The following is a 115,343-nucleotide window of genomic DNA, read 5'->3' as shown; positions in this document are numbered from 1 at the left end:
CTGTCGGCGGGCACTCGCTTGCGATTGAGTTCGGTGAAATAGCTCAGCATGCCGCCGCCGATACGCACATCGGGAAAGGCGGCGTGCGCGGCGGCATAGACTTCCTCAAGAGGCGGGCATTCGGGCCATTTGCTGCCCGGCGGCGTCGATTGCCGGTCCACGGAAGGCGAGATCATGATTGCATCGGGCTTGAAGCCGACCGCTCGCATCCAGCCTGCTATTTGCTGTGTTTCAACAAGAGGTGGCTGGTGGCAGGGCAATGCGATTTCCAGCGTTGATCTGCCGGCATGAATCGCGGCAACGGCTGCGAAGCGTTTGAACGCATCGGCGCCATGGCCGGTATCGGGATCGAAGTGAAACAGCAGTTCCTGCGGGGCAATTTCGTCTAAGCGCTCGCGCGCAGCCAGCGTCGCATCCACTTCCTCCGGCGTAATGACAAGGCCGATCGATGGCATGGCACCGGATTTTGTCCCCGCGCTTAGGGTGATCGCGGCATCCGACGTATGGGAAAAAGAGGGTGGAGAACGCCGCTTATCCCCGATGGTCAGAACGATACGCTGCCGCATCGGCTCGCTGGCCGGAATGCGATAGGGCCAAGGCAGGGCAAGCGGGCGAACGTAGGTCTTATAGGAAGCATCGGACCAGTTGCGCTGATCTTCCATCTCGAAGGTGTCGCCTTCCACCCGGCACTCAGCGGTTACGTTCGCCATCACGCCATGCGTAATCGCCCGCATATCCTTGAAGGGCTGCCAGGGTTCGATAAGATCGGGGAAATGCGTGCTCTCGCGGCTGCCATCGACATGCTCGACCGATACCGGTGTACCGGCAACACCCACGATCGGGTGCAGGATACAGAAGCCGCAGCGGTTGGTTTCGAAGCCGGTCGTCGAGAGCGCTATTGCCTCGAAGGTCAGGGCTTCATCGGCCTCAGCTGTTATCCGCACGTCAATCGCAAGTTCGGTATTCTCAGGGCCTCTGCAACGCGCAACATAGCTGACCAAAAAGCCATCCTGCTGCTGATTAATCCGCAGATCGTCGATATCGGGCGCATAGGTGCCCCAATCACGATCGCGAACCAGATAGGAAACGGCTCGCAAGACTTCGATGCCGTCGTAACGAATGGCTCGGAGATTGCCGTCCTTAAAATCGACCTCAAGCCTGCCCGCTGTCAGTCGCACCGGCGGCGTTTCGAGCTCGCGCGTGCCGTAAAGCTGGAACGGATCGATCTCGCTCTTCATTGCAGCATCGCTCCGATATCGACGGATTTCCCGTTGGCGGCACTCTCATAGGCTGCTTCGACAAGCGCCAGGGTCTTGAGATTGTCAGCGCCTGACGTGGAGGTTTCGCCACCACTGGCAAGGCGGTCCGTCCAATGCTGCTGGATCGCCAGGACGCTCTCCTGAATATTGTGCCAGGGACGCGAGGCCCAGGACAGAAGCTGGGGTGATGCATCCGATAGGGTCACGCCATCGGCACCGCTGACCTCAAGCCGATATCCCTGCGAGAGGCGAATGCTACCCTTCGTGCCGTCGAGCTCGATCAGCGTTTCAGGGAATGGCTCGGCCGCAAGCTTGGAGGCATAGCTGACATCGACGATCGACGTCGCGCCGTTTTCATGGTCAAGCAGGATGGTTGCGACATCCTCGCCCTTGATCTTCGGATTGACCCGTTTGGTGCGGGCCGTCAGTGAAGAAACGTCGCCGAGGATGAAGCGGGCGATGTCGAGCGTATGAATGCCGAGATCCTCGATGATGAACCGTTCGCCTTCGGCCAAATAGGGCTGCCCCGAAAACACATCATAGCCGGAGCGGAAGGAGAAGCGCCCCCAGAAGGGCTCGCCGATCGCGCCGGACTGGAGGGCACGCTTGACCGCCTGAATGGGCGTTTGCCAGCGGAAGTTCTCATGCACCATCAGCGGCACGCCGGCTCGCGCACAGGCCTCTACCATTGCCTTGGCGTCGCTCAACGTCTTTGCGAAAGGCTTCTGGCAGATCGCCGGTATCTTGTAAGAGGCCGCCATCTCCACCAGGGCGCGATGGCTTTGCACCGTCGTTGCTATATCGACGAAATCGAAGCCCCTATCGGCGAACAGGGTGGCTGCGTCCGTGTAGCGGCGTTCGATACCGAACTGGTCGCCGACGAGTTTCAGCCGCTCCGGATCGCGGTCGCAGATCGCGGCGATGCTGGCGCCTTCAACGTCTTGCCACGCATGCATCTGATTGATCGCGAAGAAGCCGCAACCGATCAATGCGCCCTTGAGTTCTGCCATTTCAGCCTGCCTTTGCCATTTGCATGAGAGTTACGCGCTGCTGGAGGCGCCGCTGCGCCTGATCCACGACGACAGCGATGATGATGACACATCCCTTGATCACCATCTGCCAGAAGGATGAGACGCCCATCATCACGAGGCCGTCCGAAAGGATGCCGATGACGAAGGCGCCGACGATCGTGCCGCCTATGGTGCCGCGGCCGCCCGACATGGATGTGCCCCCGAGTACTGCCGCTGCAATGGCGTTCAGCTCGAAGCTTTCGCCGGTCGCCGGATGCGCCGCCATCAGCTCCGACGATATAACAATGCCGACGATGGCAGCGCAGAGCCCCGAGAACATATAGACGAAAATCTTGACCACATCGACGCGGATGCCGGACATGCGCGCGGCGCGCTCGTTTCCGCCGACGGCGAAAATGTGCCGGCCGATCGGCGTCGAGCGGGCGACATAGGCGGCGAGTAGCGCCAGCACGATCAGGATCCAGATGGAAACGGGCAGACCAAGCATGCGGCCGGCGCCGAAGACATCGAAGCCTGTCGTATCATATTCCGACCGGCCCACCAGGTTCGGAAAGGTCTGTCCGTCGGAAGACAGGAGCGCGAGGCCGCGGGCGATATAGAGCGTTCCGAGCGTGGCGATGAAGGGCGCGACGTTGAGCTTGGTGATGAGCAGGCCGTTGATGAGCCCGATCAGCAGCCCGACGGCCAGCGTGATGAGAATGATCTCGTAGATGTTGAAGTAAACGGTATAGCCGATCGGCAGTTCGACGCCGTTGAGGATAAGGGCGCCTGCCACCATGCCGCAAAGGCCGACGATCGAGCCGACCGATAGATCGATCCCGCCGGTGACGATCACGAAGGTCATGCCCATGGCGAGAAACGCGTTGAGCGCGACGTGCTTCGACATCAGGATGATGTTGGCGGTCGAGGTGAAGTTCGGTGCAAAGATCGCAAAGAAGATGACGACGGCAAACAGCGCGATGAAGGTCCTGAGCTTCATCAGCGTCAGGAGAACGGAGCCGTTCGAGCGATTGGTCGCAAAGGCGGAGGACGTATCTGCGGTCATGAAGCGAGTTTCCCTGTATGTCCGTGTCCCTTGGCGGATGCTGCGATGATGGCCTCTTCCGTCGCTTCGCTGCGGTCGAGAACGGTCACGAGCCTGCCGTTGCTGAGCACTGCGATGCGGTCCGAAAGTGCCATGACCTCTTCAAGGTCCGATGTTGAAAACAAGATTGCGAGACCCTTGCCGGCGAGCCTGCGCATGGTGCGAAAGACGTCAGCCTTGGCGCCGACATCGATACCGCGGCTCGGCTCGTCCATCAAAAGCACCTTCGGATCGGTCATCAGCGCCTTGCCGATGACGACCTTCTGCTGGTTGCCACCGGACATGGAGGTGACCTCGAAATCCGGATTGGGCGCCTTGATCGAGAGATCGCGGATCATGTCGCGAATGGCGTTCTTTTCGGCACCCGGATCAATATGGAAAAACAGCCGGGCGAAACGGCCGAGGCTCGCAAGCGTCAAATTGCTGGCGATGGACAGGACCTGCACCAGTCCCTCGCGCTGACGGTCCTCGGGGATCAATGCCAGGCCGTGCCGGATGCGCCTAGTGGTGTCGTGTGCGCGAACCTCGACCCCATCGATGTAGATCCGCCCGGTCGAATGCATATGCCGGCCCATCACACATTCGAAGAATTCGCTACGCCCGGCACCCATCAAGCCGTAGATGCCGAGGATTTCGCCGGCGCGCACCGACAGCGAGACATGATCGACGGCAAGGCCGCCCGTGCGTCGCGGCAGGCTGATCTCCTCGGCACGGAAGGCTTCCTTGCCGATCGCATGGCCACCGTCCCTGGCGAAATCCTTGGCGTCCGATCCGATCATCGATCTGACGATCCATTTCGTATCGATATCGCGAACCATGGCCTGGCCGGTGATCTGTCCATCACGCAGCACGGTGATATAATCGCCGATGCGCATCAGTTCTTCCAGCCGGTGCGAGATATAGACGATGGCGACGCCTTGAGCCTTCAGTTCCGCAATGACCTTGAACAGAATGTCGACTTCTGCCGCAGATAGCGCCGATGTAGGCTCGTCCATGATGAGGATGCGGGCATCGAGCGAGATGGCCTTGGCGATCTCGACGAGCTGCTGTTGCCCGATCGGCAGATCCTCCACCATGGTTTCGGCACCTATGCCGGCATCGAGCCGATCCAGAAACGCGTTGGCCCTTGCGATCTGCGCCTTGTGATCGATACCGAAAATGCCGCCGGTGATTTCGCGCGTGGCAAAGATGTTCTCGGCCACCGTCATGTTGGCAAAGAGATTGAGCTCCTGGAAGATCATGCCGATTCCGCGGGCCTGTGCGTCGGCCGGGCTGCTGAAGGAGACTTCCTCGCCCGCGAGCAGGATGCGGCCCGAAGTCGGCCGTTCGACGCCGGCGATGATTTTCATCAAGGTAGACTTGCCGGCACCGTTTTCGCCGACGAGCACGTTGACCGCGCCGCGGTGCAGCTCGAGGTTGGCGTGCCTGACGGCGACGATGCCGGAATAGACCTTGGAAACGTCCTCCAGGCGCAGGATGATGTCGTTGCTTGGGGTTCCGCTCATGGTCATTGCCCCAATGTCAAGGCTGAAGGCGTGATCAGGGGAAGCTGGCCGGATAGGGGCAGCGGAAACGCGCCCGTTACGGTGATCGTCTTTCCGATCAGCTGGTTGCGAGGCAGAGCTGCCAGAAAGGACGAGTTTGCCTTCTCATTGAAGGCTTTGCCGAATTGAGCCCACTCGATCTGGTTTCTGAATTCGTTGAAGTCCAGAAAATCAAGCGCGTCGCGTAGCGCCGTGCCTCGGATCGCAGGGCCGATCTGCACCTTCGCGTCCGGCTTGCCATCGCCATCCACATCGACGTCGAGGGTTCCGGCGCGAGAGGCTGTGTCGGCAGCCACGATCTTGCCGCTCAGTTTGACGGCATAAGTCCACGGCGATGAAGCCTGTTTTCGCGGGTTTCCGTATTTTGCGCCGGCATCGTCCGGATTGGCGGCTATGGCTTGCAGCACCGTCTTAATGTCACCCGCGCGCTTCTCAATAGCGGGCAGTGCCTGGGGTTGCCAGATCGCCTCCGCCTTGGCTGCGGGGTCGAAGGCACTCTTTGCCGCCGCTGCCGCCTTCTCCTCGGGCGTCGGCGTTTTGATAATCTTGCAGCCGGGCAATGCCGCCGCCAAAATAAGGGCCACGAGCGCGCCTCTGGTCCTCAACATGCAATGCACCTCGATCTTGCAGGAAAGACATCGGGAGAGCGCGGTTCCGCGCCCTCCCACTTAGTGGTCCGCCATCAGTTCTTCAGTGCGAAGGTTTCGAGCTTGTCGGCGTTGTCGGCATTGATGAGGACGCAATCCATCAATTGCTTCTCATCCTTCGGCGCCGTCTTGTTCTTGATATAGGCGTCGGCCTGTTCGACCGCCTTCTGGGCCTGGGCGTAAGCCGGCTGCATGACCGTCGCCTTGATGCCGCCCGCCTTGATGGAGTCGCGCACATCGTTCGACCCGTCGAAACCAACGACGATCACGTCCTTGCGGCCGGCGGCCTGCAGAGCGGCAATCGCGCCCATCGCCATAGTGTCGTTGCCCGAGATCACGCCCTTGATATCGGGATTTGCCTGCAGGATGGTTTCCATCTTGGCATAGGCCTCGGTCTGGCTCCAGTTCGCCGACTGCTTGGCGACCAGCTTCAGGTCGGGATAGTCGTCGATGACGTCGTGATAACCCTGAGAGCGGATACCGGCATTGGTATCGGCTTCGCGGCCGACGAGCTCGGCATAATTGCCCTTCTCGCCCATCAGCTTGACGAACTCCTGCGCGCCGAGCTGTGCGCCCTGATAGTTGTTGGAAACGATCTGGGCGACGGCGATGCCGGTGACGTTGATTTCGCGATCGATGAGGAAGGAGGGGATGCCCGCATCCTTGGCCTTCTTCAAGGCGGCGACCGTCGCATCCGCACCAGCATTGTCGAGGATGATGGCCTTGGCGCCACGCCCGATCGCTGTGTCGATGACTTCCGATTGCTTATTGGCATCGTCGTCATGCGTCATGACGAGCGTGTCGTAGCCCAGCTCCTTCGCCTTGGCTTCGGCGCCGACGGCCTCTGCCTTGAAGAATGGATTGTCGAAGGCCGGCGTGATGATGGCGATTAGGTCGGCGGCGAAGGCCGGCATCGCCGTGCCCAGCGCCAGTGCGGCGGTAAAGGCTGCAAGTGTCAGTCTGCGTGTCAGTTTCATGGTCTCCTCCCAGTTATGAAACAGGCCCTGTTCCCGGCAGGGCAGCAAGGGGAGGGCATTGCCCTCCCGGGGGACGTCGATCAGGTGATGCGACGGATGCTTTCTGCGATCTCCTGCGGCTCGAAAACCTTCTTCCAGTCGTCGCGCATGAGGGCAGGAATGCCGAATTCGATCGCCTTGTTGCAGGCGTCGGAGAACACGCCGTCGACTTCCTTGAAGATGACCGCGCCGAGCACGTTCATGTGGCCGAGCAGGAAGTCGCGGGCGGCTTCCGCCGGAACGCCGCGGGCGACGCACTCATCCATAGCCTGACGCATGACGACGAGCAGCGAGGCGCAGACCGTTTCTGAAAGGCCCGGCTCCAGCATCGCCATCTGCTCGACGGTGACCCGGTGCGAACGCATGACCGGCGCCCAGATGACCTTGGCGATTTCCTCGCCGAGCGCATAGGCGCTTTCCGGACCTTGCATCAGTGCCGAAACGATATGCTGCTTGGCAAAGAGGCCGCCGAAATGGTCCTTCTTGGCCTGCATCTCAGTCTCGTCGTTGAAGATCGGCGGATGGCAGGGATGGGTGACGAAATAGGTGAGGTCCTCGCGCTGCGGCAGATGGCCTGCAAAGGGGGCGGCGGCGTCGAGCGCGACAACCATCGTGCCGGGCTTCAGCTTATCGACGATGCCGGTGGCAACCTTGCCGATCGCGGTATCCGGTACTGCAAGGATCACGACCTCTGCGCCGTCCAGCGCGGCATCGACGGGGACGCAATCAATAGAAAGGTCATTCTTCAGGCGGGCCTTGCCGGCATCGCTGACCTCGACATGGCGCACATCGAAGCGCGAGCCTTTCAGGTTCTTGGCGAGCCGGTAGCCCATTTTGCCGCCGGCGCCGAAAAGAGCAATTGCAGTCATCTTAGTACCTCGTTCACTTTCAATGTGTGGTATCGCAAGTGGTATGATGAGTCAATGAGTATGCCAATATCATACCGAAGAATGCCGCAGCTATGATCCCCTCCCGTCGCGGATCTGCGCGAAGTAATCGTCGGTGCCGACCTGCCCGCCTTTCAGCGCGATCTGCAGGCCATTGGTGGGCGCGTAGCTGCCATGGGCGGTGCAAAGCGGCGAGCCGGGGGTTTGCGGCAATGGAAGAAGCGTCGTCAGGGCCTCGACGCGCACTTCCTTGAGCGCGTGGCTCGACGTGTCGCCGCCGGCAATGACGACGCGACCGAGGTTTTCCTGCTCGATTAACTGCCGCAGGATCGTGCCGAGAGCCTGCCCCAGGCGATGGCGGGCGCCGGGAATGCGGTCGATATCGCCGCCGCGGTCGGCGGATGGGCCGAGTGCCGTATGAAGAATGACGCTGCGGCCGGCCTTGAGGCTGGCCACGCCCGCGGCGACGGCTGCGTCCAGAGCACGCTCGACGCTCTCGCCGACAAGCTCTATGGGATCGAGATCGATGCCGTCAAAACCGTCGGCTGTGGCACGCCGGATTTGCCGTTCGGTCGTCGGCGATACGCTGCCGGAGACGACCGCAAGGCGGTCGACCTTGCCGGGGCGGGCGAACTCCGGCTTTTCTCCGATCAAACCTTCGTTGCGCCAAGCATCGAGAAGGGCATATTCGACACCGGATGAGCCTGCGACAAAAGCATTGCCTTTGCCTGCAAGGCGCCACAGCTGATGTCCTGCGGCAGCCTGGGTTTCCGGGCTGTCGACATCAAGCAGCAGGACACCCTCCTTGCCTCTCGCCAGAGCATCGAGCCGCGCATCGGCATCGGCTGCCTGGATCGTGATGAGATCGGCGAGGCTGACGGGGAGGGACGTCTGCCTGCTCAGATGCAAGGTGAGATCGGCCTCATCCATTGGCGTAACGGGATGCCGGCTCATGACTGGATGCCGGTCGATGCGAAAGACTTCGCCTTGGTAGGCCGCGAAAAGGTGGCCGAAAGCGGTGTAGCGTTTCAGCTGCGGCGCTCCGACCACAACGGGCACGACGGGTTGTGCAAAGAGCGCTTTGCCGATCTCGATCGCCTTGCCGATGTTGCCGATGACGGGACTGGAATCGAAGGTCGAGCAGACCTTGTAATGGCATATCGCGGCATTGAGGCTCTTTAGCCATTCGATTGCAGGCGTCAGATGCTCATCCATCCATTGCGGCGTTTCGCTGCGGCTGGTGCCGGCAATGCCGATGGCGCGGCAATCCTTGAACCGCTCCAGCATGGCTTCACCTGGAATGCCGAGGAAGAGAGCCGTCGGCACGCCATTTGAGGCAAGCGCCTCCATGACGTCGGTGGAGCCGGTGAAATCGTCGCCGTAATAGCTGAGAAGAAGGTTGGACATTGCTGCTAGGCGTCCTTGCCATCACTGAATTTTGCGATCGAGGCGGCAAGCTCCGGATGAGCCCTCGCATAGTCGGCAAGCGGTATGTCCGAAACCGCTGCCTGCCAGGCCTGCTGGATGGCGCGAACGCCGGCCGCCGGTCCGAAGGGATGGCTGACGATGCCGCCGCCGCAGAGATAGAGAAGGTTCGTTGTCCGGCCGGTGCGCTGGTAGGTTTCCGGCGCCTGGCCGCCCCATTGACCGGAGCCGGCGACAGGAAGCGGACAGTCTGTGGGATCGAAGAGCGGCGTACTGATGGCCTTGAAGGATTCGACGAAGCTATCGTCCGGTTCCCAATATTTGACCCTGATGCCGTTGATTTGGAACTGGTCGACACCGAGCAGGCGCCAGAACTGCTGGTACACCTTGAAATCCATGCCGGCGCCGGGATGGCGCGTCAGCACATCCCAACCATTGCGATGCGCATGCAGGACGAGGCTGGAGCGCTTGCGCAGGAAGCTCATGCCGCCGAACCCGATAGAGTTTATGTTGACAACAGCGCAATTGCCGCCGGCCTTCAGCACGAGATCGTGGTTGCGCATCATCTCGTCGGGATCGGCATGCGAAATGCCGAAGGCATACATGACCTTCTTGCCCGTCTTCTGCTCGTGATCGAGGATCAACGGCATGATGGCTTCGACGCGCTCTTTCAGCGGCGAATAGGCCGGGCTCATCAGCTTCTCGTCATCCTTGATGAAATCGACGCCCGAGCCGATCAGCTCGCCGACAAGCGCGGCCGTTTCCTCTGGCCGAAGACCGAGCGCAGGCTTGACGATCGTGCCGATGATCGGGCGACCGCTGACTCCGGTCAGACGCAAGCTGCCGGCAACCCCGAATTGCGGGCCGGGATGCGCATCACGGAAGGCCTCCGGCAGCTTCATATCGACGATGCGGATGCCGGTCATGCCCTTGATCGAGAAGACGCCACCGATCGCGATCGTCATCAACGCCGCAAGATCGGTGCCGATGGCATCCAGCGGGAAGGCGATGTCGACATCGGCGCGATGGATCGGGCCATGGCCCTCGGCCACCTCCGGCCAGGTTGGACGCTCGGCGTCGGCAAGGGGGCGGATCGCGAGGACACGCGCGGCCACACGCGCCTTGAGCTCTTCCGTCTCGCCCGGCACGGCGACGAAGGTGCCGGTCGATTGATCGCTGGCGATCTTACGAGCCATCGCCTCGATGCTGCCGGGCGTTTCGATACGGTAGGTGATGGTGATGATCATGAGTGGATGAATGCTCCTCTCGCCGACGATTTTTCGCGTGGCGCAAACTGGTGATCTGGTATAATGAGTATTCCAACTTCTGCAACGATTTTTTTGTCCGGTTGCAGATAAGGCGACTCGTATGGGCTTCCGCCATGGCGGCCAAAAATGCATAAGGGAGGAAAAGCTTTGGGAAAGCGGGATTCCATGAGCCAGCCAGTCGAACAAATTGTACGTCGAAAGCTATCCGATGAAGTATTCGACCGATTGGAGCGGTTGATCACGTCGGGAGAGCTCAAGCCTGGCGATGAGATGCCGTCCGAGCGTGTTCTTATGGAGCGCTTCGGTGTCGGGCGTCCGGCGATCCGCGAAGCCATGCAGGCGCTTGCCAATATGGGGCTGGTCAACATTTCCCATGGTGAGCGTGCCAAGGTGCTTCAGTTGACGGCGAAGTCGATCTTCCGGCAGGTCGATCTCACCGCAAAGATCATGTTGTCGCAATCGTCCGATTCGCTCGAACAGCTGAAAAGCGCCCGCATCTTCTTCGAGCGCGGCATGGCCCGCGAGGCGGCCCAGCGCGCGAGCAAGAAAGATGTCGCCGATCTCAATGAGATCATCGAGCGGCAGCGCGCGTCCCTCGGACACGCCGAGGACTTCATTTCTGCCGATATGCAGTTCCACACGCGCATCGCTCAGATTTCCGGCAATCCGATCTTCGCGGCTGTCAGCGAAGCGATGCTCGCATGGCTGAAAGCCTATCACACCGACATGCTGATCTGGACCGGCAAGGAAAAGTTCACCCTAGTCGAACATGAGGAAATCCTTGCGCGCCTGGCTGAAAACGATGCAGATGGCGCCGAGCAGGCAATGCTCAAGCATTTGGAAAGATCGCGCGCGCTCTACACAAAATGAACATCCGTTCTCGCCCCCGCGCCGGCACGGCGCCTGGATGCCCCTGTCGTAATTCCTCCCAAATCCCAATGGAATCTATTGGTACTCAAATGAGGTGTGCGTGATGATTGATTTCTTTCAGCGAAACATGGCGCTTTTCCTGGCCGCCCTGATGACAGCAGTGGCCGTAACACTTTACAATCTGAGCTGCCTTCTGCTCAGGCATCATCATGCGCTGCTGCACAATCTGCATCATGCGGCAGGCGCCCTAGTCCTCCTTGCAGGCTTCTACACCATGATCCGCTACATGCAGGCGCTGCCGGATGATGAAGGCTAGAAATACGCCAAACTCCGAAATTCGAGCCGGCAATTTCAGATAGAGTTCAGCCTGCGCGGCTATATCCTCGCCCTGTCCCGATGCGAAATCGGCGACGCCCTAACCAGGTGTTGCCAATTTCAAACCGGGAACCAGTTTCACAGCTAGTTCGTCGCACCACTCCGGTGCAAAGCCCCATGAACAACTGAGGATATCAAAACGTGGCTGATGTTTGTACGCAAGGCGTGGATACGGGCTTTGTTGCCTTGGGCTATGCCAAGATTGCAATTCTGGGCATCGTGCAGGGATTGACCGAGCTGCTGCCGGTTTCGTCCACTGCCCATATGCGCCTGGTGCCGGCCCTGCTTGGCTGGCAGGACCCCGGTTCTGCCTTCTCGGCTACGATGCAGCTAGCAGCACTCGCCGCGATCGTCTCCTATTTCTGGAGCGACGTTCGTTACGTCACATTTGGGTCGCTCGATGCCATCAGGCAAAGGGACTGGAGCTCTCCTTCCATACGGCTTGCGATCGCCATCGTGATCGCGACCGTACCGATCGTGATCGCCGGTCTGCTGCTGTCATCCTCCCTGAATGCCTGTGGCACCTCGCTCCGCAGCCTTTGGGTGATCGGTATCGCCTGCCTGGTCATGGGCTTGTTGCTGGCGATCGCCGAACTCTACAGCCGCCATCGGAAAGACATTGAGCAGATGACGCTGATCGATGCTCTGTTCGTCGGCATCACGCAGGTCGGTGCGCTTGTCCCCGGCGTTTCTCGCTCTGGTTCGACGCTGACCGGCGCGCTCTTCCTCGGATTGAAGCGTGAGGAAGCCGCCCGATTCTCCTTCCTGCTCGGCTTGCCTGCCATTGCGCTCGCCGGCTTGAAGGAACTGTATGAGCTCCATAAGGCGCATATTCCGATGGAAGCCTGGTCGGTTCTGCTCGTCGGCCTGATCGTCGGCAGCATATCGTCGTTCATCACCATCTGGGGGCTGATGCGCTTCCTGGAGCGCTTTTCGACCTGGCCTTTCGTCATCTACCGAATCGTGCTCGGCGCCGTCATTCTTTTTGGCGTGCTGACCATGGGCTGGGCCTGAGCAAACTGATTTTTAGCGTGCTGCGGACTTAAAAGGTGGCGCTGCTCTGGAGAGCAGCGCCTTTTCGTTGCGGAGCGACTATCCGAAGACCAGGCCGCCATCGACGATCAGGTTCTGTCCGGTAACGGCCCGTGCCCAGGGGCTTGCAAAGAAAAGAACCGCATCGGCAACCTCGTGGGGCGTGGTGACGCGTCGCAGCGGCGTATTCGCGGCTATGATGTCGAATACAGCTTCCGGAGTAGCGCCACTTGCATCCGTCGTGCGCAGAAGGCCGCCGGAGACCATGTTGACGGTGATTCCCAGTGGCCCGAGTTCGGCGGCAGCCGTGCGGGTGAGCGACAGCAATGCCGCCTTGGCGGCTGTATAATCGTGATAGGGCACGACGGGGTTTTGGAAGAGATTGGTACCGATCGTAACAATCCGTCCAAAGCCTGCCTGCGCCATCGCCGGCCGCGCCGCTTGTATGAGGTTCAAGGCGCCCTCCAGCGCGGTTTCCAGCTGCCTGGTCATCTCGGCCCAGCTCAAGGCATCCAGCTTCGAACGTGCGTCACCGTTGAAGCTGAAATCAGCCAATGCATTGTGGACGATGGTCGTCGGTACGCCGAAATGCCCGGTCACCTCGAAGACGAGCCGCTTGGTGTCGTCGAGGTCGCGGATATCGGCTTGAAAGGCCTTGGCATGATCGCCGAGCTTTGCTGCGAGCGCCTCCGCGCTCTCGCGGCTGGCGCGATAGTTGACCGCCACTTTCGCACCTTCCCGGGCGAAGGCCGTCGCTATGGCAGCACCAAGGCCGCGTCCCGCACCGGAAACGATGACAATCTGATCTTTGAGTGAGAGGCTCATTTCTCTGCTCCTTGTCTGTTTGGCCAGAGCGCATGGAAATGCTGCACAGGCCCGTGGCCACTTCCGACGGAAAGCTGGTCTGCGGCAGCAACCGCGGCGGCGAGATAAGTCTTGCCAACAGCGACAGCTTCGGGAAGCGACAGGCCCTTGGCGATCTCTGCCGCGATAGCGCTGGAGAGCGTGCAGCCTGTTCCATGCGTATTCTTGGTCGGCAGCCGCTCCGCCTCGAACCAAGTCACATGATCACCGCTTGCGAGCACATCCGGGCTTTCATCCCCTTCGAGATGACCACCCTTGACGAGGACTGCCGAAGGCCCGAGCATGGCCAAAGCAAGCGCCTGACGCGCCATGTCTTCGCGGCTTTTCGCCTCCACGTCATGCAACAGCGCAGCAGCTTCGGGCAGGTTCGGTGTAACGACGGTAGCCAGCGGCAGCAGCCGCGTGGTCAGCACGTCAACGGCATCGGCAGCCAGTAGGGCGGCGCCACCCTTGGCGATCATGACCGGGTCGAGGACGACGGGTACATCGCGATGTCGCGCCAGAATGTCCGCGACGGCACTGGCGATGGCGGCATTAGCGATCATGCCGATCTTGACGGCATCCACATGGACGTCGGCAAAGATCGCATTGATCTGGTCTGCCACGAAATGTGGAGGCACCGGATGGACGCCGGTGACGCCTTGCGTGTTTTGCGCGGTCAAGGCAGTCAGCGCTGCCATTCCATAAACGCCGCGGGCGGAGAAAGCCTTCAGGTCGGCTTGAATGCCAGCGCCGCCGGAGGGATCGGAGCCAGCGATGGATAAGACATTGCGGATCATTGGCGAGCCTCCTTGATGGCGTTCGCGATGACAGTTGTCGCGGCTTGCGGGTCCGGTTGGTCGCATATGGCCGAGACGACCGCGAGACCATCGGCTCCGGCCGAGTAAACGCTTGCGGCATGCTCTGCCTTGAGGCCGCCGATCGCGACTGATGGAACGGGGCATAGCCTGACGATGCGGGCAAGCCCGTCGAAGCCGATCGGCTGCTTGTGATCGGGCTTGGTGGGCGTGGCAAAGACCGGGCCGATCCCGGCATAGTCGACGATGCCGGGATCTATGGAGGAAGCGAGAGCTTCCGTTTCCACCGAGAGGCCGAGGATCATGTCCGGCCCGATCAGGCGGCGTGCTTCGGCGGCATTCATATCCTCCTGTCCGATGTGGAGGCCATCGGCGCCAATGGCGATGGCAGCCTCGACATTGTCGTTGACGATCAGCCGGACATTTGTTCCCTGCAGGATTTGCTTGAGGGCGCGGCCCGTCTCGATCATGGTGGCTGTCGGTGCATGCTTGTCGCGCAGCTGTACGATGGTTGCGCCGCCGGCAATGGCTGCACGGGTGGTTTCAATCATGCCGAGGTTGGCACATAGCACCGGATCGAGGACGAGATAGAGCGAGAGATCGAAGTCTTTCATGCCGCCGATATCCTTGCATTGCGATCCAGCACTTCCGGGCTAAGGCCGGCGAGGGCGTCGAGGAAGCGCCAGGAAAAGGAGCCCGGCCCGTCTGCAGCCGCTCCGGCCTGTTCGCCGGCGACGGCAAAGACCGCGAGCGCCGCAACGGTTGCATCGAATGGATCATCCGGCATTGCCGCAGCAAAGGCACCGACGAGGCAGGTCAGCGAGCAGCCGAGGGCCGTCACCTGCGGCATGAATGACGAACCGCCGGCGATGCGCTTTGCCCTCCGCCCGTCGGTCACGAAATCCGTAACGCCGGTAACTGCAACGACGCAGCCATGCTTTCCCGCCAATTGCCGGGCGGAATCTTCCGCGTGTTCGACGGCGTCGCGGCTATCGACGCCCTGGCCGCGGCTCGTGCCGCCGGCAAGCGCGATGATCTCGGACGCGTTGCCGCGAATGATCGCCGGCTTTAGCTCGATCAATTGCGCGACCGCCTTGCGGCGGAACGTGGTCGCATAATGGGCGACAGGATCGAGGACCCAGGGCTTGCCCGCCTCGTTTGCCGACCGGGCAGCCTTCAGCATGCCCGCAAGCCAGCCGGACGAGAGCGTGCCGATATTGATCGTCAGCGCGCCGGAGATAGCGGCAAACTCGCCGGCCTCCTCTTCGGCATGTACCATTGCCGGCGATGCCCCGGCGGCAAGCATCACATTGGCCGCGATATTCATGGCGACGAAATTGGTGATGCATTGCACCAGCGGAGGGTTAGCCCGCATGGTGCGAAGCAAATTGCCTGCAGTTGTCTGGTCTTGCATATCGCCCCTTTCAGGCGGGCGAGACGCACAGGGACGACGTGCTGGTGCTTTACGAGGTCCCGAGCGACTCCCTCCGCCAGCATGATCTGGTTCAGGTTCGAAGGGTGCTTCTCAGCCCGCCGGATGGCGGACGCCCCTGTCTCTCATCTCTCTTCTTTTCGCAGACAAAGACGGCGCTGTCACCAGCAAATCACAAAAGCCATGCTGGCGAGTGAGATTGCCTGCTTTCTCGGCGACCCATGCAATGGATGCATAGGTGGAGTGATCCCTTAGCTCTGCAAAAACCTGTGGGCTTCGACTATATGTTTCTCATCGAAGCGACGGGAGCGCCAAGCACGGCCGCTCAGCTTCGAAAGCCCAAGGAAAGGGGATCATCATGAACGTAGCACGCTCTTTCAATAACTGGCGCAAGTATCGTCAGACGGTCGCCGAACTGGGCCGTATGTCCACGCGCGAACTGCATGATCTGGGTATCGATCGCGGCGAAATCCGCAACGTTGCCCGCGCAGCGATCGCTCGCTAACGGCCGCACCGGCTCCTAATAAAGCTGAATTATGTCAGCGCCTGTTCCCCTTGAGCAGGCGCTTTTGCTTTATGAATATCACCGTTCCTTTTCGCCGCGCTTGCTGAAGATTGCATCAATTTAGCTCTCTGCTTTTCGCATGGCGCATAACTGCCTTGCAAAGAAATGCCTATGAACTGAGCAAAAGACTGGTATGTTCCTCTTATCGAAGGGATGCATCTCCTCCCGCATCCCTTCGCTTCGCAGACGTCCTTATCCTCCTCCCAGGGACGGCTGCAGGAATAGCGGAACTCCTCCTCCCATCCGCTGTTCGGTTCTTGTAAAAAGCCTGCCGCTCCTCCTCCCGCGGCAGGCTTTTTCGTTTCATGGACCTCCAGAAGATTGGCAATGACCTAACTCGGTCGAGAAGCTGGCGCTCCAACCCAAGCGGCAAGAGCGCTTCCGCATTAAAGTGTGCGCATTCTCCTCTCGCAAAAATGAAGAGTCGCCCCTATGTGCGACCTATGTAGCGCGCTACATCGAAGACCAACCCCAACGTGATTCCCCGAAACAGGAGGATGCCCATGACCGGTTCTGCCGAATATACGCCGCCGAAAATCTGGACCTGGAACAAGGCCAATGGCGGCCAGTTCGCCAATATCAATCGCCCGATTGCCGGCCCGACTCACGAGAAAGAACTGCCGGTGGGACGTCATCCCCTTCAGCTCTATTCGCTTGGAACGCCGAATGGCGTGAAGGTCACCATTATGCTCGAAGAGCTGCTGGCACTTGGTCACAGCGGCGCGGAATATGATGCCTGGCTGATCAAGATCGGCGAGGGCGATCAGTTCGGCAGCGGTTTCGTCGATGTCAATCCGAACTCGAAAATCCCGGCTTTGCTCGACCGCAGCGGTCCGAAGCCGGTCCGCGTTTTCGAATCGGCCTCGATTTTGATGTATCTCGCCGAGAAATTCGGCGCCTTCCTGCCTACCGAGCAGCCGGCTCGGGCCGAATGCATCTCCTGGCTGTTCTGGCAGATGGGCAGCGCGCCCTATCTCGGCGGCGGCTTCGGTCATTTCTACGCCTATGCTCCGACAAAGATCGAATATGCGATCGATCGCTTCGCCATGGAAGTGAAGCGTCAGCTCGACGTGCTCGACCGTCGGCTGGCCGAAAGCGAATATATCGCCGGCAGCGACTATACGATCGCCGATATTGCCATCTGGCCGTGGTACGGCGGCTTGGTCAAAGGCTGGCAATATGGCGCGGCCGAGTTCCTGCAGGTGCAGGATTACAAGAATGTTCAGCGCTGGGCAGAGCAAATCTACGCGCGTCCTACCGTCAAGCGCGGCCGCATGGTGAACCGCATGTCGGGCGATCCATCCGAGCAGCTGCGTGAGCGCCACGATGCCAGCGACTTCGAGACGAAGACGCAGGATAAGCTGGAAGCCGCTGGCTGATACGACAATTCCCTTTTGCTGAAATGAGCTCGCGTTCCTCCGGATCGCGAGCTTTTTATTGCTCTTGCCACCGGCGTTGCCGGTCTCGACAAGTCAGCCTCGCTCCACCTTGCGAAGCATAAAGTTCGGCTGCCGAGGGTCCGCCGCTCGGCATAGAGCGCGGCGCGATCCTGCGAAGCGTTTTCGAGTTCGGCGAAAGAGGAATGCTTCTCCATGCAGCAAATTGCTGACGACTGTACCCTGGATGAGAACGTGACCGCGGGTGCGTCGTCGCAGCAGCGAGGCGAGGCGAGGGGTGCGCTTCTGAAACATCTGGTGTCGGGCGGCGACGAACGGCTGGATTGCGATCCGGTCAGCGGGCTCAACATGTATGGCTATGGCCCCTCGCCCCGACCCGAAGATCTCGCTTTCGGTTCGTCGACGGCATCGACCATCTCCGCCGCCGCCTTTGTCGCGGTCGAATCCTATTACGCGGATTTGACGCAGGAGATGGAAACAAGCTCGCCGAAGGCTATCTACGACCGCGAAATCGGGCGCGTGCGTGACGATCTGCTGCGCTTGCTTGGCCTCAGCCAATCGTCGCAGCCGCGGATCGATGCCATCCTGGCCACATCGGGCACGGACATCCATCTTTTTTCGGCCTCGCTGTTGGCAGGCGAGGACGAACGTGCCCTGATGACCATCACGCTGATGGGGAACGAGACAGGCAGCGGCGTCATGACGGCGTCGGCCGGGCGGCATTTCATGAGCCGCGTCAGCAGCGAGCGAGCTGTCGTCAAGGGTGAGGAATTGCGGGCGGGCAACGCAACGCGCAACGCCACCATTGCTGTGCGCAACAAGGATGGTTCCCTCCGCGCCGAGAGCGAGGTGGAGGAGGAGTTGCGCGGCCTCATCGAACTTGCCCGCGCAGCCGGCCTCAGATGCCTGCTTGTGGTCACGGACGTTTCGAAAACCAGCCTGCTGGCCCCGGGCCTCGGGACCGTTCTGCGTCTGAAGCAGCGCTTCGGTACGTTGCTGGATATCATGATCGACGCCTGCCAGTTTCGCCTGTCGGCGGCGACGATCCACGCCTATCTCGCCCATGGCTTCATGGTTGCGCTCACGGGTTCGAAATTCCTTGCCGGACCGATTTTCAGCGGGGCGCTTCTCTGCCCGCCACAAATGTCGGAACGCTTCAAATCGTGCGCACTGCCGGCGGCCTTGGCGGATTATTGCGGAAAGGCAGAGTGGCCAGAGGGCTGGGCCGCCCGCGATATATTGCCGGAGCGTGCCAATCTCGGCCTGCTGCTGCGCTGGAAAGCCGCGCTGTTCGAGCTCGAACGCCTCGTCGGTATAGCTGAAGATCGTGTGGTCGCGGTCTTGTCCGCTTTTGCCGCGGCAGTCTCTGATCGTCTTGCGAACGATCCGGCTTTTGAGCCTTTGCAGAGCCGGCCATTGGACAGGCGTGAACTGTGGGGCGCATCATCGGCTCTTCGCTGGGACGAGATTCCCTCCATTTTCTCGTTCTACCTGCGCAATTGCACGGATGGCGCGATGCTGACTGCGACGGAAATGGCGGCGGTTTACAAGGCGCTGGCCATCGACGGTGACGGGGTTGCATCCGTGCGTCTCGGGCAGCCCGTTCGCTGCGCCGATTTTGGCGATGTACCGGCAAGTGCCCTTAGAATTTGTTTGAGCGCGCCGCTGGTCGTGGCTGCTTCCAAGAGCGATGAAGCGCTTGCGACGGTGATCGCGCAAGCGATGCTGGTTCTGGATCGCACCGCCGAGGCAGCGGCTCGACTAAGCGCCGGTTCCAACATCAAGGAGATGCGCCGCAGTGCCTGAAGCGCGTGGTGGAAACCCGCTTCAGCTGGCATAGTCCGCTCTTGGCGATGGATCACGAACCTCGGCGCTCGTCCCCGTCAAAACCAGCGAAATCGCCTCTGACGATGCCGTGCCGCTGGAGCTTGTCGTAGAAAGTCTTCCTGGGAATGCCGAGCGCTTCGATAGTACGGCGCACATCGCCATTGTTCTGCGACAGGGTTTCGCGGATGAGTTCGGCTTCGTAACGTTCTACTCGAACCGGCAAGGGCAAACCTTCGTCGGCCGCCGGCACCTCGTCGGATTTTGCCGTTGTTGCCGATTCGAGGCCGAGCACGAAGCGCTCGGCAAAATGCGAGAGCTCGCGAACATTGCCCGGCCAGTCGTGCTGTTGCAGATGGCGGCGCACCGCTGTGGATAGGGCCGGCACCTCGCGCTTGAAGCGTCCGGCGGCGCGATCGGCAAAATGGCCAAAGAGCAGGGGGATGTCATCGCGCCGTTCACGCAGTGGCGGAATAGAAAGTGTGACGACGTTGAGGCGATAATAGAGATCCTCGCGAAAATCGCCGCGTTGGCGAGGATCGGCGAGATCGACCTTCGCCGCCGCCACGACGCGAAGATCGACAGGACGGACTTCGTTGGTGCCGAGCGGCGTCACCTCGCGCATCTCAAGCACACGCAGCATCTGCACCTGGATCGCAGGTGGCATGCTTTCGATCTCGTCGAGAAACAGGGTGCCGGAGCTGGAATGCTCGATGCGCCCAACGCGCTTCTTCTGCGCGCCGGTAAAAGCGCCTGGCTCATGGCCGAACAGCTCGCTTTCAATCACGGTTTCGGGCAGGGCGCCGCAGTTCAGCGCAACGAAATTGCCCTTCGCGCGCCGGCTCCAGCGATGCAGCAGGCTCGCCACCACTTCCTTGCCGCTGCCGGTCTCGCCCGTGACAAGCACATCGACATCCGTATCGGCGATCTGCCGCAGCGTATAGCGCAGCCGCTCGATGGCGGGCGTCTGGCCAATCAGGGGCAGATCGCCCTGCGCCTGCTCCGCCGCTTGCCGCAATGCCCGATTCTCCAGGATGAGCCTTCGTTTCTCAGCCGCGCGTCGCACGCTTTGCACCAGCCGGTCCGTGGCGAAGGGCTTCGCGATGAAATCATAGGCGCCGTCCTGGATCGCCTGCACCGCCATCGGAATATCGCCATGACCCGTCATGAGAATGACCGGCAGATCGGCGTCGAGCGTCTTGATGCGGGCAAAGAGCTGCAGTCCATCCATCTGCGGCATGCGGATATCGGAGACGACAACACCCGCAAAATCGGCGTCGAGAACAAGAAGCGCTTCGGCTGCGGCAGAGAAGGCGGATACTGCGAAACCAGCCAATTCCAGCGTCTGTTTCGTCGCCCTCAACAGATCCTTGTCGTCGTCGATGAGGAAAACGGGGAAACTCTCATTCATGGTGTGGCCTTGCGCAAATGGACGGTGAAGCGTGTGCCGCTGCCATTGCTCTCGACATCGATCCGGCCGCCATAGTCGACGACGATATCTTTTGAAATGACGAGACCAAGGCCGAGACCCTTTTCCTTGGATGTATTGAAAGGGGTAAACAGCGAATCGAGGATCGTCGCTGGAATACCGGGGCCGTTGTCCGAAACTACGACCTCGACCTCATTCGAAGTTTCGCGCACCGACACCTCCACCTTGGCCTGATCGCAGCCTTCCAGAGCTTCAAGAGCATTCTGAAAGAGGTTGATCAGCACTTGTTCCAGTCGGATGCGCGTGCCGACAACACCAAGGCCCGTTGGCGGCAACTCGATCTTGAGCGCATCCAGGCGACCCGCAAAGCGGCTCCTCAGCAGAACCACGGCTCCTTCGATCACGCTTCTGAGGTCGACTGGCTCCGGTGCGGTCCTTCCCTTGCGGGCGAAGGCTTTCAGTTCTTCGGTGATCGTGCCGATACGCTCGGTCAGCGCCGCGATCGCAGAAAGGTTTTCCTTCACCGGCTCTGTCTGCTGCCGATCAAGGAAGACATTGGCATTCTCCGCATAGGCGCGGATTGTCGCGACCGGCTGATTGATTTCATGCGCGACGCCGGCGGCGACCTGACCCAGGATGGCAAGGCGATTGGCTTGCACGAGATCCTGCTGCACGCCTTGCAACTTGGCTTCCGTCGCACGGTGGTCGGCAATTTCCGCCTCCAGCCGGTCGCGGGCCTGGCTGAGATCCTCCGTGCGCTCAAGAACCCGGCGCTCCAGCTCCTCACGCGCGATCCTGTTGACAGCGATCTGCATGGCGGAAACATCGCGGCGACGCAGCAGGAAAGCGGCGAATGCGAGGATCGGCAGAAGGACGGTCAAGGCAAGGAAGCGCGTCTCGCGCACGGACGAGGCGATCGCCTGATCGGTCGGGATCAGGTAGCCAAGCTGCCAGGGTGTTGATGGAACGGCGACCGTCAGCCGCAAATATTCCGCAGCGCTGCTTCCAGGCAAAATGGCGCGCACGATGGTTGCATCCGGGCCGACTTTTTCGGGGTGGCTGACCGGAAGGGGCGAAAGCGGTGCCGCGCCGAACTGCAGGCTTTTTCGAATGGCGTCGGCTTCCTCGCGCGCAAGGGGGGTGGTCGTCATGAAGCGCCATGAGGGCAGGCTGGTGATGAGCACGACACCGCGTTCGTCGGTCACATAAGCGGGGCGGCCGGTCTCGCTCCAGTCGGCCTCCAGCTGATCGAATTCCATCTTCACCACAACGACACCAAGCGCAGAGCCGACATCGCCAACGCGTCGGGAAATGTAGAGGCCGGGACGATTGCTGACCGTGCCGAGCGCGTAATGCTCGGCGGTTCCCGTTTCCATGGCTTTGCGAAAGTAATCGCGGAAAGAATAATCATTGCCGACGAAGCTCAGCGGCTCGCGCCAGTTGCTGGAGGCCATAGCAACGCCGTCCTTGCCGGTGACGTAAAGGACGGATGCGCTGGTGCCGGTGACGAGACTTTCGAGCTTGCGATCCAAGGCGACGACATCGTCGATGTGCTTGTCGGCCAGCGCGTCTCGCACCTGCTGATCATCGGCCAGCAGTAACGGCAAAGCGCGCGGACGTTCGAGGACCGCGCGCAGTAGGGCAACCTTGAGGTTCGCATCCGTGTGCCCCTGCCGCTGCAGCCCTTCTATTGCCGAGAGCCGTCCATAGAAATTCGCGCCATAAAGGCCAGCCGCAATGATGGCCGCACTTAGAAACGCGAACACGAACCAGACCCGGCGGGAGCGCCGGCCCAGTTGCTCGGGCGTTAGAAATCGTTCGTTGGCCGGGCGCTGCAGCATTGCCGTATTGTGCATGATTTCGCGCGCACCGCAATTCGATCTGTGCGGATAGTCGCACAGATCGATGATCTTGGATCAGTGTCGGAAATTAAAATTTCAACAAAAGCAATATGTTAAAATCAAGGCATGCATCTGGCACAGTCATTGCAGAGAACGACGGAACAGTCGGAGGCTGTTGAATTCTAGTCGTCGCCCGGAGGGCCGAGAGATCGGTTGGGCTTAACGGAGGACATCATGATTGCTCCCATCGCTGCCGCGGAAGCGCGCGCCAAGGTTCCTTTTTACCGGCACCTCTATGTGCAGGTTCTGACCGCCATCGCCGCCGGCATTCTGCTCGGTCACTATTATCCGCAGCTCGGCACATCGTTGCAGCCGCTCGGTGATGCCTTCATCAAGCTGGTGCGCATGGTCATCGCGCCCGTCATCTTTCTAACGGTCACGACCGGCATCGCCGGCATGTCGGACCTGAAGAAATTCGGTCGCGTCGTCGGCAAGTCGTTCATTTACTTCCTGACCTTCTCGACCCTGGCGCTGATCGTCGGTCTTATCGTTGCTAACGTCGTGCAGCCGGGCGCAGGCATGCACATCAATCCGGCGACGCTGGATACCAAGGCCGTCAACAACTATGCGGCGCAGGCCCATGACGCGTCGGTCGTCGGCTTCCTGATGAACATCATTCCGGATACGATCGTTGGCGCTTTCGCCAAGGGCGATATTCTCCAGGTGCTGTTCTTCTCGGTCGTTTTCGGTATTGCGCTTGGCGCTGCCGGCGAACGCGGACGCCCGGTGACGGATTTCCTCCAGGCACTGACCACGCCGATCTTCCGCATGGTTGCCCTGCTGATGAAGTTCGCTCCCATCGGTGCCTTCGGCGCCATGGCCTTCACTATCGGCAAGTATGGTATCGGCACGATCGCCAATCTGGCCTTCCTGATCGGCACCTTTTACGCCACCTCGCTGCTGTTCGTTCTCGTCGTGCTCGGGGCCGTCGCCCGCTATAACGGCTTCTCGATCCTGGCGCTGATCCGCTACATCAAGGAAGAGCTGCTGCTGGTGCTCGGCACCTCGTCGTCTGAAGCCGCATTGCCGGGCCTGATGAACAAGATGGAGCGTGCAGGCTGCAAGCGCTCCGTCGTCGGCCTCGTCATCCCGACGGGCTATTCCTTCAATCTCGACGGCACCAATATTTATATGACGCTGGCAGCATTGTTCATCGCCCAGGCAACTGATACGCCGTTGTCGCTGGGGGATCAGGTCCTGCTGCTGCTGGTGGCAATGCTGAGCTCCAAGGGTGCCGCCGGCATCACCGGTGCGGGCTTCATCACGCTTGCCGCCACCCTTGCCGTCGTGCCTTCGGTTCCGATCGCCGGCATGGCGCTGATCCTCGGCATCGACCGATTCATGTCGGAGTGCCGCGCCTTGACCAATTTCGTCGGCAATGCGGTAGCCACGGTCGTTGTTGCCCGCTGGGAAAACGAACTCGACCAAACCAAGTTTGCCGCCGCCATGGCGGGGCAATTGAGCGAAGAAATCGAGGTGCCTGCCCTGCAGGCAGCCGAATAAACTTCGCATGTCCTCCCAAGGATGAAACGGCCCCTTCGGGGGCCGTTTTTTCGTTCGGTGCCGTTCGATCACAGTTTCGTGTAGCACTCTCAGATGGCTGATCCTTCCGCATCATCAACAGCCGCCTTCATAAAACTGTCACTGCAGCGGCTCACAGCATCATACGGACAGTTGTGAATTTCGACGAAACCCAAGCGAGCAGGAGAGCAGCGTGTCACAGACGATTTTTGTGAGCGCGAGCCGGCCAGTTTCGAGGGGCGTGTGCGTCGATCGACCGTGTCGCGAGTAGCGCGCATGGCTTTCTCACTTTCAGCGCAGCAAAAAGCCTTGCGACGGTCGGAGAGCTTTCTGTCCGAGCTTGCCGGTCATGCCGACGAGTTGCTGCACGGCCAGGTCCATGAGCAATATGCCGCCATTTGCTACAGGAAGGTGCCCGAAGGCGACGATGCCGAGATGCTCGTCGTCACAAGCCGGGAGAGCGGCCGATGGGTCGTTCCCAAGGGTTGGCCGATCAAGGGCAAGAAGCCGCATGAGGTTGCCGCCATTGAAGCTTATGAAGAAGCCGGCGTGCGCGGGAAGGTGAAGAAAAAGCCCTTTGGCTATTTTACCTATCTGAAGCAGCTTGCCGACGGCAGCCGCGTTCCCTGCATTGTCCAACTGCATCTGCTGGAGGTTGACCAAACGCTCCAGGACTTTCCGGAGCGAGGCCAACGCCGCGTCGAGTGGGTTTCCTTCATCGAGGCAGCCAATCGTGTGCGTGAACCGGAACTCAAGGGGCTCCTGCTTGCGGCCGGGCGGAAGGTGCGCAAGACAAAAGGCAAGAAATGATCTTCGTTGTTACAGGGTGACGTTCACAGCCGGGCGGGCGGCGGCTGACGTCGCAGGACGGCGTGCAGTGCCGTTCATTCCTCTGTAACCGTGACGTGTTGTCGCTATCACAGAATATTAAATCGCGACATTAGCCGAGAGCCAGGCGATTGGCAGCTATGCGCTTCCGTGCTTGCCCTCGCCGCATTGATGCCTATATTGACGCAGCGTTCGGCCGTGTCTGTTTAGGTCGATATGCCTCATGGCTGCAATAGCTGCCTTCACCCGGCAACGAATTGGCCGGCGGACTTTGGAAGGAGAAATTTCATGTCCATTACTCCGAATAATATCGATAGTTCAAAGGTTTCTACGGTTCCTGATGGTGAGATTGCTGCTGCTGTGCGGCAGGCGCGTGAAGCCATCGGTTACACGATTGACGACCTCTCGGAGACCTGTGGTCTGACCAGTGGGGAGATCACGGAAATCGAGGCTGGTGCCGAGGCCGATCCGGCGAAACTTCGCCGCATTGCGACCGCATTGCAGGTTCCGCCATCGACTTTCTTCATCGTCTGAACAAGCGGCGCACTTCGGTGCGCCTCTTCAATTCAGCGGCTCGCGTTTCGCATTGGCTTTCCATGCCGATCATCGCAATCGAAGAGCGCATCATCTCGCTTTCGCAGGCACATGCGTCTGCAACTGTATGAGCAACGTCTTGTGACGGGCTTGCAATGCTTCCGGCACCGAAAGCTGCCGGAATGGCAATCGCAGGTGGATTAGGCGACATTTGAAGTTGCCTATGCAGCTATAGATGTAGGTGCGGCTGCTGCATCGAAGAGATGCAGCTTCGATCACAGGACCGTTCGTTGGCCTTTTAAGCGAAAATTTCCATATTTATACATTGAAAATAAGCCAATATCGCCTGGTTTTATGAGTATTTTCGCTTTCTGTTGTCGCGATACTGGTCAAATTCGTTTCAAAGTTTTAATCTATACGGGTCAATTGCGTTTTATTAGTAGTACTTTTGCCGATACAACATATCGCTGCTATGCAGTGGGATGGGTTTGACGGCGTTTATTGGGACAGATCGGCATGGGGCGGAATGATAAGAGTTTTGGCGCCGACCTCGATAACGGCGCACAGCTTGTTAATTCGGTCCCTGATGATGTTTTCACTCCTCGAACGAATGTAGATAGCCGCCTGGCCTCGCCGCCGGAGCCGCAGGCGGGAGAGGGGGGGCAGGACCGAACGCCGGCCGAAGAAGACAAGCTCGCAGCCCTGGATAGGATTGCTCGGGATATGACCTTGCTGGCCACACTGGTGACGAGGCGCCGGCATGCAAAATCCGAAAACGCCGCCGATCAAGATCAATCAACCTCATTCGACGCCTCGGATGAACCCGCAGGGCTGGCATTCGCGCCGCTCGGAATTGCAGCGCAGGATGGGGATGAGATTCACTCCATCAATTCGATCGCACAGGCCATCGAATATCTGATGACGAAATGGCCGATACGCTACGGCGATGCGTTTGAAGAAGCACTGCAGGCTTGCGTCGACGGCGTCAAAGGCAGGGTTTCACCCGAACAGGTTCGCTCTGCCTTCCTCAAGGCGGCTGGCGCCGCCCGCATGCGTGTAATTCCCTGAGGCGATTAAAGCCTGTCGGTTTGTTTGAATTGGCAGCCATGCGAACAAGCAGGCGTCTTGGCGCATGCCGGGATAAAAGCAACTGCCTGGCGAGTTGCGCTTATGGCAAGCGAGGAGGCCCGACCGCTGCTTGAAGCAAGGCAACCAGGCCTCCCGACCATCGCAAATTGGCGGTTGCGATAGTTCCAAAGATGTGGCTTGTCGCCGCTACATCGTCCATACGGAAAGCGGCGCGGGAGGTCTGATTGCGCCCGGCGTCGGAAAGTCGATTTCACAGTAAGCCAATGCCTAATGCCATCAGGCCGCATGTTTCGGAATGCTCCAGCGGCAACATGATCGCTCTGCCTGTCTTCCTGGGCGCCGTTGCGGAGATTGACACACCAAATCTATGCAGGCCGTGATTTGCCAGCATGCTCTTCATCATATGTCCGTTCATAGGGAGAGGAGTTGGGCGCAGTTGGGAGGCCTGACGTTCCTTCTAGGGGTCCGCCCCGTCAGGCCTCCCAGCGCAGCAGATGAATATCTGCGGTAGCGATAAAAACTCGCAGAACGGCGTCCTGCCTGTCTATATCGAAAGCGACACATCACACCCGATTGCGTCACTTGGAAGCCGCCGCGGCCGGCGGCCTTTACGAACGAAGCGAAATTTCCGCGCTTCGTTTCATACATTCCGCGTCCCCGGCAGACGCGAAGCCATCCATCTCATTCTGGTTGTAATGTTTTTGCCGCCGCGATTCCGGCATTTTGCGGTGCGTCAAAGTATAGAATCAATATGCTCTCAATACATATTGCGACAAAACTATACAAATAAAGATTGTATCTCGAAAATATTTATTAGTGACTACGTATTTACAGCTATAATCACGTCTATATTATGGCCCCAACGTGAACTTTCGCAAGTTACATGTTGAATCTCGTGAATTCCTTCGAGGAGAATTTTCGAATGCGCAAGTTTTTGGGGACTACGGTTTTCTTGTTGGCGACGGTTGCGGGAAGTACCGTCTATGCAGCAGATCTCGCCACTTCCACACCGCCTCAAGCTCCCGTCGAGGCGGCGCCGGTATTTTCGTGGACCGGTTTCTATGTCGGTGTGAATGCCGGCGGCGGTTTCGGTGGTAACGACGATGTCGGATTCCATTCCTTCGGAAGTTACCTTGGCAGATTTGGCAAGCTTGAAGGATCCGGTTTCCTCGGAGGTGGCCAGATCGGCTACAACTACCAGTTCGACCCCAACTGGGTAGTCGGCCTTGAAGCCGATTTTCAGGGTGCTGACATCAGCGATTCCTTCCGAAACGGCACCGCAAGTGCATCTTCCAAGATCGACTGGTACGGCACTGTTCGCCCCCGCATCGGTTACGCCTATGACAATACCTTGTTCTACGGCACCGGCGGTCTCGCCTATGGGCATGTCGACTACAAGGGTGCCTTGGCTGGCGTAAGCTTTGACGACGACAAGACCAAGGCCGGCTGGACCATCGGTGCCGGTGTCGAACACGCTTTCACCGACCATGTGACGGCAAAACTCGAATATCAGTATGTCGATTTTGGCAGCAGCAACGTGGGCGGGGATGCGCTCAACTCCAAAGCGAGCCTCGATTTCCATGCCGTCCGGGTGGGTCTGAACTACAAGTTCTGACGATAACTTTGCCTTGAAAACAACGTGTTAATCTAATGGAGAGGATAATAACATGGCTTTGATTGGCATCAACCTAATCAACAATGGCACTACTACGATCGACAGCAGCAATGCTGGCTCAGCAGGAGATACGATCCAGCTCAATCTGGTGTCCAATGGTACCGTGATTGTCGATGGCGTGGACGTCAATATCAGCAATCTTGTCGGTACTGGTGCGCTTTCGAGCACAACTATAGAAGCGATCAACGGCGCCAATGTTACGATCAATGCCAGCCTTGCAAATATCGGGGCTGGTTCAACCTATACATATGCGATCGGTGCCAATTCGAGTATCACGGTGGATGCGGGTCTTCTTACCGTCGGGCTTTTGAATGGTGTTACCGTGGATTTTGCCAATGCAAATGGTAGCGGGCTGTTCGCGTACAATCCGGGCGGCATCAACTTGAACCTCTCTACGCCGCCGAACGTCGTAAACGTTCAAGCCGGAGATAAGATCGAGGTTGTCGGTTCGAACGTTGTCTCCCAGTCTGGGAATACCATTACGTTCTTCGGCGGTCTGTTGAACGCCGTACCACTCGGTTCCTATACGATACCGGCCGGTGTCACCTACAGCTACGATGCCAACACCGACACGCTGACCTTCACGAGCTGCTTCTTGCGCGGTACGCTCATCCGGACGCCGGAAGGAGATATTCCGGTGGAGGATTTGCGGGTCGGCGATCTCGTGGTCACCCACAAGGGCGTCGCGGAAATCAAATGGGTCGGTCGCCGCCGGCTCGATCCGAAGGCTATCGACAAGCCGCGCGATACCCTTCCGATCCGTATCCGGATTGGGGCATTTGCCGAAAACATCCCGTCACGGGATCTCTATGTTTCTCCAGATCATTGCATGTTCCTGGAGGAGTCCCTGATCCCCGCCAAGTTCCTCGTCAACGGCACCACCGTTACCCAAGAGGCGACGCTGGCACCTTTCGAGTATTTCCATATCGAACTGGAGCAACACTCGATTATTCTTGCCGAAGGCGCTCCGACGGAAACCTATCTCGATCTCGGTGGCCGTCTGTCCTTCCTTGAGCCAGGTGTCCTGCGGTTCGGCGCGATGTCGGGAGCGGCGACGCGTAGCTGGAATGACTGGTGCTATCCTCCGGTCTATGCCGGTAAGGTGCTGGAGCAAGTCCGCGCAATCCTCGAACGGCGAGCCGAGGAACTGGGGTACATCATTCAGGACGCGCAGGCATCCTGATACACGAATGCGAAACGAATTGCGGGCGGTTAAGGTCGCCCGCAGGCAATTGGTGCGGAATGTTCGAGGTGTCGGTCCGATCCCACCTTTCATGTCACCGCAGAATTTTTGCCCCCAAATATCGTTCGTTCTTGTTTTCAGCGCCTGGGAGTACTGAATGCGCCATGACGATGCTGCCTCGCCTTATTCACTCGATGCAGGTCGCATCGATGAGCGATCACTGATCGAAAAGTTCGCCGGCAAGACAGTTTTCTTCGACGGGGTGTTCAAAGGCGATTACAGCCTGGCGATCGTCAATCGTCAGCTTGCGCAGGCCCTTATTGATTTGGGCATCAATCTCACTTGTCATACCGCCGAAGATGATTGGCAGAGCGATATCAATCTGGCGGCAGCACCGGATATCATCCGCCGGATGCGCGATGATTATCCGTTCAAAGAGACATTCGACATCCATCTTCGCAATACCTGGCCGCCGGTGACCCATAACATGGTCGGCCGGCAGAATGCCTATGTGGCTTTTGCTTGGGAAGAGCTCGAATTTCCGCAATATCTGGTCGACCGTTTCAACCGCGATCTCGACCTTGTGACTGTCATTTCAAACTTCGTCCATGAAAGTTTCGAGCGTTCCGGCGTCACGATACCGGTGGAAGTTACAGGAAATGGCTGTGATCATCTTTCGGCCATTGCGGACGATGTGCCACCTCCGCTGCCCGACGGCGGTCGCCGGCGCATTCTGCATGTATCTTCCTGCTTTCCGCGCAAGGGCGTCGATGTTCTGGTCGACGCATTCCTGAACAGTTTCCGCGCGGATGACCCGGTGGAGCTGGTCATCAAGACTTTTCCGAATCCGAACAATATCTTGGCATCTGTTCTGGCCGACCGGCGTGACAGGCTCGCCGAGGCCCCCCTCATCACCATCATCGAGCAACACTATAGTCCAAGCCAGCTTCACGCGCTGTATCGTTCGGCCGCAATGTTGGTGGCACCAAGCAGAGGTGAGGGCTTCGGCTTGCCGTTGGCGGAGGCCATGCTACTCGATGTTCCGGTCGTTACCACGAATTACAGCGGTCAGCTCGATTTCTGCCGTCCCGATACGGCGTGGCTCATCGACTGCCATATGTCGGCGTCGCAGGCTCATGTGGCAGGCTCTCATAGTCTGTGGGCGGAACCCTCCGTAGAACATCTGGGAATGCAGATGCGCGCCGTGCTCGATCGGCCCGATGAGGCTTGCAGCAGGACGGAGAGGGCGAAATCATTGCTGAAAGCGCATTTCAGCTGGAGATCGGTCGCTATCCGCACCTTGAGCGCTCTTACGAAATCCGCTCGGGCAGCGGCTCAGCCACGGCGCGAATGGACCATCGATCTTATCTCCTCCTGGCAACAGCAATGCGGCATCGCCACTTATTCGCAGCATCTCTATAATACGCCCGCATTCGAAGACAGGATCGATCATATTTTCGCCCGGCGTATCATGGACGATGCATTGCCCGAAGTGCCCGTTGACAGTACCGAGGCTGCGCCGCGCAGTTTGTCGCGGTTGTGGGGCTATGATCTTGCTTCGCTCAAACGTCTGGCAGGAAGGCTGGAGCAGGCACGCGGCGATGTCTTGTGGATGCAGCATCATCCGGGGCATTTCTCAACACCGGATATGGAATTGCTGGCTCAGCCGATCGCGGCCACAAGTCATCGACTACGCGTGCTGACCATGCACAGCGTGAAAGAGGCGCTACGCGGCGGAACACTCGGTTGGACCCGCGCGTTCGACATCGTCTTCCTGCATTCGGCAGAGGATGCCGCAGCTGTTTCTGCGGCTGGCCACCCGAACCCGATCGTCATGCCGCACGGCGTTCTCTTGGTGCCAGAAGATGCACCAGCACCCGACCCGTCACATTTCACTATTGGTTCCTTCGGGTTCCTGATGCCTCATAAGAATATTGATCGTCTGGTCTTGGCTTTTGCGGAGGCATTGAACTATGAGCCGAGACTTCGCCTCAAGCTGTTCAACTGTACCGTACCCAACGACGAATCGCGCGCGGCACGGGCCATGATCGAAAATCTGATCGCCTATCTTGGACTATCCGACAAGGTTTCCGCGCGCTTCGACTTCATTCCTGAAGGAGAACTGCGCCGTGAACTGATGACCTGCGATCTGCTTTCGTTCCTTTACGGCCATTCGACTGAAACGGCGACCGGGGCAGCGCGTATCGCAATGAGCGTTGACCGGCCGCTGCTTTGCTCTCGCTCGCCGGTTCTGCGCGATTTATGGCCATTCAGCCATGTCGTGAAGAGCACCGAGATAGAATGCATCGCCGAGGCTCTGCTCAGCCTTGCTCAAAATCCTGCGCTGCTCTCGATGCTGGATCGAGACCGCAGGCAGTCAGCCCATTGGTATTCCTATCCGCGCATCGCTGCGCGGCATGTCACAGCCATCGAGAAGATGTTGGGGGGCAATATTGACCATCGCCGAGTTGCATAGACAGCCTTTGAGCGTTCTGCCGAAAGACGTGTTCTCCCTACCCGCGGAATCCTTTGTCGATGCCTGGGCAAAAGCATTGGACCTGACAGAGATCGATCTACCAGCAGATGATCGCCTTTCGCTTGCGAACGCCATCCGCGGCGGCACCAATCGGCTGCGTATAGTTGACGCGCTGAAGGCTCGCCGTCCTATCCCGCAATCATTGAACAGCTTGTCCGGCCTGCATGCATTGCGTCGGGAACCAGACCAGTTCGCCATGCTGGAGAATTTCGTTCGCTTCGCAAGAGACGATGATGCCGCTTTCCTGCGCTATGCCTTTTCGCGGATTTGCGGCCGCGATCCGACATCAGCTGAGCGGTTGGGGATGGAGTTCGATCTCAGGCGCGGTGTCCTTACGCGAAACGCCGTCGTTAAGCGGATTGTCGCCATCGCGCGCCGGGATGGTCAAACCGCCTATTGGGATACGCTGTTGCCGGAGGACGATGATGGTGCGCGGGATGTACTCGATTCATCCAACGCGAACATCTCCCCGTCTGGATTGTTGGTCAATCCGGATGGTCAGGCAATGCTCGTCCTCGTGCGTGAGGTCGAAAACGTCGGCTGGATGATTGCTCCGGATCTCCTGTGCCAGCCGCTGCAGATCAATGACGGCACGTGGGCCGTGCATTCCGGCTGGCTGTTGACAGGTCCCAAGCGCAGCATGGCAGAAGGCGAATGGTTGCTGGATCTCGACATTATCCAGCCGCAAACGGCCAAACTCGATATCGAGATCGTCGCCAATTCGGGTCTCGATTTTATACAGGTCATGACGCTGGTTGGTTCGTTCACCGGAGCCGTGTGTGTGGCCATCAAGCGGGAGCATCGCTTCATCGAATTGCGCGTTCGCATTCACGAGCGCTCTCCAGAAGACCGCTGGCTGCGTCCCCGCAACATTTCCATGCGGCGGGTATCATGAGACGAGAGCTGAGATTTGCATCCACGCTCCTGCGGGTCGGCCAAGCAGAAAAAGCGGCAACCAGAGTCGATACACCGGTCAATGCTCTCGCCGAGGCGGATGCCGCGCGCGACCGGCGCGATTGGGCGGCGGCCGCCTTCTATTATCAACAGGCGCTGGAGCAAAATCCCGCGCGAATATCACTGTATGTGCAGCTGGGTCATGCTCACAAGGAGAATGGCGATTTCGATGCGGCGCTCGACGCATATCAGCGCTTCCTCACGGGAGAGCCAGACGACGTCGACATTCACCTGCAGCTCGGCCACCTCTACAATCGGATGGATGACTGGGAATCCGCGCTTCCATGGTACGAGCAAGCCCATGTGCTCGCCCCCGATAATGCTGATGTCGCCGCTCATCTGGAGTCGGCACGTCTCAGGCTTTCGCGCATAGACATAGAACGCAAACGCCAGAATGCGATGGAACTGCTTCAGTCGCGGTGTTGGCGTCAGGCGCGGGCGCAATTGCGCGATCTGGTCGAGACGGATGGCGAAATCGACCTGATTGCCGTCTACGCCAATGCGACGAAGGAAGCCGGCGATTTCGATGAGGCGCTGAAGCTCTACGATGTCTATCGCGAATATGCGCAAAATCTCGATGCAGCGTCAGTGATCGACGTCGAAATCCAGACTGCACACCTGTACAAGGCCATGCGGGATATCGAAGCGGCATTGCGGTATTACATCCGCGCACGCGATGCGGAGTTTGGCCTCTATGGCCATGTCACGCCGGATTCGGTCGCGAGCCGAGAAATCCGCGCCTGCATGGCGGAGATTTATACCTGCTTCTGGCATGCCGATTGATATCGGCATCAGCCGCTTTCGTGATCCCTGATGGCGGTGACCATGAGCCAGCCCAGCAGATAGCAAAGACTCAGGGACAGAAAAACGACCGTAACGTTCTTCAGCGCATAAGGCATCTCTGCCTCGTCAGGCATCTGCGGTGGAACAACGACCTCAAGATAGAGCTGTTGGCGGCGGGCATCGGCTCGGGCTGCTTCGAGCGCATCGAGCGCGGCAACGAGCGCCTTGTTGGAAAACTCCCTCATCAGGACGAGACTTTCGTAATCTGCAATTCTGGGCGCGACGGATTTGTCGGATCCGACCATTTTTGCTCGCTCATTCTCGATCTGCTGCTCCAGTGCCGCGACCTGGCTCGTCAGAAAGGGAATGGAGTTACTATCCGGCGCAGTCTTGCGCGTCTCTGCAAGGCGTGCCCGCGTATTGGCGAGAGCGGACGTCAGATTGCTGATGAGATCGATCATCGACATGGAGCTGGCATTCGGATCGACCATCAGCTCCTTGTTTCTGAAGTTTGTTATGTTTCTTTGGGCATCAATGACCCGCTGCTGCGCCTGCTGCACCTCGCCATCGGCAAAGCGAACCGCATCGCCACGGGCGCGATTGTTGAGCCTGTCAAGAAGATCGCCGCCAAGTGCCAGCAATGAGGCGTTCATATCCGCGGCATCCTGCGCGTGAAAGGCTGTCGTCCGTAGGACGGTGATGCCTGTGGTGTCGTTGTGAATGACAGACACCCGGCTCGAATAGTAATTAAAGAGCTGTTCCTCGCTGTTGTTTTCCCAGAAGCGGGGAAAACGCGTCAGCCAGTCCGCCTGCGGACTGCCAAAAATAGCACGTACGGGAAGCTTTTCGGCAAGTTCCTTCAGCGCCTGGCGGGAGCGGATATATTCCTGCACGGAAAAAGTATCGTCCTGCGAGCGCGTTATCCCGCTGTTCTGCAGCAGAGAACCGAAGACATTGGAGGATGGCGGCGCGGCCATGCGGACGACGAAAGAGGATTCGGACACATAGATTGGAGCGGCGATGAATGCGTAATAGGCGCTGACCGCCAGGGTAGGGGCAACAACCGCTAGCAGATAAACGCTTAGACGGCCGTAACGCTTGCGACGCTTTCGGGCTCTTGCAGGTCCGGCAATCGAAGTTGCAATCACGCGGTGGAAAGGCTGCCGGCGCTGATCTGCATCGACTTTCTTGTTTTGGGTCTCGGGGTTAATCAGAGCCATGACCATGCCCTTTCTGATGATCGGCTGTCGTTGCAGATCCGCGAGCGGACGTCACGGACGCTAATTGTCCGAGCCCGGCGCAATGAAGATTGAGCGGTTGCCCTTCGCCGGTATCGTTGACCGACCGTCCGATGGAGACGGGGTAGCGACCAGGAGGGCTTCGGATGCATCAGGTATCGGCAAACGCGCGCGGAGGGTCGCAGTTCATTGACGGGTTGAAGATTCAGGGGCGCGTCCTTGGTGCGCTGATCATGCGCGAAATGCTCATACGCTACGGGCGGGAAAACATCGGCTTCCTGTGGCTTGCGCTGGAACCGATGATCCTGACCACGGGTGTCATGATCATGTGGACGCTGCTCAATCATGAGGCGCACGGATTGACCGTCGCGGCTTTCGTTTTGAGCGGCTACATGCCGCTGACGCTCTGGCGCCACATAACCGGTCACGCAGTTTCTTGTCTGCGTCAAAATCTGCCCTTGATGTACCATCGCCAAATCCGCCTGGCTGACGCCATAATCGCCCGGACGCTTCTTGAGACTGCCGGCACGACTGCTGCGCTCATCGTCGTCTACACGGTTGCGCGTTTGGCAAACATCATTCCGCCGTTCCAGGATCTTGCTCTGCTTTTGACAGGCTGGCTGTTCATGGCCTGGTTTTCCTTCGGCATCGGCCTTGTCTTTGCGGCTGCTTCGGAGCGTTTCGAATTCGTCGAGAAATTCATTCCGCCGTTCCAATATTTGACGCTGCCGATCTCCGGCATGTTCTTCATGGTGGCCTGGCTTCCCAGCGGCGCCCAGAAGCTGGCGCTCTATGTCCCTCTCGTTCATTGCTTCGAGCTTTTTCGAGCTGGTGTCTTCGGCGATACAGTACAGGCGTTTTATGATGTCGGATTTCTTCTGAAATGCTGCCTGTTCACTACCGCCTTCGGCCTGTTTCTGATCAACGTGGCGCGTAGACACATCAAGTACGAATGATGCAGCGATTGCGCCGCAATTCATGATGCTACTGCTGGGGAGCATAATAGGGCACCTGGGTCTGGAATTCCAAGGAACGCAGCAACGTTTCACGCAACTCCCTGCGGTTGTGCAAAGCATAGTGATTAAAAAAAGTTTCCGCTGATTCCGGTTCCCGCCCAAGAATCCAGCGAAACGCGGCAACGACATCGTGGGAATCGATCGGATCGCCGAAATGACTGTGGGCCGGACTGCTAATTTTTGCGAAAAGATAGGGTAATGCTCCATGCAGAATATCGAGGCTGAACCTATGAAGGTTTGGGTTCGACACGGTTGTCCGCGTGAAAGCGTCCATAAGGCCAGAATAATTGGTGAGGATCGAAATAAGGTCCCTGGACCGCGGCAGGCCTTCAAAGCCGCCGGCGTCGTGAAAGCGCTCTGCCATCTCTTTCCATACCTCGACCGAATAGTGCATCGGTGCAGGTCCATAAAGAGCGGTGTCATCGGAATAGAGATTAATAGGAGGCGTCAGTACACGGCTGTTTTCAATTTGATCCAGGCAGAAGTCGACAAGCATGCGCGACATCGGATAGCGCATCTGCCAGCGACAGAAGTCGATCATATAAGTGTTGCTATCAAGAAGTGTGCCACGATAATCGGCAGTGGGCGGAACATCCAGTAAAATCAGCTTCGTATTGGGAAGTTCCTGGTTCAGGAAAATGCAGAATTCTTGCATTCCTTCGATTACGGAAACCCAAAATTCGCGGCAGCCAAAAGGGATAATCTTGAAGATACTGAAGGCTTCCCGCTGCAGGTCTGGTCCCGCCTCCAGAAGTTCGTAAGGTACCGTCAGCAGGGTGTCCCTATAGCGCATGAGCGGAGCGCGCGTGATGCGGCAGAAATCGACTACAAGGATTTTCGGACAGGCTCGCTTCAGCCGCTCCCGGAAGCCTTTGCATGCTTCGAAATTCAGCTTCTTCTTGATCGGCTCGGGCCATGCTTCTATGGCTCTGATGCTGGCTTTCCGCTCGTTCATGAAGCTGGCAATGTTGATACCGTAGCAGAAAAACGAAATCTTGCGGCCCGCAAACGCGTAACGGACGAACTCTTCGCTCGGGCAAGAGCCGTAGTAGGCGATCTCCGCTATGTCATTTATGCGCTTGCTCAATCACGAACTCCGTATATCATGCCCACCGGCGACGGAGCCGCACAGCGAGGCGCTGGTGTGAACTAGAGAGCCGGCTCCCGTTGACGCCGTTTCTTTTCCTTCATTAAGCCCAGCGTCAGTCCAAGCCTCTGAAGGTTTTCGCTGACGTTGTCGGCGCGCTCTTCATGAACGGCAAGAATATTGCCCACCGTCCCGACCTGATAATTCACGTCTAGTTCCTCGGCTGACGTCATGTGGGTCAGTTTGTTTTGGGCGCTATTCCAAATGCGATAACCACATTGCGTGAGTTGTTGATGGATTTCTCCGGGCGTAGTTTTCGACAGAACGGCGAGCATGTCCCGGTTTATTTCCATCAAGAGCGACGGCTTGTGCGATGCGAGCGTTTTCAGCGCTCCCGTGAGAAACAGCCCTTCAGCACCCTCGATATCGATTTTCATGACATCGGGACGCAAACTACCGATGATATGATCGAGAGTCTCGACTTTAGTCACACGGCCGACCATGGCGCCGGCCGAATTCGTCACCAGCCGCGTCGCTCCGGCGTTGACAGTATCCTCGGCATCATTGAGCTGTAGTTCCCCTGCCACATCAGCTAGCGCAAGCTGGCGAACGCTAACGCGATCTTCAAAGCCGTTTTCCAGGATTGAACGGTTGAATAGATCCCACAGTTTCGGAAGCGGTTCGAAGGCAAGGACCGTTCCCTTGAAGGACGGTTGCGCTGCGACGGAGAGCGAGTAGTATCCAACATTGCCGCCGACATCGACAAACTGACCGGTCTCTGGCAAAATGGCCTTGACCAGATCAATATCGAATTTTTCGTATTCGCCGCTCATTATGCCGAAGGATATATGATATTGGCGTAGGTCAAGATACAGTTTGAAGTTGTACTTGGTTTCGAAAAGAACGATAAGCGATTTCGGCACGAAATTGTTGAAAAGCAGTTCGCTATGGCGATGATGGAATTCGTGAGAGCTGAGAAAACGCCGACGATGCTCTTCAAGAGAAATGTCGGTCAGCTGCAATAGATTCTGTCCGATAACGTTACGTTCGTCCTCGTTCATTCCGCGACCGAGGATGAATTTGTAGCAGTTCTCAATGTCGTAAAAGCTTGTCACTTCGCTGCTCCCAGATATTGGATCAACCGTCTTTATCTCTTTGCTGTCTTTCGCCAGCACCGCCGCCTCTCACTGCAAAATCGCCGAGGTAGGGTATCTCTCGATACGCCGCGAAGCGCGTTGAGCAGCATGGCGTCGTGGCGAAAAATCGGCCTCGATCAGCGCCTCCAAATCATCGAAATGCGTATCCCACCCGCTTGATGACCCGGGCTTCATTCGGCGTTGCGGAGAGGCGGCAATCATGTCCAGCGCGGCTCTCCAGCTCAGCCCGTCTAGGGGGTCCAGAAAGATGGCGGGCTGCCCGGCGGCAGCTTCACGATGAGCACTGATGTTGGAGGCAATGACCGGCGTGCCGAGCGCGATAGCCTCGGCGACAGGCATGCCATACCCCTCCGTGAAGGAAGGCGCGAGAAGGGCGGCCGCGCCCGCGACCAGCCGCGCCAAGGCGGCATCCTCCAGCCCCGGCACTTCGATGACGAGGCCGGGCAGGGCAGGGCATCGCTCCAGCATTGCCAGGATGTGGCTGTTTTCCCATCCCCTCTTGCCGACGATGACCAGCCGTGGCGCCTTCGGCCCGTCACGCTCGGCCAGATATTGCCACAGGTGCAGCAACAGCATGTGGTTCTTGCGCGGTTCGATCGTTCCGAGCGTCACGAAATATGGCTGCTGTGGGCGTGGCATGTCCGATGACGGCGACAGGAAGCATTGTTCGACACCGGGAGGCAGCACGGCGATAGAGGGCAGCTTTCGATTGCTTTCCTGGGCAAAGGTGCGCAAGGCGCGTGCCGTTACCTGGGAGTTGCAAAGCACCAGCGACGCATGTCTCAGCACCGTCTCCATCCTGCGGCGATGCCGCTCCGGCTCCTCGGGTCTAACGAATTCCGGATGCGATAGCGGAATGAGATCATGGACGTAGAAGACGCCGTTTCTGCCGGCTTCTCGAAGCCAGGAGAAAGCCGATGTCCGCTCCAGCCGGCTGTGTGATACGTGGACGAAAGACGCCCTGTCCGGCAACGCCAGGCCATGAGCGAAATGATTGGCGACGGCATGCGCAATCTTGCGCAGCTTTTGCGTATGAGCCTCGCCTGCTTTTACTTCCGACGCCGACTGCCACCTGATCTTGCCATCGATGGCGGCGAAAATCCGTTCGAGAAGGGCGGACTGTGCGGGCGATATCTCCGTTGCTGCCCAGCGGCTGTTGAGCATGGAGACCAACTTGTCCGCCCGCTCGGACGGAATGGTGACGGCGCTGTTATGACCGGTTTCGACAAACCACGACGGTGGCGGAAACGCACCGAGATCGGTCAAGGCAGTCCGTTTACGGCGCTCGTTCAACCAATTCGCATAATGAAGCTCATAGCGATCGATGCCGGTGGGCGTCGGGCAATGCGACCGTTCCATCAATCGCGAGATGTCCATAACGACCGGCTTCATCATTTTTTTCTCGCCTCGAGCATGTGGATGACCTGTGCCAGCCAGCGCCGCCGCGACGGATTGGGAGCGATGCCCTGGCGGGAGCGATAGAGTTCGGCGACCACGTCTTCCGCCTCGCACGGAAGATTGGTGATGTTCGACCAATATCGCGGATAGAGAATGAGTGTGCCGGCGACGAGGGCGTCGAGCGTTAAAGCGCGCTTTCGCCGCAACGAAACGACCGAATCCCGTGTGAGGCCCCAGCCGGCGTAGAAGGGGAGACCGTGACACCATACCGGCTTTTCTCGCAGCAGGGCCTCGAACCCGATCTGCGATGTTGCGACGTGAACCTCGTCGACAACGCCGAGGAGATTGTCCAGATCGACATTCCCGATGACGAGATCGGCAGCTTCCGCCTCCGCCGGTGGCCATGGAGACGGATGTCGGCCAGCTGCCTTCGCCAGAAGATCGGGGTGTTGCTTGTAGATGATGAATGCCGCAGGTCTTGCGCGCCGGACGGCTTTGAGCAGTTCGATATCGGATGGATGACTTGCCATGCCGAACCGCAGCGAAGCATCGTTCGGCACCTGCCCGGCCACCAGAACGATATCGCGGCCTTCGGCCAGAGCACGATAATCCGGCGCCGGCTGCGGCGGCAGATTGTATTTGGTGATGCCCATCGAGACGATGGCCTGCCGCAAGCGCTTTGCGCGCGCAAGAAGCGCATCGTCGAAATTCGCCCCGTTCAGGATCGTCTCCAGCCGGCTTGGAGCTGAGGCATCGAAATAGATGCCTTGGTCGTCGAAGCAGAGCGAAGATGGGGGCACCAGCGAGCTGCCGAGGCCGGAGGAGCGAATGAAGCCATCTTCAACCCGAATGATCGGCAATCTCTTGCCCTGCTTCCACAAAATGGATTCATCGGGAGGAGTGGCGTTCCCCCAAAGGACGATGGTGTCCGCACTCTGAATCTCCGAGGCGCTCGGATTGGTGGCGAATTGCACCTGCGACCGGGGGCTGCTTAGATAGCTGCGCATGACCGCGCGTTTGTGAAGCGAAAAATTGACGCAAAGGTAACGGCCGGAGAGCGATCGGGCGCGCGTGCGCCATTCCAGCAGCCGTTCGACTGCTTGCTCTGCCGTGATCGGGCTGCGCGAGACGGGATCGACATAACGGGAATATTGAAAGAAAGCAGCAGCAGCAAACTCGTCTATGCTGACATGGCGTGCACGACGCGAGCGCGCCGTCGTTGCGACCGTGCCTACGGCGCGGTCCGCAGTCAGTCCCCAGCCGGCATAGGCGGGCATGCCGAAGGTAACGACAGGTATTTCCCGCAGAAGCGCTTCCAGCCCGAGTTGGCTTGATACGGTCCAGACCTCATCCACCATATCCAGCAGGGAATGCGTCGAGACAGGGCGGTCCACAAGCTGCACGCCTGCCGTTCGGGCGAGGGGTTGAAGAAAACCCCGAGCCTGGCCTGCGATGACGTCGGGATGGCATTTGACGATGATATCGGCATTTTCCACGGCAAGAGCCGCCGTCCACATTCTTGCGAAAGTCGCGGCATCGGCACCGGCGCTTTCCACAGCGTGATTTCCCATCACCTCGTCTACAAGCAGGATCCGTCTGCGACGGCTCCGGCGAAGCGAAATGCTCTCGTCCCGCAGCTGATTGTCTTGGGATAACCGTTCGCGAATGATCCATCGCCGCAGGTCGCGGGCGCGCTGAATATCCGTGTCGGATGGCGCATTTTGAAGCAGCGCCTCCAATCGGGAGGGCTGGCGGGCAGAAGAATGAATACCGAGATCGTCGGCGACGATGGAGACCGGCGATGTGGCGTCCTGACCGGTCGATTGCAGGAAGCCGCCCGCCACCGTCCAGAAGGGCAGACCTTGCACCTGCGCATAGAGGCGCGCCAGGCGGGCAAGCGGTCCGTCTCCCCAACTGACGACACCATCGGCGGCACCCATCGTCAATTCGATCGGCTTGAGCGAGGCGGAGAAGGCGGGGCCGATGAGAGGAAACCGTTGACGTGTCGGAAGGAAAGCGAGCAGTCGAGCGTTCATGGGGGGCAACCAGGACGGCTGCTCGTCTGCCTTTGTCGAGGACCGCGCCTCCTGGGGAAAGATCGTCGAATCTATGTGCATATAAGTCCCCCCAAAAGATGTTCGCTAAAAGCGACGGCTCGCGCCTGAACGAAACAGCCTGCGATGTCTGCTCACGGCTGGTTGCATGAGCGGAACCGCTTTGGGGGACATGAAACGCAACGGTAACTGGAGGACATCTTCCGGTATCGAAAATGGGAGGTTGCGCCGCCTACCCAGGAGAAATTTCAAGAGGCTTCGGCAAAACCGGCCGATGAACAGGTCTGGACGGCCATCCCAGGCAAGGTTACTGCCGATATGCTGCAAGATGCCTCCGAACTTTCCCATTCCGAATTCCTTGAACCAGCAATGAGGGTAAAACGGCTGATCGAATGGCAGTTATTGCCGCCACAATTCGGCCTCGCCATACGGATCGCGTCGCCAAAGTATTAATTGCGACAGAAGCCAAATTATTCTTGTTTCCGTATGTAAAAATTTCGAAAACGCGGAAATATATTTGACTTTCAAAGGATATATGGGAATCTCTTGCTAAATAAATTGCCATCGACATCGTCGTGCCCGTTGGTTGGGATGATGAGCCAAAACGATGGAAACCGGCTGACTGCGGTTGCTCAATCGGAGCTCCGGAAGGGCAGCGGCGGAGTGGTCCTCACCATTCCAAGAGAGATTTGATGGTCCCAAATGAGCCGTATCGAGAATAACAAGGAATTCACTGATTTCGTTAGGCTGGTGAATGCACGCTCATCCGGCGCCGTCATAGGTCAACCGGTTTCCTGGCCGCGTTCTGTCGCGCAATGGGCTCGATCACAATTGCTGTTATTGCTGATCGTCGTCGTTCCCGGCTTGCTCGGGGCGATTTATTACGGTTTCATCTGCTCCGATCAGTATGTTTCCGAAACTCAGTTCGTCGTGCGCAGCCCGAACAGGAACGCCGCTGGCCTGCTTAGCGGGTTCCTGCAGAGCACCGGATTCGTTCGCGCGCAGGATGACAGCTACATCGTCACCGAGTTCATCAAGTCGCGCGCCGCTGTCGACGCCTTGGTAAAGAGGGACGGTCTAATGGAAATCCTCTCTCGCCCCGAGGGAGATCTCCTCAGCCGCTACCCGCTGCCTTGGGCGGAAGCCAATAATGAGGAGTTGTATCGGCATTATCTTCGTTTCATCAATGTACACACCGACAGCGGCAGCGGCGTGACGACACTGGATGCACGCGCATTTCGTGCCGAAGACGCCTATCGCCTGGCCAATGCCCTGGTTCAGCACGCGGAAGAACTCATCAACCGTCTTAATGATCGGGCGCGCGAAGATGCCATCCGTTACGCGCAGATCGAGGTGAACGACAGCCAGACAAGACTGTCCAACATGCAAAAAAGCCTGACGGAATTCCGCAATCGCGAAGCGCTTGTCGACCCAAGCAAGCAATCGTCTGCCGCCTTGGACATGATTGCCCGTCTTTCGGATGATCTGGCCGACAGCAAGGCGCGTCTTTCTGCGCTGCAAGAACAGGCGCCGCAAAGTCCGCAAGGGGAGGCGCTGAGCGCGCGCGTGGCGGCGATGGAACGGCAGATCAGCGATGAACGGGCACGTATCGTCGGGAGTGACGGCTCGATGGCACCTCGCATCGCGCAATATGAGCAGCTGCTGCTGGAGAGGGAAATGGCAGCGAAGATGCTAACATCGGCGACCGTTTCCCTGGAAAATGCCAGGATCGATGCGCAGCGGCAACAATTGTATCTGGAGCGAATCGCCGATCCGAATTTGCCCGATCATGCGCTCTACCCGAAGCGCCTCGGTTCGTTTCTGATGCTGCTTGCGGTTTGTTTTGCGACCTTCTGGATCGTGCGATTCTTCATGATCCAGGTACACGAGCACGCGGCTCAGCAATGACCGGTCTCCCTTCCAGTCTCACGCAGATCACGTCCCCGGGGACGCCGGCGCCGAAGAGCGAAATGCCCTGGCACGAAGATGGCATTGTCGGCGTGTTCGACCTCGTCAAGGAATATGAGGTGCATGGCCGGATGCGCCGCGTGGTCGATGGCGTGACATTCAAGATTGGCCGCGGTGAAAAGATTGCCGTCCTCGGACACAATGGGGCCGGCAAGTCAACGCTCGTACGCATGATCGCTGGGATAGAGGAGCCGACGTCGGGCAAGGTCGTGCGCAACATGTCGATGTCGTGGCCCATTGCCTTGAGCGGTGGCTTCGGCGGTTCGATGACTGGCTACGACTGCATGCGCTTCCTGTCGCGCATCTATGACAAGCCGTTCGATGAAATTCGCGATGTGGTAGAGGATTTCAGTGAGCTTGGCCGCTATCTGCGCATGCCTCTCAGGACCTATTCCTCAGGCATGCGAGCGCGGCTCGCCTTCGGCATGTCGCTTGCCATCGATTTCGATTGCTATCTCATCGACGAGGTATTGGCGGTTGGCGATAAACGCTTCCAACTCCGCTGTTTTGAGGAGCTTTTCGTTAAACGCAAGGATCGCTCGATGATCATTGTGGGACATAATCTCAATGTGATCGGCGAGCTGTGCAAGTCGGCGCTCGTGTTGAAGAATGGCCGCGGCCGCGTTTTCGACGACATCGAAGCGGCATTTCGCATTTACTCCACTTTGTAAGCCGGCCGATGGTTGGTTGTGTGGATCGGCAACAGTAGTGCACGCCATGTTTGCAAATTGACACAATATCGAGCGGCGGAATGCACCGCGTTTAAGCGCTTGCCGGGGCCTGGTCGTATATAGATAGCGGCATTCCGGGCGCTGACGCAGGCTCCCAGCTAAACCTCATCATGTATTAGAATAATTGAAATGAATGTAGCGGGCAGATTGTTTTAGCTGCAAGCCAGCGTGTCCGCTTGGCTACTCCATTTTACCGGCCGACCTTGTGCACGCAACAAACCTCCGACAATTCGATCGAGGTAAATTAGTAACTACTTCTGCAACCTGTGCCCGTAGACATGTCGAATATATTTGCCGAGAGCGATTATTTTGTCCGATATCGTCGCTCGGGATTTTCAACCTGTGGCCGCGCTACGAAGAGGTAGGAATCTGTATAACATCGTCACTATCTGTACTGTCGCGCTAAAATTCATCGTGCTAATTTAATTATAAGTAATGCAACTTGCGATGAATGGTCTTGCTTCTCGAAGTGGGCGCGAGAGCAAAGGAATGGAGTCGTCAAAACGAACGCTAGAAAAAAGTAGCCTAGATAGAAATCACGTGTTAGCGATGGCTAATATGCAACCTGAGATTTTGAGTAGGATTAGCGGATGGCGATGTTGGAAAGAGTTGTCGAGCAATGCGTTGGCACTTTCGAGGTGTATTCCCGGGATGCAATCATTCGCAACCTTGACATGCTTGAACCAAACTGGAAATGGGCGGTTCCTTCGGAAACCTCAGGCGATTATTCCTTCAAATTCAGCAAGCAACCGCTTCAGTCGGCCTCGATCATAAGCGCCGAGCATTCGGCCGGCCTCGAGGGAACCGCGAAGCAGGACTTGCCGCGCGTCAGCATCGTATTTGTTCTCGCGGGGGAAATAGAGATCAATCACCGGCGGATGCGCAAGTCCTTGCGCATTCCTGCCAATTATGTCGCCAGCATCAGCGATCGGGCGGGCAAGCGGCTGGAGATTAAGCCGCGCAGCTCCTGGCTGCTGTTTCAGATCCCGGAATCCGTAATCCGCCAGCATTTCGAGGAGCTGACCGGCAAGCCCTATGTGCAGGAATTTGCGCTGGCACCGGTGAGCTTCCGTCAAGGCGGCGCGCAAGGGCTCTATCAAACGCTGCGCCAGGCCGAGAAGGATTTGACGACCGCTCGCCAGACCGAACGGATGATGCTCGCCAAGGCTTACAGCGAACTCCTGCTGGTCAAGCTGTTTGCCAAGCTGCCGCACAATCTGTCCGATGCCTTCAATCGCGGCACGCTTGAAAACGCGCCACGGCAGCTCCTGAGGGCGGAGGCGTTCATGCGCGACAATCTGCACAACGCCATCATGCTGGAGGATCTCGCGAACGCCGCGAGCTGCAGCCCGCGAGCGCTGCAACGCATGTTCAAGACCTACCGTGGCGATACGCCCATGGGAATCCTCTGCAACTACCGGCTGGCTGCGGCGCATGGCGCCATCAAGGGTGGTCAGGCCGAAAGCATCACCGATCTCGCCATGAGCCTGCAATTCTCCAATCCCGGGCGATTCTCCGTGCTCTACAAGCACGCTTATGGCTCCAGTCCTTCGTCGATCCTTCGTTTTACCCGGGAGCGCAGCGACGATGCCGGAACGGCCTAGCCTGCCTCGCGCGAGAATACCTCGCCAAAACTGCCTCCATGCCATTCAGGATCGTCGATGCCGTTGAAGTTCGGATTATTGTGCGTTCTCGCCTGCGTTCTTACGGGCTGTGGACTACCGGAGGCCGGCCCCAAGGCCTCCCGCATATTGGAGGAAGCGGCCGCGCGCGCTATGCCACCATTCGCGGTTGTTGATGTGACGTCGACGGCGATGGTCAAGAGCGTCGCTCGACCGGTAGCCAGCTTCGCGGCATATTTCGGTGAGGGCGCACGCGATCCCGGCCTCAGGATCGCGGTTGGTGATGTCGTTTCCGTCAGCCTTTGGGAAGCGCCTCCGGGGAGCTTGTTCGGGATGGCTTCGAGCGCTTCGGGGCAGCAACAGGCGACGGGTAGTTCAGTGACGATCCCGCCGCAAACCATCAACAGCGATGGCACAATCAGTATTCCCTATGTGGGCCGGATCACGGCTGCTGGCCGCACTCCGGCTTCGGTCGAAAAGGCGGTGGTTTCCGGCCTGATGGGCAAGGCGGTGCAGCCACAGGCGTTGGTGACCGTCCAGCAAAGCTCGTCGAACACAGTCACGGTTACAGGCGAGGTGGCCGGCGGTGCGCGCGTCGCGCTTTCGCCCGCCGGCAGCCGAGTACTCGATGCTATTGCCGCCGCGGGAGGACTGCGCGCCGGCGTCAACGACAGCGTCGTCTACCTGACGCGTGGCGGGCGAACAATGCATCTGCCTTTTACCGCGATTGTTCAAAATCCGCGCGAAAACGTGAGATTGCGGCCCGAAGACGTCGTCACTGTCGTGCGCGAGCCGACTACTTACACGATTCTTGGCGCATCAGGTCAGAATGGCGAAGTCCCCTTCAGCGTTCAGCATTTGACCATGGCGAATGCCGTTGCGCGTGCGGGAGGCTTGCAGGATACCCGCGCCGACGCGTCAGGCGTCTTCCTCTTCCGCTACGAGGCGCTTGAGGTTGCCCGCCGCATCGTTGCACCGAGCAATCCGTTGCTGCGCCGTGGTGGACCTGTCCCGATCGTATATCGGTTCAACCTAAAAAACGGCTCGACGCTGCTTGCGATGCAGAACTTCGAGGTTCAGCCGCGAGATATAATTTATATCTCCAATGCCTCGTCGATCGATATCCAGAAGTTCATGGGCCTCTTCCAGGGGGTTACCGGAACGGCTCTATCGGCAGCATCGGTCGGGATATCCGCGTCGGCAGCAAACTGAAGACGACTGAGCAGGGCGGGGACAGGCCGGAGGCGGTTAAGCTCGCTGGATTCGAGGGAGTTTCCTGATGTTGCCCGGCCTGCGGAATGCGTTACGGGCATGCAGGAACGAGAGAGGTACAATGAGTTCTTCGGCACTGCTACATCTTCATGAATTGATGGCGTTCGATCGCCATCAGGCCGAAACGGCCATCTTGCAGCGCGTGAACAGCGCCTACCTCGGAAACCACACGGCTTTGGTGCGCGTGCTTGGCCGCTACAAGCTTTATGTAGACACCCGAGACAGAGGTTTCGGATCCCATGTTCTTCTGGACGGTTTTTGGGAGATCTGGCTGACATTGTTCTGCGCGCGCAACGTCAAGCGCGGTATGACAGCGATCGATGTCGGTGCGAATTTTGGCTACTACTCCCTTCTGCTTGCCGAGCTCGTCGGCACAAGGGGCGAATTGATCGCCGTCGAGCCCAATCCCCATGCCGCCGATTTCCTGCGTCGCAGCGTCGAGCTCAACGGGCTGCTCGGACGGACGCGGATCGAAACATCAGCGCTTGGTGCAACGATATCGGATGAAGCCTCCTTATATGTACCCCATAACGAGCCGAAGAATGCGCTGATCGTTTCGGAGTTGTTTCAACCTCGCGCACAGGACGGTGTCGTCATCAAGGTCCCCTTGACGACCCTCGACGAGATGAGCGCCTCCTGCTCGCGTGTCGACTTCATCAAGATCGACGCGGAGGGGGCGGAGGAGGTCATACTCGAAGGAATGGCCGAGACCATTGCCCGCCATAAGCCGATGCTCGTGGTCGAATTCAATCCTGCCCGCTATGCCGACGCATCCGGTTTTCTCGAACGGCTAGCCGGCATCTACGGAGCAATGCGGCGCCTCGATTTCAGCGGCGAGGCGGTTCCCATCACCAGCGAAGACCTGCTTTCGAAATACGGGGCCGACGATTCGCTGCTCGTCCTGTCGCGTGACAAGCCGGCTTGAGAGTGACGAGGGATTTCCAGATGCTGAAGGAGAGATGGGAGTGAGCCAGACGATCCTTTACGACGGCCTCAATCTTTCTCTGCAAAAGGGCACAGGTGTTGCGACCTATACCCGCAGCCTGCTCTCGGCTTCGCGTTCGCTTGGTTATCAGACCGGGGTTGTCTACGGAATTCCGGGGAGGGTTCCGAAAGACCCGGTATTGCGGGAGGTTGTTCTCTTTGATGCATCCGGCGCCCGCCCGCGCGGAGCATTATCCGAAGCTCGGCATTGGCTGCGCCGTCGCATTGCCGCGCCCTTCGGTGTGAGACCGGTTCCGATCCCACTCGGCGGGACGGTTATTCTTAAATCTCTTCAGGCGCAACTCGGCGATGCGGCCCTGGCCTATGCTTCCAGCGACTTGTTCCATCTCGCGCGCCATCATTTCAAGCGCTACGGCAATAATCTCACAATGAAGTTCGAGGCTCGGCCGGATCTTCTCCATTGCACCTATCCGATGCCGATCGCGGTTAGGAAGGCGCTGAATATCTATACGATCCATGACCTGGTTCCCTTGCGGCTGCCCTATCTGACCGAGGACGACAAGCGCTATCACTACAAGATGCTGCGCTCCCTGGTCCGGCGGGCGGATCATATCGTGACGGTATCCGAAACGTCGCGGGCCGATATTATCAAGGTTCTTGGTGCCGATGAGGCACGCGTCAGCAATACCTATCAGGCCGTTCACGTGCCGGAGCGACTTCGCGAGAAACCGGTCGATGTGGTTGCGGATGAAGTCGCCGGCATCTTCCATCTCGATTGGAAGGGCTATTTCCTTTTCTTCGGCGCTTTCGAGCCGAAGAAGAACATTTCACGGCTGATCGAGGCCTATCTCGCCGCAAAGACATCCAAGCCGCTTATCATCGTCGGTGCTCCGGGATGGAAAGGCGAGGAAACGCGGCAGCTCATCGATGATGACCGGTTTCGCTTCTATCTTCGCGCGGAAGACCGCATCTTGCCGCAACGGCAGATCCAGCGCTTCGATTTCGTATCCTATCCCTTGCTGATCAGCCTGATCAGGGGAGCGCGGGCGGTGCTGTTTCCGTCGCTTTACGAAGGCTTCGGCCTGCCGGTGCTGGAATCCATGCAGCTTGGAACGCCGGTTCTGAGCTCTACGGAGGGATCGATCCCCGAAATAGCCGGAGATGCCGCGCTGCTGGTCGATCCTTATGACACGGAGGAGATGCGCAAGGCGATCGTCAGTCTGGATCAGGATGACGGGCTGTGTGCCTCTTTTGCCAAGTCCGGCCCCAGGCAGGCCGCCCGTTTTTCCACGGATCGATATCAACAGAAGGTGAGCGCGCTTTATGACAGCCTCTTCAACGGATAACCGCAGAAAGAGCGGATCATGACCATCCTCTTTGCATTCGGGATGCCGGGCGTCATGTCCTCGTGGGGTGTTGCCGCGGTGCATGCCCTGGCCCGCGAAGCCTTCGGCGATTACGCGATCATCGCAACCGACACGGTGGAGGACCTCAAGCAGCATGTCGTAGCGCGATCCGGCATGCATGCGGTTCTCGTCTCGCAATTTCCGGAAGCCAGGCTTTCGGAGTTGATCCTCAGGGTCAATGTGCCGTTTCTGTTGTTTCTTGAGGATCCGCTCGACGCGGTCTCATATCTGGCTCGAGCGACCGAGCAGCGGGATATCGGCTTGGTCAGGGCCGTCTCGGCCAGCCTTGCCTGCCTCGAGCCCCTGGCGGGGGCTTCCGGAGGGCTGGTCTTGCGTCGCAACGACATCGGTCAAAAGGGCAGCATAGATCTGCTTTTGAAGACGATAGACCGGCATTTCAGTACTGATCTCAAATTTGAGCAAATCGCGAATGCGCTGCTGCATGTCGGAATGGCGCCTGCCGGACAGCCGTCGCATGCCGAGCCGCCGAAACTGGAGGAGGCTGCGGCGGCGGTGATCGCGGGATATCTGATGCCGCAGGAGGCTGTCCCGGAGGTTAGCGAGGCACTGCGCGAGACGGCAAGGAAGGTTCTCCGCCCTCTGGAATTCGACCGCCGGGAAAGCTCGCGCGCCACGATTTTCTGGCCGCAAGAGACATTTCTGTCAGGCGACAGCCTGGGGCAGGCACTGGACGATCTTGTCGACCTCACCGGAGGAGCCCGGTGCCTCATCTATGGCCCCTATCTTCACTTGCCGCCAGGCCGCTGGAATGCGAAATTTGCCTTCGATGTCGACGAAGATTGTCAGGGGCAGATCCTCACCCTGGAGGTACATGCTGCCGAATTGCTAGGGAGGCTGCGTGTCTGCCCGGAAGGCACTGGCTCTTTCGAGGCGGCGGTGCCGGTCAATATTGTTGACCCACGTACGCCGATCGAAATTCGGCTGATGATGGACAGCGGTGCCATTGAAGGGCGGCTTTCCGCCTGGAGCGTCGAATGGCTGCGGGCGGCTTGACAGCCGTGTGGCGGACTGGCTTTGACGACCGCGGGTGAGCAACGGCTTTCGACGCGTTGACGCGTCATCGGCAGCGGATTCCGTTTTCCGCGCATTATTTTGTTACCCAATATTTCCAGTACCGGGAATTTTGTAAACGAACGTTTCTCGTTCAGATTTTTCCGTATTGGCGCCGCAAAACCCTTCTTTTCAGGCAATCCATAGTTTGTATAAGAATTGAGAAAACGGAATGAATCCTATGAACGTGAATGCCGCACCCGATGTTCTGATAGTCGATGACGACCACGAAATACGCTCCCTCCTAAGCAGATACCTTGAGGAGCAGGGTTTCCGCGTATCAACGGCAAGCGATCTGCGCGGATGCAACGATGCGCTCAACCGACGTCATCCCGATCTCCTCGTCCTGGATGTCATGCTTCCCGACGGGTCTGGCCTCGATCTTTGCCGCGATCTGCGAAATCGCCGTCCTCGGGTGCCGGTCATTCTGCTGACCGCTCTGAAAGAAGATATAGATCGCATTCTCGGTCTCGAGATCGGCGCCGATGACTACCTCGGCAAGCCGTTCAATCCGCGCGAACTGGCCGCGCGCATCCGTGCGGTCCTGCGCCGCACGAACGAAGACTCCTCCTTGGAGCCCGAGCAGAGGCGCTATCAGTTCGCGAGCATGATGCTCGACCCACAGCTTCGTCGGGTCAGCAGAGAGAACGGCGAAGTGATTTCGCTGACGGGCGCCGAATTCGACCTTCTGAAGGCGTTCCTGGAACGAGCCGGTCGGCTCCTGTCGCGTGATCAGCTGCTCGACCTGACGCAGGGACGTGATCGCGATCCGGCTGATCGCTCCATCGACGTCCTCATGAGCCGGTTGCGCCGCAAGCTTGGAGAAACGGTAGAGGAGCCCATCTTCAGGACGATCCGCAATGGAGGCTATCAGCTCGTCGTTCCGGTAACGGCCATCAAAGGCGATTCATGAGGTCGCTCGGCGCGCGCTTAGCGTTACTTTTGATGACCGCCATCGTTCTGGTCGTCATTTCCTCGTCTTTCGTGGCAAGCCTCGTCATGCGCGGACCGCGGCCGGACATGACGATCGAACGGATGGCCCACCAGCTTTCCATTCTTGCCACGTTCGCAGAGAAAGACAGAGCCACTGCGGCATCGGCGGGATTGGTCGTTACCCCCGCACCCGCTGAAGGCCAACGCGACGAGGAACTGTCCCGCTTCCTGATGGAAGCCCTGCTTCGAATATCCGGCATGCGCGAAGCCGTCATAGTACGCCAGTCGACGGGCGAGATGATCGCGTCGCTAAAACTTTCCGACGGCAGCTGGCTGATCATGCCGATGCCGGACCATGGCCCGCCGCCGGGCGGGTGGAAAATCCTCGTGGGATGGCTCGGTCTCATCATCATCGGCAGCGTGCTCGTCTCCATCTTTGCCGCCTCGAAGATCATGAAGCCGCTGCGTCTGCTGGAAGAGGCGGCGGCGGCGATCAATCCCGACGGCACCCTGCCGCATATAGCGGAAAGCGGACCGGGAGAAATTCGCGCGACCGCGCAGGCGCTCAATGGCCTGTCGGCCCGGGTGAAGGCTGCCACGGAAAGCCGCATGCGGCTTGTTGCTGCCGCCGGACACGATCTGCGGACGCCGATGACCCGGATGCGCCTGCGAGCCGAGTTCATCCAGGATGATGAAGAGCGGCGCAAGTGGTTTGCCGATCTCGAGGAGCTCGACAGGATCGCCGACAGCGCGATAGGGCTGGTCCGGGAGGAGATTTCCAAGGACAGTCTGGAGCAGGTCAGGCTCGACAAGATCGTCGGCGATATCGTCACCGAGTTGAAAGCGATCGATATGAACGTCGCGAGCGGCGAACTGGAGCAGGCAACGATCAGCGCAGGCCCTCTCGCCGTCACCCGAGCCTTGCGGAATCTGCTCATCAATGCGGCAACGCACGGCCAATCGGCGACGGTGACGGTGACGCATCTTGGCAATAGAGCCGTTGTGCGGATCGTCGATACCGGGCCCGGTATTCCGGAGGATCGGCTCAATCAGGTGTTCGAACCCTTCTTCCGGATCGACATCGCAAGGCAAAGATCTTTTCCGGGAGCCGGCCTTGGCATGGCTATTGCACGTGAGATCGTTACCCGATTCGGGGGCGAAATCACGGTGCGTAATCGTCAGCCGCGTGGATTGGAGCAGGTCGTGTCGTTCAAGAGCGCCGGGGCGAAGGTCGCAAGCTAGCACGAGCGACGCGACTCAAATTATCGTAGCATCGCAGCTTGGCCATCCCATGCGGGGATGGGATCGGCTGACGGAACATCTGGGCGATCAAACAGGCTTTACTTGCGTAGAACTCTCGAAAATTCTACATAAACCAATATTGAAAGTAAGATTACAGAACTTATCAAATAGTTCGCGCCGGCGGAAAAGCCGAGACATTAAATTTCGCCAAAATGCCTTGTTTCAGCAACATTCAGAAATGTCGGTGCCGGTAACTGATGTAAAATCGTGGTCGATCAGCAGCTTGGCTCGAGCAGGCTTTGGTCGCCCCGCATACCCGGCTTCGCCATGACGCCCCCAACACGAATGGCGAAGCCGGATTGCTTTCCGGCTCCGCCGTTGACTTTTCCTTGAAATATCAATCTCTTGACAATGCCGCAACAGGGTCCAGCAACGATGCGTTGCGGGCCGGCAGGTAGCCAAAGGTCAGGCCGATCGCGCAGGAGCATGCGAAGGCCAGAATGATCGAACTTGCAGAATAGACGAGTGTGAAGTTCGATCCGAAATAGTTGAAGGCGAAGCCGAAGCCGAGCGCCGTCGCGATGCCGAAAACACCGCCCAGCAGACATACGAGGACGGCTTCGATCAGAAACTGCTGAAGAATGTCATGACGTCTCGCGCCGACTGCCATGCGCACGCCGATCTCGGCGATACGCTCCGACACCGAGACGAGCATGATGTTCATGACGCCGATACCTCCGACCAGCAGCGATATGACGGCGATTGCCGAGACGAGCAGGGTCATCGTCCGCGTCGTGCTGGTGATGGTCTGGCGAATATCGTCGGTGTTGAGGATAAAGAAATCCTTGGTGCCGTGGCGGCGCTCCAGAAACTGCGTGACCGCCGCCTCAGCCGCAGAACTTTCGGTATTGTCGGCGACCCGTACCGTGATGCTGCGCAGTGACATGTCACCCAGCAGGCGGGCCTGAACGCCGGTATAGGGCAAATAGACGGAAAGATTATCACTTGAGCCGAAGCCACCTTGCTGGGAGGCGATGACGCCGATGATGCGCACGGGAACCTTGCCGACGAGAATGGTTTGCCCGAGCGGGTCGAGCCCCCGGTCGGCGAACAAGGTCGTCGCGGTGTTCTGATCGATGACCGCATCCTGCGACAAGCGCTTCACGCTATCCGCGTCGAAGAACCTGCCGGTGACGAGTTTCGACCCCTTCACGGAAAAATACGCGTCTCCCACGCCATTGATGAGGGCGTTCGCCTCCGTCGAGCCAAATCGCACGGTGCTGCTGGTCGAGACGGTCGGCGTAACGGCGGCGACATAGGTCAATTTCGCCAATGCATCGGCATCGGCGACCACCAGGGTCTTGATGCGGCCGGAGCGCGTATCGCCGAAGCTCTTGCCGGGAAAGATTTCCAGCGTGTTGGTGCCGAGGCTATTGATATTTTCCAGAACCTTGCGCTGCGATCCCTCGCCGAGCGCGATGACGCTGACGACCGAGGCTATGCCGATGATGATGCCGAGCATGGTCAGGAACGTGCGCAGTCGATGGGCCTTGAGTGCAAGGAGCGCCATCCGGAAGGCTTCCGTCAGCCGGCCGGCCATCTCCCGCCAGCCGGATTTAGCGATGCCGGCCGCGGTAGCGGAGGCCTGTAATGCTGGAACTTCGCTGCGCGTACGTCGATCGGCAACGATCCGTCCGTCGGAGATCTCGATGATGCGATCGGCGCGCGCGGCGACATTCATATCGTGGGTGACGATGACGACCGTGTGGCCCTCGCCATGGAGCTCGCCAAGAATACGCAGGACTTCCTCGCCGCTCTGCCGGTCCAAGGCGCCCGTGGGCTCGTCGGCAAGAATGACGTTGCCGTTGTTCATCAGGGCGCGCGCGATCGAAACTCGCTGCTGCTGGCCGCCCGAAAGCTGGCCTGGGCGATGGCCATTTCGTTCGCTCATGCCGAGCCGCTCAAGAAGCGCTGCCGCGCGCGATCGTCTTGTTTCACCCGGTTGCCCGGCATAGATGGCCGGTACCTCGACATTGCCGATCGCCGTCAGCTCGGAAAGCAGATGATAGCGTTGAAAGATGAAGCCGAAATGCTCTCTGCGCAGTTTGGAGAGCGCATCGCTGTCTAGGCGATGCGTCTCTTCGCCGGCGATCGCATAGGTGCCGGCAGTAGGACGGTCCAATAGACCGATGATGTTCATCAGCGTGGATTTCCCCGAGCCGGAAGGCCCGACGATCGCGACCATTTCGCCTTCGGCGATGGAAAGATCGACGTCCTGCAGGACCGCGATCGTGCGGTCCCCGGATTGATATTCGCGGCGCACGCGCTTCAGTTCGATAATCGGAGAAGGCATGCGTCAGAACCCCATTGGAGGGGGAGGGCCGCCACTGCTGCTCTTGGTGGTCGCCGTGCTTGCCTCGCCGACCACGACATTCTCTCCCTCGGAGAGACCAGAGAGGATTTCGGCAGAGACGTTGTCGTTGAGGCCGACCATGACGTTGCGGCGGATCCTCTTGCCGTTGTCGCTCAAGACCTGAACAGCGCGGGATCCTTCGGCGGATTTGGCGCCCAATGCGGATGAGGGGATAGTGAGTACATTCTTGGCCTGTCCGAGAACGATACGAACCTCCGCCGACATGTAGGTGCGAAAGTAATTATCGGGGTTCGGCACTGCAAACACACCGTTGTAGTAGATCGCCGAGGTGGAGGATGACGATGTCGTGCTGCTGCTTGATGACGCCGTGGTGGACGACGAGGTGATGCTGCTGTCGCTGGTGATCGATTCAGGTGCCGGCTCGATCGACTGCAACGTGGCCTCATACCGGGTATTCGGATCGCCAAGGATGGTGAAATAGATCGGTTGCCCCACCTTGATCTTGACGACATCGGCTTCGGAGATCTCGGTGCGAACGATCATCGTATCGACTTGTCCGAGGATGACGATCGTCGGCGCCGATTGCGCCGCGTTCACCGTCTGGCCCTGCTGGTTGACGATGGCGAGCACCGTACCGTCCATCGGCGCTGTGATGCGCGTGTAGGAAAGATTGGCGCGCGCGGTTTCCACTGCGACTTCGGCCGATGTGATTTGCGCGTCGAGAGCGGCAATTTGGGCAGTGATCTTCTTGACGCTCGCTTCCGCGCTGTCGAGGTCCGCCTTGGAGCCTGCCTGGTTGTGGAAGATCGTCTGCTGGCGGACGAGCGTCGTCTGCGCGTTTTCAAGATCGGCCTCGCTTTCCTGACGCTGTGCCCTAACGTTCGCCAGGGAAGCTTGAGCGGTCTTCAGGTCGTTGCTCTGTGTGGTCGAGTCGATTTCGGCAACAAGGCTGTCCTTCTTGACGGTATCGCCAAGCTTGACATGAACAGCCGTGATCCGACCGGAGACCTGTGCGCCGACTGCAACCAGCTTGATCGGCCTGAAGGTGCCAGATGCGAGTACGGCTTCCTCGACATTGCCTCGCGTCACCGGCGCCGTGATGGCCGATGTCGTCTGCCGGTCGAAATAACCGTATTGGAAAGAGAGAATGCCGATTGCGGCAAGGGCGAGGAGACTTGCATAGAGCATGTGCCGCGGTCTGATGCTCCGCTTTGGGAGCGTTCTGGCGGGAGGGGAACTTGCGTCCTTGGCATGTTTCGGACTGACGGTCGGCGGTGCCTTATGTTCCAGGGTGTTCAGCATGAGATTATTTGACCTTGGCCAGATGGGGACCCGTATCGGCGTCAACGACGACAGGCGTGGAGACATCGACCTGTCCGGCCCAGCCGCCACCCAACGCCTTGTTGAGGGAAATGTAATTTGAAGCAATATTTGCGGTGCTTTGGATAAGCGAGCTTTCGGCGCTATAGAGTGAGCGATCCGCATCAAGCACGTTAAGGTAATCGACTGCGCCGGCCTTATTTAGCTCGTGGGATAAGTCTGCCGCCTTGCGATAAGATGCGGCGGAAACGACAAGCTTGGCGTTTTTCAGTCTCTCTTGCGTCAGTGACACAATGCCATCTTCGACATCCTGCATAGCCGTCAAGACCGCGGACTGGTAGGCGACATAATATTGGTCGCGTTGTGCCTTGGCGACATCCACCGCAGCCTTGAGCTGGCCACCCTGGAATATCGGTACGGTGAGCGATGGGCCGAACGACCAGCCGATCGTTGACTTCTTGCCAAGGTCCGAAATGCTTGTGGCAGATGATGAGATGCTGCCCGTCAACGAGACTGAAGGATAGCGATCTGCCTCGGCCTGACCGATCTTGGCGGTATATTGTGCGAGTTGGCGCTCGGCACTGCGAACGTCAGGACGGGACAAGAGGATATCGGCGGGAATACCTGCCGAGACATCAAGCTTCGGTCGTGGAATGGCACCGCCGGTCTTTAGACGTTCGTCGAGGGCTGCTGGCGGCTTACCAAGGAGTACGGCAAGCTTATGAACTGCCTGCGCATAGGAGGTTTCATAGGTTGGAATATCTGCCTCGGTGCCGGCCGCCTCGCCTGCTGCTTTCGCAGCGTCAATGGCTGTTGCTGTCCCGGCCTCGAATTCAGCTTGCGTGAGTTCCGCCGTCCTTCGCTGTGAGACGCCGGTGCGCTGCGCCAGGTCACGCAAGGCTTGATACTCACGGGCCTGAACATAATAGGAAGCAACATCCCCGACGAGCGTTACCAGCGTATCGCGTAAATCCTCTTCCGCGGCATCGACGCCGTATTTCGCAGCTTCGGCGGCACGTTTGTTGCCGCCGAACAGGTCGAGTTCCCAGCTTGCATCGAATCCCGGCTCGTACTCATTGTAGACGCTGGCAGGGGTGCCGTCGGAGGCAGCCGTTCGGTTGCGCGTTGCCGATGCTGTCCCCTCAACGGTCGGAAGAAGTGCGCCTCTTTGCTCGCGATAGGTCGCGCGAGCTTCGCGTATCTTTGCTTTCGCTGTTGCAACATCGAGATTGCCTGCGACGGCCTCCTCAACCAAAGCATCCAACGTGGGATCACGAAGCCGTTTCCACCATTGCGACAATTGCGGCGGCTGTGTTTTCTTCGACGTCTTGCTGCCCCAATGTGTCGGCAGGGCAAGGTCGGGCGTCTTATAATCCGGCCCTACGACACAGCTTGTCAATGTTCCGACGAATATGGCGGCAATAGCAATATTCGACGGTCCCGTGTTTGAGCGCAAATATATCGGCAAGATTTCCATCCCTGGCTTGTTGATCCTATGCGCTGGCCTCGATTGGGCCAGGAAGACATGGAGCATGAGGAAGACCACTGCTTTTCCTCTGCGAAGAAGGATGGCGGTGCTCACACGCCAATGGTCCGGGAGCGCCGGGCGGGGCGTTCCCGGACCATTCGGCCCGGCTAAGGGCCGCTCCTTCCAACCAACAGGGGCGTCCGGGGGGATCTCGATTGGTTGGAAGCGGAGAGGAAATGGTCTGTCGTGGTAAGATGGAGGGTTTCGCCCAGAAAGACCCTCCATTGATGATCAGTGGAACGGATGCGGGCCGGGAACAAGCGAGCGCTCCGCGTCCGCCAGTTTGGCGAGTTGATCGGCGTTCAGCACGTTGCGCAGGGCAACAGCCTTGTCCTTGAGAACCTTGGCTTTCGCGGCACGATCCAGCACGCGATCGGCCAGGCGCTCTCCGAAAAGCTGAGCTTGCCCGTCGCCCTGAGGGGCGGTCTGGGATGCAGCGGCGTCATCGGTGGCGGGTGGCTCCGGCAACTCGTTCTTCGCAGGGGTCAAGAGATCGATCAGAGCGCTGGTATAATCCCGCCAGGCGTCGAGCTGGTTGCTGCGCACACCGATCAAGGTCTCGAGCGCCGACAATTTTTCTGCGATCATCAGGGCCGGGTTCGGTCTGTGCGGAGGTCCCGGGGGCATGGGCATGCCGCCACCAAAGGCCATCATTGGCCCTTCGGGATGACGGTCCTGGAAATACCAGCCGTCCGATGGCGGGCCGACCGGACCCGGTTGCGCGGTCTCGGCGCCTGCAGGCTTTTGTTCGTCGGATGCGATTTCTGCACCGGCTGCATAAGCCGAAGCGGTTGCGCCGCCAATTGCCGTTGCCAATAAAGCCGCGACGATAAGTCGTTTCTTCATAATCAATGCCTTCGCTACGAGTAACTGCGGCAAAAGCTAATGGGGCCTTATGAATGCAATACGTCGATATGTTTCCTAACTTTTCCCGCAAGGGGAATATTGCGAACGAAGTTTGCCGATAGCCCGACAGCAATGCTTCATTACAATTTCCTCTATTGTCGCCTTAAAGTTCGTCTCTGGTGTAACAACAAGCGACGTGTGGAGCCAATCGCAGCTCCTAGAGGGAGAGAGCTGTCGCTTGGCGACAGCTCTCTCCACGGTGTTTGCTATTCCCTGCTTCCGGAGGCAGCAGATGTCGATTGATCCGCCTCCTTCAAGGCGGCCGCACATTCCTCGCAGCACACCTCTACCAATTTGCCGCCGAGATTGACCTTAATGGTCTCGGCGCCGAGTTCGCAATCGCAAGCGGCACATGTGGTTCTCTTCATCTCGTGATCCTTTCCTGATCGATCCCCTTGCCGGGGCAGGATCATAAGAACACCGATCATCATGTCGGCGCTGTCGGAATCTTTAGCGAACCGCGTAGCGCTTGGGCTTCAGTTGCACGGAGCGCTGAAATTCGGCCGGTGTCTGCCCGTAGGTCTGTTTGAACGCGGCGCTGAAATGACTGTGACTGGAAAAACCGAGATCGAGCCCGAGCATGGTCAGGTCGTCATAAGCGCCGAGGAGATCGAGCGCGCGTGCCAGCCGAAGCCGCAGCTGATAGCGGTAAAGAGGGATGGCTTCTACTTGCTGGAAGACCTGTGTCAGGTAGACGGGCGAGACGCCGACATCCTTGGCGATCTCCGCAAGCGTCCAGCGCCGGGCAAGATCGGAAGACAGAACGAGCTTTGCCCTGTCGACAAGCTTCTGCCGGCCGTAACTTGCGCCGGCCGCATGTGACGTCCGCTCGCCGAGAGAGCGGCGCACCAAAGTCAACGCCAGCGTTTCGCCCTCAAGGCTCTCGGCTATATTGCGGCTGAGCCCATGGCGAAGCATCGCCACGAGCGCCTGCGCACGCGGATCTATGCGTCGGTGCTGCCGACTGAAGATCACGCTTTCGCCGGACTGAACTTGTTCTTTCGGCGCGAGCTCGTGAAGAACGCTCTCGTCTATACTAAGATCGAGACAGGAATCGCCGCCGTCAACAGGATGACTGATCCGATATCCCTGTCCCTTATTGAAGAACAATACCTGGTTTGCTTCCGCAACGGCATCACTCTGGTCGACGTGGCGCTTGAAGACGCCACGATAGGGATAGACAAGGCTTGTCTTGTGGGCGCATTCCTCGCCGCTCTTATGTCGGCATTCGCCATTGCAGACGATATCGCGGATGAGGACGGTTTTCGTCTTCAGCAGCAAGGCGGTCGAAATTTCTGACATGCCGAAGTTCCCCATCCCGGCGTTGACGCCCGCCGCACCAGCGGAGCCTAGCACATCCTGCGCCATCTTTTTAGTAGCGGCTATAGATATGGACATCGCTCCCATTCTGACCACGGGAAAGGCCGATGTCTTTCAACTGATCGTCCGACAGTTCCAGAAGCGCATTGCGGTTCCTGCGCTCGACCATCTTGCGTGCGAGCATACGTGCAAGATCCTGCAGCGCCGAGAAAGGCGAGCGTCGAGCCTTGCGGAAAGCGCAGGCCGGTTCGGAAGAGGTGATGATGTTTGTGGCTTGCATGGCGATACTCCATCGGTTGCTTCGATGAGAGCAGTGAACCACTGGAGCCGTGTTCGCGCTGTCAGATAATTTAGCTATCGAACGCGGCTGCAGGCTTTCGCGAAAGTGGTTGTATTTGTATTTTCTTTGTCGACACAAGCCTCACCGCAACGATAATGTCGGCGCTGCTCAGCATGTTGCGATAATCACGCTATGCAGAGCGACGATCATTAAGGAGAGTAGGAATGTCGTGGCAACATCCAGTACCCCGGATCACCGCGGAGGAAAGACAACAGCGCCTTTCGAGTCTTCGAAAGCTGCTCGATGCAAAGGGATTGGCCGGCATGTTGCTCGGGCCGACCGAAAGCCTCCGCTACTTTACCGGTCTGGTCTGGCACGCGAGCGAGCGGTTTCTCGGCGCATTGGTGACGCCGACAGAACTCTACTACATCGTACCGGGCTTTGAGCGTAGCAGGGTGGAAACCCTGCCGCATCTGCCGGCGGAAATTGTTGAATGGCAGGAGGAAGAGAGCAGCGCGGCATTGATCGCCCGCTTGCTCGGGAATGCCGGCATCTTGGCGCTCGACGACAGCATGCCGCTTTATTTCTACAACGCCCTGGCGACCGAGCTTGGAGCTGAAAGGCTTGTGAATGGCGGGCCGATCATCAACGGTCTGCGCCGCATCAAGTCTCCGGCCGAAATTGCGCTTATTCAATATGCCATGAACCTGACGCTGGACGTACACAGACAGGCTCATGCCTTGCTCAAGCCGGGAATTCGCGCGTCGGAAGTCGTCGAATTCATCGACCGGCGGCATCGCGAGGCAGGTGCCGATGGTGGCTCGACCTTCTGCATCGTATCCTTCGGCGAAGCCACGTCCCTGCCGCACGGCGCCGACGGCGATCAGACGCTTGGCGAAGATGACGTGATTCTGGCGGATACCGGTACCCGCATCGACGGCTATCATTCCGACCTGACGCGGACCTACAAGCTGAAGAGCGGCGATAGCGCCTTCGAGGATGCATGGGCGATCGAACGGGAGGCGCAGCAGGCCGTTTTCGACGCGGCAAAGCTGGGCGCTGCCTGCTCCAGCCTGGATGATGCGGCGCGCGCTGTACTCGCCAGACACTCGCTTGGCCCCGACTACAAGCTGCCGGGACTGCCGCATCGCGCCGGTCACGGCCTTGGCCTCGAAATTCACGAAGAGCCTTATATCGTGCGCGGCAACACGACCGTGCTGCAGGCGGGCATGTGCTTCTCAAACGAGCCGATGATCGTCTTTCCGAAGAAATTCGGCATCCGGCTCGAGGATCATATCTATATGACGGCGGACGGCCCGCGTTGGTTTACGCAACCATCCAGCGGACCGACGAAGCCGTTTGCAAGCTGAGAATTTCCAGACAGGGCGGCCGTCAAGCCGCCCTTTTTCCATCCTCATCGAAGACATGCAGATGCTGCGCCGGGAAGGAGACGTTCACTTGCGTTCCCGTGCTCAGGGCGGTGCGATCCAGGGTGAATACCTTGAACGGGAGGCCGTGCAGCGAAAGATGCAGGATGATGCCGAAGCCGGTGGGTTCGATGAGTTCAACATTGGCCGTCATGTCGGACGGGTTGGACGATAACACGACATGCTCAGGCCGAATGCCGAGCGTGATCTTCGCAGCGGTTACTAATTTAAGCGGCGCCGGAAGCGAAACGAGCGTGCCATCCCTGAGCTTGACGGCATTGCCCTCGTAAGTCGCATCGAGAAAGTTCATGCCGGGCGAACCAATGAAGCCGGCCACGAAGAGATTGGCGGGGCGGTCGTAGAGTTCGAGCGGGCTGCCGACCTGCTGAACCACCCCGCCATGCATGGCAACGATGCGGTCCGCCAGCGTCATCGCCTCGATCTGATCGTGAGTCACATAGATCGAGGTCGCTTTAAGATCGCCATGCAACTTCTTGATTTCCGCTCGCATCTGCTCACGCAAGCGGGCGTCGAGATTCGACAGCGGCTCGTCGAAGAGGAAGGCTTTCGGCTGGCGCACGATCGCGCGGCCCATGGCGACGCGCTGGCGTTGGCCACCGGAAAGCGCCTTCGGACGGCGCTCCAGCAGCGGATCGAGGCCGAGCTTGGATGCCGCACTGGCGACAGCCTTGGCAATGCCATCCTTGGCCACCTTCCGCAGCCGCAGGCTGTAGCTCATATTGCCGGCGACATTCATATGCGGGTAGAGCGCATAGGACTGAAAGACCATGGCTATGTCGCGGTCCTTCGGATGCAGCTCGTTGACACGATTGTCGGCAATGCGGATTTCGCCGCCGCTGATGTCCTCAAGGCCGGCGATCATGCGAAGCAGGGTGGACTTGCCGCATCCCGAGGGGCCGACAAGAACGACAAACTCCCCATCCTTGATCCTGAGATCGATGTCATGCAGCACCTGCACGTGGCCGTAGGCTTTCTTGACGTTCTGAATATCGATCGATGCCATATGACTAACCCTTGACCGCGCCGGCCGTCAGGCCTTGCACGAGATAGCGTTGGATAAGCAGGAAGAAGAGCGCGGCCGGAATGAGCGCCATGACGCCCGCCGCCATCATCTGCCCGAAATCCACCGAGAATTTCGAGACGAAGGTGAGAAGCCCGACCGGGAATGTCGCGGCTTGATTGCCGTTGATGAGCATCAGCGCGAAAAGCAGCTCGCTCCATGCGGCGGTGAAGACAAAGCCGAGCGTTGCGGCAATGCCGGGTAAGGTCAGCGGCAGGATGATCTGCCGGAAGGCGGTGAACTGCGTCGCGCCGTCGATCATGGCAGCCTCCTCCAGATCCTTCGGAATGCCATCGAAGAAGGATTGCATCAGGAAGGTGGCGAAAGGCACGTTGAAGGCCGTGTAGACGATGACAAGGCCGGTCAGGCTGTTGGTCAGGTGCAGCGGCGTTAGGATCTTGAAGATCGGCGCCACCAGCATGACCAGTGGAAACATCTGCGTCAGCAGCATCAGCGCCACGATCCAGTATTTGGCGCGGAAATTGAAGCGCGAGAGCGCATAACCGGAGAGCGACGCACAGATGGTCACCATGATCGCCGTCGAGGCAGAGACGATCAGGCTGTTCTTGAAGAAGGTCGGAAAGTCACTGTGCTGCAGCACGAAGGCATAGTGTTCCCAGGTCGTGCGCGACGGCCACATGCGTACACCCTCGGTATAGAGCAGATCATTCGGCGTCACCGAGACCTTCAACAGCCAGAAAAGCGGGAAGAGCGCGAAGACCACGTAGCAAAGAATGGCCAGACGATGGGCGATGGTGGGAAGGACGGATCGTCTCATGGCTCAATCCTTGTTCAGCAGGGTCTGCCGCAGCAGGATGATCAGCATGGAATAGGCAAGCAGGAGGACCAGCAGCACCAGGGCAATGGCCGAGGCATAGCCGAAATCCAGCCGCTTGAAGGCTTGCGTGAAGATATAGCTCGCGACGATCTGCGTGCGGTCCGCCGGCCCGCCTCCGGTCATAACGACGATCAGATCGGCGAAATTGGAGATCCAGACCGTTCGTAGGAGGATCGTGATGGCGATGGTCGGCGCCAGGAAAGGAAGCGTGATCGAACGAAAGCGCTCGAACCAGCCGGCGCCGTCGATCGAAGCCGCCTCATAAAGATCGCGCGGGATCGCCTGAAGGGCTGCCAGGAGCGTGATCGCGAAAAAAGGAATACCCCACCAGACATTGGCGACAATCGGCCCCCACATCGCGTAGTTCGGATCGGAGAGAATATTGCCCGGCTCGCTCATCAGGCCCATAGCATAGAGCCAATGCGGGATCGGTCCGATGACCGGGTTGAACAGCCAGGACCAGTTGAGGCCGGCGAGGAAAGAAGGAACGGCCCAGGGCAGGAATACCAGCGCCTGAACGATCGATCTGCCGAAAAACGGTTTGTCCAACAGAAGTGCCAGGATCAGCCCGAAGATGAACTGCAGCACCACGGAGGCACCGGTCCACCAAAGTGTATTCTTCAGTGCCCAGTAGAAGGCCTTATCCTTGGAGAGCTCGCGAAAGTGTTCCAGGCCGATGAAGCCGCCGGAAAACGGATTGAGCAGTTGAATATCGCGAAAGGCGTAGGATATGCCGATTGCCAGCGGCACCAGCATCACGGCGATGATGAGGATGAGGGCAGGGGCGCTGTAGAGATAGGGCTCCGAGGCGTCGGCGAGGCGCTTTAGCCACGGCCTGCGGTCGTGGCGCCTCTCGAGCGTGTCGGTGATCGAAGTCATCTGCAAGAGTTCCCATTCGCGGCGTTCGAACGCCGTCTGTTTCAATTGGGCAGAGATGGCGGCGGATCGCTCCGCCGCCGCATGTACGTTCTATTTCTTGGCCAGGAATTTCTGCTGGGCCTTGGTCAGATAATCGGCCCATTGGTCGGCCAGATCCTTCGCCGAGATATCGCCGAGCAATGCCTGCTGCGAGGTCTTGATGGCGAGGGAATCCTTGAAGAAGGCGAATTCCTCAAGATAGGTCGGCATGACGGTGGGAACGGTGTCCTTGTCGGCCAGTTCCTGGAACCAGCCCTTGAACTGATCGCCGGCATAGAAAGGGTCCTTTTCCGCGGCCGTATAGGCCGGCAAGGCGCCGATCTTCTTGTTCCATTCCAGGTTGCCTTCCTTACCTTCAAGGGTCGCGATCAGCTTCCAGGACAGATCCTTGTTCTGGCTTGTCGCGAACATCGACCAGCCGGCATAACCGATGGTCGGGAAGGACTTGCCATCCGGCCCCTTCGGCAGCGGTGCGACGCCGAAATCATCCTTTTTCATGCGTTCGGCGACGGCAATCAAAGCGTCCGGGTCCTGGTCGAGGAAGGCGCAGGTGCCGGAGTAAAAGCCGGCGACGACTTCGTTGAAGCCCCAGTTGACGCTATCCTTCGGCGCATAGCCCTTCTTGTAGAGATCGACCATCCACTCGATGCCCTTGGCCCAGCCGGGGCTGTTCATCGTCGATGTGCCGTCATCCTTGAAGTACTTGTTGTCGCCGGCCATGGAAGCGGCAAAGATCATCCAGCCGTTGAGACCGCCCGGACCGCCGCGCATGCAATAGCCGTACTTACCGGGCAGCTTGGAGATCGCCTCGGATGCCTTGACGAATTCGTCCATCGTCTTTGGCGGCTCGGCGACGCCGGCGTCCTTCAGGATCTTCTTGTTGTAGAACATGGCGCGCAGATAGAAGCCGTAGGGCAGCATATAGGCGGTGTTCTTGACATCCCGGCCGAGCTGAAGCGCTCGAGGCGTCAGTTCGCTCGTATGCTCCCACTTGGCGAGGTATGGCTCGAGGCTTTCGAGCATGCCATTATTGCCATAGAGCGAGAGCCAGGTGTCCGGCATTTCCATCACGTCGGGCGTATCGCCGGCAGAGACCATGGTGGCAAATTTCTGGAAGGCCTCGTTCCAGGGCAGGGAGATGATGTCGACCTTGGTGCCTGGGTTCGCGGCTTCGAACTTTGCGACGATCGACTTGAGCGTCTCGGTGCGCTCCGGGCTGGTGATGACTTCCACGAGCTTCAGAGTCGTATCGGCAAAAGCGGTGCCGCCCATCAAAGCGGTAAAGAGTGCTGCCGTTATCAGTCTTTTCATGTTGGTTCCCCTTTTTGGATTTTCCTCTCAGATTGACGATGTCACGAGGCGGCGGCGATTGCCTCCTCGAGTTCCTTCCACAGGGCCTCGGTTCCTTCGAGGCCGACATGGAGACGTACGGAGCGCGGATTGATGCCAAAAGTATGCGCCGAATTCGGCTGCGCCTTCTGCTGCAGCACGACTTCGCCCGGCACGATCAGACTCTCATGTCCGCCCCAGCTCACACCCAGCTTGAAGAGCTTGAGGCGATCCACGAACGCACGCACGTCGACGCCTTCGCGGAAGATGAATGAAAACAGGCCTGAGGTGCCGTTCAAGCCGGCCGGCAACCGATTGGCGAGACCCGGATGGCAGACCTGTTCGACGACATCGAGCTCCTGCAGCCGCTTGGCGATCGTCAAGGCCGCTGCCTCGTGTGCCTTCATGCGGATCGGCAGCGTGCGAAGCCCGCGGATCAGGAGCCATGCGTCAAAGGGTGAGAGCTTGCCGCCGAGGTAAGGATAGGCTTCTGCCTTCAGCCGCGCGATCATCTCCTTCGACCCGGCAACGACGCCGGCGACCACGTCGCTGTGCCCACCGAGATATTTCGAGGCGGAATGGATGACGAGATCGACGCCGAGCTTCAGCGGCTGCTGGAAGTAAGGCGTTGCCCAGCTATTGTCGATCATCGAGACGACGCCGTGCTGCTTGGCGAGTGCGGCAAGCGCACCGACATCATGCGCTTCCATGACCCAGCTCGTCGGGCTTTCCATGTAGAAGACCTTTGCGCCGGGAAGCGCCTTGGAGACGGCTTCCTCATCGCGGCCGTCGACATAGGTCACCTCGACCTTCATGCGTTTCAGAACCGTGCCGAAGAGACGGAAGGCATCGGGATAGACATGCTTGACCGCAACGATACGGTCGCCCGGTTCGACAAAGCTTAAAACAGCCGACGATATCGCGGCCATGCCGCTGGCAAAACCGAGCGCATCTTCTGCGCCTTCGAGTTTTGCCAGCATCTCCTCGAACAGGCGCACCGTCGGATTGAGGCCGCGCGTATAGGTAGGCCGCACCTTTTCGCCGCGATAGGAGGCGATCATCTCGTCATAGCTGGAGAAGGTAAAAAGCGAGGTCTGGAAGATCGGCGGCACCACGGCATCGGCGAAGTTGCCGTCATCATGAGCGGTGATGAGGGAGGCAAGTTCGAACGGCTCTAACCCGTCAGTCATTTGGACATTTCCTTGATGTCTTCCTCGACCACGTCGAGAATTTTCAATGTTTCGGCGCGCGCTGCCTCGGGATCTTGGTCGACGATCGCGTTGAACAGCGTGCGGTGATAGGGAAAGGAGCGGCGAGCAAAATCCTGCCGATCGAAAGGATGCTCCCAGAAGCGCTCGAAGGTTTCTCTCATCTGTTCGAGAAGCTGCCGGAACAGCGGGTTATGCGTGGCGTCATAGACGGCAAGATGGAAGGCAAGATCCTCAGGCCCGGATGTGCCCTTGGCCATATGGACGCGCTCCATCTCGTTGAGTTTCTCTTCGATGATGACGAGGTCTTCGTCGGTGCGCTTTCTCGCAGCCACCATGCCGGCCTCGCATTCAATGCCGCGGCGGACCTCCAGCGTCTGCAGCAGCGCATCGCGCAGATGTGACGGGTTGAAGGAAAGCGGCATATGGATCGTCGCCTTCGAAACCGGCTTCAGCAAATAGGTGCCGCTGCCTTTGCGCGTCTCCATGACGCCGAGCGCCTGGAAATAGGTGATCACCTCGCGAATGGTGGAGCGCCCCACGGAAAGCGCGGTCATCAACTCGCGCTCGGTCGGAAGCCGGTCGCCTGCCTGCAGCTTGGACGATTCGATGAAGGTCGACAGCGCCTCGATGACTTGCTGCGTCCGGTCGATGGAAGGAAGAGGGGTAAGCATGGGTTTTGTCATGGGACAGTAAATTGGTCTGACATCTGCCATCAGGTCAATATCTTTTTCTTGGCACGGTCATTTTTCCAGCCCTCAAATTTTTAAGGACGGAAAGCGAGCGGTAACGAAGGTTGTTTGCGGCCTTCAAGAGCACCGGCAGCACTGATAGAAGGAACGTGTTGTGAGTCCCGGGCTGGAAGAGAATGGCCGCAAGAGATCGATATTCACGGAAGCTGGAATGCGCGAAATGCGACCATACCGGCTTCGCCGAAGTGTCCGAAACTGACGATCGGCGGGCGACGAGCCGCGATTTCAAGATAGACGAGATGCCGCGCGGCTTTTCCACGGAACGGCCATCGACCGATCCGCGCAAGCATATGGTGCGCTGCCGGTGCGGCTCGGTATTTCCTTTCGAGCAGGACACGATTTATGCACCGGGCGGCGAGCCGCGGCGCAGCAAAGCATAGGCCGAAAAGAAAAAAGCCCCGCACAGGCGAGGCTAAGCTTGTGCCGCTCCGGGGAAATCGGAAGCGACGCGGCATTGTCTAACGGTCGTCTTCTCTCCCGGCTAGGTCAGTTTTGCCGATAGCGGTACGCTCAAGTAAAAAAGCTCTTCATTCGTGAAATGAGATTGGTTTCCAGGCTCTCTCCTAGTGGCTGCAAAGATGCGAGGAAACTATCGTGCCGTGCAATATATTCAGCCAGCGTTCATTTTCCCACGGGCAAAAAGGCAATCACCGCAACGCCTTGCGGTCGTCGAGGCCCGGCTTCTATTGGTTTTCGAGCCTGGCTGCCGGGCCTCGCAGATACTGAAAAACTCGGATACCCACATGCGATTGCTTCGCGCCTTCATCGATTGGATACGCCGCAGACGGCGGCCGGAACAGGAAACGATCCAACATTCCGCCGACGACCCATGGGTTCTGCAGCAGATCGAGAAATTCGAGAGAGAGCTAAAGCGCTAGAGCGGTTCGGGTTTTCACGGAATACCTGAACCGCTCTAACTCTTTGTTTTCACGCAATTCCGGACGGAAAATCGCTGCACACTTTTCCTGGAGTTGCTCTAGCAGGCTCACCGATTCGTAGTCCTGGTGCCTGATCAGCGCCGCAGGACGGTCCCATCTTTGGCGACGAGTTTGCCCGCCTTGTAGACCGCGCGTCCTTTCGGCACCGCGACGACCGCCTCGGGAATATGCTCCGCCTTCAAGGTAACGAAGTCGGCTTTGGCGCCGATCTTCAAGCCATAACCCTCCAGGAGCAGGGCCTTGGCGCCGCTTTCCGTCACGACATCGAAGGCAACCTTCAATTCTTCGTCGGTATAGAAGCCGGACCGATAGCCGATCATCATGGCGCGACCCAGCATGTCGCCGTCGCCATACGGCCACCAGGAGTCGCGAATATTGTCACTGCCACTGAAAACAGTGACGCCGGCAGCCCGAAGCAGGGCGACGGGCGGGAAGGTATGGGCGCCGGGTGCGTTGGTCATGATGGAGACACCGCTCTCGGCGATCAGGGCCGCAGCGCGCTTGGCCGCTTCGATCGAGAGATCGCCAAGTCCGTAGGCGTGGCTGATCGCGACGTGCCCGCCCATGTAAAGCTTACGCGTGCGGGCGCAGATTTGCTCGATGGTGAAGAGGCCGAGCGTGCCGCCGTCATGAAGATGGATGTCCACATCGACGCCATGCTTCTCGGCGACGCCGAAAACCACATCGAGATGTTTTTCGACATCGCGGTCAAAGCTTGCCGGATCGAGCCCGCCCACAAGGTCAGCTCCCAAGGCGATCGCCTCGTCCAAGAGCTTCGGCGTGCCGGGGCTCTTCAGAATGCCGCTTTGCGGAAAGGCAACGAGCTGGATGTCGATCAGGTCGCGGTATTCTTCGCGCACGGCAAGCACGGTCTCCAGCGATTTCAGTCCAACGGAACCGTCCACCATGACATGACTGCGCATATGCGTGCTGCCGTTGGCAATGCAGAGTTCGAGCTGGTTTCTGGCCCTTTCGTCCATCGGCGCGGCCTGCGCCATGTTTTGCGCCTGGAAGGCAACACGTTCGTGGACGTCGAAGCCGTTGGCGCACGGCTTGTGCGGTATCCAGGCATCACCGTAAAAACTGGTGTCGAGATGAATATGCCCTTCGACGAAGCTCGGCACGACGAGGGCACCTTCAAGGTCGATGAGCTGGAAGGCAGAAATCGGTGCTCCAGTCTCGGTCATCGACACGATCCGCCCGCCCGTGACGCCGATGTCCTTGATGGAACCGTCGGCAAGTTTGGCCCGGGTAAAGAGAGTTTCGATCGTGCTCAATTTTTTCTCCATGAATCGATGGCCACCAGTCGCGCGCGAAATGCCTGGGCAGCGGATGTCCTACCGCTCGAAAGCCTCTTTCAGGCCGAAGCTTTTGCGCTCACGTAGGTCAAGATCGGCTTCGATATGCGCGATATGATGCAGCATGAGATGACAGGCCGTGTCGACATCCTTGCGCTCCAGCGCGGTGATGATGTCCCCATGCTCGGAATGGCCGCAACTGGAGGCGCTTGACTGTCCATAAAGTGCAATCACCAGCGAGGAGCGAGCAACAAGCTCCTCCATGAAGCGCTGCATGATGAGATTGCCGGAAATGGCCGCCAGCATCAGATGGAAGTCGCCCGAGGCCTTGATCTCGGCCCGGCGCGCGGATTGACCCCGCTCTCCCATAAGGCGGCCTTCTTCCACGAGGAGCTGCCGGAGCTGTGCGAGCTGGGCCGCGGTGATGTGTTCGGCCGCCGATCGCACTATCCCCGGTTCGACCAGGCGGCGCGCGGCGAATATCTGTCGGGCTTCCTCTGGCGATGGATAGGCGACGAAAGCGCCTCGGTTTTTCTCGACGCTGACGAGCCCTTCATAGGAAAGAGCCTGCAGGGCAGCACGTGCCAGTGTCCGGCTGACGTTGAAGAGAGCGCCAACATCGCTCTCGGACAGTTTCGTGCCCGGTGCGAGCCGCCGCTCCACGATCGCGTCGCGAATGGCCTCGCGGATTTGTTGCGCGCCGCTATCGGTGGCGTCGCTGGGCGTCAAAAGCGCATCTGTTGAAGAGTTCATGATCGGTAGCCTGAGTAACTGGCTGCAATGATAGACAGGTTTCGCGCGGAAGTTAAACGAAATCTGATGCAAATAAGCCGATAAAATGTATACAATATTTTGCATAAATCGCGCACAATAGCCTATTTCCTGTGCAGATTCCTAATTGCCTATCAGAAGGCAAAATTTCTTTGCGGAGAAAAAATTCAGAAATTCCAGCCGGTTAGTCAACCTCCGACAAAACTGGCACGATTGATGCAGTGTCTTTCCCAAACCAAAGGGGAAGATGATGTCGAAAGCGGCAGAGATCGATATAGTGTCCGTTTCGAAGGTCTACGGCACGACCACGGCTGTCCATGCGATCAGCCTGAAGATACCGGCGGGTTCCTATTGCTGTTTCCTCGGCCCCTCCGGCTGCGGCAAGACATCGACCTTGCGCATGATTGCTGGTCACGAGGGGATTTCCTCCGGCGATATCAGGCTCGGCAATACCGTAGTTACCGATTTCCCGCCCGCCAAACGCGGCACGGCGATGATGTTCCAGTCCTATGCGCTGTTTCCTCATCTGGATCTTATCGACAATGTCGCCTTCAGCCTGAAGATGAAGGGCGTTGCCAAGGAAGAGCGCCGCGCAAAGGCGCTCGAAATGCTGAAGCTGATGCAGATGGAAGCCTACGCCACACGCCGTCCGGCCCAACTTTCAGGCGGCCAGCAACAGCGTGTCGCGCTTGCCCGCGCCCTGATCACCGATCCGGAAGCGTTGCTGCTCGACGAGCCACTTTCGGCGCTCGATCCCTTCCTGAAGATCCGCATGCGCGCAGAACTGAAGAAGCTGCAGAAGTCGCTCGGCATCACTTTCGTCCATGTCACGCATAGCCAGGAAGAGGCGATGGCGCTTGCCGATATCATGGTCATCATGAATGACGGCCGGATCGAGCAGGCAGGATCGCCGCGGGAGGTGTTCGAACACCCCGCAACGGCCTTCGTTGCCCGCTTCATGGGTGATCATAATGTCTTGTCCGGCCGCGTAACGTCGAGCGAAGAAGGCTTGATCACCATGACCGTGCCTGAAGGGCAGGGCTTCTCGGTAAACGGGTCAGGTCGGGCCGTCGGCGAAGCCGTCGATATCGCGGTCCGCACCGACCGCGTCCGGCTTTCGCCGCCATCGGACAAAGGGCTGGGCTTCAACGGCGTCGTCTCCAATATCGAATATCGCGGCGCAACGCTGAAGATCACCGTTATCGGTGCTGGCAGCGACGATTTCACCGTCATCGCAAGCAATGACGACGATGCGACTAAATCGCTCACCGTTGGCGATGCTGTCTCACTGAGTTGGGCTCAGAAGGATGCAATCCTTCTCGGCCGTATATCCGCATGAAAATCCGAAGCATTAAAAAAGGGGAACTGACATGACGACTGAAACCAGGACTGAGAAGACCACGAAGGGCATTTCCCGCCGCTCGCTGCTGAAGACCGGCGCTGCCGCTCTCGGCGCTATGGCCGGCTCCGGCGTAATCACCGGTTTTCCGACCATCTGGGCACAATCGAACATCACGCTGCGCCAGTTCGGTACCGGCGTTTCGAACATCAATGCCATTGCGGAGAAGTGCAAGGCCGATCTCGGCATCACGCTCGAGATGACCGCGACCGATTCCGATGCCGCCGCGCAGCGTGCGGTGACGCAGCCGAACAGCTATGACATCGCCGACATCGAATACTGGATCGCCAAAAAGGTCTTCCCGACCGGCGTCTTGCAGCCAATGGACGTCAAGAAGCTGAAATATTACGACAAGATCGTGCCGCTCTTCATCACCGGCAAGCTGAAGCCGGATAGCGTCATTGCGCAGGGCACGGCGCCGCACACCGTCGGCTTCGTCGAAGGACAGGGCTCCAAGAAGTTCGCCAAGGAGCCGACGCAGTGGATGACGATGGTTCCAACCATCTACAACGCCGATACGCTCGGCATCCGCCCGGACCTCACCGGCCGTCCGATCAACAGCTGGGCCGATATTCTCGATCCTGCCTTCAAGGGCAAGACCGCGATCCTCAACATCCCGTCGATCGGCATCATGGATGCCGCGATGATCATGGAAGCCGCCGGCAAGATCAAATATGCCGACAAGGGCAACATGACGAAGGCGGAAATCGACAAGACGATCGACTTCCTGATCAAGACCAAGGGCGATGGCCAGTTCCGTGCCTTCTGGAAGTCCTTCGACGAAAGCGTCAACCTGATGGCATCAGGCGAAGTGGTCATCCAGTCCATGTGGTCGCCCGCGGTTGCTGCCGTCCGCTCCAAGGGCATTGCCTGCACCTTCCAGCCGCTCAAGGAGGGCTATCGCGCCTGGGGTGGCGGTCTCGGCCTTGCCTCGCATCTCAAGGGTGCGCAGCTCGACGCGGCTTATGAATATATCAACTGGTACACCTCCGGCTGGGTCGGCGGCTATCTCAACCGCCAGGGCTACTATTCCGCCTGCATGGAAACGGCCAAGAACTTCATGTCGGCCGATGAATGGGGCTACTGGATCGAGGGCAAGCCGGCGCAGGGCGATATCCTCTCTCCGGAAGGCAAGGTCATGGAGAAGGCCGGCGCCGTTCGCGACGGCGGTTCCTTCGAAACCCGCATGGGTGCGGTTGCCTGCTGGAACTCGGTCATGGACGAGGACCGCTACATGGTTCGTCGCTGGAACGAATTCATCGCTGCCTAAGCTGCGATCGATCATTTCCTCTCCCCGTCCGATACGGGGGGAGGATCCTATCAATGGAGAAGCCGGACTATGGCGACAATCGCTTCCTCGGATGCGGAGCAGGAAACTCAAAAGGCCCGACGCGGCTTCGCCGTGCCCGGCTGGACCGTTGCTTATCTGCAGGCAACGCCGCTGTTTCTCATTCTCGGCTTCTTCTTCCTGTTACCGATCGCCATGATCGGCGTCGTCAGTTTCTGGGATTATGATTTCGCTGGCCTTTATCCGGCATTCCTGACCACGAATTATACCGATACGCTCGGTTCGTGGGTTACGTGGAAAACCTACCTCAACACATTGAAATTCACAGCAATTGTCTGGGCGCTGACGCTCTTCATCGGCTTCTGGGTCGCCTATTTTCTTGCCTTCCATATTCGCCGCACCTCGACGCAGATGATCCTTTTCCTCGTCTGCACCGTGCCCTTCATGACATCCAACATCATCCGCATGATCTCGTGGATACCCGTTCTCGGGCGCAACGGGCTGGTCAATTCGACGCTGATCGAGATGGGCCTCATCCCGCAGCCGATCGAATGGCTGCTCTATTCCGATTTCGCCGTCGTGCTCGCCATGGTCCATCTCTATACGCTCTTCATGGTCACTCCGATCTTCAACACGCTGATGCGTATCGACCGTTCGCTGTTTGAAGCCGCGCGCGATGCCGGCGCCAGCGGATGGCAGGTGTTGTGGAATGTGGTGATCCCGCTTGCCAAGCCCGGAATGGCGATCGGCAGCATCTTCGTCGTCACGCTCGTCATGGCGGATTTTTCCACCGTGCAGGTGATGTCGGGCGGCCAAAGCGCATCCATCGCGCTGATGATGAAGAACCAGATGTCGCTGCTGCAATATCCGGCCGCAGCCGCCAATGCGGTCGTGCTGCTGATCGTCGTGCTGCTGATGGTTGCCGCCATCCTGCGTATCGTCGATATCCGCAAGGAGCTCTAGGATGAACCGTGAAAAGCGCAGCCTGGAATTTTATGTTCTCGCGATCTTCTTCACGATCTTCGTGTTGTTTCTCTATGGCCCACTGTCGGCGGTCATCATCCTGTCTTTCCAGGGGCCGGATGGCGGCTTGACCTTCCCGTTGAATGGCGTCTCACTGCATTGGTTCGCCAATCTTTTTGAGAAGCAGGCGGTCGGCGATTTCGGCGCCTCGTTCCAGCGCTCGCTGATCCTTGGCGTCATGGTCATGATCGTCACCGTCGTTGTGTCGCTGCTGGCAGGGCTAGCCTTTCGCCGCCGGTTCCGCGGATCGACATTCCTGTTCTATGCGACGGTTGCGAGCCTCGTCGTCCCATCCATCATCATCTCGCTCGGGATCGGCGTCGTCTTCCAGCAGGGCGGCATTGCGCCGGCCTGGTATTCCTCTGCCTTCGGCGCGCATTTGACCTGGACCTTGCCTTTCGGCGTGCTGATCATGTTTGCAGTCTTCAACCGGTTTTCGCCGGCCTATGAGGAGGCCGCTCGCGATCTTGGCGCCAGCTCCTGGCAAACCTTCCGTCATGTCGTGCTGCCGATGATCGCACCGAGCCTGATCGGCGTCGGCCTCTTCGGCTTCACGCTGTCTTACGACGAGTTCGCTCGCACCCTGATGACATCGGGCACCTACAACACTCTGCCGCTCGAGATCTACGGCATGACGACGAACGTCACGACGCCGGTGCTCTATGCGCTCGGGACGGTGACGACGCTCTTTTCCTTCACCATCATTCTGCTGGCGCTTGCGGTCATGACCATGCTCGGCCGCCGTCAAGCCAAGAAAAGTTGAGATCATGCGCCTGCTGCTCATCAATCCGAACACCACCGTTTCCATGACGGAGAAGGCGGCCATCGCTGCGCGTGCCGTAGCAGGCCCCGGCACCGAGATCATCGCCGCCACCTCGCAGATGGGGCCGGCTTCGATCGAGGGCTATTACGATGGAGCTATTGCCGTGCCCGGCATGCTGCGCGAGCTGAAGGAGAGGCAGGCTGAAGGTTATGACGCCGCGATCATCTGCTGCTTCGACGACACCGGCCTGGAGCCCGCACGCATGTTTTGCAACGTTCCGGTCGTCGGTCTCTGCGAGGCGGCCGTCGCGACGGCCGGCTTCCTGGCACAGCGCTTTAGCGTGGTGACGACGCTCGAGCGGTCACGCATCCTCATCGACAATCTTGTCCATCGTTATGGCATGGGCGCGCGGGCAAAGGTTCGCGCCTCCGACATCCCTGTGCTCGAGCTTGAAGATTCGTCTTCGGGTGCAATCGGAAAGCTGAGGGCGGAAATCGAGCGCGCGCTTGCCGAAGACGGAGCAGAAGCCATCGTCCTCGGCTGCGCCGGGATGACCGATCTGGCAAGAGAACTACAGTCGATTTACGGCGTCCCGGTCGTGGATGGTGTCGCCGCAGCGGTCAAGCAGGCCGAAGCTTTGGTGTCTCTGGGACTATCCACCAGCAAGCGCAGTTCCTACGCCTCGCCATTGCCAAAGCCCTTTTCGGGGGCAATGCAGGATTTTGCACCGGCACCGGTATTGGCCTAATCTCATCACAATCCAACAGTACCACCTCCAATGATCGCTAAGCGTTGCGATTGGCATATCTTCGCTGCCGGGACTACAATGTCTCGGTAAAGAACGAGAGTCGTGGATTTGGCACAGAGAGCCGGCAAAGCTGATCTTCCCCTGCATGGCGGACGCGTACCGCGCTGGCTTGGCGATCGCATGACGCGCCTGGGCGCTGTCATTACCGAAGCGATCGTGCAGCATTATGGGCGTGACGAGCTGTTTCGCCGTCTCGCCAATCCCTTCTGGTTCCAGTCCTTCGGCGCCGTCATGGGCATGGACTGGCATTCCTCGGGGATCACGACAAGCGTTCTCGGTGCCTTGAAGCGCGGTCTGACGCCGCTTTCCGGCGAACTCGGAATCCACGTTTGCGGCGGCCGCGGTGCGCAGTCGCGCAAGACGCCGGACGAGCTCATCCATATCGGCGATCGCGTCGGCCTCGACGGCGCGTCCCTTGCCATGAAAAGCCGGCTGATCGCGAAGGTGGATAGCGCGGCCGTGCAGGATGGCTTCGATCTCTATCTGCATGGTTTCATCGTCGCCGATGACGGCAAGTGGGTCGTCATCCAGCAGGGCATGAACGATGAACGGCGGCAGGCGCGGCGGTATCATTGGCTATCGGAGGGTTTGACGAACTTCCTGGATTCGCCACACTCTGCCATCGAGGGGCGCGAGCAGGGCGAGATCATTAATCTCGCCGATCGACGCGCCGGCCACTCCCGCGACGGTCAGCTGGATTTGCTCGCTTCCCTGGGGCCGGATAAAATCGTCCGCGAATTCAACGCTCTGGAAGGGAAAGTTCCAGCAATCGGCAAACAAGAAGCGCAACCGATGCTGCCATATCTTATCATGCCGGCACATCACGACGTGCGTCAGGAAGATGTGAACATGCGGCGCCTGCACGGAAATCTTGCTGCGGCTGCCGATCGTGGTCCGGTGGATTTCGAGGATCTGCTTCTGACGCCCGGCGTCGGCGCACGCACTGTAAAAGCTTTGGCGATGGTCGCTGAAGTCGTTCACGGCGCACCTTGCCGCTTCTCCGATCCCGCGCGCTTCTCGCTCGCCCATGGCGGCAAGGACCGGCATCCCTTTCCGGTGCCGCTGAAGGTCTATGACGAGACCATCAATGTGATGAAATCGGCGGTCAGGAAAGGGCGTCTCGGTCGCGACGAAGAATTGTCTGCGCTGAAGCGCCTGGATGACCAATCGAGAATACTGGAGCGCTATGTCACCGGCCCCGATCTCAAGGAGATCGTAGCGGGCGAATTCGACCGCTCCTTCTCCTATGGCGGCCGCAGCGTTTTCGGCTGGGAGCCTCCCGTGGACGCCGAGGACGATGGTGCCGAGGGCGGCCTCCGCTCTTCGAAGAGCTAAGCCGGGTACGGCAGAAGGGAGCGGCTTAGCGCCGCTCCATCATCGACTCATGGCAGCGTATAGCCGATCACATAGTCGCCTGGTTTTGTTCCCACAGAACCGTGACCACCGGCCACCATGACGACATATTGCTTGTCGTCGCTGGCGGTATAGGTCATCGGCGTTGCCTGGCCACCCGCCGGTAGACGCGCCTGCCAGAGTTGTCTCCCGGTCGTCACGTCATATGCCCTGAGATAATCATCCACGGCTGCCCCCAGGAATGCTACTCCGCCCTTGGTGACGATCGGCCCGCCAATGCCGGGAACGCCGACCTTGAAGGGAAGGGGCAGCGGCGTCATATCGTGAACGGTGCCGTTCTTATGCTTGTAGGCGATCTTGCCGGTCTTCAGATCGACACCGGCGACATAGCCCCAAGGCGGTGCTTGACAGGGGATGCCGAGCGGGCTGACGAACGGCCCCATATAGACGCCATAGGGTGAACCTTCGTTTCGGTTCAGCCCCTGTTCGCTACCCTTGTCGCCGGCTCCCTTCGGCGGGATCTCGGCGCGCGGCACGAGTCTCGAGGTGAAGGCGAGATAAGTCGGCATGCCGAACATGATCTGCCGTTCGGGATCGACGGCGACGCTGCCCCAGTTGAAGGTGCCGAAATTGCCGGGGAAGATGATGGAGCCGCGCAGCGACGGGGGCGTGTAGCGGCCTTCATATTGATGCTGATGGAAGGCGATACGGCAGGCGAGCTGATCGAACAGCGAAACGCCCCACATGTCCTTTTCCTGTAAGGGCGGCGGCGAGAAGGTCAGATCGGAGATCGGCTGTGTCGGTGAGGCGTGATCTTCCGGAATGGTGCCGGCGGGAGCCGGAATTTCCTTGAAGGGAATGATCGGCGCGCCGGTACGGCGGTCGAGCACGTAGATATCGCCCTGCTTGGTCGAGGCAACCAGCGCAGGAACCGTGCTGCCGTCGGCCTTGGTCAGATCGACGAGCACGGGCTGGGCCGGCACGTCCATGTCCCAGAGATCGTGATGGACGAATTGCTGCACCCATTTGAGCTGGCCGGTATTGATATCGAGCGCCACAACCGAGGAGGAGAAGCGTTCGACATTGGCGCTGCGGCCCATGCCAAGCTGGTCGGGCGTCTGGTTGCCAAGCGGAACATAAACCATGCCGAGCTTTTCGTCGGCGCTTGAAACCGACCAGCTATTCGGTGAGTTGGTCGTATACGTCTGCCCGGCAGGCAGCGGCGCCGTCTGATCGGGATTGCCCGAATCCCAGTTCCAGAGCAGTGCGCCCGTCCGGGCATCGAAGGCGCGGATGACGCCGGATTGCTCCTGGGTGGAATAGTTATCGTTTACCGCGCCGCCAATAATGATCTTGTCGGCGACGATCACGGGCGGCGAGGTCGAATAATAATAGCCCGCCGGATTGTATTTCATGCCGGTTTCAAGATGCAGGGTGCCCTGATTGGCAAAACTCGGACAAACCTTGCCGTTGGCGGCATCGAGCGCGATCAGCCTGGCATCCGAGGTCGGCAGATAGACGCGATCGGCACACGGCGCTCCCGCGGCAACTGCCGTGTCATGGTAATAGGAGACGCCGCGGCAGGTCTGATGCTGTCGGTTGGGGTTCATGCCGGCATTGGCATCGTAGCGCCATTTTTCCTTGCCGTCCGTCGCACCGATGGCGATCGCCAGGCTATGGGGTGTGCAGATGTAAAGCGTGTCGCCGATCTTCAGCGGCGTGACCTGATAGGTCGTCTCGCCAATGTCGTCGGGACGCTTCACATCGCCGGTCTGATAGCGCCAGACTTCTTTGAGGTTCGCGACATTCTGCGCATTGATCTGATCGAGGGGCGAGTAACGCTGGCCGAAGGAGGTTCTGCCATACTGATGCCATTCACCATCCGGCACATCGCCGCCCATCGGGGCATTCGCAGCCATTGTCGTTGGCAGATTACCGGAGAGATCATGTGGATCTGTCGTCATCGAATAGACGGCTACTAGGATGGCGATGATCAAGGGGATCGCGAGCGGCCAGGGATTGGCCCCGTAGTGAACGCCGTCCAGGCTGCGAAAGCCCAGCGGGCGCCGGACCCATGGTATCAATAGCCACAGACCGATCAGAATGATCAACCCGCCGCGCGGGCCGAGTTGCCACCAGTCGAAACCGACCTCCCATATCGCCCATCCAAGCGCTGCCAGCACGAAGATCGCGTAGAACCAGAGCGCGGCGGCTTTCCGCGTATAAAGCAGGATGGCGGTTACCAGGAAGGCAAGACCGGCCAAAAGATAAAAAAGGCTTCCACCGAGCAGTGCAAGCCACAGCCCACCGCCGCCGAGCGCCAGACCGATAAGTGCGAGGATGATCGATGTGATTACGAGGGCCATGATCTGCTCCAATCTAACCGTCGATGAGACAGTGATTACTCGAAGGCTTGCAAACTCGCGCGAAGTCCCTCCGGACCTCGACGGCTGGCTATAACGAAATCGGTGTCTGTAGTTTCGCCGGCAACGAGAGGAGCCACGCCCAGGGCGATTTGGATCGGTTCATCAATCCCCCTAATCAAATCAGAGACTGAACGTCACGATTGCGAGAATGTTCCAATCCACTCACCCGTTCAAGCTTTAGGATCTGTGGACTGATTTGATTAACGAACGTAGTTAATTTTTTAACAATTGTTGAGATACTAATGGAACAGATATTGGAATCAAGGGTTTCCGTGCAGAGCCGGAGGACTATAAATGAATATGAAGATCGTGACTGCCCAATCGGAAGTAGCAACCGAGGACACCGGCACTTATCCGGATGGCATGATGGAACGTATTCTTGTCGAGTTTTCCGCAAGCTCCGAACGGCAGCATCGCAAATCTCACGAGCGTGATTACGGCACGCACAAGGTGCTACGGCCGATCCCGGTCGGGCTTGCTTGAGCGACCGGAAACGCGCTTTCGCTAGATGTAGAGCGGCGCCATTCGCCGCCATGCGCCTGCCTGATGGGCGCGCCCATCCCATACATGCAGCCGATGATCGATCCGCTTGTCGGCTAGCAAGTGGCTCAGATACCGATTGTTGTCGAGGAAGGGATCGGCATCTCCGATCGCCATCACGATGTCGATCTGGCGCAGGCTCTCCAACCGCCATTCGCAGGCAAGTCTCGGCAGAAAATGCGTCGGGGTGTGAAAATAGATATCGTCGTCGTAATAACCGTCGAATAGATCCGTGAAGGATTCGACATTCGTCGTCAGGTCGTAACGGCCGGAAAAGACGACCAGCTTGCGGAAGAGGTGAGGGTGGCGAAAAACCAGACTCGCGGCTTGGAAAGCGCCGAGGCTGCAGCCGTGAACAATGGTGCACTCGTGCCCGTTCTTCTGCGCCATCAGCGGCAGGACTTCGTTGAGAATATATTCCTCGAAAGCGTTATGTCTGCGAATGCGCTCGGCCGGATGGCGATGGAAACCGTAGAAGGTTTCGGTTGCCAGTCCCTCGATGCAGTAGAGCTGAAGCTGTCCGGCATTCAGCTTGTCCGCGAGGCTGGCGACGATGCCGACCTGCTCATATTCCCAGAAGCGACCGTCGCGGGTGGGAAATACCAATACCTTGGCGCCGGCATGGCCGAACACCAGCAACTCCATGTCGCGATGCAGCCGAGGACTGTACCAGCATAGGTATTCGCGGTTCATAGCACCTTGAAGAATTGCCCGACCTTGTCTCGCAGAATTGCGTTCTGCTGCTCGCCGCCAGTATAATCGAAGTGACCGGCATCCAGAATGAAGATTTCGTTAAATTTCTGCAGCGCATTTGCGACAGAGAACTGGCAGGGTGGCGCGACGGCGGGATCGAAAAGCGCGGGTGCGACAAGCATCGGCACAGTGATACGCTGAGCGGCGATCGCAGCATCGAAGAACCGCAGTGTCTCAAGAACGGTGCCGTGCTTTTGCTGATAGGCCTGAACCGATTGGGCGCTGCCGACTGTTGGCAGTGTCAGCCATAGCTGCCGGTGGCCAAAAGTCGGGACGATGAGATGGCCGCGCCTGATCCGCGCATCGAAAGGAATTGCCAGGGCACCGATGCCGCCACCGAAACTGATGCCGCTATAGCCGATATGGCCGGCAAGCCAGGGATAGAGGGTCTCCAATGTCGAGACGGCGAGCCAAATGTCTTCCACGCAGCCGCCGATGACATAGGTATCGCGGCTTTCGATGCCGCAAAGGACATGGCCCGACGCATCCGAGGGGATTTTCGGGCTGGCGCTGAGGGAGAGCCCGCGGCAGCAGGGAAAAAGGATCGCCGTTTCTTCTACCGGCCAATCGAATTCCGGTTGGTCTCTTCCGCCATATCCGTGTCCGACAACGAGGCCGCGCCGCACCTGTCCGCTGCGGGGAATGAGCAGCCAGCCATTGATCTGAAATAACCCTGTCGACGCGTAGCTGATATCAAAGACGTGCCAATTGTCGTGGCGCAGCTTGCTGTGGCGAAGCTTGGGTTGCGGATCGACGGCGAGAGCCGCCCTGTAGCGCTGCTGCCAGAAATCGTCGAAGCCCGCCGGGGCTTCCGGCGTCTCTATCGCCTGCAACTGTGCAAGCTGCATGCCATAGGTCGGATCAAAATCGAAGGGGTGGGATGTCGGTATGCTCATGGCAAATATTTCGCGTGAGAGGACGGGGAACGCAAGAATAGGGATGGCCGATCCGCAGGCTTTCGGAGCGGCTTACTCCTGTTCATTCATGGATTTTCTGCTTGGGACGGTCGATGCGATAGAGCACGTGCGGTCGCAGAATATGGCCTGGCGGCACGGTGATGTCATCGAAATCACCGCCCTCGACATAGATCATGCCAATTTTCTCCATCACGCGGCGGGAAGGAATGTTGATCGCCGAGGTATAGCCGATCACACAATCAGCCTGCAGTTCCTGCCAGGCGAAATCCAGGCAACGCCGGCTGATTTCCGCCGCGTAACCCTGCCGCCAGTATGCACGCCCCAGAATCCAACCGATCTCCAATGGAAAATCGCCCGGAACTTCCGGACCAGGGCGTGAAAGACCCGCGCCGCCAATCAGTGCGCCATCGGCTTTCCGCTCGACGGCCATGAAGCCGAAACCTTCGTTGGCCAACTGCGCGTTGGCTTCATCGATCAGTTCATCTGTCTCGGCAGCCGTGAGCAGGCTCGGATAGTAATATTGCCGAACCTGCGCATCCGCGTTTACGGCTGCAAAAGGAGCGCGGTCGCTATCCTGCCAAGGCCTGAGAACGAGCCGGGAGGTTTCCAGAGTAAGCATCGTTCTCCCAGGGACGAACGGATTGATCTCGATGGCGCGATCGCGCCCAATCTTTGACAGGGCGGCAGGCTGCGCCGCATCTCCATCGATGAATTCATCATGAAAGTCTATATCTGCCTACCGATATTAGCCTCTGTGCTTTCTGCCGCACAGCTGGAAAGATGACGCAAATAGACTTGGTTTGTTGCGAACTGCTGTCGCTTCCTTGCCTTCGTTGAGGTATAGTGTAAGCATGATCAGGGTCCTAACGATACTTGCGGGAATTTCGATTGCAGGTTCCGCAATGGCGGGTCAAATCACTCAAAGCACCTACAATGTTCAGGATTGCTCGAGTGCGGTGGATCAGGTTCTGTCGACGACCAAGGGACGCCTCCTATCCGTCAAGCCACGTGAGAATCGTTGTATCGTGACTGTGATCGTTCAGCATGGCGAGCAACGACCGGAAAAGGTCGTGGTTCGTGTCGACTACGGCAATAATGACAACAGCCAGGAAAATGGCCAATAACCGAAAGCGGTGAAAGGGACCGCGTGAGAAATGGGCGAAGTCATCCAGTTTCGGCCCGCAGCGAGATACGGCAAGCACCTTGATGCGCAGGCTCGCATGGAAAGGGAGCTGCAGCTTCCCCTTGCAATGGCGAATCAAACCACCCGAAAGGCCGGCCGCGCGAATCCGCCGGATACGTCGACGGCTCCCAACTCAAAAATTGGGCTTCCCATTAGCGGCATCGTCATCGTAGTCGGCTCTATCCTGGTCTATGCGCTGGTGATATCCCATGTCGTCGGCCAGCCACATTATTCGGCTCGGGCCAACCTGATGCCTTCGATTTTTCTGCAAAACTAGACTTGCCCGGCAAGAACCGCTTGATGAAGCAGGTCCGCTATCAAGCAGTTGCGATACGCGCCGCGAACGCATTTTCGGCACTATTCTTTCCTATCGCATGCGCGGAGCACGACGCCGGCAACCAGCCGCAATATAATTGCGGCTCAAGATCGACAAAACTGTCATCCCGCGCGCGGAAGACTGTCATATCAGGCCGACTGTTCGGATATGCGGACTTAAAGAACATGAGAAAGATTTAAGCCTGTTCGTTAAGTGAAGATTCCATCAAATCTGATGTAATCCGCAATAGACGGTGATTTTGGAGAGCATTTATTGTCGCGGCTTAAAATTCAACAGCTACAATGGATCGGCGCAATAGCTGTTATCATGGTTTGCCTGATGATGGCCGGCTCGACGATTGCCTTCAGCCTGTCGGATTACCTCAACTACAAACGCGGCGTGATCGAATTCGGTCGTTTTCATACTGCACTGCATGCGGCCGCGACGATATCGAGAGAGCGCGGTCCTGCAAACAGTCTCATGGGCGCTTCGGAGCGTGAACAAGCGCAATTTGCCGCCGATCTGAAAGCAAGCCGCGAAGCAACCGATAGGGATATCGCCAAGCTTGAAGCGCTCTTTAAAACGGAAATAGACCAGTCCGCTGAAATGCGCAGCGCATTCATGGCGCTTAAGGCTCAGCTGGAGAGCGGCCGCCAGGCGGTCGATGCAGTGGCCGCCTTGCCACGCGGCGAGCGCAGCGGCGTAAAGATCGCAGACGCCATACAGGCGATGTTCCGTGCAGCGGATCGCGCCCAGGATTACCGGGATGTCGCCGGCCGATCGGTCATCGCACTGGCGCCTGAGACAGGCGCCGAAGTCATGCTGACCTCGATGGCCGGAACGCTCAGAGAGCGTGCCGGAAGGCTGGGCTCCTATGTCGTCATAATGCTGGCCTCGCAGGGGCAAGCCCGTTCCCACTATAGAGCTGCGTTCGACAACGAGTTAAACCGGCTTTTTGAAGTGAATGCGCTGCTGAAAACCTATGCGCCCGTTACATTGCAATCGCAGGCTTTGGCAAGGCTGTTGGATCAGGTGACGGTCAGTTACTTTGCCGGAGCGCTGCCTTACGCTCAGCGCGTCGCCTTTGATCCGAATGCGAGCGATGCGCTCACACCCGGAGAGTTCACAGCGAAATACGTGCCTGGAATGAAATCGACCGAGAACCTGCGTGAACTCATCGAAACCGCGGCATTGAATTCTCTTGGAGAAGTACGGCAGAAATCCCTGAGAGCCATGCTGATCTCCGCGCTGCTTGCCGTCATGGCGGTATCGGTTGTGATTGGGTTGGCCTACGTGCTCAGGCGTTCGCTCTTTCGGCCGATGCTGGCCGTCATGCGACAGATCGACGAGATTGCCGTCGGCAACCTTACGACGCCACCACCGATACCTCACGCCGGACGTGAAATGCGGGAGCTGTTCCTGCGTCTTGACCTTTTGCGTGAGCAGCAACGCTTCAAGCGGCACCTGGAAATGGAGCGCAAATCGATGACGGAGGAGTTGAGGCGTCTCTCCCAGACGGATGCACTCACTGGCCTTCTCAATCGGCGCGCATTGGAGGATGCGGTGGAGGAATTGCTCGCGACCCCGACAGCGGGCTCCCGAGGCTTTGCAATCATCATGTTCGATATCGACCATTTCAAATCGATCAATGATCGGTACGGTCACGCCGTCGGCGACATGGTGCTGCAAAGAACGGCGCAGATTCTAGGCCCGTGCCTGCGCGCCGCCGATCTATTCGCCCGCTACGGCGGTGAGGAATTCATCGTCGTAATGGGTGACGTCACCGAGGCCTCGGCGCGTTCAACGGCCGAGCGATTGCGGGAAACATTAGCGCAAGCCGTCGTCAGCGATGAGCATGGCTTGAAGGTGACTGCGAGCTTCGGCGTCGATTGGCAGGCGCAATGCATGTTCGAAAATTGGGAAAAGCTGGTCGTCGTTGCGGACAACCGGCTCTATCAAGCCAAGCGCAACGGGCGCAATTTGGTCTGCTCATCCGAGAAGACGACTGGACAGACGGCAATCTCCGCCTCGAGACGCGGCCAGAGCGGCGCAAGCGCGGCCTGACACGCTTCGCTATGACCGAGATCATCCGAACCTGCTCGTTGGAAGCTCGTGGTCAGTAGGTAAGCGTCACCACGACCGTATCGGTGTAAGTGCCTGAGGATGGCGTGGTCTGCGGTGGCACTCGGCCGTAGACCGTCAGCAGTTGAGCACTGCCGGTTCCCGTTCCGGCGACGGTGCTGCCCGGCGTATTGGCATCGCCCCAGGGCTGCGACCGGTTGGTATCCTTGTAGAGGCCGTAGGTCACCGTCTCCGATCCTTTCGCCATTTTTCTCGCCGTCGGCGGAGCATTCGCGCCACCACCGCCCAAGGAGATCGTATAGGTTGTGCCCGGCGTACAGGTTGCCGTGACGGAACCCGTGGCATCGACATTCGTGCTCAATACGCCCTGTGTCCCGAAATCGATGTTCTGGACAGTGACGAGGCAATTGGCGGCGACGGTTGCATTGACGCTGAACGACGCGGTTCCAATCGTTCCAGAGGGAGCTGAACAGGTAGTCGCACTACTGTAGCTGTAATAGAAGGAGGTGTAGGTCGATGTGAAGCTGGACGTAAACGACCCCGGTACTGCCGTCGACGGAGAGCCGAGCGCAGCTCCATAGACCGTCATGCTGCCGGTTGCGCCGATCAACGAGCCATTCAGCAGGGCCATTGTCAGCGCATAGACTGGTGCGCGTGATGGATAGGACCAGCTACTCGATCCCCACACCACGCTTCGGCCGTTGTCGGAATAGAGCTGATAGTTCAAAGAACTGCTGCCGTTCAACATCTGGCGCGCCGCGGCCGACGATGCTCCTCCACTGCCGGCGCCGATGTCGGGGCAAATCAGAAGCCGCTTGCCCAGGTCCAGGAGCCCGCCGGAACAAGATACACTTATCGTAGATGTCGAATTGACCGGGGTGCCCGATAAGGTATCGACCGCGCCAAAGTTCATATTGGTAGCCGAGAAGTTGCAGCTTTGTGCAGCGCATAGCGAAGGAAACAGCAGTGTGAGCAAAAAAGTGAGCGAACGCAGCATCTTTTCAACTCCCTTTTAAAGGCACCTGACGTCATCGATGACGACCTGTTCGCCTCGCTGCGGCTTGTAGGCGAATTCGGCATGGCACTTCGTTCCGTCTTCAAGTGATATGTCGATCGCGTTCCTTGCGTGCAGTCCGCGAATGTAGGCCTGTCCGTCATAGCCGATGACGAAATCCTCGCTTGATCCTTGTAAGGTGCCGCCGAGCCCGGCACGCAGCGGCACCCCGTTCTTGTCCTTGATCGTAATCAGAGCGGCTTGCGGTGCTTCGGATACACCGAACTTGACGACAACGCCGCTGCGATCCGCCGGCACGACGATTTTCTTCGTTGCCGGCACGTCGGCGTCGACGGGTAGGTTCTTGGGATCGATGGATAGGGTATTCGGTTCATAGGAATTGAGATTGGGCACCAGGATGCGGCCGCTCGAATTGGTCTTGCCGGCAGGCCGGTTCTGCTGCTGAACTTCAACATCGGGAGCGCCGACGTCGACGACGGCAAAGGCATCGTCAATCCTATTGGTGGCAAAGACGCCACCGCCTGCAACAGCGATGGCACCATCGACGCGAGCCGTGGCGTTGGTCCGATGATCCTGCTGTTGAAGACCTGCCTCGACCTGCGCGAAGGGAGCCCGATAGCCGATTGCCGCCTCGCGATACGTGTCTTCGCCTTCGGAGGTGCGTAGGCGCCAGCCGAAGCTGTTGTCCTCCTGCTGCATCGACTTGGAAACGTCGGCCACGACGCCGAGGCCGTTAGGCCCGCCTTGTACGCCCGTATTGGCCGTGACGTTGCCGCCGAAGGGGATGGAGAGGCCGGCAAAGAATCCGAAATTGCTTCGGTCGTCGAGATCGGTGAAGGCGCTCGCATAGACTGTCGCACGCTTGAAGGTCTGACTGTAGGAAAGACCGGCGATCTTGCTCCTGCTGCCATCGGCGCTTTCGAGGTTGGTGTAGGAGAGGTTGAGGCTGGAAAGATCGAGTGGCGTTGGCACGCTCAGCGTGACCTGATCGATGGCTCGCGGTACACCAGCGCTGAGAATGCTAACATCTCCGGCAGTGCTGGTTGTCGGCCGCGCGGAGACCGAGGCTATGTCGTCATAATCGCCAAAGGTCCGCTGCACGCGGGCATAAAGAGCCCATCTGTCGTAACTGAGCTCGAATGCGGCATTCATCAGCGCGCCGGAACGCGACCCGCTTTTGCTTGCCGCGCCCGCTATTGACGCTACACCGAACGAGCTCACCGGAAAGGCGGCTCCCGCACCGCCATTCAGAAGATCGGCACCGCCCTCGAAGTGGCCTTCCAGTGTCAACCAATCGGTCAGGCCGTACCTTGCGGTGGCGGCGCCCATGATACGGCCGTCATAATCATTGGAATCCGTTCCGAAATTTAGACGCGGAGTGCCGAGCTCGGCGGAAAAATCCAACAGGCCTCGGCGCAGAAGCCAGTTGGAGGAATAGAAGGGCAAGGTCTGCGTCGTTTCCCGCCCGAGGCTGTCACGCAAAACGACGGTCGCTTGCCCGCCTCCGGAAAAGACCGGCAGGTTGGTCACCTCGAATGGTCCGGCAGGGACATCGCTCGAATAGGTGCGAACGTTCTGCGTATAGATATCGAGTGTCGAAGGGACGGCGGCCGTCCCGGTAAAGGAAGGCAGCGGTTCGGTCACCAGGTCGGAGCGCAGCGCAAAATTGCGCTGAAACTGAATGCCGCCAAAATAAACTGGCCGTGTCCATGACAGGCCACCGGTCGTCAGGTCGCCAGCACGATAGGTAACGAGATTCTTTGGATCGGAGTAGCTCCAGGTCGTGTTGAGGCGAGTTATACCGTCGAGGCTGCCTTCTGAATATCCGGCGAGGAAGGACTGGCTTAGCGTGCCGTACGGGCTGAAGAGCCGGACATCGAAGGATCCGGATATTCCCTGGAACAGATTTGAACTGCCTTGGAAGAGACCGTTGGAACTTGCGTAGAGGGAATAGTTCAAGACGGCGCCGTAGCCGGCCTGGGGTGCCGGGATCGCGTTTTCCTGCTGCTGTCTGACATTGATGACGCGGGGTGCGCGCCCCTTATCCGTCGTCTGGACATAAAGGCGCTGCGTTTCATCGTCGACCTGATAGGACAAGCCGGGCAAGGTGTTGAGCTCGACCAGCTTGTCGTCGGCCGCGCCGGCTGGCGGCTTAATGCCGACTTCGCGCAGCTCTTCCGCGGTTGCCGCGAGGGAACCGTTCGGACGCTGTTTGAAATTGCCAATCATCTTCATCGATGCATTGTTGATGAATACTTCGAGGTAGACGTCCAGTGTGGCCGCCGGTTGGCCCGCCATGGCTGCGTTTGCCGGCAGATCCGGCACTTCCTGAGCACGCAGCGCCGAAACTGAGAAAAGCATGCATATGAGAACGGTGCCGGCACTACCGTTGATTAACGGCGACTTCAGCATCGAACGGCCCAAGATCGCTCTGGCCATGGAGTGTTACGACGCTGCCGGTGAGGGATTTTGCTGTTCCCATCGGCCATTGCATCGTCGCGCCAGCAAGTACGTATCCAACCAGCCCGTTGCGGCTGCCGATCTTCGTTGTGCCCTGCGCCAGGGTTACGTTCGACAGACGGAAGCGGCTACCGCCATTGTTCCTGCCGGTCAGAGAAAGGTTGTTGCCCTGTCGTTTGAGGCTCCAGACGATATCGGCGGGTTTTACGTCCGGCCGTTTGAAGAAGGCTGGAATGGACTGGCGCATGATGAGGGTGACCGTGCCGGCGCGCGCGCGGGCAGGGTCTGGCAGCTCATCGACGATAACACGATAAGTCTCTTCGGCCCTGACAGGCGCCTTGCTCGTACGAACCACTCTGACTACATACTGAACATTGGGATTCAGTCTCGCCGCGGGCGGGCTGGCAACGACATCCCGGGTCGGCTCCAGGGTTTCTATGCCGCCCGCCTGGCTCCACTTGAAGACACGTATCTGGACGTTGATCGGATGATCTCCGTCATTGGCGAGGTTCAAGACCGTGGCAGCGGCCGGCGCCGTGAGCTCAAGACTTGTGGGAGCCACTCGCAGAGATGCCGCGTTCAAGCCGTAAGCACCGAGCAGCAAAAGCATAGTCGCGGCAATGCATGGCAACATGCGTTGCATGACGGCCTCCTGAATCTGTGAGTTTTCAGTAGGTGACGGTAACCGCCACGGTATCGGTGTAGACGCCCGCGGCTGGGGTGGTCTGCGGGGGTACCCGGCCATAGACATTTATATTCTGGACTGCGCCATTGCCTGTGCCTGAGACGGTATCGGTGCCTATTGTGGTGCCCCAAGTCTGCGTTCGGTTGGCATCGCTGTAGATCGCATAATTGATCGTCGCACTTGCCGGGCCTGTCATGACACGGACAGCTGTTGTCGCTCCCGCACCAGCGCCGGCACTCAGGCCGACATTGTAGGTCTGCCCGGATGTGCATTGCACACCGATGGTGGTTGCCTGATCGATATTGCTGGTGATGACACCGATGGTGCCAAAGTTGAGATTATTGGCGCTCTGTACGAGGCACTGCGCCTGGATGGTGATGGTGACCGTCATATTGGCGGTTGCAGTGGCAGCCATCGCCGGCGATGCTGCCATGGTCATTGCGATACCAGTCAGGACGGCACCGCAGAGCATTCTCAGCATTCACATTCCCCCTCGCATATGCTTCAGAAAATATCAGAATATAATAAAATAAGCACATATATGCTTCGCTGGCAATCAGGCGGGAATGCGCTTGGACGGACGCGACAGCATCGAAAGAATACCCCTAAAGTATAGTTTGATTTTACTCAGCGAATACCCATAGATAATTAATAGTTTTAAAAAACATGGTTAATAATATTCGATGCAATCCACCTGCAGCCAGGATAAGTGCGGCGAGAATATGAGATTCAATTTAACCGAATCAGCGACTTTGAGGAGCCATCCGCCCTGAATGATTCGCCATTTCGATCACATAGCTGCAGCAGAAACATCAATTCTTGCCGTATGTTCGCAGCCGTTTGACTTATACTCGCCATCCGCGAACTCCGACCGACCATCGAGCCCGGGCCTATTTTTCATCACAGGTCTTCCGATGGTCTTATGAAGCGGAATGTTAGCCTGATCTCCAGCGTGTCGAAGAAATCATGCCGGCATTGATGCATACGAGCCGCAGCAAAAGTCACCGGATTTACGGCAGGCTGAATGGCGGCCCTTGAATGCGGCTCATCCATACCGTCCGGATACGCAAAGTGCGTTCGTCAACATTTCTTTGCAAAAGGTCTGCAATTGGCCATGTTTCGGTAAAAGCCGCGCCACAGTTCACATGAAGATGGCTATCCGGGATTTTGTCAAAAGGAGCGGTCGATGGATACGCAGCCTATGAGATGGTGGAATGGTCAAAGCGAGACAACCCGAAGGCTGGGTTCCGGGCTTGCTGTTTGCGGCACCGTTGTCGGTGCTCTTTATGTCATTGTTCAAACCGGCCCCGTCGACCGCACCATACAGTTCATCGACGACAGCGGCCGCATCGTTATCAATCGCCCAGCACCCGCACCGCAGCTTGCCGTGAACCATTTACAGTTAGCGATTGATGCGAGCCCGGCAAAGCCGCAGATGGCAGTGCCAATTCCGCAACCTTCGCCGCTTGCTGCCATGACCAAGACCAATTTGCCGGTAAAGCGCATTGCGTCGCATTCCGATGCTGCAAAGACCAGGATCGCGTCATCCGGTGACGTGGAACATTTCGACCGCTGCCTGCCGCAATGCGAAACACAGGATCCGCTGATAACAGGTCACCCGGAATATGCTGAGGCAACTCCACCGCTTGCAAACGACGATCCGCCTCCCGTGCTGGAGGAAAGGGTCGGATTTCATCCGCTTGCCGGCGCGCGCAACCTTTTGAACAGAGCGGTGGATGCCCCTGGCATGATGTTGCGCCGCAGCCGGCAGATGATCGACAATGTGGCCCGCGTAGATTGGTAATTGGGACGCATGTCCGCGCCCATTGCCGATATCAAGACAACGGGCGCAGACTTTTATTCTCGAGCGAAGGGGTGTTGAGACACCCGACGAAAAGCCGCCTATAGGCCGCCGGCGCTCGCCGTACTGCGCAGCAGCCGGCAAAGGCTGACAAGACCAGCATCGAAATTGCCGGATGCCGTCACCTGACGACAGGCAATCAGCATACGTTTCTGCTCAGCGCTCGACATGGTACGGAAAGCGGCAAGTGTGCGCGTGCTCGATCCCCTGCCGGAATTGCCCGAGCCCAGCCCGAAGCCGCTCGTGCCGCCTGTGCCTCCGGTTGCCATACCCATTCCACTGGATCCGGTACCCCCAGTCGAGCCAGTCCCGCTGCCGGTTCCACCGCCGCTGCCGCCTGAATCGCTCCCACCGATACCAACACCCACGCCGACGCCCACTCCGGATCCGCCGACGGAGACACCAGCGCCAGCATTGACACCACTTGAGCCTCCAACCGAAGCGCCGAGACCAGCGTTGACGCCGTTGCTATTGGCCGATGCGCCCACGCCGGCATTCACTCCGTTGGAACCGCCAACGGACGCGCCGACGCCCGCGTTGACACCGCTCGTTCCGGATACGGAAGCACCCGCACCGGCGTTGACGCCGTTCGTGCCGCCGACCGATGCACCGACGCCGGCATTAAGCCCATTGGAGCCAAGCCCTGCGCCCAAACCAGCGTTGATGCCGCCGACCGATACGCCAACACCCAATCCAGTGCTTCCGGATCGGCTGCCGCCGTGATCCGTCCCGCCGCCGGGCTCTGCATAACTTGTCGAGGTCAATAGAAGAAGAGCGGATGCAGCGATTGCCATCCGTGAAGATTGTATTCTCATGACTAAACTCCGTTTCAGTTTAGGCTTTTGTCAGCCTGTTTCTGATTGCCGGAGCGCGCGCACCGTAGAGTTGGAATGAAGGGGCCTGTTTATTCTCCTTTCCTCCCAAGACTACACTACAGAATAATCTAATTTAGTAATGCTTCAATATAAAAATTCACGGATGGCTTGCATAATGACAAGGAGATTGGTTCCGAACAGGCCAAAGTGACCTATTTCGCGACAGGGTTACTAGGCTTTTATAGGATGAACGAGGTTTTTTCTCGAAAGCTTTCAGGAGCGCTCCGCCCATACCTTGGCCAACTCTACGAGCGTCTTCACGGCTCTTTCCATATCCTGCCGGCTTACCCATTCCAGCGGCGAATGAAAGGCATGCCCGCCGGCAAAGATATTGGCGCAGGGCAGCCCCATGAAGGAGAGCCTGGAACCGTCGGTACCGCCGCGAATGCTGCCGCGCACTGGCGTCATGCCGGCACGGCGGATGGCCTCGACAGCATTTTCGACGATTTCCGGATGACGATCGAGAATCGTCTTCATGTTGCGATACTGATGCCGAACGGTGAAGGTGTGCGAGGAGCCGGGATAGGCTTTCATGACATCCTTGACGATCGCCTCCAGCATAGTCTCCTTGTCGACAAGGCCTTGCTCGTCGAAATCGCGGATGATGAAGCCGAGTGAAGCCTTCTCCATCGAGCCGCTGATGCCGGTAGGGTGGATAAAGCCGTCGCGGCCGTCCGTCGTCTCTGGAGCTATGTTCTTCGGCAGCCTGTCGATGATCGCGCCGGCAATCCTGATGGCATTTTCCATTTTTCCTTTGGCGAAGCCTGGATGGATGGCGACGCCATGGATGATAACCTCGACACTGTCGGCCGAGAAAGTCTCGTCTTCTATATGCCCCGCCGTTTCACCATCAACCGTATAGGCGAATTGCGCTCCCAGCTTCTTCAAATCCACCTTGTCGACACCACGCCCGATCTCTTCGTCCGTCGTGAACAGAAGCTTGATGGTGCCGTGACGGATATCAGGATTGTCGACGAGATATTTGGCGGCTGCGACGATTTCGGCAAGACCGGCCTTGTCATCCGCGCCAAGCAGCGTCGTACCGTCCGAGGTGATGATGTCGTTGCCGATCTGATCGCGCAGGGCAGGGTGTTCTTCAAGGCGAATGACCTGCTGCGGGTCGCCCGTGAGGCGGATATCACCGCCGGAATAGTCGCGCACGATCTGCGGCTTGACATTCGTGCCGGTAAAATCGGGCGCTGTGTCCATGTGGGAACAAAAGCAGATGACGGGAACCGGCTTGTCGATATTCGATGGAATGGTCGCATAGACATAGCCGTGCTCGTCTAGATGTGCATCGGCAAGCCCGATCGCCAGCAAATCCTCAACCAGGATGCGCCCGAGATTCTTCTGCTTCGCAGTGGAAGGCTGCGTGACCGAAGACGGGTCCGATTGCGTGTCGACGACGACATAACGAAGAAAACGATCGGTGACGGTATCGGTCATGAATTTGGCTCCGAAGAATCTCTAGGGTTTACATAGCTATAGCGCCGCGAGGGTACATGGATAGACCGATTTTGCGCGGAAGGCGCCGGTCTGCGAAGCTCGCTGTCACCGCCCCGACAGAAAAGGCCGCTCCAGCGCCAGGCAGGAGCGGCCATATTCAATGGTCAAGACTTTAAGCAAAACACTCAATCGACCGACGTCAGCGTGACCGAGGTACCGGTAGCCGCAACGTTCAAGCCGAGCTGACCCGTAACGCTCACGGTCTGAAGGTGGATGGAGCCGGCGGTGCCACCGACAAGGATGTTCGTGCCCACGCCGGCACCGACAGTGGCTTCAACGGTAGCGCCCTGGTAAAGGCCGCTCAGAGAACCACGATGGTAGCCGGCTGTCGGCGCGAAGACGAGCCAAACGAGCCGGCTGCGGGTCGTAAAGCCGAGATCGACGCCCATCTTGCGGATCGCGCCGGTATAGTGATCGACACGACGCGAATGCCCGACTGTCGAATGGAAGGTGCAATCCATTTCCTTGGCAGAGCCGAGGACGTAGCCGACGCCGCCGCCGATATCGCATTCGAGATAGCCGATTTTCACGCCATTGCGGTCATCCGGCTCCTCGCTATAGGTCGCCGGCATGTCGGCTGCGCGCGCCGCAGCGGTGCCCGCAACGATCAACGCCGCCGCTGAAAACGCCAGGGTCAGGATTTTTCTCATCTGTTTTCTCCTTGTCAGAGTATTATGGGTGGCAAACACCCTCGTGGTAGAGCCGATAGAATCAACCCTCATTTAACGTTCGTACGCGCAGAACGATCCCCAAATTAAGGCGGCTATCGTCATGATCCACTTCACAATATAGGGAAGTCCTTCCGCCACGGCACCCTTTGGGCATTTCACGTTTTGCAACCGACTGAATCGCGCCGTACAAAATCGAGGATTTGCAGGGCAAAGCTCGCCCTGCCTACCCGTCAACCGTGTTGAAGCAAGACTTCCTTGGCGGCAAAGGCGAACACATCGACCGGTTCTCCAAGCCCCTTGAGAGGGAAGGAGCCGAGGCTTTCCATATCCCGCCTGCAGCCGGCCATGTCGACGAAGGCCTTGGACAGAAGTACCGGCCGCTTGACCTCCTTCGTCAAGGACTCCAACCGTGAAGCGATATTGACGGCCGGACCGATGACCGTGAAATCAAGGCGAGTGCGTGAGCCGATATTGCCATACATTACGTCACCGACATGCACGCCGACACCGTAGCGCAGAATTTCACGGCCATGCTTTCGGTTTTCCTCATTGAGTGCGGCAACGCTTGCCTGTGCCTCGCTGATGGCAAGAAGCAGATTGTGACAGGCATTCGGATCGCTCAACGGGAAAATGGCCAACAGGCCGTCGCCCATGAATTTGAGGATCTCGCCGCCATGCTTTTCGATCGGGTCGACCATCGCGTCGAAATAACCATTCAGCAATTCGATGACATCGTCACGCGGCCACATGTCAGAGATGGTGGTGAAGTCGCGCAGATCGCAGATGAGGATCGCGGCTCCGACCGTGGTGCCGCTGCCGCGCGTCGTGGCGCCAGCCAGGATCTTCTCGCTGGCATGCGGTCCGACATAGGTCCGCAGCAGCGTGCGGGCCATGATGTTCTTCAACCGGATCTCGGTCACCATTGTCAGGGCCGGCAACAGGTCCTTCAAGAAGGTGATGTGCTGTTCGGTAAAGCCGCCCGGAGCATCCGAGGCAAAGGTCACGATATGGCGCTTGCCGAGCGTGTGGTAGATCGGCCAGGCGATATAGTCGGTCAGTCCTTCCGCCTGCATTTCTTTATATAGTGGATATTTCAGCTCCGACTTTTCACAGACCTCGAGATTTTTCCGGACTTCCGTCGCGCCATTGAAAATCTCATTGATAGGGCTTGCCAGAAATTGCGGCGTGTTCTCGACCCCATAGCTGAATGTCGCGATATCGGCCTCCTTCATGCCGGTGCGCCAAAGAATTCTCGCCCCTAGCCATTGCGGATGCAGCGTTCGGAAGTGCATCGTCGCTCTCGCGACTGGAACTCCGATTGCCCGCATTTTCTCGCAGAGTGCCACGAGGATATTGTCGATGAAACGCTGGTCGCGGACATCATTCATAAGCCAATCGAGGATCTTGCTTTGTTTCGTCGGCCAATTGCCCTGGTCGTCCTGTGTCGAGGCGGCAACGGCCTCAAGAGAAGATTGCATTTTCTATACCCCACAAATTCCGTCACCTATCCTGGACAGAGAGCACCATTCGGTCCGAAGGGAACTATACGCGTCTCGTCGTTGACCGGGAACGGCAATCGCCGTTATTTCGCGATTTCGTAAATTATGCGCCCAGCTATGGCGGTTGAGCTTTGAATCAGCCATAGGCTTCATATGGTTCCGCAACTGCTGCGGTGCAAGATTTCATTAAAGAGGTGAGGCATTGAGAGCATATCTGGCAGGCCCGGAAGTCTTCCTCCCGAACGCTAGGGAAATCCTCGATCGCAAGATCGCGCTGGCGCGCAGCTATGGTTTTACGCCGGTTTCTCCCGGTGACCTTGCCGTGCCTGAGACGGAGACGCGCCGGCAGCGCGGCCTTGCCATCAGTTCCATCAACGAGAAACTGATGATGAGCGCCGATCTCATCATCGCCAACCTGACGCCGTTTCGTGGTGTCGCCGCCGATATCGGCACGGCCTTCGAACTCGGCTTCATGTGCGCCCGCGGTTGCCCGGCGTTTGCCTTTTCCAACTGCCTCGATAACCACTTCGAGCGTGTGAGCAGGCTTTATGGCGGCGAAGTGCAGCTCGGTGAGGACGGACGTCATCGTGGCCCCGACGGCATGGCGCTGGAAAATTTCGATATGACCGACAATCTGATGCTCGATGGCGGCATAGCGGCACGTGACGGCATCATCGTCACGCGCCAGGTCGCGGCTGACCAGCTCTTTCTGGATCTGACGGCCTTCGAGGAATGTCTGGGTCTCGCAGCAAAGAAATTATTGATACACGTCGCCAGCGCATAATGTGCCGGCTATTGATTGGCGCGTCCGAACTTCACCATATTCCGAGAGCAGCATCGATGGCGCGCGCTCTTGCGGGAAGCTGGTCATAAGCGGCAGCATCCGGCTCGGCAAAGGCCAGCAGTCCGAGCGATGCGAGGATATCGCTCCCTTGCCGATCTTGGTGGGCCTTGAGAAGAACGGTGCGTAGCGCGTCGACGATATCCGGCGATTGCTGCCTTGCAGCCACCAGCAAAGGGAAGGGAGCCGGCTTCGTGGTGCCGACGATGTGCAATGGCGCAATCATGTCCGGCTCGTGCATTGCCATCAGCTGAAAGGCATAGGCGTCAATGGCGCCGACATCTATGGTATCTGAACGAATGGCGTCGACTACGCCGCGTGGATTGAGAAGTGGGCCGACGATCTGCGCCGCTGCAGGCCTATTCGCAAGCGTGGCAAAGAATTCCCTCGGCGCATTATAGCCGGACTGAGAGTCCCGCACGGTCCAGCCCCAGCGTGCGGTTGCGAGATCGGCTTCAGTCAGCGCTCTATCACGAGCGGCGACGATATGGCTCGCATAGACTGGCTGCCCGTTTGCCCAGTCCGCCAGGGAAACCGGCGCGGCCAATGGCTCCGGACGCTCCGCCGGCGATAGCCGGGAGAACGGAAAGCCGCACATGAAAACGGCACCCATGTCCGGACGTCTCCATAGGTCGGACAGAGGTGCCGGAGCCGCATGCGCAATGATTTCGAGCTCGACGCCTGACCGGTCGGCAAGCCAATGAAAGAGCTCATCCCAGAGACCGGATATTTTCGGGCTCAGATTGTACATTCGTGAGCAGGCAATGGCCACGGCAGGGGATATCGTCATGACGCGTCACGCAAACCGAAGGCGCTGGCCGATATTCATGCGCTTTGCTTTTTCGACCATGGCTGCGCCGAGCGCGACGTCAGTGGTGCTCAGGCCCCGATGCCAGAAGAGGATGGTCTCGTCATCGCTTTCGCGGCCCGGCTTCGTGCCGCAAACGATCTGGCCGATTTCGGCATGCAGCGTCTCCGCCGTCACCTTACCCTCATCGACATGGCGACGAAGGGCACCGAAGGGACGCCCGGGTCCGCATTGTCCCCAGTCATCCACGACGACCTTGTCCATGATGTCGGTCAGGTCGAATTCGAGTGCGCTCATCGTGCCGTAAGGCACGACGAAGGCGCCTTTCTTGACCCAGGCGGTCTTGAACAGAGGCGTCGGCTCCGGCAGGCGGCTCGCCTCGATCATGATATCGGCGCCTTTCAGGCAATCCTCCCAATTGTCCGTCACGATGATCTTCTTGCCGAGATCCTTTTCCAGCCGGGCGGCAAAGGCGTCGCGGCTTTCCGGACGGCGCGAATGCACGCGGATCTCATCGAAGTCGAAGAGGTGATCGAGCAGCCGCACGTTCCAGTAGGAAGTGCCGCGTGCGCCGATATGGCCGAGGATCCTGCTGTTCTTGCGGGCGAGATGGCGCGCGCCGATAGCCGTGACCGCGCCAGTGCGCATATCGGTGATGGCAGTCGCATCGATGATCGCCTTCGGTACGCCGGTGCGCGGATCGAAGAGATTGAGAACCGCCAGCTCCGAGGGCAGGCCCTGCTTGTAGTTGTCGACGAAATCGCCGACGACCTTGACGCCGGCATAATCGAGCGGCTTCACATAGCCGCGCAGCACATTGAAATGACCCTTATCGGAACTCTCGGGCACGAGATGAACGCGAGGCTCGATGACCGTCTCGCCGCGCCCCTGAGCATCGAGCGCCTTGGTCACGGCGTCGAGTATTTCGTCGTTGGAAAGGGCCAGCGCCTTGGCGTCGATGGCGTTGAGATAGTCGATCCAAATTTCCTGCATTACCGTTCTCCAGGCATGTCACCGGCCGTGCCGGTCTATCGGATGATGCAGGCCGCCAGACGGCCTGCGAGAAAGCGAGGCAACGGGCGTGGACCGCCTTGCCGCCATATCGATCAGGAAGCCATCTCCATCATGTCGGCGTTCTCAATGAACTCCGACAGCCTCTGAAAATCTGGTCCCTGCGCACGATCTTCCTCTAGCGGCGGGACAATTTCGCGCACCTTGCGATAGGCGCGCTGCGTTCCGCCGCCGAGCTCGCCCGCCACACCGCGCAGATCAACGGCCTGGGCGGACGCGACAAGCTCGATCGCAACCAGATAACGCATCCGCTCGATCATCGCCTCGATCTTCGTCAGGACACTCGGCGCCATCGACGCCTGATCCTCGACGCCGTCCGCGACCGGGATCGGCGTGAACGAAACCGGATTGGCCAGATGGCGTATCTCGGCTTCAAGCGCCGAGACCGTTTTCTGCACGGTGGCAAATCCTGTCCTGCTCTGACCGAGCGGGGTCAGGAAGCGCGGCAACTCCGACACGCCCGGAGACATGATTTTCATCGTTCTATAGACGGTCGCCGCCGCACAATGGGCGATGGCCTGGCCAAGGCGCTCCCATGCGAGAACGAAGGCGGTCATGTCGAAATTGCCATGTGACAGGATAAGCCCTTCCTCGGCCAGTACGACAGGATTGTCGCCGGAACTCGCAAGCTCGATCTCGGTGGCGGCGCACGCTTCGCCGATCGCGTGGAGCAGGGCACCCCAGACCTGCGGGGCACAGCGATAGCTTAAAGGATCCTGCAAGCGCCGTGCCGCACCGTCGATAAAAAGAGAGCTCCCGGAAAGCAGCTCGCGAAGTCTCGCCGCGGTTTCGCGTTGGCCGAAGGCTGGTCTTGCCGCCAGCGCGCGGTCATCGAAAGCCGAGACATTGGCGCGGAATGCCTCGAAATTCAGTGCGACGGCTGCAAGCGACCAATCGAACAGGCGCACGATATCCTCGATGCAGAGGCAGGCCTTGCCAACCGACAGGCTGTTGGCGACCACGAGGACGTGGCCATCCTTCGGGGCGATCGGCAAAGGTTTCAGACCGACTTTCGAGAGGGCATCCCGCGCCGGCATGATTGCGCCATCAAGCTCCGCCTCGCCGTCGCCCAACAAGGCCCGCGCCATATGCGCCAGAGGCGCAAGATCGGCTGCACCGATCGAGCCAAGCGAGGGAACCACCGGATGAAAGCCTGCATTCAGCGCGGCGACGAGACCGGCGAAAACCGGGAGCGATACGCCGGAGCCGCCAGCCGCCATGCCAGCAATACGAGCGGCCATCATCGCCCTGACGGTTTCGCGTGGCAGCGCCGGCCCAACCCCGACGGCGCGGGCTTGCGGTACACGTAACTGAAAGGCGATCAGGTCCTCCGTGGCGAGCCGTGTGTCGACACCTGCGCCCAATGCCGTCGTCAAACCATAAACAGGCTGGTCGGCCGCCAAATAGCGTTCGACGACGGCGCGCGCAGCGGCGATTTTGTTTTCAACGCCAGTCGAAACCTCGATCCATGCACTACGGCGCGCTATCGAAGCAATGTCGCTTATCTTCGGTGCGCTACCGGTGAAACGCACGGTGGGTACGGCTTCGGTCATGCCTGCTTGCCTCCAGGAAAAGCACTTATAGCCCGGTGGCTCTTCCTCGATCCAGCCTCCAGATTGCATTTGTTGCCGGGATGGCTGAGGAGTCGCACATCCCGTTTGAAGATTACGAACATTTCCTGATTAGCTCCCCGATTAAGGATCGAATGCATTCGGTACCGCGAGAGTAGGGAGATCAACGGGTGCGGTCACGCGGATCGTCGGGCGATGCTCAGCGTGAACAAGCTGTTGCCATTTGAATATTCGGATTGTTCGGCAGACTTATCACGCGACTGCCTTAACCGCCTTCATTTCATGTTCCAAGGGTTGATGACGCTTAAACCGCCAGCCTCAAAAGGGCTAGTATCGCGCGTCGCTACCATAAAGCCATGTGAGGCAGCCGTGGCGGCAATATAGCCGTCTGCCGTGCCAATGGACTTGCCTGCCCTCCTCGCTAACGCCATCAAATCGGCATAGGCTTGCGAGGCATCCAGGTCAAAAGGCAGAACCCGGTTGGCAAAAGCCGGTAAAACCTCCCTTTCCAATCGGTCTTGATAGATCGTACGCCGCTTGCCCTCAGGCATCGCAGCCAAGGCGAAGCGCAGTTCGGCAACGGTGATGATCGAGAGGTAGAGTGTTTCGATCATCTGCGCATCGATCCACGACAACACATTCGGATCGGGCGTGATCTTCCACAGCTCGGAAATGACGTTGGTGTCGAGAACAATCATTCGAAGCTAATCGGCCCGACCGGGGTCTTCTCGCGAAGCTGGTTGAAACCCTCAGCTTCGGCTTCGGTTAGCCCTCCCGCTTCACGAGCAATGGATGTCAACAGCGAACCCAGCTTCAGCCGGCCTTCTGGTTTTGCTGCCTTTTCCAGAATATCGCGGATCTCGGCTTCAGTGCTGCGACCGTGCATAGCAGCTCGCACTCGGATCGCACGATGCACCTCGTCTGGCACATTGCGAATGGTGATCGATGCCATTGCTTCACGCTCCCATATTTGATTGCATTGATAGCAATATATGAGAACGCAATCAAAGCAAAGCAAGCGGAAATGCGCTTGCCGGCTTTCTACGCGCTCCAGCATCAACTGCCGGCCTCTTGGTTCTTGCTACGGCTCTGGTGAATCCAAAATGAGCGCCTTTGATTGCTGACAACGAAACGGCAACGGCGACGAAACACCGTTGCCGCTCTCGGCTCAAATCATGTGCCGGCGATCCTGCTAACCGCCGACCATGAGCCGCACGACTTCCTCATGATTGGTGTCGGCGATGTTGCGTTCACCGGCAACGATCCCGCGGCGCAGGACGACGATGCGGTCGGAGACCGCGAAAATATCCTGCAGATTGTGCGATATGAAGATGACGCCGCGCCCCTGCGCCTTCAGCGACTTGATGAGAGCCACGACCTTGCGCTGTTCCGGCACGCCGAGTGCTGCGGTCGGCTCGTCCATAACGAGGATGCGGGCATTCCAATAGACGGCACGCCCAATCGCGACGGCCTGCCGCTGACCGCCGGAAAAGTTGCTGACGGGCGCATCGAGCCTCTTCACGTGGAAATCCAGCTCCGCCATCGTCTTGCGCGCCGCTTCGGCCATGGCTTTCCGATCGAGCACCGGCAGGAAGCCGAAGAGCTTCTTCATCGGCTCACGGCCGAGGAAAATATTGGCGCCGATCGGCAGATTATCGGCAAGCGCCAGATCCTGATAGATCGTCTCGATGCCTTTCTCGCGCGCATCCTGCGGCGATGAGAAGGTGACAGGCTTGCCTTCGATCAGGATTTCGCCGGCGGTCGGCGGATAGACGCCGGAAATCGCCTTGATCATCGTCGTCTTGCCGGCGCCGTTGTCACCCGCAAGTGCCACGACTTCACCGGGCCGCACGACCATGGAGCAATTGTCGAGGGCACGCACCGCACCGAAATAACGCGAGAGATTGCGGACCTCGAGGAGGGGAGTTGCACTATTCATCCTGTTTTGCTCCGCTGAACCGACGCTGCGCCTGGTCGATGAGCACCGAAATGATGATGACGACGCCGACGGCGATGAACTGCCAGAACGGCTCCACATTCATGAAGACGAGACCATACTGGATGACGGCGATGACGAGAGCGCCGGCAATGGTGCCGATGATCGTGCCGGAACCGCCGAAGAGGCTGGCGCCGCCGATAACGACAGCGGCCACGCTATCGAGCAGCAGGGGCTCGCCCGCCTGGGCGGCGCCTGCAGTGAAACGGGCCGCATAGAGCGCGCCGCCCAGGCCCGCACAGACGGCCGAGAGAATATAGAGCCGCAGCAGATGGGACTTGATGTCGATGCCGGCGCGGCGCGCCGCCTGGGCATTGGCGCCGATGGCATAATTATGCTGGCCGAAGCGGGTCTGGCTCAGCAAATAATGCATGATCACCACGAAGACGAGCGTGACAATGACGAGATAGGGCACGCCATAGAATCGTCCGTTGCCAAGCTCGGCGAAATAGGAATTCTTGACCGGCACCGTCGTACCGCCGGCGAGCAGGAAGGCCGTGCCACGCGCCACGCCGAACATGCCGAGCGTACCGATGAACGGCGGAACCTTGAGACGGGAGATCAGGAGACCATTGATGAGGCCGGGGACTGCGGCTGCCAGCATGGCGACGAGGATGCCGAAGACCATTGCGACGGGCAGAGGCATGGAAAGACCGGCGATATTGGCAATATGCGCGGCGACGACGGCCGCAAGGCCCATGATGAAGCCGGTCGACAGATCGATACCGCCTGAGATGATGACGAAAGTCTGCCCGATTGCCAGCAGCAACGGTGCTACCGCGAAGATCGCAACGGACTGCCAGTTGAAGCTCGAGCCGATGAACGTGCCACCGAAGTCGATCCGCGCCCAGATCTCGAAAGTCACGATAAGCGCAGCAAGAAAGAGCCACGCACGCAATTGCGCGATGCGATTAAGAAGTGTTTTTGCCTGGTCGCCGTGGTCTGCCTGTGGCGCCACGTGCTGATCCGCCTTGCGGACCTCTGCATTGTCGATTGTCATGGATCGGTCCAAACTGGAGCGTTGGAAGCGCGAAGATTAGGGCGCCGTCGCTCTATCATCGTTGGATAATGTGCCTCGCCGATGGGCGAGGCACAGACTATCTCCGCATCAATCGGAGTAGATGAACTTCGCGATCTTCTTGTCGGCTACGTTCGACTTGTCGATGACCGTGAAGCCGGTCCCGATCGCTGTCGGAATCGAATTGCCGGTGAGATGCGCATAAGCGGCCATCACTCCGAAATAGCCGATCTCGGCCGGATGCTGCGCAATCGCCAGATCGACGAGACCGGAGTTGATGTTATCAACGATAGACGTCGGCGCATCGAAGGCCACCACGCGGATCTTACCCGTCTGGCCGGCCTGCTGCACGCCGTTGGCGGCACCGAGAGCGGAGAACAGATTGGCCCCGAAAACGCCATCGAGATCGGAGTTGCGTGCGAAGACGGCCTGCAGCTGCGATGCTGCCTTGTTGGCGTCGTCATCGTTATATTGCGTCTCCAGAACGGTGATGTTCGGATACTTCTTCATCTCCTCCTTGAAACCCTGCTCACGCTGGTCTGTGGTCGAGACGCCGGGCTTGACGTTGGAAACATAGACCTTGCCCTTTTCGCCAACGGCCTTTGCCAGTGCGCGGGCGGCAATCGCCCCGCCGAGCAGGTTGTCGGAAGCGATATAGGCCAGCGGGAAATCGGCATCACCGCTGCCGGTCTGGTAGACGCCGTTACCGATGAAGGTATCGACGGTGATGATCGGAATGCCGGCATCAGCAGCCTTCTTCAGAGGCTGGATGAGCTGATCCTTGTCGGTCGGCGCAATCAGAATGAAATCGGGCTTCTTGGCGATCACTGCGTCAAGAACCGGAACCTGGGTCACCGGGTTGAAATCGGGGCCGCCCTGAAAAACGAGCTCGGCACCGACAGCCTTGGCTGCCGCTTCGGCACCCTTGCGCATGGTAATATAGAAGGCGTCGGTCGTCAGACCCGGAATGAGGGCAATCGTAAACTTCTTGTCTGCGGCTTTGGTGCTGCCGGCAACTGCCGCAACACCGGTAGCGAGCGATGCCACGGCCGTAGCCTTGAGAAATGAGCGGCGCTCCATAATTTTCCTCCTCTTGAAGCCGAACCTCCCCTGTCCGGCAAAGCGATAATCAGTGGGTTACTGCGGCACGTCAAGCAATTTTTTTCTGCAAAGAATTTCCATCATCTTGTTGATATAGCTACACAATTCTGCCATGCACACAATGCCGGCATCTGCCGGGGACATAGCGTCGCACGACAGTTCAGGATTATTTCGCATTTATGCCGTCTGCCCGGACGGCGGCGCTTATCATTCGCTCTCGAAGACCTTTGAAAGCCAGGCCATAATAGCCGCCATATCCGGTTCCTCCGTCTGGTCGACCGTCATTACGGCACCACATCCCATAGGCTCGGCCCGATCGGCAAGCGCTACCAATTCCGGCACATATTCGGCACCTGGATGTCCAGGTAATCGGTCCTTCAACCGACTGGCGTAACGCTCGCCCGCAACCGATCCAGGCACCTTGCACCAGAGTTCGGCGACATGGCCTATCTGCGCAGCATTGAGATAACTCTCTAGCTGAGCCTTCGGCTGAAAGCCGAACCATGCATCGACAATGAAGGTCGAGCCCGTCGGCGCCTCCGCCATAAAGGACCAGATCGCCTGGTAGCTTGCCTTTCCCAGCGTCCGATTGAAGTCGCGGTCGACGGGGCCGATATGCTGCAGGAACGGGTTCTTGATGCCGTCGAGAGACAGGACCGGCCAGCCGGTCCGCAGCGACAAAGCTTTGGCCAGGCGGCTTTTGCCGGAAGCCGGCACGCCGTTGACCATGACAACCCGCTTTCCTTGCGGCGCGGCATCAGCGCCGAAAATCGAAAGTCCGGCGCCGATCACGCCGGCATCGTCTGAAAGCTTCGCTGGCAATATGGCGGGGCAGAACCAGGGAGCGCTTGCTGGCAAATCGGCAAGAGCCCGTGCGGCATCACAGCCAAGCCCGCCGCCGAGCAGGATAATCTCCGGATCCATGGTCGCTGCGATATTGTCGAGTGCGGCACGCAAGGGTGTTGCCCATTGGCGCAGCACACGGACTGCCGTGTCGTTTCCTTCCGCCGCCATCTCGAAGATTTCACGAATTGTCGTGACGGATAATCCGGATTCGGCGATATGCCGGCGCAAAGCGGTTCCGGAACTGAAGGTCTCGACGCAGCCGCGTCTGCCGCAAGGGCAGGGCGGGCCATCCTGCGATACACAAATATGGCCGAGTTGTCCGGCCGCCTTGTGCCCGTGGTAGATGCGCCCGGCATGGGCGACAGCGCCGCCAATGCCCGTCCCGATCGTCAGCATCGCGACGTTTTGATAGCCTTTGGCGCCACCGATCCGCATTTCTGCGATCAGCGCCATGCTGCAATCATTCTCGATGACAACAGGTTTTTGCAGCGCTGTCTCGAGCCGCTTTACGAAATCGAGGCCAGAGAGGTTGAGGATGCCGCCAGACAGAATCTCGCGTCTGTCGACGTCGACCCGCCCTGGTATGCCGACGCCGATCCCCAAAACTTCAGGAGTGTCGAGCGAGCGCGCCATCGCAATGACGCGCTCCAATGCCAACAGGGGATCTGTCGGGGTTCTTTCCGACAGCTTGGAAAGAATCTCGCCTTGAACGGAGACGAGGGCGGCACGAATATTCGTGCCGCCAATATCGACGCCGATGGCGATGTCAGCCATGGGCGCGCTGCCTTTGATCAGCGCCGTTAGAGCCTGCGCCCTTGAAGTGCGTCGCAATGACGGCCTGAATTTCCCGAAGCCTCGGCACCGCGACCGTCTCCAGACGATCCTTCGTTACCGAACGATCGAGCGAGATGCAGTCTTTCCACAGCGAGCGACCGGCGATGACGCCCGAAGCGCCGTTGCGCATGGCATCCTCGACCTGGCTGAGGAAGGTGGCGTGGTCGACACCGGCCGACAGCACCGCCCACGGCACATCGCCGGAAAGGCGCGTGACTTCGGCGCAGGCTTCCGACGAGCCGGGATAAGGGATTTTCAAGACTTTCGCACCGAGATCGAGGCAGATCTTGCTGCCGCCGACGATCAGAGAGGGCAGCTTCGCCTTGTAATCTGTCTCATCCTCGTCTTCGAACTTGTAGGTCAGGAATTCAACGACCAGCAGAAGATCCTCATGCGCGAAATCTTCGATGCACTGCTTCAGGATCTGAATATTGTGGGCGTTCGCCGCATCCCGATCCGAGCGCAGATAGACCATGATCTTGCCACCCGTTGCCCCCAGCTGGCGCACGCGGCGTGCGGAGATGCCGGCAACCAGCTTCGACAGACGATAGCCGTCCGCCGATGTATCCCAGCCGGAAGCATCGAGGCCGATCAGCAGTGCGGTATCGCGCTGGAGGACACGATCATCGACCAGCGCCGGCACGGCGCAGATGGGATCGACGAGAACACAGGACGCCTTGCTCGCGAGGAAGCGGGCGATATCGGCCTTCGTGTCCCCCAGCACCTTATCGGAGATCGCCGCCTGTTCGGCCGGGTCCTTGGCTAGAAGGCTGCGCATGCCGCCGCGCTGATCGCAGGCAATCACCATCATGGCACCGTCGCTGCCGCAAATCTGCTGGTAGCCGCGCATCTCCGCTGTCGTCAATTTCGTCATGTGATCCTTCCTCCAGCCGTTGCGAAACGGCACCCATACGAGCAAGCCTTCCCCACTCCTCGAAGAGGGCAATACTCTTGAAATTGAGGACTCTCATGCGCGGTATAAACGTTGCGAAACCGGGCTTTTTAAGCGATAACTCCTCAAGTGTCATACGTGTAACACATTGCAGAAAGGAATTTCAATCTGAATTCGTCTCAATCGCAGGAGGCTGCGGCAAATCGCGCGTTGCTGCACACGGTCGCCAAACTGCACTACCAATCCGATATGGCGCAGGTGGATATTGCCAGGAAGCTTGGTCTGTCGACGGCGACGGTTTCGCGGTTGCTGCAGCGAGCGCGGGCAGTCGGGATCGTCCGGATCGAGGTGATCGATCTCTCATCTGCTGAAGAGCTGAATGCTGCACTGATCGACGGCCTGAAGCTGCGCACCGCTGCCGTAATCGATACGCCGTCATCAAACGTGCTGAGCGCGCTTGCCGCGCCTGTCGGCTCGCTTCTGCAGCAGGCGAGCCTGCGTTCGGGTTCGACGCTCGGCATCGGTTGGGGGCGGGCGGTGCGCGAGGTGACATTGGCTGGTCTGCCGCAATTGCCCGGTATCGTCACGGTCGCGCTGAACGGTGGCATGCAGCACGCAGCGCCTCACTTTCAGATCAACGAATTCGTGCGCCAGGCGGCGGTCCAGATGGGTGGCGTGCCGCATTTCCTGCATGCGCCTTATATCTCTTCGACCGAACTCCGGGATGCGTTTCTCGGAGATCCCACGGTCCAACAGGTGACGTCTCTCTGGGACAGGCTGGACGCGGCAATCGTCGGTGTCGGGCTGACACATGCGGCCAACCCTTCGGAAACAGCGTTGCCGGGCGAAAAGGCGCTGAGCCATGCAGCCGGCGATGTGCTGCGCCACTACGTCACCGAGGAGGGCGAGATCCTGCACTGGGATGGAGAGGAGGGGATGATTGCAGCCTCTCCCGCACAATTGCGGAAGGTGCCGCTCTGCATCGCCGTTGCTGCTACTCCCGGCAAAGCTAGCGGCATTATCGGCGCGGCACGATCGGGAATGATCAATGCTTTGGTCACCGATGCCAATACCGCACAGGCTATCCTCGATCGTCTGTCATCCAACCCAAAAGTCGAGGATCGATCCTGATGCCCTTTGACGACCGCTCCTTCGGCGCCTTCCTGTTCGATATGGATGGAACCGTCCTGAATTCGATAGCGGTCGCCGAACGGGTCTGGACCTCGTGGGCGGAAAAACGCGGTGTCGATGCCATCGCCTTGCTGGCGACCATTCATGGTCGCAAGGCGATCGAGACGATCACCCGCCTCGGCCTTTCGGGGATCGATCCCGCCGAAGAGGTCAGGATACTCACACAGGCCGAAATCGATGATGTTGCCGGCGTTGAACCGATCACGGGCGCTATCGGCTTTCTGAAAAGCCTGCCGTTGGATCGCTGGGCGATCGTCACCTCCGCTCCCCGTGAACTCGCCAAGGTCCGCATTGCGGCAGCCGGTATTCCCTGGCCGGAGATTCTGATCGCCGGCGAGGATGTGCAGCATGGCAAGCCGGCGCCGGATTGCTTCATGTTAGCTGCAAGGATGTTGGCACAACCTATTGAAGAATGTCTTATTTTTGAGGATGCACCAGCGGGAATAGAGGCGGCGGAGGCCTCAGGTGCTTCCGTGCTTGTGATCAGCGCGACCCATCGGACGCCGTTATTCACACGGCATCCGACTATTGAGGACTATGATCGCGTGAGTGCGGGCATCGATGCAAATGGTAATCTGCGTCTCTCTACCAGACCCGATTGACTAGCCCTCACCGAAACGGATCGTAGCCCGGCTTTTTATAGATCGTGTCTGACTTGTCCTGGATATCGGGGACATAGACCTTCCCAGCCCAATCGGACATCGCGACATCCTCGATCGCGACCGATACCGAGCTCTCGTCAACGCCGAGTGTTTCGATGACCGCCTTGGTCAGATTTTCAGCCACGGCATGTTTCATTGCTTCGGTTCTTCCTGCTGCCATTTTCAAAATTATATGGGGCATCGGGTCATTCCTGTGCTCGTCGGAGGATGTCAGACCAGTAAAAGTCTCCGTCGGGGCTTTGCCACCGTGCGGCGGCCCGCCGGACCAAGCTCCAAGCTCTTTGCTTATTCGCACAGGAAAAGCACTGCGAGGATGAAGCTTGCTGCGGAAGGGTGCGTTCCATGGCTATCCTTCATTTGGTCTGGCGTTGCCTGCGGACGTTGCTCATGGGGCTTTCGGCTCCGGCCCGACGTCTTTGCGGAGCAAGGCAGATATCCACATCGGATCTCATAGCGATACGAACGAATTACCGCCGCTGCTAAGTCCTAGGGAACTGCAGAAAGAATGTAGGACGATCCGGATGCCGGATTAGCACCTGAATGCTGCAAACACTTATGGCATCTGCTCATGAATGCACTGCTGCAGCCTGCCGATGATACCGGCAGGCTGTCGCGTGAGGCCAACGTATCTTGATAGCCTGTCAGGCCGCTCGAGGCAGCATGGATTTCAGGTTCGCGTTGCCAGCCAGCGCTTCGGTCGATGGCGTGACGCGTCCGGCAATCAGCATCTCGCTGAGTTTGATATCCTTGGCGACCCTGTTGCCAGGGCCGACGCCGCTTGCGGCCACTAGCCGCTGCTGGTCGTCGAGATGAAACAGGATGAAGGCGCCATCCCCGAGGTCTCTGTGAACGACCGAGCGGCCTTCATCGACGAGTCCGGCGATCTGCAGCGTATGATCGAACTGGTCGGACCAGAAATAGGGAACGGCCTGATAATTGCGCGCCGCGCCCATCAAATTTGCGGCCGCGAGAATGCCCTGATCCTGCGCGTTGCGCCATGCTTCGAGACGCAGACGGCGACCGTCATAAAGGAGATGCGGAAACGAGCAGCAGTCTCCGGCGGCATAAATATCGCGCTCCGATGTTTCCAGGCGCTCATTGACCGCAATGCCGTTGTCGATTGCGATACCGGCGCGTGCAGCAAGCTCGGTGCGCGGCAGCGCGCCGATCCCGACGACAAGCACATCGGCCGAAATCGCATCGCCATCGGAAAGAGAAATATCGACACGCTGCTCATCCGCTTCGAGCCCGAGAACCGCTACACCGCATTTCACGACGACGCCATTGCCTTGGTGCAGGGCAGTAATCGTTTCGGCGATCGGTTCGGGGACACCGCGCTTGAGGATACGCTCCTGGGACTCGATGACCGTAACCCTCGCTCCGCGGCCGCGTGCCGAAGCGGCGACCTCCAGGCCGATGAAACCGCCCCCAAGCACTGCCACATGCATATCGGCTCGGACGAAGCAACGGAGTGCAAGCGCATCATCGATCGTCCGCAGATAGACTATGCGGCTGCTGACGGGCGCGTTCGGCAATCGCCTTGGTGCCGCGCCGGTCGCCAGTAGCAGTTTGTCATAGGGCAGCGCCCGGCCATCGGAGAGGAGCAATTGCTTTCCGGACGTGTCGATGGTATCGCCCGAAGTGCTGCCGATATGACGGATTGCCTGCTCCGCCAGCACGAAATCATTGAGAACGGTTGGCATCCGAGGCTCCATCTCGCCAAGCAGAACTTGTTTGGAAAGAGGCGGCCGCTCGTAAGGAAGGTGAACCTCATCGCCGATGAGGGTGATCGCCTGCCGGTAACCGCTCTCCCTCAGGCTCAAAGCGGCGCGCGCGCCGCATTCACCGGCGCCAACGATGATGATGCCCGCATCGCTGCTCATGCGCCGATTCCGATCAGGATGCGATCGCCTTCCACTCTGACCGGATAGGTTTTCAGATTGATGCAGACCGGAGCGCCTCGCGCTTCACCCGTCTTATAGCTGAAGCGGCCATTGTGCTTCGGACACTCGATGGTGTCATCCATGACGAGCCCATCGGCCAAATGGATTTTCTCATGAGTGCAAAGCCCATCCGTAGCGAAATATTCGTCATCGGGACTACGATAGATCGCAAAGGTTCGCCCGGCGTGATCGAAGCGGACAACATCCTCCTGATCGATTTCATCGGCAGCGCAGGCATCAACCCAGTTCATCATTTCATCCTCCTCATTGCAGTCACCGCAAGGCGCGAAAGGTATCATCCAATCGTGGGAGCAGGTCGACGTTGCGCTTTGATAGCGCATCGTTTTTTCCTCCCGGCTGGTTCCAAGCATGCGCGAAATGCGCCTTCACATTCCACGCCGATTATGATCATTTTTCATCAGGGAGGAGCGGCATGAAGAAGGCACGTCTCGTGGACATCGCCGCCGCCGCTGGTGTCGGCCTTGCGACTGTGGAGCGCGTTCTCAACGAACGCGGCAGCGTCAGGCCGCAAACGGCGGAGAAGGTGGTGCTGGCAGCAAAGCGCTTAGGCTACAAAAGGATCATCCCAAGTCTTTATCGCGGCACGATCCGCATCGAAGTCATCCTAGTCAGGCCGGAGTCGCCGTTTTTTCAGCCGGCTCAACCATGCCTTCGAGCGAATCGCCGCCTCGCTGGACAGCTCGATCACCGTCCACCGGACCTTTGTCGAAGAGAGCGAGCCGGAGAAGTTCGCTGCGCATGTGGCCGATAGCAGCATTCGCCGGCATGGCCTGATCGTTGCCGCGGAAGTGATGACGCAGGCGTTGCGTCGCTGTTCGGATATTATCGGTATCTACAATGCCGGCGGTGCCAATCTTGGGGTCGGCTCGGTGCTTCAGCGCTTTCAGGAACGACAGGGAAGGGATTGCGTCTGGATAGGGCACGAACTCAACGACGAAACGCGCCGCTTCATCGCCTCGGGGCTGATGACGCTCGTTCTCGATCAGGCACCCGAAACCCAGGCAAGGCGCGCACTGGAGACGATATTATCGCGTATGGGGATTATTGATGTGCCCGTTAGCCAAGAGCCGGTTCCGTTCCTGACCTATACGACGGAGAATGTTGGCCCGGCATCCAGTCACCACTAGGTGACAAGGCCGGAGCCTGCAGAAGGAGGACCGCAGGCTCCGGCATTTCCCGCCATCAACGGCCGATTGAACCGGTGGCGGGGGGAGAGCTCAATACGCGCATATGGAGCACATAGCGCCTTTGGCAAGTCCTTGAGATCATTGTCCTGGCTGGAAGAACCCAGCCAGGCTCGGCTCTTTGCTAGCTTGGCGTGCCGGAGCGGCGGGCCTGCTTTTCTGCGTATTTCTTGGCGCGCTCCATGAAGCGCTTGTTCATGCGGTCCTCGGCCTCTTTCGAGCCGTCGTGAAAGGTGCCGAACCATTGGTCGAGCGGGATGACGCCATCGGCATAATTGCACTCGAAGAATTTGTGATGGAGATAGTGGTCGTAGGCATGGGTATCGATCCCGGCTTCCTCGCCGATCACGATCTTGTCGAAACCGGCATGGCCTGGCGCCGGTGCGAGAGCGGCATGTGTCAGATGGAACAACGCATGGACCGGGTTGGACGGTACGATCCAATGGATGAGGACACCCGAAAAATACAGCAGATGTTCGACCGGATGCATGGCGAGGCCGGACCAGGGACCGGGATTGACGTTGTTATGATGCAGCTTGTGAACCGTATGATAGAGCGGCGGCCAGTGGATCAGTCGATGGACGAGATAGAAATGCAGATCGCGAAATGCCGGGACCAGCAGTATGATGATGAAGCAATAGATGGGGTGCTCGGCAAAGTCGACGTAGGGAATGATGCCATTGGCGAAGGCCCAGAGCGTCAGAACTTCAAATGCCGTCCATAAAGGCACTGCGCTCGCAAAAGTCCAGATCACGTTGTCAACTGTCTGGTTGCTGAAAAGAAAGGCCGAGTTATCCTTCGACGGCCACTTGCTATTATATTTGAAAGTGGTGCCCTGCTTCTTCTGCATATAGAGCCGCAGATGAAAGGCGCCGAAGAACAGGAAGACTAACACGGCATTGCGCAGGAGAAGATAGGCGATCCAGCCCGGCGCCAGTGTCTTCATCGTTTCCATGGAAGGTGTCGCGTAGAGCCACAGCAAGGTTGCGATGATGGCATAGACGGCATTCCAGGGCATGAGATAGCCGGGATACCCGAAGAACCATTTCAGGAAGGCGATCGGTTTGGCCGGCCAAATGAAGACGGGCGGATATTGCAGAAGCTTGTTGGGTTTCCAGTCGCCGCGTTTGTCGCGGGTGCCGTAGAGCGTGTCGTCCATAATGTGCCTCCCGGTGGATGAACTATGCGGTCAGTGTCAGGGACCTCGGCGCGAAACGACAGCATTGATTTGATGAAATTTGCTCACGGCGACGGGAACTCTGCTGAGCCGCAATCGGGGGAGGAGAAGGTGGCTATTACCTTCTTCCAGGCGCCGCACAGAAACACCTGCCCACATAACTATTTGGAAAGAGTTACGGGTGGACCCGGTTGGCGCATTCAGAGCATCTTGATGAAAACCCCTCACGCGACCAGCGCTCGACGAGCGAATACATCCGCTTTGCAATGAAACGCGCCGATGATCAAAAGCCATCATCGCGCCGGCTGGCGGAGATCTCGGATTCATGATCTGAGCAGCGCACTGGTAGGGGAGAAACCATGCAGAACTTGCTCATATTCCAGTCACTCTGGTCCATGGAGCGACGCAGCGCACGATATCCGGAGCTTTCTCTGGAAGAAAACATCGAAAAGATCGCGTCTGCGGGCTTTGATGGCATCAGTACCCATTGGTACGACCGCAAGGTCGTTTCTCGCGTCGCGGGCTTGCTCAAACAACATCGGCTGCAGGCGGAGGGCCAATGTTTCCCCAAGACTGTCGACGATCTAAAGCCGGTGCTGGAGATCGCGGCCGAATACAACGTTCATCACATCTGTCTGCAGCCGGACGTGCGCCCGCGACGGCTTGAGGATTGCATTCCGTTGCTGGAAGGCTGGCAACGTCTGGCGGAAGAGGCCGGTATCGATGTTTGGATTGAGACGCATCGCGACCGCATGACGACGGATCTCTTTTTCACGCTCGACCTGCTCGATCGCCTGCCGGACCTGCAGCTGCTCGGCGATATCTCCCATTTCCTTGTCGGGCGGGAGTTCGCCTGGCCGGTATCCGACGAAAATCATGCCCTTATTCATCGGATATTGGACAGTTCCTGGGCCTTCCATGGCCGCGTTGCCTCCCGCGAACAGGTTCAGATCGAAATTTCCTTCCCGCATCACAGACCCTGGGTCGATCTTTTCCTCGGCTGGTGGGAGTATGGCTTCAAAAGCTGGCGGAAGCGCGCCGACAAAGACGCCACACTTGCCTTCACCTGCGAACTCGGGCCGAAGCCCTATGCCATCACCGGAAAGGACGGTGAAGACACCACCGACCGCTGGGAAGAATCTCTGCTTATGAAGCAGGAAATACGTGATTTGTGGGCAAGAATCATCGGCTAATAAGTTAAGAAAAGTATCAGCAATAGACTATTGATTTTGGAGGATTTTCCATGGACGTAAGAGCAGCGGTCGCGGTTGCGGCTGGCAAGCCGCTTGAGGTGATGACGGTTCAGCTGGAGGGACCGAAGGCCGGCGAAGTGCTGATCGAGGTCAAGGCGACTGGCATCTGCCACACCGATGATTTCACCCTCTCGGGCGCCGATCCGGAAGGCCTGTTTCCGGCGATCCTCGGCCATGAGGGTGCCGGCATCGTCGTCGATGTCGGGCCGGGAGTGACCTCGGTGAAGAAAGGCGATCACGTCATTCCGCTCTATACGCCCGAATGCCGCGAATGCCCGTCGTGCCTCTCGCGCAAGACCAATCTCTGCACCGCGATCCGCGCGACCCAGGGCC

Annotated in this window: 105 protein-coding genes, 1 pseudogene and 1 riboswitch (1 of these 107 running past the window's edge); of the genes and pseudogenes, 45 read left to right on the top strand and 61 right to left on the bottom strand. The window is 58.7% G+C overall.

All coding sequences use genetic code 11. From position 1 onward, the window contains the following. The 9 genes from apnL to oiaX form a co-directional block, all read right to left on the bottom strand. Positions 1-1,238 carry the 5' portion of a D-apionate lactonase gene (apnL, locus tag JJQ51_RS28630; RefSeq protein WP_269245576.1) on the bottom strand. 640 nt of this gene lie to the left of the window's left edge, so the window shows 1,238 of its 1,878 coding nt (coding positions 1-1,238); the start codon lies at positions 1,236-1,238; the stop codon falls past the left edge of the window. Then, positions 1,235-2,269, bottom strand: coding sequence for a Gfo/Idh/MocA family protein (locus JJQ51_RS28625; protein ID WP_269245575.1), 1,035 nt, complete (start codon positions 2,267-2,269; stop codon positions 1,235-1,237). The genes apnL and JJQ51_RS28625 overlap by 4 nt, the downstream gene beginning before the upstream one ends. A 1-nt stretch (position 2,270) precedes the next feature. Continuing rightward, positions 2,271-3,335, bottom strand: a complete 1,065-nt coding sequence (locus tag JJQ51_RS28620; protein WP_145317892.1) for an ABC transporter permease — start codon at positions 3,333-3,335, stop codon at positions 2,271-2,273. Next, entirely contained in the window at positions 3,332-4,885 is a 1,554-nt protein-coding gene (locus JJQ51_RS28615) for a sugar ABC transporter ATP-binding protein (RefSeq protein ID WP_269245574.1), read from the bottom strand. The genes JJQ51_RS28620 and JJQ51_RS28615 overlap by 4 nt, the downstream gene beginning before the upstream one ends. Next, entirely contained in the window at positions 4,882-5,526 is a 645-nt protein-coding gene (locus tag JJQ51_RS28610; protein ID WP_113351123.1) for a DUF2291 family protein, read from the bottom strand. Before JJQ51_RS28610 ends, JJQ51_RS28615 begins: the two co-directional genes overlap by 4 nt. Positions 5,527-5,600: 74 nt before the next feature. Beyond that, positions 5,601-6,542 carry a D-ribose ABC transporter substrate-binding protein gene (locus JJQ51_RS28605; RefSeq protein WP_113351124.1) on the bottom strand — a complete coding sequence of 314 codons (942 nt, stop codon included), beginning with the start codon at positions 6,540-6,542 and terminating at the stop codon, positions 5,601-5,603. An 80-nt stretch (positions 6,543-6,622) separates the two neighbouring features. After that, entirely contained in the window at positions 6,623-7,450 is an 828-nt protein-coding gene (locus JJQ51_RS28600) for a phosphogluconate dehydrogenase C-terminal domain-containing protein (RefSeq protein ID WP_113351125.1), read from the bottom strand. A gap of 90 nt (positions 7,451-7,540) precedes the next feature. Continuing rightward, positions 7,541-8,875, bottom strand: coding sequence for a four-carbon acid sugar kinase family protein (locus JJQ51_RS28595; protein WP_113351126.1), 1,335 nt, complete (start codon positions 8,873-8,875; stop codon positions 7,541-7,543). A 5-nt stretch (positions 8,876-8,880) separates the two neighbouring features. Then, complete coding sequence (gene oiaX / locus JJQ51_RS28590; protein ID WP_269245573.1) at positions 8,881-10,140, bottom strand: 3-oxo-isoapionate-4-phosphate decarboxylase OiaX; 1,260 nt, start codon at positions 10,138-10,140, stop codon at positions 8,881-8,883. Between the two features lie 186 nt (positions 10,141-10,326). Between oiaX and JJQ51_RS28585 the strand changes: the two genes are divergently transcribed. The 3 genes from JJQ51_RS28585 (at position 10,327) to JJQ51_RS28575 (ending at position 12,420) form a co-directional block, all read left to right on the top strand. Then, positions 10,327-11,031, top strand: coding sequence for a transcriptional regulator NanR (locus JJQ51_RS28585; RefSeq protein ID WP_069615499.1), 705 nt, complete (start codon positions 10,327-10,329; stop codon positions 11,029-11,031). Positions 11,032-11,134: 103 nt separating this feature from the next. Continuing rightward, entirely contained in the window at positions 11,135-11,347 is a 213-nt protein-coding gene (locus JJQ51_RS28580; protein ID WP_113332702.1) for a hypothetical protein, read from the top strand. A gap of 200 nt (positions 11,348-11,547) precedes the next feature. Next, a complete protein-coding gene (locus JJQ51_RS28575; protein ID WP_113351128.1) occupies positions 11,548-12,420 on the top strand; it encodes an undecaprenyl-diphosphate phosphatase in 873 nt (290 codons plus the stop codon). Between the two features lie 78 nt (positions 12,421-12,498). Here JJQ51_RS28575 and JJQ51_RS28570 read toward each other — a convergent pair whose 3' ends face one another. The 4 genes from JJQ51_RS28570 to thiM are packed head-to-tail and all read right to left on the bottom strand — an operon-like array spanning position 12,499 to position 15,513. Beyond that, on the bottom strand, positions 12,499-13,263 hold the full coding sequence (locus tag JJQ51_RS28570) for a 3-oxoacyl-ACP reductase (RefSeq protein WP_113351129.1): 765 nt from the start codon (positions 13,261-13,263) through the stop codon (positions 12,499-12,501). Next, a complete protein-coding gene (gene thiD, locus JJQ51_RS28565; protein WP_113351130.1) occupies positions 13,260-14,081 on the bottom strand; it encodes a bifunctional hydroxymethylpyrimidine kinase/phosphomethylpyrimidine kinase in 822 nt (273 codons plus the stop codon). Before thiD ends, JJQ51_RS28570 begins: the two co-directional genes overlap by 4 nt. Continuing rightward, complete coding sequence (thiE, locus tag JJQ51_RS28560; protein WP_113351131.1) at positions 14,078-14,713, bottom strand: thiamine phosphate synthase; 636 nt, start codon at positions 14,711-14,713, stop codon at positions 14,078-14,080. Before thiE ends, thiD begins: the two co-directional genes overlap by 4 nt. Further along, positions 14,710-15,513: a hydroxyethylthiazole kinase gene (thiM, locus tag JJQ51_RS28555; protein ID WP_113351132.1), complete on the bottom strand. Its 804-nt coding sequence runs from the start codon at positions 15,511-15,513 to the stop codon at positions 14,710-14,712. The genes thiE and thiM overlap by 4 nt, the downstream gene beginning before the upstream one ends. A 51-nt stretch (positions 15,514-15,564) precedes the next feature. Beyond that, positions 15,565-15,661, bottom strand: a riboswitch (TPP riboswitch). Positions 15,662-15,889: 228 nt separating this feature from the next. Here thiM and JJQ51_RS28550 point away from each other — a divergent pair. From JJQ51_RS28550 to JJQ51_RS28540, 3 genes are all read left to right on the top strand, one after another. After that, positions 15,890-16,036 (top strand): DUF1127 domain-containing protein, encoded by a 147-nt coding sequence (locus JJQ51_RS28550; RefSeq protein WP_015342994.1) that lies wholly within the window; start codon positions 15,890-15,892, stop codon positions 16,034-16,036. A 563-nt stretch (positions 16,037-16,599) separates the two neighbouring features. Continuing rightward, positions 16,600-17,475 (top strand): glutathione-dependent disulfide-bond oxidoreductase, encoded by an 876-nt coding sequence (gene yghU / locus JJQ51_RS28545; protein WP_113351133.1) that lies wholly within the window; start codon positions 16,600-16,602, stop codon positions 17,473-17,475. Between the two features lie 213 nt (positions 17,476-17,688). Then, positions 17,689-19,299: a hypothetical protein gene (locus JJQ51_RS28540; protein ID WP_113395039.1), complete on the top strand. Its 1,611-nt coding sequence runs from the start codon at positions 17,689-17,691 to the stop codon at positions 19,297-19,299. Positions 19,300-19,351: 52 nt separating this feature from the next. Here JJQ51_RS28540 and JJQ51_RS28535 read toward each other — a convergent pair whose 3' ends face one another. Both JJQ51_RS28535 and JJQ51_RS28530 read right to left on the bottom strand, forming a co-directional pair. Further along, positions 19,352-20,728 (bottom strand): sigma-54-dependent transcriptional regulator, encoded by a 1,377-nt coding sequence (locus JJQ51_RS28535; protein WP_113351135.1) that lies wholly within the window; start codon positions 20,726-20,728, stop codon positions 19,352-19,354. Beyond that, positions 20,725-22,602, bottom strand: coding sequence for a sensor histidine kinase (locus tag JJQ51_RS28530; RefSeq protein ID WP_113351136.1), 1,878 nt, complete (start codon positions 22,600-22,602; stop codon positions 20,725-20,727). Before JJQ51_RS28530 ends, JJQ51_RS28535 begins: the two co-directional genes overlap by 4 nt. Before the next feature lie 219 nt (positions 22,603-22,821). Here JJQ51_RS28530 and JJQ51_RS28525 point away from each other — a divergent pair, with 219 nt between their 5' ends. The 9 genes from JJQ51_RS28525 to JJQ51_RS28485 all read left to right on the top strand — a co-directional run bounded on the left by JJQ51_RS28525 (position 22,822) and on the right by JJQ51_RS28485 (position 33,750). Then, positions 22,822-24,150 (top strand): dicarboxylate/amino acid:cation symporter, encoded by a 1,329-nt coding sequence (locus JJQ51_RS28525; protein ID WP_113351137.1) that lies wholly within the window; start codon positions 22,822-22,824, stop codon positions 24,148-24,150. Positions 24,151-24,444: 294 nt separating this feature from the next. After that, positions 24,445-24,978 carry an NUDIX hydrolase gene (locus JJQ51_RS28520; protein WP_113351138.1) on the top strand — a complete coding sequence of 178 codons (534 nt, stop codon included), beginning with the start codon at positions 24,445-24,447 and terminating at the stop codon, positions 24,976-24,978. A 306-nt stretch (positions 24,979-25,284) separates the two neighbouring features. Next, complete coding sequence (locus JJQ51_RS28515) at positions 25,285-25,530, top strand: helix-turn-helix domain-containing protein (RefSeq protein WP_113332692.1); 246 nt, start codon at positions 25,285-25,287, stop codon at positions 25,528-25,530. 501 nt (positions 25,531-26,031) lie between these two features. Continuing rightward, positions 26,032-26,598: a DUF982 domain-containing protein gene (locus JJQ51_RS28510; RefSeq protein ID WP_233788763.1), complete on the top strand. Its 567-nt coding sequence runs from the start codon at positions 26,032-26,034 to the stop codon at positions 26,596-26,598. 943 nt (positions 26,599-27,541) lie between these two features. Continuing rightward, positions 27,542-28,234, top strand: coding sequence for an outer membrane protein (locus JJQ51_RS28505; protein ID WP_113351199.1), 693 nt, complete (start codon positions 27,542-27,544; stop codon positions 28,232-28,234). A 52-nt stretch (positions 28,235-28,286) separates the two neighbouring features. After that, positions 28,287-29,477: a Hint domain-containing protein gene (locus JJQ51_RS28500; protein WP_113351139.1), complete on the top strand. Its 1,191-nt coding sequence runs from the start codon at positions 28,287-28,289 to the stop codon at positions 29,475-29,477. Positions 29,478-29,634: 157 nt separating this feature from the next. Then, positions 29,635-31,953, top strand: a complete 2,319-nt coding sequence (locus JJQ51_RS28495; protein ID WP_113351140.1) for a glycosyltransferase family 4 protein — start codon at positions 29,635-29,637, stop codon at positions 31,951-31,953. Between the two features lie 28 nt (positions 31,954-31,981). Further along, positions 31,982-32,908: a hypothetical protein gene (locus tag JJQ51_RS28490; protein ID WP_269245572.1), complete on the top strand. Its 927-nt coding sequence runs from the start codon at positions 31,982-31,984 to the stop codon at positions 32,906-32,908. Then, on the top strand, positions 32,905-33,750 hold the full coding sequence (locus JJQ51_RS28485; protein ID WP_113351142.1) for a tetratricopeptide repeat protein: 846 nt from the start codon (positions 32,905-32,907) through the stop codon (positions 33,748-33,750). The genes JJQ51_RS28490 and JJQ51_RS28485 overlap by 4 nt, the downstream gene beginning before the upstream one ends. A gap of 8 nt (positions 33,751-33,758) precedes the next feature. Here JJQ51_RS28485 and JJQ51_RS28480 read toward each other — a convergent pair whose 3' ends face one another. Beyond that, positions 33,759-34,970, bottom strand: a complete 1,212-nt coding sequence (locus tag JJQ51_RS28480) for a capsule biosynthesis protein (RefSeq protein ID WP_186450318.1) — start codon at positions 34,968-34,970, stop codon at positions 33,759-33,761. Positions 34,971-35,134: 164 nt separating this feature from the next. Between JJQ51_RS28480 and JJQ51_RS28475 the strand changes: the two genes are divergently transcribed. Next, a complete protein-coding gene (locus JJQ51_RS28475) occupies positions 35,135-35,944 on the top strand; it encodes an ABC transporter permease (RefSeq protein ID WP_113351144.1) in 810 nt (269 codons plus the stop codon). A gap of 28 nt (positions 35,945-35,972) precedes the next feature. On the opposite strand, the gene JJQ51_RS28470 is transcribed toward JJQ51_RS28475, so the two are convergent. From JJQ51_RS28470 to JJQ51_RS28455, 4 genes are all read right to left on the bottom strand, one after another. After that, the gene (locus JJQ51_RS28470) at positions 35,973-37,091 is read right to left on the bottom strand and encodes a hypothetical protein (RefSeq protein WP_113351145.1); all 1,119 of its coding nucleotides are present in this window, start codon (positions 37,089-37,091) and stop codon (positions 35,973-35,975) included. A gap of 62 nt (positions 37,092-37,153) precedes the next feature. Continuing rightward, positions 37,154-38,266 (bottom strand): FkbM family methyltransferase, encoded by a 1,113-nt coding sequence (locus JJQ51_RS28465; protein WP_233788764.1) that lies wholly within the window; start codon positions 38,264-38,266, stop codon positions 37,154-37,156. Positions 38,267-38,275: 9 nt separating this feature from the next. Beyond that, on the bottom strand, positions 38,276-39,643 hold the full coding sequence (locus JJQ51_RS28460) for a glycosyltransferase family 4 protein (RefSeq protein ID WP_233788765.1): 1,368 nt from the start codon (positions 39,641-39,643) through the stop codon (positions 38,276-38,278). Next, positions 39,640-41,682, bottom strand: a complete 2,043-nt coding sequence (locus tag JJQ51_RS28455; protein WP_233788766.1) for a capsular polysaccharide biosynthesis protein — start codon at positions 41,680-41,682, stop codon at positions 39,640-39,642. The genes JJQ51_RS28460 and JJQ51_RS28455 overlap by 4 nt, the downstream gene beginning before the upstream one ends. A 720-nt stretch (positions 41,683-42,402) precedes the next feature. Between JJQ51_RS28455 and JJQ51_RS28450 the strand changes: the two genes are divergently transcribed. From JJQ51_RS28450 to JJQ51_RS28410, 9 genes are all read left to right on the top strand, one after another. Continuing rightward, positions 42,403-43,608: a capsule biosynthesis protein gene (locus tag JJQ51_RS28450; RefSeq protein ID WP_113332677.1), complete on the top strand. Its 1,206-nt coding sequence runs from the start codon at positions 42,403-42,405 to the stop codon at positions 43,606-43,608. A gap of 62 nt (positions 43,609-43,670) precedes the next feature. Then, positions 43,671-44,339, top strand: a complete 669-nt coding sequence (locus JJQ51_RS28445; RefSeq protein WP_246661130.1) for an ABC transporter ATP-binding protein — start codon at positions 43,671-43,673, stop codon at positions 44,337-44,339. Between the two features lie 734 nt (positions 44,340-45,073). Further along, positions 45,074-46,003: a helix-turn-helix transcriptional regulator gene (locus tag JJQ51_RS28440; RefSeq protein WP_229002144.1), complete on the top strand. Its 930-nt coding sequence runs from the start codon at positions 45,074-45,076 to the stop codon at positions 46,001-46,003. A gap of 57 nt (positions 46,004-46,060) precedes the next feature. Beyond that, positions 46,061-47,233 (top strand): polysaccharide biosynthesis/export family protein, encoded by a 1,173-nt coding sequence (locus JJQ51_RS28435; RefSeq protein WP_113351150.1) that lies wholly within the window; start codon positions 46,061-46,063, stop codon positions 47,231-47,233. A 121-nt stretch (positions 47,234-47,354) separates the two neighbouring features. Continuing rightward, positions 47,355-48,218 (top strand): FkbM family methyltransferase, encoded by an 864-nt coding sequence (locus JJQ51_RS28430; RefSeq protein WP_246661131.1) that lies wholly within the window; start codon positions 47,355-47,357, stop codon positions 48,216-48,218. A 34-nt stretch (positions 48,219-48,252) separates the two neighbouring features. After that, positions 48,253-49,584, top strand: a complete 1,332-nt coding sequence (locus JJQ51_RS28425) for a glycosyltransferase family 4 protein (protein ID WP_113351152.1) — start codon at positions 48,253-48,255, stop codon at positions 49,582-49,584. Between the two features lie 18 nt (positions 49,585-49,602). Beyond that, positions 49,603-50,658, top strand: coding sequence for a hypothetical protein (locus JJQ51_RS28420; RefSeq protein ID WP_113332672.1), 1,056 nt, complete (start codon positions 49,603-49,605; stop codon positions 50,656-50,658). Positions 50,659-50,896: 238 nt separating this feature from the next. After that, complete coding sequence (locus JJQ51_RS28415) at positions 50,897-51,628, top strand: response regulator (protein ID WP_269245571.1); 732 nt, start codon at positions 50,897-50,899, stop codon at positions 51,626-51,628. Next, positions 51,625-52,890, top strand: coding sequence for an ATP-binding protein (locus JJQ51_RS28410; RefSeq protein WP_269245570.1), 1,266 nt, complete (start codon positions 51,625-51,627; stop codon positions 52,888-52,890). The genes JJQ51_RS28415 and JJQ51_RS28410 overlap by 4 nt, the downstream gene beginning before the upstream one ends. Before the next feature lie 397 nt (positions 52,891-53,287). Here the strand turns inward: JJQ51_RS28410 and JJQ51_RS28405 are convergent, their stop codons facing one another. From JJQ51_RS28405 to JJQ51_RS28375, 7 genes are all read right to left on the bottom strand, one after another. Next, on the bottom strand, positions 53,288-55,243 hold the full coding sequence (locus JJQ51_RS28405; RefSeq protein ID WP_269245569.1) for a MacB family efflux pump subunit: 1,956 nt from the start codon (positions 55,241-55,243) through the stop codon (positions 53,288-53,290). 3 nt (positions 55,244-55,246) lie between these two features. Further along, positions 55,247-56,452 carry an efflux RND transporter periplasmic adaptor subunit gene (locus JJQ51_RS28400; protein ID WP_269245568.1) on the bottom strand — a complete coding sequence of 402 codons (1,206 nt, stop codon included), beginning with the start codon at positions 56,450-56,452 and terminating at the stop codon, positions 55,247-55,249. 118 nt (positions 56,453-56,570) lie between these two features. Next, positions 56,571-58,061, bottom strand: a complete 1,491-nt coding sequence (locus tag JJQ51_RS28395; protein ID WP_442967351.1) for an efflux transporter outer membrane subunit — start codon at positions 58,059-58,061, stop codon at positions 56,571-56,573. Between the two features lie 282 nt (positions 58,062-58,343). Beyond that, positions 58,344-58,958, bottom strand: a complete 615-nt coding sequence (locus JJQ51_RS28390) for a hypothetical protein (protein WP_269245567.1) — start codon at positions 58,956-58,958, stop codon at positions 58,344-58,346. A gap of 266 nt (positions 58,959-59,224) precedes the next feature. After that, positions 59,225-59,386 carry a hypothetical protein gene (locus JJQ51_RS28385; RefSeq protein WP_269245566.1) on the bottom strand — a complete coding sequence of 54 codons (162 nt, stop codon included), beginning with the start codon at positions 59,384-59,386 and terminating at the stop codon, positions 59,225-59,227. Positions 59,387-59,468: 82 nt separating this feature from the next. Beyond that, complete coding sequence (locus tag JJQ51_RS28380) at positions 59,469-60,320, bottom strand: helix-turn-helix transcriptional regulator (RefSeq protein WP_269245565.1); 852 nt, start codon at positions 60,318-60,320, stop codon at positions 59,469-59,471. A 70-nt stretch (positions 60,321-60,390) separates the two neighbouring features. Next, positions 60,391-60,618 carry a DUF1127 domain-containing protein gene (locus JJQ51_RS28375; RefSeq protein ID WP_269245564.1) on the bottom strand — a complete coding sequence of 76 codons (228 nt, stop codon included), beginning with the start codon at positions 60,616-60,618 and terminating at the stop codon, positions 60,391-60,393. A gap of 224 nt (positions 60,619-60,842) precedes the next feature. Here JJQ51_RS28375 and JJQ51_RS28370 point away from each other — a divergent pair, with 224 nt between their 5' ends. Further along, complete coding sequence (locus tag JJQ51_RS28370) at positions 60,843-61,988, top strand: M24 family metallopeptidase (RefSeq protein ID WP_145634143.1); 1,146 nt, start codon at positions 60,843-60,845, stop codon at positions 61,986-61,988. A 22-nt stretch (positions 61,989-62,010) separates the two neighbouring features. Here JJQ51_RS28370 and JJQ51_RS28365 read toward each other — a convergent pair whose 3' ends face one another. The 6 genes from JJQ51_RS28365 to JJQ51_RS28340 form a co-directional block, all read right to left on the bottom strand. Then, positions 62,011-63,069, bottom strand: a complete 1,059-nt coding sequence (locus JJQ51_RS28365) for an ABC transporter ATP-binding protein (protein ID WP_113351160.1) — start codon at positions 63,067-63,069, stop codon at positions 62,011-62,013. A gap of 4 nt (positions 63,070-63,073) precedes the next feature. Continuing rightward, a complete protein-coding gene (locus tag JJQ51_RS28360; RefSeq protein WP_113351161.1) occupies positions 63,074-63,904 on the bottom strand; it encodes a carbohydrate ABC transporter permease in 831 nt (276 codons plus the stop codon). Between the two features lie 3 nt (positions 63,905-63,907). Then, on the bottom strand, positions 63,908-64,843 hold the full coding sequence (locus JJQ51_RS28355; RefSeq protein ID WP_113351202.1) for a carbohydrate ABC transporter permease: 936 nt from the start codon (positions 64,841-64,843) through the stop codon (positions 63,908-63,910). Between the two features lie 90 nt (positions 64,844-64,933). Continuing rightward, positions 64,934-66,193, bottom strand: coding sequence for an ABC transporter substrate-binding protein (locus JJQ51_RS28350; RefSeq protein WP_113332662.1), 1,260 nt, complete (start codon positions 66,191-66,193; stop codon positions 64,934-64,936). 41 nt (positions 66,194-66,234) lie between these two features. Continuing rightward, complete coding sequence (locus JJQ51_RS28345) at positions 66,235-67,401, bottom strand: PLP-dependent transferase (RefSeq protein ID WP_113351162.1); 1,167 nt, start codon at positions 67,399-67,401, stop codon at positions 66,235-66,237. Beyond that, entirely contained in the window at positions 67,398-68,093 is a 696-nt protein-coding gene (locus JJQ51_RS28340) for a FadR/GntR family transcriptional regulator (protein WP_113351163.1), read from the bottom strand. The genes JJQ51_RS28345 and JJQ51_RS28340 overlap by 4 nt, the downstream gene beginning before the upstream one ends. Positions 68,094-68,287: 194 nt before the next feature. Here JJQ51_RS28340 and JJQ51_RS28335 point away from each other — a divergent pair, with 194 nt between their 5' ends. Together JJQ51_RS28335 and JJQ51_RS28330 are read left to right on the top strand one after the other, a co-directional pair. Next, positions 68,288-68,551: a hypothetical protein gene (locus JJQ51_RS28335; protein WP_113351164.1), complete on the top strand. Its 264-nt coding sequence runs from the start codon at positions 68,288-68,290 to the stop codon at positions 68,549-68,551. Between the two features lie 363 nt (positions 68,552-68,914). Then, positions 68,915-69,049, top strand: a complete 135-nt coding sequence (locus tag JJQ51_RS28330; protein ID WP_257714007.1) for a hypothetical protein — start codon at positions 68,915-68,917, stop codon at positions 69,047-69,049. A 134-nt stretch (positions 69,050-69,183) separates the two neighbouring features. Here JJQ51_RS28330 and JJQ51_RS28325 read toward each other — a convergent pair whose 3' ends face one another. Next, positions 69,184-70,386: an amidohydrolase family protein gene (locus JJQ51_RS28325; protein WP_233788769.1), complete on the bottom strand. Its 1,203-nt coding sequence runs from the start codon at positions 70,384-70,386 to the stop codon at positions 69,184-69,186. A gap of 60 nt (positions 70,387-70,446) precedes the next feature. Further along, on the bottom strand, positions 70,447-71,160 hold the full coding sequence (locus JJQ51_RS28320; RefSeq protein WP_113351203.1) for a GntR family transcriptional regulator: 714 nt from the start codon (positions 71,158-71,160) through the stop codon (positions 70,447-70,449). A gap of 268 nt (positions 71,161-71,428) precedes the next feature. Between JJQ51_RS28320 and JJQ51_RS28315 the strand changes: the two genes are divergently transcribed. The 6 genes from JJQ51_RS28315 (at position 71,429) to JJQ51_RS28290 (ending at position 77,794) form a co-directional block, all read left to right on the top strand. Next, entirely contained in the window at positions 71,429-72,517 is a 1,089-nt protein-coding gene (locus JJQ51_RS28315; protein ID WP_113351167.1) for an ABC transporter ATP-binding protein, read from the top strand. A gap of 31 nt (positions 72,518-72,548) precedes the next feature. Next, positions 72,549-73,847, top strand: coding sequence for an ABC transporter substrate-binding protein (locus tag JJQ51_RS28310; protein ID WP_113332657.1), 1,299 nt, complete (start codon positions 72,549-72,551; stop codon positions 73,845-73,847). A gap of 69 nt (positions 73,848-73,916) precedes the next feature. Next, positions 73,917-74,828 (top strand): ABC transporter permease, encoded by a 912-nt coding sequence (locus JJQ51_RS28305; RefSeq protein WP_113332656.1) that lies wholly within the window; start codon positions 73,917-73,919, stop codon positions 74,826-74,828. Position 74,829: 1 nt separating this feature from the next. After that, a complete protein-coding gene (locus JJQ51_RS28300) occupies positions 74,830-75,651 on the top strand; it encodes an ABC transporter permease (protein WP_069615545.1) in 822 nt (273 codons plus the stop codon). 4 nt (positions 75,652-75,655) lie between these two features. Further along, positions 75,656-76,399 carry an aspartate/glutamate racemase family protein gene (locus JJQ51_RS28295; protein WP_145317753.1) on the top strand — a complete coding sequence of 248 codons (744 nt, stop codon included), beginning with the start codon at positions 75,656-75,658 and terminating at the stop codon, positions 76,397-76,399. A gap of 108 nt (positions 76,400-76,507) precedes the next feature. Then, entirely contained in the window at positions 76,508-77,794 is a 1,287-nt protein-coding gene (locus JJQ51_RS28290) for a DUF763 domain-containing protein (RefSeq protein WP_113351204.1), read from the top strand. Positions 77,795-77,841: 47 nt separating this feature from the next. Here JJQ51_RS28290 and JJQ51_RS28285 read toward each other — a convergent pair whose 3' ends face one another. Then, positions 77,842-80,178, bottom strand: a complete 2,337-nt coding sequence (locus JJQ51_RS28285) for a glucose/quinate/shikimate family membrane-bound PQQ-dependent dehydrogenase (RefSeq protein ID WP_113351170.1) — start codon at positions 80,176-80,178, stop codon at positions 77,842-77,844. A 354-nt stretch (positions 80,179-80,532) separates the two neighbouring features. On the opposite strand from JJQ51_RS28285, the gene JJQ51_RS28280 reads away from it, so the two are divergent. Further along, positions 80,533-80,721: a hypothetical protein gene (locus tag JJQ51_RS28280; protein WP_113332651.1), complete on the top strand. Its 189-nt coding sequence runs from the start codon at positions 80,533-80,535 to the stop codon at positions 80,719-80,721. 21 nt (positions 80,722-80,742) lie between these two features. Here JJQ51_RS28280 and JJQ51_RS28275 read toward each other — a convergent pair whose 3' ends face one another. From JJQ51_RS28275 to JJQ51_RS28265, 3 genes are all read right to left on the bottom strand, one after another. Further along, positions 80,743-81,471 (bottom strand): esterase family protein, encoded by a 729-nt coding sequence (locus JJQ51_RS28275; protein WP_113351171.1) that lies wholly within the window; start codon positions 81,469-81,471, stop codon positions 80,743-80,745. Then, positions 81,468-82,427: an acetylxylan esterase gene (locus JJQ51_RS28270; protein ID WP_113351172.1), complete on the bottom strand. Its 960-nt coding sequence runs from the start codon at positions 82,425-82,427 to the stop codon at positions 81,468-81,470. Before JJQ51_RS28270 ends, JJQ51_RS28275 begins: the two co-directional genes overlap by 4 nt. 82 nt (positions 82,428-82,509) lie before the next feature. Continuing rightward, the gene (locus JJQ51_RS28265; RefSeq protein ID WP_113351173.1) at positions 82,510-83,067 is read right to left on the bottom strand and encodes a GNAT family N-acetyltransferase; all 558 of its coding nucleotides are present in this window, start codon (positions 83,065-83,067) and stop codon (positions 82,510-82,512) included. A 283-nt stretch (positions 83,068-83,350) separates the two neighbouring features. Here JJQ51_RS28265 and JJQ51_RS28260 point away from each other — a divergent pair, with 283 nt between their 5' ends. From JJQ51_RS28260 to JJQ51_RS28250, 3 genes are all read left to right on the top strand, one after another. Further along, entirely contained in the window at positions 83,351-83,572 is a 222-nt protein-coding gene (locus JJQ51_RS28260; protein ID WP_113332647.1) for a hypothetical protein, read from the top strand. 30 nt (positions 83,573-83,602) lie between these two features. After that, entirely contained in the window at positions 83,603-83,908 is a 306-nt protein-coding gene (locus JJQ51_RS28255) for a hypothetical protein (protein ID WP_113351174.1), read from the top strand. A gap of 312 nt (positions 83,909-84,220) precedes the next feature. Beyond that, a complete protein-coding gene (locus JJQ51_RS28250; protein ID WP_152096576.1) occupies positions 84,221-86,011 on the top strand; it encodes a GGDEF domain-containing protein in 1,791 nt (596 codons plus the stop codon). A gap of 52 nt (positions 86,012-86,063) precedes the next feature. Here the strand turns inward: JJQ51_RS28250 and JJQ51_RS28245 are convergent, their stop codons facing one another. From JJQ51_RS28245 to JJQ51_RS28230, 4 genes are read right to left on the bottom strand one after another with little or no spacing between them, the layout of a single operon-like run. Next, positions 86,064-87,026, bottom strand: coding sequence for a Csu type fimbrial protein (locus JJQ51_RS28245; RefSeq protein WP_113351176.1), 963 nt, complete (start codon positions 87,024-87,026; stop codon positions 86,064-86,066). A 15-nt stretch (positions 87,027-87,041) separates the two neighbouring features. After that, positions 87,042-89,405, bottom strand: coding sequence for a fimbria/pilus outer membrane usher protein (locus tag JJQ51_RS28240; protein ID WP_113351205.1), 2,364 nt, complete (start codon positions 89,403-89,405; stop codon positions 87,042-87,044). A gap of 22 nt (positions 89,406-89,427) precedes the next feature. Beyond that, complete coding sequence (locus tag JJQ51_RS28235) at positions 89,428-90,147, bottom strand: fimbrial biogenesis chaperone (RefSeq protein WP_113351177.1); 720 nt, start codon at positions 90,145-90,147, stop codon at positions 89,428-89,430. Positions 90,148-90,172: 25 nt separating this feature from the next. Next, complete coding sequence (locus tag JJQ51_RS28230) at positions 90,173-90,670, bottom strand: Csu type fimbrial protein (RefSeq protein ID WP_113351178.1); 498 nt, start codon at positions 90,668-90,670, stop codon at positions 90,173-90,175. A 705-nt stretch (positions 90,671-91,375) separates the two neighbouring features. On the opposite strand from JJQ51_RS28230, the gene JJQ51_RS28225 reads away from it, so the two are divergent. Continuing rightward, entirely contained in the window at positions 91,376-91,993 is a 618-nt protein-coding gene (locus JJQ51_RS28225; protein WP_113332641.1) for a hypothetical protein, read from the top strand. A 98-nt stretch (positions 91,994-92,091) separates the two neighbouring features. On the opposite strand, the gene JJQ51_RS28220 is transcribed toward JJQ51_RS28225, so the two are convergent. The 4 genes from JJQ51_RS28220 to JJQ51_RS28205 form a co-directional block, all read right to left on the bottom strand. Next, positions 92,092-92,865 carry a hypothetical protein gene (locus tag JJQ51_RS28220; RefSeq protein ID WP_113351179.1) on the bottom strand — a complete coding sequence of 258 codons (774 nt, stop codon included), beginning with the start codon at positions 92,863-92,865 and terminating at the stop codon, positions 92,092-92,094. A 273-nt stretch (positions 92,866-93,138) separates the two neighbouring features. Continuing rightward, positions 93,139-94,371, bottom strand: a complete 1,233-nt coding sequence (gene pepT / locus JJQ51_RS28215) for a peptidase T (protein WP_113351180.1) — start codon at positions 94,369-94,371, stop codon at positions 93,139-93,141. A 185-nt stretch (positions 94,372-94,556) separates the two neighbouring features. Beyond that, positions 94,557-95,081 carry a DUF992 domain-containing protein gene (locus JJQ51_RS28210; protein ID WP_113332638.1) on the bottom strand — a complete coding sequence of 175 codons (525 nt, stop codon included), beginning with the start codon at positions 95,079-95,081 and terminating at the stop codon, positions 94,557-94,559. Positions 95,082-95,332: 251 nt separating this feature from the next. Then, positions 95,333-96,580 (bottom strand): adenylate/guanylate cyclase domain-containing protein, encoded by a 1,248-nt coding sequence (locus JJQ51_RS28205; RefSeq protein ID WP_269245563.1) that lies wholly within the window; start codon positions 96,578-96,580, stop codon positions 95,333-95,335. Positions 96,581-96,803: 223 nt separating this feature from the next. Here JJQ51_RS28205 and JJQ51_RS28200 point away from each other — a divergent pair, with 223 nt between their 5' ends. Then, positions 96,804-97,385 carry a nucleoside 2-deoxyribosyltransferase gene (locus JJQ51_RS28200; RefSeq protein WP_113332636.1) on the top strand — a complete coding sequence of 194 codons (582 nt, stop codon included), beginning with the start codon at positions 96,804-96,806 and terminating at the stop codon, positions 97,383-97,385. Between the two features lie 31 nt (positions 97,386-97,416). Here the strand turns inward: JJQ51_RS28200 and JJQ51_RS28195 are convergent, their stop codons facing one another. From JJQ51_RS28195 to JJQ51_RS28150, 10 genes are all read right to left on the bottom strand, one after another. Continuing rightward, the gene (locus JJQ51_RS28195; protein WP_233788770.1) at positions 97,417-98,232 is read right to left on the bottom strand and encodes a phosphate/phosphite/phosphonate ABC transporter substrate-binding protein; all 816 of its coding nucleotides are present in this window, start codon (positions 98,230-98,232) and stop codon (positions 97,417-97,419) included. Positions 98,233-98,238: 6 nt separating this feature from the next. Then, positions 98,239-99,243, bottom strand: coding sequence for an ornithine cyclodeaminase family protein (locus tag JJQ51_RS28190; protein WP_113351183.1), 1,005 nt, complete (start codon positions 99,241-99,243; stop codon positions 98,239-98,241). Positions 99,244-99,356: 113 nt separating this feature from the next. After that, positions 99,357-100,874, bottom strand: coding sequence for an HAL/PAL/TAL family ammonia-lyase (locus tag JJQ51_RS28185; RefSeq protein ID WP_113351184.1), 1,518 nt, complete (start codon positions 100,872-100,874; stop codon positions 99,357-99,359). Positions 100,875-101,167: 293 nt separating this feature from the next. Further along, positions 101,168-101,590 carry a type II toxin-antitoxin system VapC family toxin gene (locus JJQ51_RS28180; protein ID WP_269245562.1) on the bottom strand — a complete coding sequence of 141 codons (423 nt, stop codon included), beginning with the start codon at positions 101,588-101,590 and terminating at the stop codon, positions 101,168-101,170. Continuing rightward, entirely contained in the window at positions 101,587-101,844 is a 258-nt protein-coding gene (locus JJQ51_RS28175) for a FitA-like ribbon-helix-helix domain-containing protein (protein ID WP_113351186.1), read from the bottom strand. The genes JJQ51_RS28180 and JJQ51_RS28175 overlap by 4 nt, the downstream gene beginning before the upstream one ends. Positions 101,845-102,084: 240 nt before the next feature. Then, entirely contained in the window at positions 102,085-102,831 is a 747-nt protein-coding gene (locus JJQ51_RS28170; RefSeq protein ID WP_069615566.1) for an ATP-binding cassette domain-containing protein, read from the bottom strand. After that, on the bottom strand, positions 102,824-103,888 hold the full coding sequence (locus JJQ51_RS28165; RefSeq protein WP_113351187.1) for an ABC transporter permease subunit: 1,065 nt from the start codon (positions 103,886-103,888) through the stop codon (positions 102,824-102,826). Before JJQ51_RS28165 ends, JJQ51_RS28170 begins: the two co-directional genes overlap by 8 nt. A gap of 108 nt (positions 103,889-103,996) precedes the next feature. Next, on the bottom strand, positions 103,997-104,986 hold the full coding sequence (locus tag JJQ51_RS28160) for a substrate-binding domain-containing protein (RefSeq protein ID WP_113332629.1): 990 nt from the start codon (positions 104,984-104,986) through the stop codon (positions 103,997-103,999). 228 nt (positions 104,987-105,214) lie between these two features. Further along, entirely contained in the window at positions 105,215-106,627 is a 1,413-nt protein-coding gene (locus JJQ51_RS28155) for an ROK family protein (protein WP_113351188.1), read from the bottom strand. Then, a complete protein-coding gene (locus JJQ51_RS28150) occupies positions 106,620-107,561 on the bottom strand; it encodes a tagatose-bisphosphate aldolase (protein WP_113351189.1) in 942 nt (313 codons plus the stop codon). The genes JJQ51_RS28155 and JJQ51_RS28150 overlap by 8 nt, the downstream gene beginning before the upstream one ends. A gap of 228 nt (positions 107,562-107,789) precedes the next feature. On the opposite strand from JJQ51_RS28150, the gene JJQ51_RS28145 reads away from it, so the two are divergent. Further along, positions 107,790-108,710 (top strand): sugar-binding transcriptional regulator, encoded by a 921-nt coding sequence (locus tag JJQ51_RS28145; RefSeq protein WP_173004662.1) that lies wholly within the window; start codon positions 107,790-107,792, stop codon positions 108,708-108,710. After that, positions 108,710-109,372 carry an HAD-IA family hydrolase gene (locus JJQ51_RS28140; protein WP_113351190.1) on the top strand — a complete coding sequence of 221 codons (663 nt, stop codon included), beginning with the start codon at positions 108,710-108,712 and terminating at the stop codon, positions 109,370-109,372. The genes JJQ51_RS28145 and JJQ51_RS28140 overlap by 1 nt, the downstream gene beginning before the upstream one ends. A 7-nt stretch (positions 109,373-109,379) precedes the next feature. Here the strand turns inward: JJQ51_RS28140 and JJQ51_RS28135 are convergent, their stop codons facing one another. The 3 genes from JJQ51_RS28135 to JJQ51_RS28125 form a co-directional block, all read right to left on the bottom strand. Further along, positions 109,380-109,613, bottom strand: coding sequence for a tautomerase family protein (locus tag JJQ51_RS28135; protein WP_113332625.1), 234 nt, complete (start codon positions 109,611-109,613; stop codon positions 109,380-109,382). A gap of 460 nt (positions 109,614-110,073) precedes the next feature. Continuing rightward, complete coding sequence (locus JJQ51_RS28130; protein ID WP_113351191.1) at positions 110,074-111,315, bottom strand: NAD(P)/FAD-dependent oxidoreductase; 1,242 nt, start codon at positions 111,313-111,315, stop codon at positions 110,074-110,076. Then, positions 111,312-111,629 (bottom strand): MocE family 2Fe-2S type ferredoxin, encoded by a 318-nt coding sequence (locus JJQ51_RS28125; protein WP_113351207.1) that lies wholly within the window; start codon positions 111,627-111,629, stop codon positions 111,312-111,314. Before JJQ51_RS28125 ends, JJQ51_RS28130 begins: the two co-directional genes overlap by 4 nt. Before the next feature lie 179 nt (positions 111,630-111,808). Between JJQ51_RS28125 and JJQ51_RS28120 the strand changes: the two are divergent. Beyond that, positions 111,809-112,523, top strand: a pseudogene (locus JJQ51_RS28120) (LacI family DNA-binding transcriptional regulator). 181 nt (positions 112,524-112,704) lie between these two features. Here JJQ51_RS28120 and JJQ51_RS28115 read toward each other — a convergent pair. Then, entirely contained in the window at positions 112,705-113,739 is a 1,035-nt protein-coding gene (locus tag JJQ51_RS28115; RefSeq protein WP_113351192.1) for a sterol desaturase family protein, read from the bottom strand. 377 nt (positions 113,740-114,116) lie between these two features. Between JJQ51_RS28115 and JJQ51_RS28110 the strand changes: the two genes are divergently transcribed. After that, positions 114,117-114,950: a sugar phosphate isomerase/epimerase family protein gene (locus JJQ51_RS28110; RefSeq protein ID WP_269245561.1), complete on the top strand. Its 834-nt coding sequence runs from the start codon at positions 114,117-114,119 to the stop codon at positions 114,948-114,950. Positions 114,951-115,000: 50 nt separating this feature from the next. Continuing rightward, positions 115,001-115,343 (top strand): alcohol dehydrogenase catalytic domain-containing protein (locus JJQ51_RS28105; protein WP_269245351.1); only part of this gene is annotated, 343 nt, incomplete at its 3' end.

Source organism: Rhizobium sp. AG207R (genome assembly GCF_027109195.1).
Taxonomy (GTDB): Bacteria; Pseudomonadota; Alphaproteobacteria; order Rhizobiales; family Rhizobiaceae; genus Rhizobium; species Rhizobium dioscoreae.
The sequence above is the reverse complement of the archived record's forward strand: the minus strand, read 5'-3'. Positions and strand labels throughout refer to the sequence as shown.

Excerpts from the sequence above, each read along its gene's own strand:
- JJQ51_RS28625 (WP_269245575.1), bottom strand. The coding sequence starts at position 2,269 with ATGGCAGAACTCAAGGGCGCATTGATCGGTTGCGGCTTCTTCGCGATC.
- JJQ51_RS28620 (WP_145317892.1), bottom strand. The coding sequence starts at position 3,335 with ATGACCGCAGATACGTCCTCCGCCTTTGCGACCAATCGCTCGAACGGC.
- JJQ51_RS28615 (WP_269245574.1), bottom strand. The coding sequence starts at position 4,885 with ATGACCATGAGCGGAACCCCAAGCAACGACATCATCCTGCGCCTGGAG.
- JJQ51_RS28610 (WP_113351123.1), bottom strand. The coding sequence starts at position 5,526 with ATGTTGAGGACCAGAGGCGCGCTCGTGGCCCTTATTTTGGCGGCGGCA.
- JJQ51_RS28605 (WP_113351124.1), bottom strand. The coding sequence starts at position 6,542 with ATGAAACTGACACGCAGACTGACACTTGCAGCCTTTACCGCCGCACTG.
- JJQ51_RS28600 (WP_113351125.1), bottom strand. The coding sequence starts at position 7,450 with ATGACTGCAATTGCTCTTTTCGGCGCCGGCGGCAAAATGGGCTACCGG.
- JJQ51_RS28595 (WP_113351126.1), bottom strand. The coding sequence starts at position 8,875 with ATGTCCAACCTTCTTCTCAGCTATTACGGCGACGATTTCACCGGCTCC.
- oiaX (WP_269245573.1), bottom strand. The coding sequence starts at position 10,140 with ATGATCATCACCATCACCTACCGTATCGAAACGCCCGGCAGCATCGAG.
- JJQ51_RS28585 (WP_069615499.1), top strand. The coding sequence starts at position 10,327 with ATGAGCCAGCCAGTCGAACAAATTGTACGTCGAAAGCTATCCGATGAA.
- JJQ51_RS28580 (WP_113332702.1), top strand. The coding sequence starts at position 11,135 with ATGATTGATTTCTTTCAGCGAAACATGGCGCTTTTCCTGGCCGCCCTG.
- JJQ51_RS28570 (WP_113351129.1), bottom strand. The coding sequence starts at position 13,263 with ATGAGCCTCTCACTCAAAGATCAGATTGTCATCGTTTCCGGTGCGGGA.
- thiD (WP_113351130.1), bottom strand. The coding sequence starts at position 14,081 with ATGATCCGCAATGTCTTATCCATCGCTGGCTCCGATCCCTCCGGCGGC.
- thiE (WP_113351131.1), bottom strand. The coding sequence starts at position 14,713 with ATGAAAGACTTCGATCTCTCGCTCTATCTCGTCCTCGATCCGGTGCTA.
- thiM (WP_113351132.1), bottom strand. The coding sequence starts at position 15,513 with ATGCAAGACCAGACAACTGCAGGCAATTTGCTTCGCACCATGCGGGCT.
- JJQ51_RS28550 (WP_015342994.1), top strand. The coding sequence starts at position 15,890 with ATGAACGTAGCACGCTCTTTCAATAACTGGCGCAAGTATCGTCAGACG.
- yghU (WP_113351133.1), top strand. The coding sequence starts at position 16,600 with ATGACCGGTTCTGCCGAATATACGCCGCCGAAAATCTGGACCTGGAAC.
- JJQ51_RS28540 (WP_113395039.1), top strand. The coding sequence starts at position 17,689 with ATGCAGCAAATTGCTGACGACTGTACCCTGGATGAGAACGTGACCGCG.
- JJQ51_RS28535 (WP_113351135.1), bottom strand. The coding sequence starts at position 20,728 with ATGAATGAGAGTTTCCCCGTTTTCCTCATCGACGACGACAAGGATCTG.
- JJQ51_RS28530 (WP_113351136.1), bottom strand. The coding sequence starts at position 22,602 with ATGCACAATACGGCAATGCTGCAGCGCCCGGCCAACGAACGATTTCTA.
- JJQ51_RS28525 (WP_113351137.1), top strand. The coding sequence starts at position 22,822 with ATGATTGCTCCCATCGCTGCCGCGGAAGCGCGCGCCAAGGTTCCTTTT.
- JJQ51_RS28520 (WP_113351138.1), top strand. The coding sequence starts at position 24,445 with ATGGCTTTCTCACTTTCAGCGCAGCAAAAAGCCTTGCGACGGTCGGAG.
- JJQ51_RS28515 (WP_113332692.1), top strand. The coding sequence starts at position 25,285 with ATGTCCATTACTCCGAATAATATCGATAGTTCAAAGGTTTCTACGGTT.
- JJQ51_RS28505 (WP_113351199.1), top strand. The coding sequence starts at position 27,542 with ATGCGCAAGTTTTTGGGGACTACGGTTTTCTTGTTGGCGACGGTTGCG.
- JJQ51_RS28500 (WP_113351139.1), top strand. The coding sequence starts at position 28,287 with ATGGCTTTGATTGGCATCAACCTAATCAACAATGGCACTACTACGATC.
- JJQ51_RS28495 (WP_113351140.1), top strand. The coding sequence starts at position 29,635 with ATGCGCCATGACGATGCTGCCTCGCCTTATTCACTCGATGCAGGTCGC.
- JJQ51_RS28485 (WP_113351142.1), top strand. The coding sequence starts at position 32,905 with ATGAGACGAGAGCTGAGATTTGCATCCACGCTCCTGCGGGTCGGCCAA.
- JJQ51_RS28480 (WP_186450318.1), bottom strand. The coding sequence starts at position 34,970 with ATGGCTCTGATTAACCCCGAGACCCAAAACAAGAAAGTCGATGCAGAT.
- JJQ51_RS28475 (WP_113351144.1), top strand. The coding sequence starts at position 35,135 with ATGCATCAGGTATCGGCAAACGCGCGCGGAGGGTCGCAGTTCATTGAC.
- JJQ51_RS28460 (WP_233788765.1), bottom strand. The coding sequence starts at position 39,643 with ATGATGAAGCCGGTCGTTATGGACATCTCGCGATTGATGGAACGGTCG.
- JJQ51_RS28455 (WP_233788766.1), bottom strand. The coding sequence starts at position 41,682 with ATGAACGCTCGACTGCTCGCTTTCCTTCCGACACGTCAACGGTTTCCT.
- JJQ51_RS28450 (WP_113332677.1), top strand. The coding sequence starts at position 42,403 with ATGAGCCGTATCGAGAATAACAAGGAATTCACTGATTTCGTTAGGCTG.
- JJQ51_RS28445 (WP_246661130.1), top strand. The coding sequence starts at position 43,671 with ATGCCCTGGCACGAAGATGGCATTGTCGGCGTGTTCGACCTCGTCAAG.
- JJQ51_RS28440 (WP_229002144.1), top strand. The coding sequence starts at position 45,074 with ATGCTTGAACCAAACTGGAAATGGGCGGTTCCTTCGGAAACCTCAGGC.
- JJQ51_RS28435 (WP_113351150.1), top strand. The coding sequence starts at position 46,061 with ATGCCGTTGAAGTTCGGATTATTGTGCGTTCTCGCCTGCGTTCTTACG.
- JJQ51_RS28430 (WP_246661131.1), top strand. The coding sequence starts at position 47,355 with ATGAGTTCTTCGGCACTGCTACATCTTCATGAATTGATGGCGTTCGAT.
- JJQ51_RS28425 (WP_113351152.1), top strand. The coding sequence starts at position 48,253 with ATGGGAGTGAGCCAGACGATCCTTTACGACGGCCTCAATCTTTCTCTG.
- JJQ51_RS28420 (WP_113332672.1), top strand. The coding sequence starts at position 49,603 with ATGACCATCCTCTTTGCATTCGGGATGCCGGGCGTCATGTCCTCGTGG.
- JJQ51_RS28415 (WP_269245571.1), top strand. The coding sequence starts at position 50,897 with ATGAACGTGAATGCCGCACCCGATGTTCTGATAGTCGATGACGACCAC.
- JJQ51_RS28410 (WP_269245570.1), top strand. The coding sequence starts at position 51,625 with ATGAGGTCGCTCGGCGCGCGCTTAGCGTTACTTTTGATGACCGCCATC.
- JJQ51_RS28405 (WP_269245569.1), bottom strand. The coding sequence starts at position 55,243 with ATGCCTTCTCCGATTATCGAACTGAAGCGCGTGCGCCGCGAATATCAA.
- JJQ51_RS28400 (WP_269245568.1), bottom strand. The coding sequence starts at position 56,452 with ATGCTCTATGCAAGTCTCCTCGCCCTTGCCGCAATCGGCATTCTCTCT.
- JJQ51_RS28395 (WP_442967351.1), bottom strand. The coding sequence starts at position 58,061 with ATGGAAATCTTGCCGATATATTTGCGCTCAAACACGGGACCGTCGAAT.
- JJQ51_RS28390 (WP_269245567.1), bottom strand. The coding sequence starts at position 58,958 with ATGAAGAAACGACTTATCGTCGCGGCTTTATTGGCAACGGCAATTGGC.
- JJQ51_RS28385 (WP_269245566.1), bottom strand. The coding sequence starts at position 59,386 with ATGAAGAGAACCACATGTGCCGCTTGCGATTGCGAACTCGGCGCCGAG.
- JJQ51_RS28380 (WP_269245565.1), bottom strand. The coding sequence starts at position 60,320 with ATGTCAGAAATTTCGACCGCCTTGCTGCTGAAGACGAAAACCGTCCTC.
- JJQ51_RS28375 (WP_269245564.1), bottom strand. The coding sequence starts at position 60,618 with ATGCAAGCCACAAACATCATCACCTCTTCCGAACCGGCCTGCGCTTTC.
- JJQ51_RS28370 (WP_145634143.1), top strand. The coding sequence starts at position 60,843 with ATGTCGTGGCAACATCCAGTACCCCGGATCACCGCGGAGGAAAGACAA.
- JJQ51_RS28365 (WP_113351160.1), bottom strand. The coding sequence starts at position 63,069 with ATGGCATCGATCGATATTCAGAACGTCAAGAAAGCCTACGGCCACGTG.
- JJQ51_RS28360 (WP_113351161.1), bottom strand. The coding sequence starts at position 63,904 with ATGAGACGATCCGTCCTTCCCACCATCGCCCATCGTCTGGCCATTCTT.
- JJQ51_RS28355 (WP_113351202.1), bottom strand. The coding sequence starts at position 64,843 with ATGACTTCGATCACCGACACGCTCGAGAGGCGCCACGACCGCAGGCCG.
- JJQ51_RS28350 (WP_113332662.1), bottom strand. The coding sequence starts at position 66,193 with ATGAAAAGACTGATAACGGCAGCACTCTTTACCGCTTTGATGGGCGGC.
- JJQ51_RS28345 (WP_113351162.1), bottom strand. The coding sequence starts at position 67,401 with ATGACTGACGGGTTAGAGCCGTTCGAACTTGCCTCCCTCATCACCGCT.
- JJQ51_RS28340 (WP_113351163.1), bottom strand. The coding sequence starts at position 68,093 with ATGCTTACCCCTCTTCCTTCCATCGACCGGACGCAGCAAGTCATCGAG.
- JJQ51_RS28335 (WP_113351164.1), top strand. The coding sequence starts at position 68,288 with ATGGCCGCAAGAGATCGATATTCACGGAAGCTGGAATGCGCGAAATGC.
- JJQ51_RS28330 (WP_257714007.1), top strand. The coding sequence starts at position 68,915 with ATGCGATTGCTTCGCGCCTTCATCGATTGGATACGCCGCAGACGGCGG.
- JJQ51_RS28320 (WP_113351203.1), bottom strand. The coding sequence starts at position 71,160 with ATGAACTCTTCAACAGATGCGCTTTTGACGCCCAGCGACGCCACCGAT.
- JJQ51_RS28315 (WP_113351167.1), top strand. The coding sequence starts at position 71,429 with ATGTCGAAAGCGGCAGAGATCGATATAGTGTCCGTTTCGAAGGTCTAC.
- JJQ51_RS28310 (WP_113332657.1), top strand. The coding sequence starts at position 72,549 with ATGACGACTGAAACCAGGACTGAGAAGACCACGAAGGGCATTTCCCGC.
- JJQ51_RS28305 (WP_113332656.1), top strand. The coding sequence starts at position 73,917 with ATGGCGACAATCGCTTCCTCGGATGCGGAGCAGGAAACTCAAAAGGCC.
- JJQ51_RS28300 (WP_069615545.1), top strand. The coding sequence starts at position 74,830 with ATGAACCGTGAAAAGCGCAGCCTGGAATTTTATGTTCTCGCGATCTTC.
- JJQ51_RS28295 (WP_145317753.1), top strand. The coding sequence starts at position 75,656 with ATGCGCCTGCTGCTCATCAATCCGAACACCACCGTTTCCATGACGGAG.
- JJQ51_RS28285 (WP_113351170.1), bottom strand. The coding sequence starts at position 80,178 with ATGGCCCTCGTAATCACATCGATCATCCTCGCACTTATCGGTCTGGCG.
- JJQ51_RS28280 (WP_113332651.1), top strand. The coding sequence starts at position 80,533 with ATGAATATGAAGATCGTGACTGCCCAATCGGAAGTAGCAACCGAGGAC.
- JJQ51_RS28275 (WP_113351171.1), bottom strand. The coding sequence starts at position 81,471 with ATGAACCGCGAATACCTATGCTGGTACAGTCCTCGGCTGCATCGCGAC.
- JJQ51_RS28270 (WP_113351172.1), bottom strand. The coding sequence starts at position 82,427 with ATGAGCATACCGACATCCCACCCCTTCGATTTTGATCCGACCTATGGC.
- JJQ51_RS28265 (WP_113351173.1), bottom strand. The coding sequence starts at position 83,067 with ATGCTTACTCTGGAAACCTCCCGGCTCGTTCTCAGGCCTTGGCAGGAT.
- JJQ51_RS28260 (WP_113332647.1), top strand. The coding sequence starts at position 83,351 with ATGGCGGGTCAAATCACTCAAAGCACCTACAATGTTCAGGATTGCTCG.
- JJQ51_RS28255 (WP_113351174.1), top strand. The coding sequence starts at position 83,603 with ATGGGCGAAGTCATCCAGTTTCGGCCCGCAGCGAGATACGGCAAGCAC.
- JJQ51_RS28245 (WP_113351176.1), bottom strand. The coding sequence starts at position 87,026 with ATGCTGCGTTCGCTCACTTTTTTGCTCACACTGCTGTTTCCTTCGCTA.
- JJQ51_RS28240 (WP_113351205.1), bottom strand. The coding sequence starts at position 89,405 with ATGCTTTTCTCAGTTTCGGCGCTGCGTGCTCAGGAAGTGCCGGATCTG.
- JJQ51_RS28235 (WP_113351177.1), bottom strand. The coding sequence starts at position 90,147 with ATGCAACGCATGTTGCCATGCATTGCCGCGACTATGCTTTTGCTGCTC.
- JJQ51_RS28230 (WP_113351178.1), bottom strand. The coding sequence starts at position 90,670 with ATGCTGAGAATGCTCTGCGGTGCCGTCCTGACTGGTATCGCAATGACC.
- JJQ51_RS28225 (WP_113332641.1), top strand. The coding sequence starts at position 91,376 with ATGGATACGCAGCCTATGAGATGGTGGAATGGTCAAAGCGAGACAACC.
- JJQ51_RS28220 (WP_113351179.1), bottom strand. The coding sequence starts at position 92,865 with ATGAGAATACAATCTTCACGGATGGCAATCGCTGCATCCGCTCTTCTT.
- pepT (WP_113351180.1), bottom strand. The coding sequence starts at position 94,371 with ATGACCGATACCGTCACCGATCGTTTTCTTCGTTATGTCGTCGTCGAC.
- JJQ51_RS28210 (WP_113332638.1), bottom strand. The coding sequence starts at position 95,081 with ATGAGAAAAATCCTGACCCTGGCGTTTTCAGCGGCGGCGTTGATCGTT.
- JJQ51_RS28205 (WP_269245563.1), bottom strand. The coding sequence starts at position 96,580 with ATGCAATCTTCTCTTGAGGCCGTTGCCGCCTCGACACAGGACGACCAG.
- JJQ51_RS28195 (WP_233788770.1), bottom strand. The coding sequence starts at position 98,232 with ATGACGATATCCCCTGCCGTGGCCATTGCCTGCTCACGAATGTACAAT.
- JJQ51_RS28190 (WP_113351183.1), bottom strand. The coding sequence starts at position 99,243 with ATGCAGGAAATTTGGATCGACTATCTCAACGCCATCGACGCCAAGGCG.
- JJQ51_RS28185 (WP_113351184.1), bottom strand. The coding sequence starts at position 100,874 with ATGACCGAAGCCGTACCCACCGTGCGTTTCACCGGTAGCGCACCGAAG.
- JJQ51_RS28180 (WP_269245562.1), bottom strand. The coding sequence starts at position 101,590 with ATGATTGTTCTCGACACCAACGTCATTTCCGAGCTGTGGAAGATCACG.
- JJQ51_RS28175 (WP_113351186.1), bottom strand. The coding sequence starts at position 101,844 with ATGGCATCGATCACCATTCGCAATGTGCCAGACGAGGTGCATCGTGCG.
- JJQ51_RS28170 (WP_069615566.1), bottom strand. The coding sequence starts at position 102,831 with ATGAATAGTGCAACTCCCCTCCTCGAGGTCCGCAATCTCTCGCGTTAT.
- JJQ51_RS28165 (WP_113351187.1), bottom strand. The coding sequence starts at position 103,888 with ATGACAATCGACAATGCAGAGGTCCGCAAGGCGGATCAGCACGTGGCG.
- JJQ51_RS28160 (WP_113332629.1), bottom strand. The coding sequence starts at position 104,986 with ATGGAGCGCCGCTCATTTCTCAAGGCTACGGCCGTGGCATCGCTCGCT.
- JJQ51_RS28155 (WP_113351188.1), bottom strand. The coding sequence starts at position 106,627 with ATGGCTGACATCGCCATCGGCGTCGATATTGGCGGCACGAATATTCGT.
- JJQ51_RS28150 (WP_113351189.1), bottom strand. The coding sequence starts at position 107,561 with ATGACGAAATTGACGACAGCGGAGATGCGCGGCTACCAGCAGATTTGC.
- JJQ51_RS28140 (WP_113351190.1), top strand. The coding sequence starts at position 108,710 with ATGCCCTTTGACGACCGCTCCTTCGGCGCCTTCCTGTTCGATATGGAT.
- JJQ51_RS28135 (WP_113332625.1), bottom strand. The coding sequence starts at position 109,613 with ATGCCCCATATAATTTTGAAAATGGCAGCAGGAAGAACCGAAGCAATG.
- JJQ51_RS28130 (WP_113351191.1), bottom strand. The coding sequence starts at position 111,315 with ATGAGCAGCGATGCGGGCATCATCATCGTTGGCGCCGGTGAATGCGGC.
- JJQ51_RS28125 (WP_113351207.1), bottom strand. The coding sequence starts at position 111,629 with ATGATGAACTGGGTTGATGCCTGCGCTGCCGATGAAATCGATCAGGAG.
- JJQ51_RS28115 (WP_113351192.1), bottom strand. The coding sequence starts at position 113,739 with ATGGACGACACGCTCTACGGCACCCGCGACAAACGCGGCGACTGGAAA.
- JJQ51_RS28110 (WP_269245561.1), top strand. The coding sequence starts at position 114,117 with ATGCAGAACTTGCTCATATTCCAGTCACTCTGGTCCATGGAGCGACGC.